This window comes from Acinetobacter sp. UC24323, assembly GCF_024151445.1.
GTDB lineage: Bacteria > Pseudomonadota > Gammaproteobacteria > Pseudomonadales > Moraxellaceae > Acinetobacter > Acinetobacter baumannii.
Window position 1 is genome coordinate 230,685 of record NZ_JAHIBY010000003.1, and the last position, 115,343, is coordinate 346,027.

A 115,343-nucleotide genomic window follows, 5' to 3' on the forward strand; every position below is an offset into this window, starting at 1 on the left:
TGAAAGATCTGGATAATGCTAACTCCCGCTTTGTAATTGCTGAAGGCACCATTGGTCAAATTCGTCGTACTCCATTAGGTGTTGTGTTGTGTATGGGGCCATACAACTACCCGCTAAACGAAACCTTTGCAACCCTGATCCCGGCTATGCTGATGGGTAATACTATTATTTTTAAACCACCTCAATTTGGAACTTTACTATTTGAACCATTGCTAGAGGCATTTCGTGATTCATTTCCAAAAGGGGTGATCAATACCATTTATGCACCAGGTTCTCTAGTAGTGCCGCATTTGCTGGCATCTGGGCAAATTAATGTGCTGGCATTGATTGGTTCTAGTAAAGTAGCTGATCACTTGAAAAAACAACATCCTAAATCTCACCGTCTGCGTGCGATTTTGGGGTTGGATGCTAAGAATGCAGCTATCATTTTGCCAGATGCTGATTTGGACCTGACAGTGAAAGAGTGTCTGTTGGGTGCATTGTCATTCAATGGTCAGCGTTGTACAGCTTTAAAAATGCTGATGGTGCACCGTTCGATAGCCGATGAGTTTGTTAACCGTTTAACGACTGAGCTGGCTAAGTTGAAAGTAGGTATGCCGTGGGAAAAAGGTGTATCTATTACGCCGCTACCAGGTATGCACCGTACAGCCTACATGACTGAAGTGATTGAAGATGCAGTGGCAAAAGGAGCAAAAGTGGTTAATCCGGAAGGTGGTGAATTTTGCAAAACCATGTTCTATCCGGCCGTAGTTTATCCAGTGACTGAGGGGATGAGACTGTATCGCGAAGAACAGTTTGGCCCAGTGGTACCAGTTGCTGTTTATGATGATATTGAAACTGTATTGGATTATGTCACTACTTCTGATCATGGTCAGCAGGTGAGTATTTTTGGTAGTGACCCAGCGCAAATTGGCCATTTGGTCGATACACTTGTACATCAAGTTTGTCGTGTAAACATCAACTGTCAGTGTCAACGTGGTCCTGATGTATTCCCATTTGGTGGTCGTAAAGATTCTGCAGAAGGTACACTTTCTGTGCATGATGCGCTTCGTGCATTCTCGATCCGCTCTATGATTGCGGCTAAACAGACGGATGACAGTAAAGGTATGCTGGCTTCTATGGTGTCTGAGCACTATTCGAAATTTGTGAATACCGACTTTATTTTCTAATTGATCTATGGTTAAAAAAACCAGCCTTCGGGCTGGCTTTTTTATGGGAAATAACAAAATAAAAACGCCTGATATGGATCAGGCGTTTTTATTTAAGTAGGAGGCTTATTGACGAATTTGACCGTCACCTAACACAATCCATTTTTGAGAAGTTAAACCTTCTAAGCCAACAGGGCCGCGTGCATGAATCTTATCTGTTGAGATACCAATTTCAGCACCTAAACCATATTCAAAGCCATCGGCAAAACGAGTTGATGCATTAACTACGACGGAGCTTGAATCTACGCGAGCCAAGAACTGACGTGCCAAAGTATAGTTCTCTGTCACAATGGCATCGGTATGATGCGAACCATATTTGTTGATATGGTCAATGGCTTCATCAATACCGCTCACCACTTTAACTGCAAGAATCGGCCCTAAATATTCGGTATACCAATCTTCTTCTGTCGCAGGTTTTACAGAGCTTCCTAAAATACGACGTGTTTCTGGGCAACCACGTAACTCAACTTGTTTTTCAGCATAAAGCTCAGCAATGTGTGGTAAGAAAACTTCTGCAATTTTTTCATCAACGAGCAGAGTTTCCATTGCATTACAAACGCCGTAACGATGTGTTTTAGCATTCAAGGTAATTGGTAACGCTTTTTGTAAGTCTGCTTGTGCTTCCACAAACACATGACAGTTACCATCAAGATGCTTAATCACAGGAATACGAGCTTCGTTGGTTACACGCTCAATTAAGCTTTTGCCACCACGTGGAACAATGACATCAACATATTCAGCCATAGTAATGAGATGACCAACCGCTGCGCGGTCAGAAGTTTCAATCACTTGTACTGAGTGCTCAGGTAAACCAGCAACTTTTAAGCCATGCTTCACTGCTTCTGCGATTGCTTTATTTGACTCAAGTGCTTCTGAGCCACCACGTAAAATAATGGCATTGCCCGATTTAATTGCTAAGGATGCAGCTTCAAGTGTGACATTTGGACGTGATTCGTAAATCATACCAACGACACCTAGAGGTACACGCATTTTCCCAATTTGAATGCCTGTGGGGCGATATGCAAGATCCGTAATTTCCCCAATTGGATCGACAAGCGCGATCACATCTTTTAAACCTTGCAACATCCCTTTAAAACGTGCGGGCGTAAGCTCAAGACGATCAAGTAAGGCGCTGTCGAGCTGATTGCTACGGCCTTTTTCCATGTCGATCTGATTCGCCGCCAAGATAGCTGCTTGGTTGTTTTCCAAAGCAGTATAAATAGCAGAGAGTGCATGATTTTTAAGTGAGGTAGAAGCACTTGTTAAGACGCGTGAAGCATCACGTGCTTGTTGCCCAACTTTTTGCATATATTGTTCAATTGAATCTTGCATAGCATTTTTTAATCATTTACCAATGACTACGATAGTAGCAGTCAAATGCGGAACAATGAATGGCTTTTTTTCAAAAATGTGATCGCTATAAAAAAACATTTAAATATTTTGCAAACTATTAGCGGCTTAAACAGGATGAGCGGTCAATTCAGCGATTGCGTATATTTCAGACAATTGTTTAGAATGTTATTGTGCAATACAAACAAATACAAATTTTAAAGATTTGTGCATAAAAGATTACGTGTTCAAGAAGGAACTCTTGCAGCATAAAAAAATTACAGCAAGGAGGAAGCAAGGATATGAATTCCATTATTCAAATGGATTCGGAGATAAACCAAGCTTATGCCGGTTTTGGGTTTTTCGATATCTACCATAGAGATAGTTTTAAACAGCCAGCTCGTACCACATGGATTGACGGTTGGAAAATTGAATACATGGCGATTGCAGACCCACAAACGATTCACAAAACACCGATTGTGATTGTTGGTGGTGCTTTTCAAAATTTTAACTCGTATAAATATTGTGTTGAACAACTATTTGAAAGTGGCCCGGTCATTCTAATTGACTTGCCATCAATGGGTGCAAATCAACAAATTACCAATCGAGATACCGGAATTTCTGCTGGAACATTAGAACTACCTGATTTGTCAGAAATGTTAGGACGTTGGTTAGATATCGTCGGAATTCAAAAAGTTTCTGTAATGGGAATGTCGTTGGGTTCAGTTGTTGCTTCTTGTTTTGCTTATCATCGTCCAGATTTGATGGACCGCATGATTTTAATGGGTGTCATGCAAAAGACCCGTAAAAGTTGGCGGATGATTCTGGAAGAGTCGCTCAAACTCATGCAAGAAAATCGTATGGAAGAGTTCGGGCAAGCGGTAATTTTATATTTGGTGAATCATGCCAAATTAGATAAAACACGTATGTCGCCTACAGCTAAAAAATTATTTTTTAGGCAAATGGCAGAATTTACGGGTACTGAACGAGAGCGTTATGAAATTAACTGTAATCGCCTTTTGCGTTTAACAGATGTACCTATTCCAGAATGTAAGACACTGGTCGCAGCAGGGCAGTACGATAGTTTTACTTTGCCTCATGAAAATGCCAATTTTGCTTTGCAATGTCCGAATATGGAATTTGCTCTGATTGCTAACGCCGACCATGTGCCGCAGCTCCAGCGTCGTAAAGAAACTATGAGTTTGTTCACTTCATTTTTGAAAGGTGAATCTATCCAAAATCTGGATGGCATTATTCCAATGACGCGTGAGCAAATGCAAAACATGGAACGCCGAGGTGAAGAGCGTATACCAGTTCTCCAGCCTAAAACCAAACTGAGCCACCGTGAATGTGAAACAGAGGTGCCAGTGACGATTGTTGACGTGACTTTCTTTGGGATGTATTTGAAGTTAGATGATGTAGCACAGCTTGAGTTTGTAAATGAACACCCACGTGATTTGGCTTTACATTTAGAAGATGAAGAGGGTGCTTTCTCGATTGAGTGTTTAATTTTTGAAGCTACTGAACAAGGAGTCCGTGCCTTATTTAAACATGGTAGCTTTGAGCTTGCTGACCGTTTAAGCCGCTTCATTGCTCGCCAGAAACAAGCAGCTTAACGTTTAATTCTTTTATGATTTGGAAGCCTCAAAACTCACGAGGCTTCCATTTTTTATTTTAATTGAGCATGGATAGTCCAGACTAAGTCGCCTAAATGCTCTTCATCGCTGTCTTTAGAAACTTGTCCAAAGAATATTTGCGGTTGTTCAACGTTAACTTGACTAAAGCCTGCATCTTTAAAAAAGTCTTTCACTTCTAGTGGAGTCTTAAAATGAAAACTAAATGAGCTTCGAGACATAAGTTTAAGTAATTTACTGCTGTTCCAGATAATACTAGCAAGTTTGTTTTTAACGGGTTCAGGATACAGGTCGGTTAAATAATAAAGCTTTTTAAAGGAAGCACCATAGTGGGCAATGGATTGGATCAGTTGCTTTAATAAGTCTTTATCAAAATAGTTAATTAAACCTTCACTGATTACAACTAGTGGGCGGTTAGAGTCAAACACTTCAAATGCTTGAGCAAAGGCTTCGGTAAATAAATCGACCGATAAAACCTTAGGTGCATTTTTTTCAATTTGTTGTAGTGCATTTTGTTTTGTTTGAGCCATATCGGGTAAATCAAGCTCTCGATAGCTAATGGAAGGATAATGCTGCCTAAACCACCAGCCACGAGGTGATAAACCACAGGCAATTTCAAGCACCTGTAAATCAGGATTTTCTTGAATTAACTTCTCTAAATCATGATCAAGCATGGTATGGCGCTGTTTAAGCGTCGTGCGCATACTGCCACCGACATATTTCTCTGCCCAAGATTCTAATGGGTGAACTAAATATGCCAACGATTTTCCTTTGCTGGTGGCAAGTGCTTCATGTGAGATCCCCATTTGATACCAGATATAGCCTGTATAGTGGGCTGTAAAAGAAATGTGGCGGTGTTTTGAAAGGTGTTGTGTCATTCGTCCTGAACTCGATTTATTGTTTTTGTGTGAACTTCATTATTAATAACAATGAAGAGGTTCTAATGCATTGATAGTGAATGAACCTGCATGACGGAGTCCTGTCAATTAGGTTGGCATTCTGGGATGAACTTTCAGTTGGAGTTACTTTTCTTTCGGGAAAAGTAACCAAAACCATTGTCATACGCAAAACCTGTTCACTTTCTGCATCTATCAAATATATTGAAGCAATCAATATCCTTCAGCAGATGAGCAGGTTGCGTATGACTTAACCGCGTATCAGATAGTGAATAGGTTTTTGTAGCCAATTAAAATTTTTACTAACTTAAATCGAATTTTTAAACTCTTCAATGGCTGTTTTGACAGCTTGCCATTCATTTCCAAGCGATAAAGTTTCACCAACTTGGATTTGTGGAATTCGACCACGCATACGTTCTAAACGCTCTTGATTTGGTAGCTCTAAGTTTGCAATACCATCGAGTGCTGTACATGCTGCACTACGGTCATTACACACTAGCCCCATATCACAGCCTGCTGCCAGAGCTGCTTGAATACGCGCATCTGCACCCCCAGCGACACAAGCAGCTTGCATGCTTAAGTCATCGGAGAAAAGTACGCCATTAAATTTCAAGCGATTACGAAGGACTTCTTGAATCCAGAAAGGTGAGAAACCTGCCGGATTTGGGTCAACCTGATCGTAAATCACATGTGCCGGCATGAGCGCATCTAGCTCAGGCATAAGCTTAATAAAGCTTTGCATGTCATGATTATAAATTTCGTCATAGCTACGGCTATCGATTGCAGCTGCGACATGTGAATCGGCTTTTACCGAACCGTGACCAGGGAAGTGCTTACCGGTATTTGCCATGCCGGCTTTTTTCATACCGCGTATAAATGCACCAGCAAGTGGAGCGATATCTTCGATATTTTTAGAGAAGCCACGGTCACCAATCACATCACTAATCGCATTGAGGTCTAGAACCGGTGCAAAACTAAAATCGATACCGACTGCAAGCACTTCAGTCGCCATTAACCAGCCGCACTGTTCAGCTAATCCAAGTGCTTTTTGAGGTTGAGTTATATAGAGCTCGCCAAAACGGCCCATGGCTGGCAATAATGTAAAGCCAGATTTTAGACGTTGAACGCGACCACCTTCTTGGTCGACAGCAATCAAAATATCTGGGCGAACTTGGCGCATATGGTTGGTTAAAGCACGGACTTGTTGTGGTGATTCAATATTTCGTGCAAATAAAATCATGCCACCGACTTGCGGAGCTTGTAATAGTTCAATATCTTCTTGAGTAAGTTCTGTGCCGGCTATGTCCAGCATCAACGCGCCAATCATATTGGTTCCATTTGAATTTTGATTGAAAAACAATAAGCGAATTTTGCAATGATTTGCTACATTTTGTCAGTACAGAATATGATAAAACTACACGGTATAAACAATTTAGTTGGTTAAGATGTTGAATCTGCTTAGTTCATATCGAAAACAGAGCGTGTAAGATACGAACACCCAAGGAAGTATTAAGAATTTATGAAACTTCAAACTATAGCTTGTGCAGTAGCAATCGCGACTGGCGGTTTATTCTTCTCTCATACGATGAACGAAGCAAGAGCAGCAACCAATACTGCTGCTGTTTCTCAATCGATCCAGCCAACGCAAGAGCAAGCCTTGGTGGCTCGTCAACTGGCAACTTTAGTAGACCGCCAACATTATTTAAATATGCGTCTGGATGCGAACACATCTAACCGTATTCTTGATATGTACTTAGACAGTCTTGATCCGGACCACTCATTATTTTTAGACGCTGAAGTTCAAAACTATAAAAAGCTCTATGGTTCAAATTTTGGTGCTTCATTAAAAGCGGGGAATTTAACTGGGCCATTTGCTATTCACCAGCAATATCGTGAGCGCTTAAAACAGTTTTATGAGTTCATGCTTGCTGAGTTGAAGAAACCACAAAACTTAAAACAGCCAAATACTTTTATTGAAGTAGATCGCGAAAAAGCACCGTATTTTAAAACGTCAGCTGAACAGCAAAATCACTGGCGTAAAATGCTGGTTTCTCAGTTAATTAATTTAACAATTAGCCGTGAAGAAGAGCAGGCAAAACAAAAGGCGTTAAAAGAGAACCCTTCACTTGCTGATGGTCAAGATTTAACAGGCCCCGAAGATTTAACGCCAGCTCAGACTTTGACTAAGCGTTATACGCGTCAGCTTGAAAGAATTAGTCGTGTGAAAAGCGACGATGTGTTGGATAAAACATTAAATGCAATGTTGGCAACTTATGATCCGCACAGTAACTATTATCCGCCAATTGATGCGATAGAGCTGAACCGCCAAACAACCTTACAACTTGAAGGTATTGGGGTATCGATTCGCCCAGAACGTGGTAATGAAGATTACACCAAGATTGAAACTATTGTAGAAGGTGGTCCTGCAAGTAAGTCTGGTCAAGTGAAATCAGGAGACCGAATCGTTGGTGTCGCTCAAGAGGGCGGCAAAATGATCGATGTGGTCGGCTGGTCGAGTTCGGAAATTGTTGGGTTGATTCGTGGTAAGCGCGGCACAAAAGTAACGTTGAAGCTTCTTGGTGCTGGTGCATCAATGAGTCAGGCACGCAATGTGACTTTGGTACGTGATGTCATTCAAGAGGAAGATGCCGGTGTTCGTTCACGTACAGTTGAAGTGACACGTGATGGTAAAAAGCATCTATTAGGTGTGATTGAAATTCCATCGTTCTATTTTGACTATCGTTCACGTCGTGCCGGTCAACAATATCGCTCAGTTTCTGAAGATACTGCAAATGCGTTTGAGGCATTAAAAGCCAAGAAAGTTGAAGGTATTATTATTGACCTGCGTAATGACCCAGGTGGCTCATTAGAAGAAGTTGCACGTATGCTTGGACAAGTGATTAAGTCAGGTCCAGTTGTGCAAATTCGTGATGGCAATGGCAATGTAAGTGTATTTGAAGACAACGATGGTGGTCAGCAAATCTATACAGGTCCACTCGCTGTATTGGTGAACTTGGCATCAGCATCTGCAAGTGAAATTTACTCTGCTGCAATTCAAGATTATGAGCGTGGCATTATCATTGGTAGTACAACCACAGGTAAAGGTACAGCTCAGGTCCAACTCGATACTTTGGCATATGGTCAAGCAACCTTAACTCAGCGTAAATTCTACCGTGTAACGGGTGGTAGTACGCAAAACAAAGGTGTAGTGCCAGATATTAAGCTTGTTGATATCTATAACGAAGAGTTTGGTGAGCGTAAATCGAAAAATGCGTTGAAGTGGGATACGATTCCGACTGCACCATTTAAGCGTGAAGGTTCAGTGCAGCCATATGTAGCGAAGCTGTCTCAACTTTCGGAACAACGTGTTGCTGCTGATCCACAGTTTAAGTATTTAAATAAACGTACGGCAATTGCGAAGGTTACGAGTGATCAGAAACAAGTTGTGCTTGATATTGATAAGCGCCGTGCAGAGCTTTTGAGTTTAGAAAAGCAAACTTTAGATGCTGAAAATGAACGTCGTATAGCAACAGGTCAAAAACCTTTCCCTAACTGGGAAAGCTATCAGGCATCTCTAGATGCTTTAGCTGAATCTCGTGCCAAAATGAAAGCTAATCAACGTCCTGCGTTGCCAGAAGAAGAAACGTTCGTAAATGAAGCTGCGAATGTATTGATGGATTATGCGAAATTGCAGAACCGTTAAGTTCTCTTGTCTGTTTTATGAAAAAGCACGCTGTTCTCAGCGTGCTTTTTTAATTTTTATGTCAGTAAACTGTCATGCATTTATCATCAAAGTGTCAAGAAAGCTGCTTAATCTTTAAGCATGAAAATAAATATACTGATGGATGGCGCTATGCAAGGCTCATACGCGACAGCACTATTAAAACAACAGCAACTTCCTGAAAGCTTCCAATTCTATTTTAAACAAAAACAGCATTTGTCTAATACTCAGGAATTGCACCAACTTCACGAGTTGGTTCGTCCTCGTTTAAAAATTGCGATTGTGACAGAAACATGGCCGCCTGAAATTAATGGTGTAGCACTCTCTTTGTTGCAGTTATGCCAAGGTTTACAGAAACAAGGGCATAAAATTCTACTTGTTCGACCTGAGCAAAAAGCCAAATGTCATGATTTTTTGCCAGAACAAGAATGTCTGGTCATGTCACAAGCGATTCCAAAATATCCAACTTTGCAATTTGGCTGGCCCCAATATTTAAAAGTTTCAAAAGCTTTTGAAAAATTTGTGCCAGATGTCGTACATATTGTGACTGAAGGACCGTTAGGTTTAACAGCCATGCAAGCCGCAAAAGCCAAAGATATTCCGGTCTCTAGTGGTTTTCATTCGCCGTTTCAAGATTTTAGCAGGTTCTTCGATTTGGCCTTTTTGGTGAAGCCGATTCAAAAATACCTTTGCTGGTTCCATAACAATACTCAAGTGACCTGTGTTCCAAGTAAAGATACGGAAGAGGCTTTACGCGGTTTTGGCATTACATGTCCTCTAGTCGTTGTTGGGCGAGGAGTGGATACTACTCGGTTTTCACCAAAACATCGCTCAGAAAACTTACGCCAGCAATGGGGCGTTGATTCCGATACACGTGTCATGTTGTATGTAGGTCGTTTATCACCGGAAAAAGAAGTCCAGCTGATCGTTGAGAGTTATGCAGCTATGCAAAACATTCAGCAACAGAAAACTAAACTGGTTGTGGTGGGAGATGGCCCGGATCTTGCTCGATTAAAAGCACTACCTGAAGCGAAAAATGTTATTTTTACGGGTAGTTTGCGCGGGCACGATTTGGCAGTCGCATATGCAAGTGCCGATGTCTTTGTATTTGCAAGCCAAGTTGAAACGTTTGGTAACGTAGTTTTGGAAGCAATGGCGAGCGGTTTGCCAGTTATCGCGTATGATTATGCATGTGCACACCAGTATTTAATACATGGCGTAAACGGTTGGTTAAGCCCACTTGGGCATAAGAACCATTTTATACAACAAATTTATCAGCTTCCTTCAATACAACAACTTAGAGAAATGGGCATACAAGCCTGTCATAAAGTACAGCAAAGCGGTTGGCAACTTCCGGTACAGCAATTAGAACAGGCATTTTATCAGGTAGTGAAGGAACCCTCGGCGGACTTCACCTAAGTATCCTAAAATAGGAGAACAACCATGAAATTTAAGAATGCAAAAATAAAAATACTCGATCTCGATTTACGAGGCTGCTTATATCTCAATAATTTCTCTCATTCACAACGTGTGGCATTATTCTTTAAAATTATTAGCCGTGCTGGTGACGGACCTTTTTGGTACCTTATGTTGGCGATTGTATGGGGAATGCAGGGCATTACTTATAGCTTGCAAATTATCTATTTGCTACTTGGTGGTTCGGTTGGAACAGCAATTTATAAATTCTTAAAACATAAAACCACGCGTCCACGTCCTTACCAAGTACATCAGGTGATTGTTCTCGGTGAAAGACCACTCGATCACTTTAGTTTTCCATCAGGTCATACGTTACATGCTGTCATGGTGACAATTGTGTTGGGGTATATCCAACCTGTGTTGCTTGCAGCGATGTTGCCGTTCATGGTGCTTGTGGCATTGTCTCGTATGGTACTTGGACTTCACTATCCGAGTGATGTGATTGTGGGCGCACTTATTGGTGCAGCAGTAGCAAGTCTGATTATTTTTGTCGCGCCATTATTGGGCATTGCTTTATAACGAACAGTAATTTTTATCAGCTTAAGCTATCGATTAGGTTTGTGGATTTGCTAAAGTACACAGTTCTTGATTTAGCAGATTAAACAGATAGGAGCCGCTATGGGCTTACGTTGGACAGATACGATTGATATTGCCATTGAATTGTCAGAAGCACATCCAGAAGTTGATCCGCAATGGATTCGTTTTACCGATTTACATGCATGGGTTTGTGCGTTACCAGACTTCAGTGATGACCCAAATAAATCAACCGAAGGATTGCTAGAAGCTATCCAAATGGCTTGGTTGGATGAAGTTCGCTAAAAACAGTAGAAAAAATCGCAACTTTTACACATTCAAAGCTGATTATTGCCTATGACATCGGTATAATGCGGCAAATTTTTTAAAGTTTAAATCTTAAAATAAAGGAGCCACTCATGGCAATTGAACGTACTTTGTCTATCGTAAAGCCAGATGCTGTGTCTAAAAACCACATCGGTGAAATTTTTGCTCGTTTCGAAAAAGCGGGTTTAAAAATTGTTGCGACTAAAATGAAACACCTTTCTCAAGCTGACGCTGAAGGTTTCTATGCAGAGCACAAAGAACGCGGTTTCTTTGGTGACTTAGTTGCATTCATGACTTCTGGTCCAGTTGTTGTATCTGTTCTTGAAGGTGAAAACGCAGTTCTTGCTCACCGTGAAATCTTAGGTGCTACAAACCCTAAAGAAGCGGCTCCTGGTACTATCCGTGCTGATTTCGCTGTAAGCATCGATGAAAATGCTGCTCACGGTTCTGACTCAGTTGCTTCTGCAGAGCGTGAAATTGCTTACTTCTTTGCTGACAACGAGATCTGCCCACGCACTCGTTAATCGAAAGCATTCAAACCAGATAAGTGGTATACTACTTATCTGGTTTTTTTATTCTCTCAAGAGCATATTGTTTGATTCTTGAACAATATATTCTTTTTTTGACATGGTTTAGGTAAATACACATGAGTTCTGCAGTGGTCGTTTCATCTGAAAATCTTGATGGACAGCAGCAATCTTCGTCCACGCCAGCATCGCCTGCTGCCGAAAAAGTGAATTTACTCGGCATGTCACGTGCTGAATTAGAAAAATTCTTTGAAGATATTGGTGAGAAAAAGTTTCGTGCCGGTCAGGTTATGAAATGGATTCATCAATACTTTGTTACTGATTTTGCTGAAATGACCAATATTTCAGGCAAATTACGTGCAAAGCTTGAACAAATTTGTGAAATTAAAGCCCCTGAAGTGGTACACCGTCATTATTCAAAAGACGGAACACGTAAATGGGTGTTTCGCGTAGGTGAAGGTTCTGGCTCTTTAGTAGAAACTGTATTAATTCCTGCCGAAGATAAAACAGGTTCACGCAAAACTTTGTGTATTTCTTCACAAGTGGGCTGCGCATTGGACTGCTCATTTTGTTCAACAGGTAAGCAAGGTTTCCAGCGCGATTTAACGCCAGATGAAATTATTGGGCAACTTTGGATGGCAAACTATTCCTATATGGAAGAAGTGCCTGTTGCTGAGCGCGAGCGTTCAGTGACTAATGTTGTGATGATGGGTATGGGTGAGCCATTGCTCAACTACGATGCTGTATTAAGCTCAATGCACATTATGCTCGATGACTTTGCTTATGGTATGTCAAAACGTCGTGTGACTTTGTCAACGTCAGGTGTTGTGCCAAAAATTGACCAACTTGCGAAAGATATTGATGTTGCTTTAGCAATTTCCCTACATGCGCCAAATGATGAATTGCGTAATGAACTTGTGCCTATTAATAAAAAATATCCATTGGCTCAGTTGATTGCGGCATGTCAGCGTTATATTGCCAAAGATGGTAATGAAAGCGCGCGTAAACATGTGACCATTGAATATGTCATGTTAGAAGGTGTGAACGACCAACCTGAACATGCACAGCAGTTGCTTAAATTACTTAAAAACTTACCAAGTAAAATTAACTTGATTCCATTTAATCCGTTCCCTCATGCGCCATATGGACGCTCAAGTCGAAATCGTATTATCTCTTTCCAAAAAACTTTGTCTGATGCAGGATTTGTGTGTACGATTCGTCAAACACGTGGCGATGATATTGATGCCGCATGTGGACAATTGGTCGGCCAAGTTGCTGACCGTACGCGTCGTGCTGAGCAGTGGCAAAAGAAAGTGGCTCAACGACAAGAGATTTTACGTACACAAGGATAATATTGAGGGCAGACTTTGAGTACTCCGAAGTTGAAGATCATGTTATGTATGGGGGTTGCTGTTGCACTTTTGGCAAGTGGTTGCCAGACTTCGCAAACGGTTAAAAAGGACCCGGAAAAAGCAGTAAAAGTGCGTACGCAGCTTGCTGCCGAATACATTCGTTCTGGTGACTTGGATTCTGCAAAGCGTTCTCTTGACCAAGCGTTAAGTGTCGATAGTCGTGATGCAACGGCAAATATGATGATGGGTATTTTATTGCAACAAGAAGGCAGTAAACCCAATTTAGAAAAAGCAGAACATTACTTTAAGCGTGCAATTTCGTCTGAACCAGACAATGCTCAGGCACGTAATAATTATGGTACGTATTTGTACCAAATGGAGCGTTATAATGATGCTATTGAGCAATTTCGTATTGCTGGTGCAACATTAGGCTATGATCAACGTTACCAGGCTTTAGAAAATCTGGGGCGAATTTATTTAAAACTAGGCGATATTGCGAGTGCTGAAAAAACATTCAAACAAGCACTTCTTGCTAACCGCGAATCTTACATTTCAATGTTAGAGTTAGCAGAAATTTTTTATTTGCAGCAGCAGATTCCGGCTGCTACACAAATGTATGAACAATATGTTCGTACAGTGGGGCAGAAAAATCAGGGTGCACGTGCACTTTGGATTGGTTTAAGAGTGGCTCGAGCCAATGCGGATAAAATGGGAATGCAAGTTTTAGTAAACCAGTTACGTGCTTTATTCCCGGAAAGTCCAGAATATCAACGTTATTTGCAATTACAGTATAGTACTGAGGCCGTATGGAAATAAATCCTAATTCACAGCAGCCAACTGGCTCAAGCTTACCGACTTCTGCTTTAGGAAATATTCAACGTCCTGGTGAGTATTTACGTCAAATTCGTGTTTCTCAGAAAAAAGAATTAGAGCAAGTATCTTCAGATTTAAATATGCCGCTGAAAACGCTCAATGCGTTAGAGCAAGACGACTATAAATCTTTGCCAGAAGCGACTTTTATCAAAGGCTATTATCGTTCTTATGCGAAGTATTTAAATACTGATGCAACTGCAATTATCCAGCGTTTTGATGAGATTTATGCAAACGATACTGGGCTTTTGCCAAATCATGCTTTAAACAACTCACCAATTAAAATCATGGGTAAATTACCGGGTTCTAATAGTGATCGTAACAAAAAATGGTTAAAGCGCGCACTGCTTGCAATTTTGATTATTGCTGTCGTGTCATTAATTGTGATGGGTGTCCAAAAATGGACCTCAAACAAAGAAGATGCTGAGCTGCCAAAAGCAAATCAGTCTAATGTTGAAGTTTTACCTATGAAAGGGAACACCTCTGCAACAGTGGGTGACCAATTGGTGTTAAACTTTAACCGTCCAACTTCTGTTCATATTGTAGATGCAACAGGGAAGGTTTTAGCGACGGGTCGTCAGGCATCGACTTTAACCTTAAATGGTGAGTCTCCATTCCAGATTCGTCTTGATGATGCGACGGCTGTGTCATTAAGTCTAAACCAAGAACAGATTTCATTGTCTCCATATACGGTAAACGGTAAAGCTGAATTCCGTTTATCCCGCTAATACCATGAGTTGAGCGATACAATGATAGAGAACCCAATTAAACGTCGACCAACACGTAAAATCCGTGTTGGTTCGGTCTATGTCGGTGGCGATGCACCTATTAGTGTGCAAAGTATGACAAATACCGAAACTTGCGATGTTGACGCAACTGTGGCTCAGATTGAGCGTTGTGTTGATGCAGGTGCAGATATTATGCGTGTTTCAGTGCCTTCTATGGAAGCTGCTGAAGCCTTTGGTGCAATCCGTAAGCGTGTTTCAGTTCCATTAGTAGCTGATATCCATTTTGACCATAGAATTGCTTTGGCAGTTGCAGATTATGGTGCGGACTGCTTGCGTATTAACCCGGGCAATATCGGTTCAGACCAGAAAGTTCGTGAAGTTGTGGCTGCGGCACGTCATCACGGTATTTCTATGCGTATTGGCGTGAATGCGGGTTCTCTAGAAAAAGATTTACAGAAAAAATATGGCGAGCCTACAGGGCAGGCACTTCTTGAGTCAGCTTTACGTCATATTGATATTTTAGACCGTCTTGACTTCCATGAGTTTAAAGTCAGTGTAAAAGCATCAAATGTGTTTTTAACCATGGATGCTTATCGTTTACTCTCTCAACAAATTGATAATCCATTACACCTTGGAGTGACTGAAGCTGGTATTTACCGTACAGGTACTGTGAAATCAGCGATTGCTCTTGGTGGGTTATTGATGGAAGGCATTGGCGATACGATGCGTATTTCGCTTGCTGCTGAACCTGAAGATGAAATCAAGATCGGTTTTGATATCTTAAAATCGCTTGGTCTACGTTCTAACGGTATTAACTTTATTGCTTGTCCAAGTTGTTCTCGCCAAGAATTTAACGTGATTCAGGTGATGCAGGCTTTAGAAGAGCGTTTAGAAGATATCCGTACACCAATGGACGTTTCGGTTATTGGCTGTAAGGTAAATGGCCCAGGTGAAGCAAAAGAAGCAGATATCGGGGTCGTTGGGGCTGCGCCTCGTTCATTGGTTTATCGTAATGGTGAGAAAAGCCATTTAATTGATACCAATCAATTGGTTGATGAAATCGAAACTATGGTTCGTCAACGTGTTCAAGAGCTTGAAGAAGCTAAATCTAAAGAAATTATTCGTAGTTCATCATGAGTTCAATTGTCGCAATCAAAGGTTTTAATGACGTTTTACCAACGCAAACAGCAGCGTGGAGACGTCTCGAGCAGCATTTAGCATCTTTAATGGATGCTTATGGTTACCAACAAATTCGTTTGCCGATCGTTGAACAAACGGGACTGTTTAAACGTGCTATTGGTGATGCTACCGATATCGTAGAAAAAGAAATGTACACATTCTTCGATAAAGGAAACCCACCTGAATCACTGACTTTACGTCCGGAAGGAACAGCGGGTTGTGTTCGTGCGTTGGTTGAACATAACTTGTTGCGTGGTGCTACGCCACGTGTGTGGTATATGGGACCTATGTTCCGTTATGAAAAACCACAAAAAGGCCGTTACCGCCAGTTCCACCAGTTTGGTGTGGAAACTTTTGGTGTAGCGACTCCTGATATCGACGCTGAATTGATTATGTTGACTGCCCGTTTGTGGAAGCGTATGGGTGTTGATCACATGGTTCAACTTGAGTTGAATACTTTGGGTGAAACAGATGAGCGTACGGAATATCGTAATGCTTTGGTTGCGTTCTTAAATGAACATAAAGATGCTTTGGATGAAGATTCACAGCGCCGTTTAACAACAAACCCATTACGTATTTTAGATTCTAAAATTGAGTCGACTCAGAAAATTCTGGAAAATGCGCCGAAATTACATGACTTCTTAAAAGAAGACAGTTTAAGCCACTTCCAGCAATTACAAGATTATTTGACTGCCGCAGGCATTAAATTTGTAATTAACCAAAAATTGGTACGTGGTCTAGATTATTACAATAAAACTGTTTTTGAATGGACAACAACAGCATTAGGGTCGCAAGGTACAGTATGTGCAGGTGGACGCTATGATGGTTTGGTTGGCCAGTTAAAAGGTAAGGCTGATCAGTCTGTTCCAGCGGTCGGTTTTGCAATGGGGATGGAGCGTTTATTGCTTCTACTTGAGCAAGTCGAACAGGCTGAAATTGTACGTGACTGTGAAGCGTTCTTGGTTGCGGAGCCTGCTTATCAATCTAAAGCTTTAGTTCTAGCAGAACAATTACGTGACCAGTTAGAAGCTGCGAATAGTAACATTCGCATTAAAACTGGTTCACAAGGCAGCATGAAGAGTCAGATGAAAAAAGCTGATCAGGCTGGGGCTGTTTACGCCATAATTTTGGGTGAACGTGAGTGGGAAGCACAGCAGCTTGCTGTAAAAGAGTTGGCAACAGCTGAGCAATCACAAGTTGCGTTGGCTGAACTCGTACCATTCTTAATTGAAAAATTTACAAAATAAACTGAAACATCTGGAAAAGGACAATCACATGAGCTTAAGTGATGAAGAACAATTCGACAGCTTAAAGTCGTTCGCCAAAAAATATGGTTCTGCCATGATTAGCGGGATTCTCATTGCATTGATTGCCTTTTTCGGGTGGGAATATTGGCAAAAAAGAAACCTTGCAACGAGTCAGACAGAAACTGCAAAAGTACAGCAGTTAATGGATGAAGCAAATGCAACAGCCGATAATCCAAATGCTTTAGCTTCAATAACAGCTTCGGCAGATAAGATTGTAAAAGACGATATTGATTCAGTTCAGGCGATACAAACTCAATTTGTATTGGCAAAACTTGCATATGAAAAACAAGATTATGCTGCTGCTGAAAAAGCTTTGAAAAAAGTTGAGAATTCAAAAGTAAAAGATGAAGGACTGATTCAGGTTGTAAAATTGCGTTTAGCAGATGCACAATTGGCGCAAAACAAATATGATGAAGCTCTAAAAACCTTGTCTGGTGATGTCGATCCGGCATTTAAAGCAACAGTAGAAGAGTTACGCGGTGATATCTTTGTTGCTAAGAAAGATATTGATTCTGCTAAAAAAGCATATCAAGCTGCATGGGATTCGTTACTGGAACGTAAACAAGAGCGACAAATTTTACAAATTAAACTCGAAAGTGTTGGCGTTTTAGTTGAAGATCCACAGATTGAGCGCCCAATTTTGGAAACACAGGTGGAAGAGTCTTAATGAATCAGAAATTCAAACTGCCTTTGGCAATTGCAATCGCATCGGCTGTATTGGTCGGATGTTCTAGCAACAAAGTAAAAGAAGCAAAACCAAATCCACTACCGAAATTGACTGAGTCAAATAAGAGTTTGGTGCCCGTGTTTTCACGCAGTGTTTCTTCTACGAATAAGGCAGATCCATTACGTTTACAACTTGACGCTAGCGAAGGTGTTGTTTTTACCCTTGATCCTAAAGGTGAAGTTGCTGCATACCGTGGTAAACAACGTCTTTGGGAGAAAAAAGTTAGTAAATTGGGCTTAAGCTCTGGTGTTGAAGCAGCTGAAGGTATTGTTGTTGTTGGTAACAGTAAAGGTCAGTTATTTGCTTTAGATCAGGCAACGGGTGAACAAAAATGGACTGCACAATTATCTGGTGCTTTATTAAGTCCTTCTTTAGTTCAGTCTGGCCGCGTAATTACAATTGCAAATGACGGTACTGTATTTGCACATGATGTATCATCAGGACAACAAGTTTGGGCATATAAATTGCCAAATGTTCAGTTCAGTTTACGTGGTCAACCATCGCCAGTGAGTCTTGACCCTCGCACGGTTTTAATTGCTTCTGCAAATGCATATGTTTATGCAATTGATACGATTAGTGGTATTCCGCGCTTCCAACGCCGTGTTGCAGTAAGTGAAGGGCGTTCTGATATTCAGCGTTTAATTGACATTGATGGTGATCCGGTTGTTGCGGGTCAACTCATGGTAACAACTAGTTTCCAAGGCCAAGTAACTGTTACTGATCTTGCTTCTCAACGCGTGGTTTGGAGTGAAGATTCAAGTAGCACCAAGCGTCCAGAAGTTTATGATAATAAAGTGTTTGTTTCGTCAACTGATGGCAAGCTTACTGCTTATGACTTAACAACAGGCGAACAGCTTTGGCAAAATGATAGTCTCTTAAACCGTCATTTAAGTAATCCTGTCGTCTTGGGATCGGACCTTATTGTTGGTGATTTGGATGGTGTTTTACACCTAATCGACCCGACAACAGGTAAGTTGATTGGTCGTTCTAAAACAAGTGGTGAGGTCAATACATTACGTGTGATTGAGAATCAGCTCTATGTTTCGACTCGAAAAGGCGATTTAAGTATTTGGCAGAATCGTTAATTTTGTTCGCTTGTGCTAAAATAGCCGCTTAACAAATTACGCTGTTAAAAATATCGGGGTGTTTGAATTAAATCAGTTCAAAGCCCCGTCTTTTATTATGGTCATATCTGGCCTTAAAATATATCTCCTGTACTGTTTCTAATGCTCATGCCATGAGATATGGCTGGTCTTGAATTAAGGTTATTGTATGAAACCCGTTATTGCGCTCATTGGTCGTCCGAATGTCGGAAAATCAACGTTATTTAACCAGATTACCAAGAGTCGTGATGCACTTGTAGCCGACTTCGCGGGTTTGACTCGTGACCGTAAATATGGTGATGCGACTTATCAAAATAAGTCTTTCATTGTTGTTGATACTGGCGGTATTGGTGAAAGTGAAGGCGGTATCGATAACTACATGGCCGAGCAGTCGAAAACAGCCATCAATGAAGCAGATATTATTATTTTTGTAGTTGATGCGCGTGCCGGATTGTTAGCTTCCGATGAGCAAATTGCCCGTGAATTACGTACTTTAGGCAAGAAAATTTATCTTGTTGCCAATAAGGTTGATGGTGTTCATGCTGAAGCTGCTTTGGTTGAGTTCTACAAGCTTGGTATGGGTGAACCATTACAAGTTGCAGCGAGCCATGGCCGTGGCGTACAACAAATGCTTGAGGATGTACTTCAAGATATTCCAGAAGATGAAAATCCTGAAGAGCATGACAAAGATACCGGATTGCGTCTAGCAATTATTGGCCGTCCGAACGTGGGTAAATCAACGTTAGTAAATCGCTTACTTGGTGAAGACCGTGTGGTAGCGTTTGACCAACCAGGTACAACTCGTGACTCTATTTATATTCCGTTCGAGCGTGAAGGCCGTAAATACACTTTAATTGATACAGCAGGTGTACGCCGTAAAGGTAAAGTTGATGAAATGATTGAGAAATTCTCAATTGTGAAGACTTTACAAGCGATGAAAGACGCACATGTGGTGGTGGTTGTAGTTGACGCCCGTGAAGGTATTGTTGAGCAAGACTTACATTTAATTGGCTATGCGCTGGAAGCTGGGCGTGCCATGGTCATTGCGATCAATAAATGGGACAACATGAGTGAATACGACCGCAAGCAGTGTAAGCTTGATGTTGAGCGCCGTTTTGACTTTATTCCTTGGGCTCGAATTCACCTTATTTCTGCTCTACATGGTACTGGGGTAGGTGAGTTATATCCATCAATTCACCGTGCTTATGAGTCTGCAAACTTAAAGGTATCTCCTGCGAAATTGACGCAGATTTTGAATGATGCAACTGATCAGCATCAGCCGCCGACAGTTCAAGGCCGTCGTATTAAAATGCGTTATGCGCACATGGGTGGGCAAAATCCACCGACTATTGTGATTCACGGTAACAAGGTGGATAAGACTCCTGCAGATTACCGCCGTTATTTAGAGAATGTGTTCCGTAAGGTTTATAAGCTTGAAGGTACACCAGTTAAAATTGAATTTAAGACTTCTGAAAACCCGTTTGAAGGCCGTAAGAGTCAGGTCGATGAGCGTACTGCTGCACGTCGTCGTCGTTATATTCAGAAATTCAAAAAAGCAGAAAAGAAATTTAAACGTTAATCTGTTTTTAATTGAAAAAGCCCAAAGTCTTCTTTGGGCTTTTTATTGTATTGTCTAATCAGGTATCAGTAAGGTTTTAATGCTAGCTGTGAATTATGGATGGTTCGGATTAATAAAATGAATAGTAAACATGTGGACATTTATATAGGAAAACTCAATGATTTTTTAAATCGAAAACAACACGACTTTCCCGACTTTCGTTCATTTAATCATTATAAAAAACAACAAATAAAGAGTATCAGAAATAGACTGATTGCAGAGAAACTACAACTCATTTCAACGGAATTGGAGTTTGCCAAGCATGAACATGGCAAACCTTATTTATTGAATCACACTTTGTATTTTAATCATTCACATAGCCAACAATATTATGCTTTAGCGCTGAGTGAGCGAGTTAAAGATATTGGTATAGATGTTGAAGAGCTTGATCGTAAAGTACGTCTGGATAGTCTGGCACAACACGCTTTTCATCCTGATGAATATGCAACGTGGCAAAGTCTAGAACAAGATAGAGAATATTGGTTTAAAGTCTGGACGACTAAAGAAGCTGTTTTAAAAGCATCGGGTCTTGGTATACGTTTAGATTTAAATACCTTACACACCCAAGCACATCCTACAAATCAGGGCGGATTATGTTCGCATGAGCTTATTGGGACATTTGCCTACCAAAACTTTGTGTTAGGTAATATGATCTTAACAGTCGCATGGCGTTCAGAACAATCATGCCGTGGATTCCAGTTTCCTTCTATTCAGATTCATTCACTTGAGCGTTAAATCTAAATTACTCCCATAAAAAAACCGCGAATTACGCGGTTTTTTGAGTTTAGGGTAAGCTATAAAATTAAGCTTGACCTTCAACAGCAGCAGCTTGAGCACGTTGCATGTTTGCTTCGAACTCTGCATCAAAGTTGATTGGAGTAAGAAGTAACTGTGGGAAGCTACCTTTTGTTACTAAGTCGTTTACAGCTTCACGTAAGAACGGGAACAAAATGTTCGGGCAGTATGCACCCAAAATGTAAGGTAAACGGTCTTCTTCGATATTATCGATTAAGAAAATACCAGATTGAGTTACATCTACGATGAACGCTGTTTCATTATCGTTATTGGCTTGAACCACAACTTTTAAAGATACTTCAAAGTGAGTTGGGTCAATCTTTTCAGCAGCAGAAGAAAGATTGATGTTAAGTTCAGGTTGCCATTGTTTAGTGAAAACTTGTGCCCCTGGAACCTCAAAAGAAATATCTTTTGTATAAATACGCTCTAAAGCTAATTGTGGTTGAACTTGTTGTTCTTCGCTCATTGTTTTTTCCTTAATATGGATGCGATGTTAAGCCAATAATTCGTCGAGTTTACCTTCACGCTCTAAAGCATAAAGTTGGTCAAAACCACCGATAAACTGATCATTAATAAAAATTTGTGGAACAGTGCGATGATTTGTACGTTGCATTAATTCAGCACGTACTTCTGGCGCTTCAACAGAAAGATTTACTTCTTTGTAAGCAACACCTTTACGCTCAAGTAATTGTTTAGCGCGAACGCAGTACGGGCATACAGAAGTTGAGTAAACAATGACATTTGCTGCCATAACAATTCTCCTTAAGCTTTTGGTTTGCTTTTAACGAGAGGTAAGCCTTGAGCTTTCCAGTTACTGATACCACCATCAAGGCGATAGCTGTCATGATGAGCGACTTTCTGTAAAGCGCTACCAGCAACTTGCCCTAGGTTGCAAATAAATACCAATGGACGGTCACTTGCTTTTAATTCATCAGCATGACTTGCAATTTGGCTATAAGGAATATTGCGGCTACCACTAATGTGACCTTCGCGGAAGTCTTTGCTATCGCGTAAGTCAATCAAAAGGGCATTTTTCGCTTTCACTAAAATACCAAGCGACTGTGGAGAAATTTTACGACCGTTACGTTGACCTTCAAAAATGAAGAACAATACGATCAAGACTCCGAGTGTACCAAACAAAATGGGGTGATTCCCCATAAACTCTAACCAGCGTTCCACAAGTCACCTAAAAAAAATTAAAAACAAAATTGACCTAGAGTATAGCGTATATAGATGGTGATCAAAATCACCACTTCAAGGGCAAATAGGGTAGAAAATTAGTTTTTTTGCTGAGCTTCTTGAATCTCATCGATTAAACGTAAAAAGCTGTCTAGGCGGCGTGGTAAAATTTCACCTGCTTCAACAGCCTGTTTTAAGCCACAGTTCTTTTCATGAGTATGAGTGCAATTACGGAATTGACACGAACCTAAATGTGCTTCGATTTCAGGGAAGCCCATACGAATTTTATCTAAATCGAGATGCCAAAGCCCAAACTCGCGAATTCCCGGTGAATCAATCAAGGCGCCATTTTTACCAAAGTTGATTAAACGTGTAGAAGTTGTGGTGTGCTGTCCAAGTGCTGAGTTTTCAGAAATGATATTGGTTTTTTGTTCAGCATCTGGAATGAGCACATTAATAAGTGAGCTTTTCCCAACCCCTGACTGACCTACAAAAGCTACTGTCTCGCCATCAAGACGCTGGGACAATGCTGAGATGTCACCTTTAGAATGACAAATCATGACTTCATAGCCTAAATTTTCATACTCTTTGAGCATGTCGAGAATCGGATCATTTTCAGTGAGTAAATCTGATTTATTAAGCACTAAAAGAGCCGGAATATTTGCATCTGCACATGCCACTAAGTAGCGGTCAATCAAAGTAGGTGCCGGTTCTGGCAGTGGGGCAAAAACAATAACGATTAAGCTGATATTCGCAGCTACAGGTTTTACTTTGTGATAGCGATCCGGGCGTGTAAGTAAAGATGTACGTGGATGAATTGCGGTAATAATCCCTAAACCTGTATTAGGGTCAGCTTGCCACTTCACTCGGTCACCAGTGACCAGTAATTCAAGGTTTGTACGGGTGTGACAGCGCCAAACGCTATTTAATTCAATGGGTTTCCAAAACGGTTCTGGTTCGCCTTCGGCGACTTGCGGTTTTTCTGGGTGATGATCGGGTACAGAAAGTGCCTGTACTTCAAGTTGACGTCCATAGTGCTGTACAACCAGCCCATCTAGATCTTGTGAAGTATCGACTTCTTCTTGGCGAGTTTTATGCTGTTTTTCAATACGACGTTGCTGTTGCTCAGTTAAACGACGCTTACGAATTAGAGCCATTCATATCCCAAAAAAACCATTGTTTGAAGACCGCAAAAATAGCACGAAGCTGGTATGGAATTACAGCGCAGAAGCAAGAAATTTGCTACTATTGATGTTTTTACGGCACTTTAGAACGTACATTCATGAGCAGTACTTTAAATACACGATTAATTTGGATTGATCTGGAAATGACAGGTTTAGATACCGACAACGACCAGATTATTGAAATTGCAACAATTATTACAGATGATCATTTAAATGTACTTGCCGAAGGTCCGGTTTTGGCTATTCATCAACCTGATCGTATTTTAAATGCAATGGATGAGTGGAATACGCGTCAGCACGGCCAGTCAGGTTTAATTGAACGAGTTCGTCGTAGTAAATTGACCGCTCGTGATGCTGAGTTACAGACTTTAGAATTCCTAAAAAAATGGGTAAATCCAAAAGTTTCACCAATGTGTGGTAACTCGATTTGTCAGGATCGCCGTTTCTTACATCGTCTTATGCCCGAACTAGAACAGTATTTCCACTACCGTAATCTTGACGTATCTACAGTAAAAGAACTCTCAAAACGCTGGCGTCCTGAAATTATGAGTGGCCTGAAAAAAAATGCGTCACATTTGGCGATGGATGACATTCGTGATTCCATTTCTGAGCTTAAGTATTACCGCGAATACTTCTTTATTATGAATACTGACGGTAAAGATTGATTAGGTTATTCAAGTAAGAAGAAAAGGGGGCGAAAGCTCCCTTTTTTATTATTTAAAGGACATTGTTACAATAATGCCAAGTGGGAATTTGGCTTTCATATTCATTTTGCTTAAAATGATGTTTTAAGTTTATTTATTATAAAAAGAGAGCATTTATGCAAAGTAATAACCCGATACTGACACGCGTTGAAACGGTCAGTGACTATAGTCAACCGATGACCGTGCAAGGTGCGATTCAAAAATCTGTTATGTTGACCATCATTGCTGCTGCAGTGGGTGTCGCTTTATTTTTCTATGCAGCCTTTACTGCAAATGTTGGTATTGCTTATGCGGCTTCAATTGTGGGTGCAATTGGCGGCTTGGTTTTAGCTTTAATTACGACTTTTAAACCAACGACTGCACCAACTTTAGCAATTCCTTATGCTTTATTTGAAGGGGCTTTCTTAGGTGGTATTTCTTTTACTTTCCAGTTGAAATATCCGGGCGTTCCTCTTCAAGCTTTATTGGCAACTTTCGTCACGACTTTGGTGATGTTTGGTCTATATAAGTTTCAAATCATACGCGCAACTGAAAAGTTCAAATCAGTTGTGATCTCTGCATCTTTGGCGATCTTTATTGTATTTATCGTGCAGATGGTGATGCGTTTAGCGTTTGGCTCAAGCATTCCTTATATTTTTGAAAGCAACTGGTTAGGTATTGGTTTTGCTGCTTTTGTTGCAGTGATTGCTTCACTGAACCTAATTTTAGATTTTGATTTGATCGAAACCAATGCAGCATATCGTGCACCAAAATTCATGGAATGGTTGTGTGGTATTGCCTTACTTGCAACTTTAGTATGGATGTATATCTCGTTCTTACGTTTGCTTGGCTTATTGTCTGACGACTAAAAATGAGTTGGTAAAAAGTCGCTCCTAAATGGGAGCGATTTTTTTTCGTGCGATTTTTGAAAAAAGATGCATTATGCAATTTCGAAAAACGTTGAATATTGGCATTATGCTGAAAATTGTTTTGAGTGAGATCGGCATGACACAAGGACTTTTAGCAGGTAAACGCTTTTTGATTGCAGGCGTTGCTAGTAAATTATCAATTGCTTATGGTATTGCACAAGCATTACACCGTGAAGGTGCTGAGCTTGCATTTACTTATCCAAACGAAAAATTAAAAAAACGTGTAGATGAGTTTGCTGAGCAATTCGGTTCTAAGCTTGTGTTTCCATGTGATGTTGCCGTTGATGCTGAAATTGATAATGCATTTGCGGAACTTGCAAAACATTGGGACGGCGTAGATGGTGTTGTGCACTCAATCGGCTTTGCACCTGCACACACGCTTGACGGTGACTTCACTGACGTGACTGACCGTGACGGTTTTAAAATTGCTCATGACATTAGCGCATACAGCTTTGTTGCAATGGCACGTGCTGCAAAACCTTTATTACAAGCTCGCCAAGGTTGTTTATTAACTTTGACTTACCAAGGTTCTGAGCGCGTTATGCCTAACTACAACGTAATGGGTATGGCGAAAGCTTCTTTAGAAGCTGGTGTTCGTTACTTGGCATCAAGCTTAGGTGTTGATGGTATCCGTGTAAATGCAATTTCTGCGGGCCCAATCCGTACTTTAGCTGCTTCTGGTATTAAATCTTTCCGTAAAATGCTAGATGCTAACGAAAAAGTTGCACCGTTAAAGCGTAACGTAACCATTGAAGAAGTGGGTAATGCAGCATTATTCCTTTGCTCACCTTGGGCTTCAGGTATTACTGGTGAAATTCTATATGTAGATGCTGGTTTCAATACTGTAGGTATGAGCCAATCTATGATGGATGATGAATAAGTCTTAAGATTTATTCAGACATAAAAAAAGCCGTAGTTGAAGGACTACGGCTTTTTACTGGGCGCAAGTTATTGCGGCAGTTCTTTTACAGGTGAACCGCCTAATGCCTGCATAAGGGTGACATAAGCGTTGTATTGACTTTGTTTGGTTTCAACAAGACTCAAGCGCGCAGTACGTGTAGTTTGCTGTGCATCAAGAAGTGTTTTTAACGCAACAGCGCCATAACGGTAGCGGACTTCAGTTAAACGTTCAGTTTTTTCTGCAAGTTCGACATTACGCTCTTGTAACGCTACTTGTTTGTCGAGTTCTGTACGACTCGACAACGCGTTTTCTACATCAGCAAAAGCCTGATAAAGCGTTTGGCGATATTGAATAATCGCTTTTTCATAATCTAGGTTACTAATCGCGATATCTTTTTTCATATCGTTATATTGTAAAAACGGTAGGCTCAAACTCGCCCCAAGCGTAAGGGCAGGGTTACGTAATAACTCCGTTAAAGATGTACTGCTTGAACCTAAACTACTAGTTAAGCTAATTGACGGATAGTAGCTTGCTTTAGTCGCATCTTTAGTTGCCAATGCCTTTCTTAAACGAAGCTCAGCTGCTTGCAAGTCTGGGCGACGTGACAAAATATCCGCTGGTAAACCCGCACCAATAGCAGGCAGCGCTGTACGTGGTAAACGCTGTGGCTCTTGAATATTGAGTTGCTGTACTGGCTCATGCAATAACACAGCAATGGCTGTACGCGTTTCAACAAGCTGTTGCTCAATCTGGCTTAAACTTGCTTTTTGGCTTTGAACAGACTGCTCGGCTTGCGTAAGGTCTAATCCTGAAACTGCACCTGCTTTATACTGAGTTTGAACTAACTGATAAAGCTTTTGTGAAGTGGCTAAGCTTTGCTGTGCAGTTGCATATCGTTCATTTAAATAACCAAGCTGCCAGTAGAGTTTCGCAGTAGTGGCAATCAGACTTTGACCAGTAGCTTGAAGATCTTGTTCGGTTGCTAAGGCTTCCCATTTACTTGCTTCAGTTTGACGAGCAAGCTTGCCAAACAAATCAAGTTCATAGCTCACCCCAGCACTCATTGATAAACCTTTCGCGCTGTCATCTCCCGAATTTAAGTCGAAAGAATGTCCTGTAGAAACACTAGAGCTGGTCCGTAAGCCTTGTTTATTCGCGGTAAAATCAGCTTGCAAGCGTGCTTGCTTGAGTGTGATTCCCGCAACAGCCAAATCACTATTGCGCTCTAATACATTAGTTACGAGTTGGTTGAGCTGTGCATCTCCAAACAATGTCCACCAATGGTCAGAATATTGCTCAACCGATGCTGTTTTAGCTTTAGCCTTATCGTACTGAAAACTGCCTGGAACTTGTACAGCTGGTGCTTGGTAAGGTGTTTTTACTACAGCGGCACATCCCACAAGAGAACTAGTGAGGAGAAGTGCTGCGCTAAGTTTAGTCATAGAAAAAGACATGCAATTTTCCTTATTCTCGTGATAGTGCTGCAACAGGGTCAAGTTTTGCTGCATTCTTGGCAGGTAAGAAGCCGAATACGACACCGATCAATGTTGAACACACAAACGCGGCAACAATTGATGTGGTTGAATAGGCGACAGCAAAGTTGCCACCGGCAAACTTATTAATCAGTTGTCCTAAGCCAAGTGATAGAAGTACGCCAAGTACACCACCAATCAAACATACTAAAATTGCTTCAATCAGGAACTGCTGCAAAATATCACTTTGTCGAGCACCCACAGCCATACGCACACCAATTTCTTGCGTACGTTCAGTCACCGAAACCAGCATAATATTCATTACCCCGATACCACCAACTACCAGAGAAATTACAGCAATTGCTGATACTAAGAGAGTCATAGTACTTGTGGTTTTCTCAATGGTTTGTCGGATACTGTCACTGTTCATGGTGAAAATATCTTGGGCACCGTGGCGTTGGGTTAATAAGTTAACAATGGCGTTTTCAGCAGCACTGGTCGAGTATTTATCATTAATACGTACGACAATATTACGGACATGCGCTTGCCCTAACATACGGCTCATGACCGTGGTATAAGGCATATATACATTCAGCGTGTCATCCGAACCCATTCCGCTGGTCTGAGGTTCTACAATGCCGATAATACGAGCTGGCACGCTACCCAGTAACACGACTTGCCCGATTGGGTTAGTACCATCGCTAAAGAATTGTTTTTGCGTATTGGTATCAATGACTACATCTTGTGAACGGTCGCGGACACTTCGTTGATCAAAGGTTTGGCCGTCTTTAAAAACTAGACCTTTTACATCGAAATAATCGTTACTTACGCCGTTAATAGTCGCGTTTGCTTCATTTTGTTGATAACGCATGGTCTTGGATGTACTGACCATCGGGCTGACTGCACTGACATAAGGCTGTGTCATTAATGCATCGGCATCGGCAGGAACCAGCGTTTTAAAATTGGCTGTCTTGGAGTTATCACCAAAACCACGACCTTGGAATACCGTAATTGTGTTGGTGCCTAAACTGCTAATGTTGCTCAAAATCTGTTGTTGAGAGCCATTACCTAGCGCAACTACCGTTACGACCGAAGCAATACCAATAATGATCCCCAGCATGGTTAAGAAAGTACGCATGCGGTGGGCATTCATAGACAGTAAAGCCATTTGAAAGGCTTCGGATAAGCGATCTAGGGTTGAACGCCAAGCTGAAATACTTTTGCCTTTTTTCTGCTTATTTTGTAAAGCAGGTGCTGCATCTGGATCAGATTTAACTTCTTCTAAAGATTGGTCTGGAACATTAGGACGGTCACTAATAATTTCCCCATCACTAATTTCGATAATACGCGTTGCATTCTTTGCAACTTGCATATCGTGCGTTACCAAAATAATCGTATGGCCAGCGGCGTTGAGTTCACGCAAAATTCGCATCACTTCAACGCCGCTATGTGAATCGAGTGCACCTGTTGGTTCGTCGGCCAAGATTACATCGCCGCCATTCATTAAGGCACGTGCAATTGATACACGTTGCTGTTGACCACCTGAAAGCTGGCTTGGTCGGTTTTGCGTTTTAGTACCTAAACCTAACTCCGTGAGCAGGGCAGTAGCTCGCTGTTTACGGTCTGCTGGAGTAACACCAGCATAAACAGCTGGAACCTCAACGTTACCTTCAGCTGATAAGTCACCCAGTAAATGATAGCGCTGGAAAATAAAACCAAAATATTCACGGCGTAACTGCGCTAACTGGTCTGGCTCAAGTTTACCGGTTTCTTGACCATTAACCTTATAACTACCACTAGTTGGGCGGTCCAGACAGCCCAAAATATTCATGAGTGTTGATTTACCAGAGCCGGACTGGCCGACAATAGCAACCAGCTCACCCTCATAAATGGTCAGGTCAATGCCTTTTAAAATTTGAATCGTGCTTTCGCCAGCAGGGAATTCCCGGACCAGATTGCTGACTTCAAGCAAAGCTTGTTTTGTCATGCTTACATTCCCATTGGGCCACGGCGGCGGTTATTACCACTGTTTGCAGAAGCTGCAGAGTTTTCTGAACTATCGGCAATTACAACTTGGTCACCTTGTTTTAATCCGGCAAGTACTTGCGCATTTACACGGTTATTAATACCTACCAAAATTTGTGTTGGTTTAGTCGTACCATCTGCTTGTAAAACGCGAACTACACTTAGTGTTGCTTTGCCTTGTTCAATAAGTTGTTTTTGTTCAGGAGTTAAATTTAAGCGTTCTAAACGAACCCCATCACCTTGATGCTTGCGTTCTGCACTTGGAGTAGAACTCGCTTTATCTGCCGATTGACCCTGTTTTCTTTGGCCAGAAAATTGTTTGCTACTTAACGCAGAAGATGGAACCAATAAGGCATTTTTTGCTGAATTTAATACGATATAAACTTGTGCAGTCATATCAATACGCAATTTGCCGTCCGTATTTGGAACATCAAATAAAGCGTTGTAGTAAACAGCTGAGCTGGTTGTTGAACTTGTGGTGCTGTTTGATTCACTAGAGATCGAATCTGGAGCAGGTTCGATTTGTCGTAAGGTTGCATAGCGCTTGGTTTCATCACCTAAGGTCGTGAAATAGACCTGCTGACCTTTTTCCACTTTCATAATATCGGCTTCACTCACCTGTGCTTTAATCGTCATATTTTGAAGTTTTGCAATTTTGACGATAGTAGGAGCACTTTGGTTTGCGTTTACCGTTTGACCTTCTTCAGTCACAATCGCAACAACCGTACCATCAGTTGGCGCAACAATACGTGTATAGCCAATATTGGTTTGTGCTGTTGAACGCGTTATTTTTGCAGACTCAATTTGTGCATCTAATGCTTTAACTTGTGCCTGAGCTGTTTTATAAGCAGCTTCAGCTGACTCTAAATCTGCACGAGGTGTCGCATCTTGAGCATACATTTGTTGTTGACGACGATATTCGAGTTGCTTTTCATTTAAAGATGCCACTTGTTGAAGGCGCTGTGCCTCTAAGTTTTTAATATTGGCATCAGATGTTTTTAAACTGTTTTCTTGGGTGGTTGAGTCAATTTGTGCAATAAGTTGACCTTGTTTCACTTGATCACCAAGCTGCACATACATCTTTTTAACCTGACCGGATACCTGAGCACCGACACTAATGAGCTTGGTTGCATCAAGCGTACCGGTTGCAAGTACATTATTCTCAATATCCCCGCGAGTTACCTCTGCTGTAATATATTGAGGCTGCTGTTGTTTAGGCTTTAAGAATTTCCAAGCTAAGACAGCAATAATGGCGATACAGACGACAATAATTACGAGTTTAATTGGCTTTATTTTTGGCATGGCGAGAGGTCGAAAAGTCTAAAATTTAACTTAGTATAAGAGTCAAATGAGGATAAAACGTGAATTTTTATGATATTTCAATAAAGCAGGCAAATGATTTGGCTGCCCTAATGTATAAATAATGTTTTTCCACACAGCTCGGCAATGGCTTGTTGCATTAAATGTTGGGCATTCTCATTTGACATGCCTTTGATTGCGGCATCAATTTGTAAAAGCAGGGCAGACCATCCCAAAAATTGCTGTGGATTGAGTCTTCTTAATGCTTGTTGATATAAGCTAACTTTTGTTTTCCATATACCTAGTTGTAATGCATTATGCGGTTGTTCAAACAACTGCATTAATAAACGCATTTCTTTACTTAATGTCCATAAGATCAAGCTTTCCGGTTCACCGGAACCGATTAAATATTGAAAGATCTTAATGGACTGAGCAAGATTACCTTCTAATAACGCATCGCTTAAATCGTAAGTGGTGTAACGAGACTGATCTTGTAGACACGCATATAACTGTTCAATTTGAATTAGTTTCTGGTCTGGAAAAGTATCTCTTACCCGCATCAAGCTATTTTTAGCAGCGAGCAGGTTATGCTCATGATGCTGCATGAGCCACTGCCAAGCATCATTGTCGAGTTGAATTTCTAACTTCTCAGCCTCAGCGGCTAATATTCGTTGACGGTCTTGCGGATAATTGGCAGTAAGGGCAACCACCACACCGTTCGCTTCAACAACTTGGAAAAAAGCAGATTTTAAGCTGCTACTGTCTTGTTTGGGTAAAACAATTAACAGCAGGTTAGTTTCATTATGTTGGATATAACTTTTTAGCTGTTTTAAACCATTGGCATCGGGCTTGATATTGCCGTGAACTTCAATAGCAAGTTGCTGAGAAAATAAAGATAAGCTGTTCAGTGCGTTAAAGACATTTTTCCAGTCACTTACACTACTAATATCGTAGCGCTGTCTTTCAATGTCTTGTTGCTGCCAGCTTTTGCGAAAAGTGTCGAGTAAATTTTGTTCTAATAAAGGTTCCTGTCCATGCAGGATCCACGCACCCCGAGCTTCCGGAATGCGTTTGAGGGCTTGTAAATAGTCAAGTTTCATTACTTAAGAAAAGATACGTCTATGGTTGAGCTTTTGGTAAGCGATTGGCTGAAATTTGACGAGTAATTTGCTGTGCAAGGTCATCAATTACAATACGTTGCAAGTAACTTTCTTGCTGGTTCTCAGTGTTGACCGTTGCCAAATCATATTGATAACTACGAGCTGCGGTTAAAGTACGCGGCTCTGTAATTTTATTACCTTGACGGTCTTCGATTTGGAAAGTTACGGTCAAGCGTAATAACACTTCTGTAAGTTTACCATTTAGAAGCTGACGACGAGGCGTGTATTCTAAAACACGAAGAACATAGGCGTCGTTGTCATTGCTGAGCTGAACACCATTTGCCGTTAAATACACTTTTAATTGTGTTTCAAGGTCATCGGTTTTTGCCGGTAACTCAAGGCTTAATTTTTTATAAACAAGTGGAGTCGCAGTCGGGTTAGTTCCTTTTAAATGGAAACCACACCCGACTAAGCCTGCACTAAGGCCTAAGGTTAAAACAACAGCGGCTAAACGTTGGGCTAAGTGCATGCTTGATCCTCTCATTAATACCTGTAATTAAACCACGAGGTTAACCAATTTGTTTGGAACCACAATCTCTTTTTTGGTTGGTCCTGTTAAGAACTGCTGAACTTCTGGTAATGCTTTCGCTTGAGCTAATAACTCATCTTTAGAAATATCAACAGAAACTTCAAGTTTACCGCGAAGTTTACCATTTACTTGTACAACAATCGTTTGAGTATTGCGGGTTAATGCAGAAGCATCAACTTCAGGGAAAGTTGCTTCTGTTAAGTCCGTACCAAACTGAGCCAATAAAGTCTGGCTTAAATGCGGAGCAAATGGAGCAAGTAAAGTTAACAATGTGGTGATTGCTTCACGTTCTACAGCAACGTCATTGTCATCTTTTGCTTCAAACTTATTGCTTGCGTTTAACAATTCCATCAATGCAGCAATTGCAGTATTAAACGCGTGACGACGCTCAATATCATCACTTACTTTTTGAATGGTTTCGTGTGTCTTACGACGTAAATCTTGAGCATCTTTAGACAAGTTTGCTTTATCAATTGCTGTTGCAGAGTTTCCTTTTTCAAGGAAGCTTGCTACCAGACGCCATACACGTTTCAAGAAGCGGTTTGCACCTTCAACACCTGCATCAGACCATTCTAAAGATTGATCTGGTGGTGCAGCAAACATCATAAATACACGAGCTGTATCTGCGCCGTATTGATCAATAATCGCTTGTGGGTCAATACCGTTATTTTTCGACTTGGACATTTTTTCTTGTCCGCCGATAATCACTTCTTGACCATCACCTGAATATTTTGCAGAAATAATGCGGCCTTTCTCATCACGTTCTAATTCGATGTCAGCAGGGTTGAACCAAGTTTTCTTACCATTTTCTGCTTCACGATAGAAAGTATCTGCAAGCACCATGCCTTGAGTTAACAAGTTGGTAAATGGCTCATTACCTTGTACTACACCTTCATCACGCATTAATTTGTGGAAGAAGCGTGCATAAAGTAAGTGAAGAATCGCGTGTTCAACACCACCAATATATTGGTTTACAGGAAGCCAGTTTTTAGCTGCTTCAGGTTTTACCATACCACCAGTAAAGTCTGGAGATGCATAGCGTGCGTAGTACCAAGATGATTCTACGAATGTGTCCAATGTATCTGTTTCACGGCGTGCATCGCCACCACAGCAAGGACATTTCGTTTCATAGAATTCAGGCATTTTATTTAGTGGATTACCTGAACCATCTGGAACAACGTCAGTTGGTAATACAACCGGAAGTTGATCTTCAGGAACTGTGACTTGACCACAAGTATCACAGTTAATCATTGGAATTGGGCAACCCCAGTAACGTTGACGAGAAACACCCCAGTCACGTAAACGGAATTGAACTTTAGAATTTGCTAAACCTTGTGGTTCTAATTTCGCAAGGAATGCATCAAATGCAGCTTGGAATTCTAGACCGTCAAATTCGCCAGAGTTAACAAGTTTACCTTCTTTAGAACCGTACCATTCTTGCCACTCGGTAGCAGAGTAGTCTGCATCGTCAGCACCTTTGGCATCAATCACTTGCTTAATTGGCAAGTTGAACTTGTTAGCAAATTCAAAGTCACGTTCGTCATGTGCTGGTACAGCCATCACTGCGCCAGAACCGTAAGACATTAATACGTAGTTCGCAATCCAGACAGGAAGCTCTTCGCCAGTTACAGGGTGTTTTACAAACAAACCTGTTGCCATACCTTTCTTCTCGGCTGTAGCCAAGTCAGCTTCTGCAACTGAACCCATGCGGCATTCTTCAATAAATGCAGCCAATTCAGGGTTATTTTCAGCAGCTTTAAGCGCAAGAGGGTGTTCTGCTGCAACGGCAACGTACGTCACACCCATAAGTGTGTCGGCACGTGTTGTATAAACAGTTAAGCCGTCAGCATAAATTTCAGTATTGGCAGATGGGAAGGTAATTTCCATACCAGTAGAGCGACCAATCCAGTTACGCTGCATGGTCAACACTTGTTGAGGCCAGCCGTCTTGTAGAGTGTCTAGGTCGTCTAATAATTCTTGTGCATAGTCCGTAATACGGAAGTAGTACATTGGAATATCGCGTTTTTCAACCAATGCACCTGAACGCCAGCCACGACCATTTTCAACTTGTTCGTTTGCCAAAACTGTTTGGTCAACTGGGTCCCAGTTTACTGTTGAAAGTTTACGGTAGATTAAACCTTTTTTATAAAGCTGAACAAACAACCATTGTTCCCAGTGATAGTACTCTGGTGTACACGTTGCAAATTCACGGTCCCAATCTACAGATAAACCTAATTTTTTTAATTGGTCACGCATGTAAGCGATGTTTTCAAATGTCCATTTTGCCGGAGCAACTTTATGGGCAATTGCAGCGTTTTCTGCTGGTAAACCAAATGCATCCCAACCCATAGGTTGTAATACGGTTTCGCCTTTTAAACGGTAAAAACGGCTAATTACATCGCCAATGGTATAGTTACGCACATGACCCATGTGCAGTTTGCCACTTGGGTAAGGGAACATTGACAGGATGTAGCGATGTTTACCTTCGACAGTGTCGGCAACTTTAAAGACTTTACGATTTTCCCAATCTTGTTGGACTGATGGTTCAATCGTGTTTGCTTGATATTCTGGGTCAATGTGAGAAATAGTCATAGACGTAAGCTATACAACGAAAATTGAAATGAAAGATTGCTGCACAGCATAGCGCAAAATAGAGGAAAATGTCAGTTTTTAGAGCAGGATTTTATCTTTTAATCTGTGCTATAAAATTTCCCAATCTATTCCTGTTTATTTTAAATAATCGAAGAGTGGTAAAAATATTCACCACTCTCATTTTAATTATCTTGGTGCCGATACAGACGGGGCAGGTGGGACCGGGACAGCAGGTGCACCTTTTTCCACTGCTACGTTAGTTACTTCTTGCACGACTTTATCTTTATCCTGAGATAGTTGTTCTGAGTTCGATGTTGGATTTTTCAACAATGGTTGACTGCCGTAAGTCGAAACTTTGTTCAAATGTTTTGCTCCTTTAGGTGGTGGCGTCGTGGTGTAATGTGTCGAGCCACTTTGATCCATCCATTTATAATATTGCTGTGCCTGACTTTGACTTGAGCAAAGTAAAATTGCTGTTGTAGCGGCTGTATACAGGCTTGTTTTTAAATAAGATAAATTCATATCAGTTCTTCCCCAATGTAAACTGATTATATTTAAATAAACTTTATAAATAAGCAATTTAGAATGGATCGTTTTATATAAAAATAATGAATTTTTAATAAATAATGAGCTAAGAAGAGTAAATTCACGATTTAATATTAGATTAAAAAAGCAGCAGCTAAATTTTTTTATGGAAAAACCTTTTCTTTATTCTTGACTTTGTATATAGAAACAACAAAAATGCTTTCTCTAGTTTTATATGCATTTACTCGATCACCCTTCGAATAACTGTCATGTTTTGTAATAGACATTCTCTCTAGCCGAGAGATTGATTTTACTAAAGTATGTATATCCAGACATGCTTTATTAATGTTAAAACAGCTTATACGGCTGAAAAACAGAAATTTTTCTATTGCAACGAAAACTAGACAATATGTGTGCTATAACAGTGCAGACAATTCAATGAATGAAACACTATTTATGCCTTCCATAAAATAGTGATATAAGATTTTAGGGTGAATCACGTTGGAACTTTTATCTGGTGGTGAAATGCTCGTTCGCGCTCTTGCGGACGAAGGCGTTGAACATGTTTTTGGTTATCCAGGCGGCGCAGTATTACATATTTATGATGCGCTATTTCAACAAGACAAAATCAATCATTACCTCGTGCGCCATGAGCAAGCTGCTGGTCATATGGCAGATGCCTACTCGCGTGCTACAGGTAAGACAGGCGTAGTACTGGTCACTTCTGGTCCAGGCGCAACCAATACAGTAACTCCAATTGCAACAGCTTATATGGACTCAATCCCAATGGTGGTTTTGTCTGGCCAGGTTGCATCACATCTGATTGGTGAAGACGCTTTCCAGGAAACTGACATGGTTGGTATTTCACGTCCTATCGTGAAACACAGCTTTCAGGTCCGCCACGCAAGTGAAATCCCTGCAATTATTAAAAAAGCATTCTATATCGCATCAAGTGGGCGCCCTGGTCCAGTTGTAGTCGATATTCCTAAAGATGCGACTAACCCTGCAGAAAAGTTTGCATACGAATACCCTGAAAAAGTGAAGATGCGTTCATATCAACCACCTTCACGCGGCCACTCTGGTCAAATTCGTAAAGCAATTGATGAGTTACTTACTGCAAAACGTCCTGTTATTTATACAGGCGGTGGTGTTGTACAAGGGAATGCTTCTGCGTTATTAACCGAACTTGCACATTTACTTGGTTATCCGGTAACTAACACACTTATGGGGTTAGGCGGATTCCCGGGCGATGACCCACAGTTTATTGGCATGTTAGGTATGCACGGTACATATGAAGCCAATATGGCAATGCACCATGCAGACGTAATTTTGGCGATTGGTGCGCGTTTTGATGACCGCGTAACAAATAACCCAGCCAAATTCTGCCCGAACTCAAAAGTGATTCATGTTGATATCGACCCTGCAACTATTTCAAAAACGATTATGGCGCATATTCCGATCGTTGGTGCAGTAGAGCCAGTTCTTCAAGAAATGTTGGCACAGTTAAAACAATTAAATGTGTCTAAACCAAATCCTGAAGCAATTGCGGCTTGGTGGTCTCAAATCAATGAATGGCGCAAAGTTCATGGTTTGAAATATGAAAATCCATCTGATGGCACTATGAAGCCACAGCAAGTTGTTGAAACTTTATATAAAGTGACCAATGGCGATGCCATTATTACTTCTGACGTAGGTCAACATCAGATGTTTGGTGCACTTTATTATAAGTACAAACGTCCTCGCCAATGGATCAACTCAGGTGGTCTTGGCACCATGGGTGTTGGTTTACCTTATGCAATGGCTGCGAAGCTTGCTTTCCCAGACCAGCAAGTTGTTTGTATTACGGGTGAAGCTTCAATTCAGATGTGTATTCAGGAACTTTCAACCTGTAAACAATATGGCTTGAACGTAAAAATCTTGTGCTTGAACAACCGTGCATTAGGTATGGTGAAACAATGGCAAGATATGAACTATGAAGGTCGTCATTCAAGTTCTTATGTTGAGTCATTACCTGACTTTGCCAAGTTAATGGAAGCTTATGGTCATGTAGGCATTCAAATTAATCATGCCGATGAACTTGAATCTAAGCTTGCAGAAGCAATGGCAATCAATGATAAATGCGTATTTATCAACGTTATGGTTGACCGTAGCGAACACGTTTATCCAATGCAGGTTGCAGGTCAATCTATGCGTGATATGTGGATTTCTAAAGGGGAGCGCATTTAATGAGACACATTATTTCTGTACTCGTTGAAAACGAAGCTGGTGCGCTTTCTCGTTTGGTGGGCTTATTCAGTCAACGTAACTACAACATTGAAACACTTAATGTTGCACCAACCGAAGATCCGACATTATCGCGTTTGACGTTAACGACTTATGGCGATGACCATAAGATCGAACAAATTACGAAACAGCTCAACAAGCTTGTTGAGGTGGTAAAAGTAGTTGATTTATCAGAAGGTTCACACATTGAGCGTGAACTCATGCTAATCAAAGTAAAAGCATTAGGTGCTTCACGTGCTGAAATTAAACGCACTGCGGATATTTTCCGTGCGCAAATTGTAGACGTGACACCAACGACCTATACCATTCAAATAGCAGGGACAACTGAAAAATTAGATGGTTTTATCGATGCGCTTGCAGAAAACACCATTCTTGAAGTCGTTCGTTCAGGTGTATCAGGTATCGCCCGTGGCGAAAAAGTTTTAGCCATTTAATTTTTTAAAAAGTATTTTAGCGGAGAACACAAATGCAAATTTTTTACGATAAAGACTGTGACTTATCAATCATCCAAAGCAAGAAAGTTGCGATTATTGGTTACGGTTCTCAAGGTCATGCTCATGCACTTAACCTTAAAGACTCAGGTGTAGACGTAACTGTAGGTTTACGTGCTGGTTCAGCTTCTTGGAAGAAAGCTGAAAACGCTGGTCTTAAAGTTGCTGAAGTCCCAGCAGCAGTTAAGCAAGCTGACCTCGTAATGATTTTGACTCCAGATGAATTCCAATCACAACTTTACCGTGACGTGATTGAGCCAAACATCAAAGAAGGCGCGACTTTAGCATTTGCTCATGGTTTCTCTGTTCTATATAACCAAGTTGTTCCACGTAAAGACTTAGACGTAATCATGGTTGCGCCTAAAGCTCCTGGTCACACTGTACGTTCAGAATTCCAACGTGGTTCAGGTGTTCCTGACCTAATCGCAATTCACCAAGACGCTTCTGGTAATGCACGTAATGTTGCGCTTTCTTACGCTTCTGGCGTAGGTGGTGGCCGTACAGGTATTATCGAAACTTCATTCCGTGAAGAAACTGAAACTGACTTATTCGGTGAGCAAGCAGTTCTTTGTGGTGGTGCAGTTGAACTAGTGAAAATGGGCTTCGAAACTTTGGTTGAAGCTGGTTATGCACCAGAAATGGCTTACTTCGAATGCTTACACGAACTTAAGTTAATCGTTGACTTGATGTTCGAAGGCGGTATCGCTGACATGAACTACTCAGTTTCTAACAATGCTGAGTACGGTGAATACGTAACTGGTCCTGAAGTAATCAATGAACAGTCTCGTGAAGCAATGCGTAATGCATTAAAACGTATTCAATCTGGTGAATACGCGAAGATGTTCATCCAAGAAGGTGCGTTGAACTACCCATCTATGACAGCTCGTCGTCGTCAAAATGCTGCACACGGTATTGAACAAACTGGTGCTAAATTACGTGCGATGATGCCTTGGATTCAAGCGAACAAGATCGTAGACAAAGAGAAAAACTAATTCTCTTTTCTATTGTTTTTAAAAGAACCCTGCTAAATGCAGGGTTTTTTATTTTATTAGCCCCTAAAACAAGTTTAAAAAAACATCATTAAGGTCAATTGACCTAGACTTAAGAAATCCTATATTTTTCATATAATTGGATGCTTAATTTTTGTTTACTTTATTGATTTCTAAAGTAAAAAATACTTGACCAAATGTTAGATAATGTTATTGTTTATAACTGACTAAAAAAGTCGAATTTACTAATTTTTCTTTAACGTGTTTAATTGTATTTTGTGCAATGAGTTGAACAAAATAAAAAAAAGTATTGAATAATCATGGAAGTCCAATATGGGTCATGTTGATTACGATAGCACATTGATCGTCGGCTCTTTTATTGCGGCTGGCGCTATTTGCTATATTGTGATTTCCATGGAGCAGTTAATATTTAAGCAAACTTATAAAAAGATTGAGCCGTTTATTCTATTACTCAATGGATTATTACTCGCAGCAGCGATTAGTATTGTCCATATTGTCGGCATGCATGCTTACCATTTATTTGAAGCAGCTTCCTCGAATGTTCCTTTAATTACACTGGCTTTTGGAATTAGTGCTGTACTTTCAAGTGTCGCAATTTGGCTGACTTCTCGTTTTACACTTCCTATATTTAGACTCATTTTAAGCTCAGTCATTATGGGAATTGGGATTTCTGCTTCTTATTATGTGAGTATGTTAGGCTGGAATATTGATATTTATAAGAAAGACTACACTTCCTTTCTTATTTTATTTTCTGTCTTAATTGCCATGAGCGGGTCGGGGCTAGCTTTCTTACTGGCCTATAAATTAAAAGAAAGTGAACGTCACCGTATAAGTTTAAAATTAGCCTTTGCAGTGATGATGACCCTAAGTATTATGGGGATGCACTATACGGCACTTATTTCGACAAATATTACCGATAAGTTTGTAAGCCAATATCAGGCTGAGCATGACTTGCTGTTATTTACAATTATTTTAGTTACCTGTCTGGTGCTGGTCGCGAGTTTTATTGTTGCCGTGCTGGAACAACGACTGAACCAGCGAAATCTAGAACTGCGCAAAGCCAATAAAGAATTAGCCAACCTCTCTATTCAAGATAACTTAACTAAATTACCAAACCGACTTTATTTAGTGGATTACGCCGAAGTCCTCCTGTCAGATCACCGTTATAAAGACCAAAAAATTGCTTTTCTCTATATTGATTTAGACCGTTTTAAATCGGTAAATGATGCGTTTGGACACCACATTGGTGATCAACTGCTTATACAAATGGCCAATCGTTTACATTGGCAACTCAATGAAAAGTGTAAATTACTTAGAATTGGTGGGGATGAGTTTTTACTCATTGCTGAAAACACTGATACTGAAGAGGCAATGCAACTTGCTGAAAAAGTATTACATCTTATTCAAGACAGTTACCAAATTTCCGGTAAAGAAATTAATATTTCAGCAAGTCTAGGTATCGCACTGTTCCCTGAACATGGGCAAAATGTTCAAGACCTGCTAATGAATGCCGATGCTGCCATGCTGATGTCTAAAGAGCAGGGCCGCAATACTTATACCGTCTTTAGTTATTCTACCCATCAACAAGAAACAAGAAGTCAGTCAAAACTGATCAATGATTTATACAAAGCAGTCGAAGAAAAACAATTTGTTCTCTACTACCAGCCAAAATTTAATACCAATCTTGAGATTTGTGGGGTAGAAGCACTCATTCGCTGGAACCATCCATCTTTAGGTATGCTGACACCGCATATGTTTATTGGTGGCGCAGAAAAGACAGGTTTAATTATTCCAATGGGATATTGGGCACTTGAGCAAGCTTGCCAACAAATTCAGGAATGGGAACGTAGCAATACGCAGTTTTATCCAATCGCAGTTAATTTATCGGCCTTGCAGTTCGAAAATAAAAAGCTCTTTAGTACTCTCGAAGGCTTGCTAAAAAAATATCAAATTCAGCCTCATCACCTCATTATTGAAATTACCGAATCAACCGCAATGCGGCATATCGACTTAAGCATCCGTGCTTGTGAGCGACTGCGCGATATGGGTATTCGGGTGGCAATTGATGACTTTGGGACAGGGCACTCAAGCTTCTTATATTTAAAAGATTTACCAGTTGATGAACTTAAAATTGACCGTGGTTTTATTGTCGATTTAAAACCTGGCTCAAAAGAAGAGGTCATTTTAGAAAGTATTATTCATTTGGCGAAAAAGTTAGGTTTAACCGTAACAGCCGAAGGGGTGGAAACACAGCAACAAGTTGAGATTTTAACGCGCTTGGGCTGTCAGCAGTTCCAAGGTTATTTGTTGGGTATGCCTGTAAATGTAGGGCAACTGATTCAGTCGCAAGGTGCTCATTTTGTTTAACCTAGATATTAGTTAAATTTGAAAATACTAATTAATATAATATCTAAAATAATAATTTAGTTAATCTAATGAAAAATAATAAGAATTTTTAAAACTTGTCATAAATTCTACATTGACACTTCTAAACTCTCAGATTATCCTTTGCCTGCTGGCCTACATTGCCAGCTGGTTGTCGCAGACCGATTAGTAAAGGCATCAGATTATTCCCTCTGAGGAGTAGTCTTGTGTGTACAATCGTCCCTCGCTCGTTGCGGTAGGACGAGTGAGGGACACCTTTGGGTGTGCTGATTCTTTACTATCAGTCTGCGAACCCTTGCTCGTTCTGCCACCATAATCTTTTATTAATGCTTTGGCAGAACTCCCCAAATAAGGAGTTTGCTATGCATACTATTTTTACACCTCCCAATTAGTCTTTATGCAGTTTGATCACCTTTAGGTTTTCAGGCGTCAGTTCTTCGCGACTAAAAAATCATATCAACAATAAAACTTGAGATGCGTTAGGGCAGTCTTTAGGGCCTTTGCATGCTTTTTTGCTTAGAGCAAAAGTTGCAGCCGTTTTATCTCTTTTAAACACAACAAGAAATTATTTTATAACGGTAACTATATGCCATATTCAGATCTCTCATTTCGCGCGTTAAGCGTACTCCATAAGTCTCGATATCTTTTTAATAAACATGGTTTTCATAACGTAGGAGTAGACCGCATTGTACGAGAAGCAGAGGTGCCAAAAGCTTCGTTTTATAACTATTTCCACTCTAAAGAACGGCTTATTGAAATGTGCCTAAACTTTCAAAAAGACGTCTTAAAAGAGCAAGTACGCTCAATCATTTACATACAAAAAGATTTAATCTTGCGTGAAAAACTCAAGAAGATTTTCTTTTTACATACCAGTCTGGATGGTTATTACCACTTGCTATTTAGGGCTATTTTTGAAATTGAGAAACTCTATCCCGCAGCCTATCAAGTGGTTGTACAATATCGGCATTGGTTAACTACTGAAGTTTATAAATTGCTTTTAACTGTGAAGAAAGACACTACGAAAAGCGATAGCGATATGTTTTTATTTACATTAGATGGTGCCATTATTCAGCTGCTAGATGAAACTAGGGGTGATACGAGAGAACTGTTATTCGCTTATATTTTAAAGGGTATTTTTCTTAAAGATTAACTTATTAAAATCTATATGTTTATTAATTGATATATTTAGAATAACTAAATTTATATAGAGTTCAGGCGGTTGTGCTTTTAAAACATATCGGCCTGAACTTTATATTGAACCAGATAAAAAACAGATCTGATCACCTGATAGAGCATGTATTACAGATCCTCTCATCTTCAAAATAAAACTTATAATATGGTAAAGAACCGTAATAATTAAATTTTTTAAGCAGCTTCATATTTTTGTTTTGTTTCAAGCTCAATGAGTTTATTTATATAAGACCATGTTTCTTCAGAGTTAATTTCTGGTTTGTTAATAGTCCCGTCAATAATAAGCCCATCTATAATGTTAAGAAAAAGACTGCTTAATACTTTTGGATCTTCAATTTCTAACTCTAAAAATATAGATAAAACTAAACTGTAAATCCATTCACGGTATTTATTTACTTGTTTTTTAATAGAAGGATAGAGCTGCAGGACTTCTATCGTTGCTTTTTTAAATAAACAACCACTAAAATCTTCAGTGTTAATCCAGTCGATATACCAATTAAAAATACTTTTCAGTTTATTTAATGGGTCATCTGCACTATTAACTTTATCTAATAAAGAAGTTTGGACTTCTAAAATTCTTCGGCGAAGACACTCTTCAATTAAAACTTCTTTAGAAGAGAAGTACTTATAAAAAGTCATTTTTGCAACTTTAGATTCAGCAATAATTTTGTCTACCCCAATAGAGGTATAACTTTTCTGATTAAAAAGGGTCATTGCTGTTGTTATAATCGTTTCTCTTTTTGACATTGGTTGCCCCGTCATAGATATTTTTTGATTAACTTTGCTATTGTAAAGTATGAAAGCTTAAATAAAACTTATTTAATGATATTTAAAAAATTATATTTATTCAATAGCTTGGTTTGCCTTGATAAATAAAGAAATAAATATTTTATTGGCAATAGTTTACTTTTTTAAATAATATTAATTAATCCATTGATTTGTTGAGATAATAAACATAATATCAATTCGTTAAGTATGGGTATACGGAATTTATCCTTTTTACGTTCGAATACGTAATGGAAATAGAGGGATAGCCTTTAGCTTAACTATAAGAAAAACTTTTTATTGAGAATGATTATGTCAAAAAAATTTGAAGACTTTAATAATCCAAGAGAAAAAGCATTGCAGGGGATGAAAGATAGTATTCCCGCTTCACAATGGGAAGAAAACTTACAGTTTCTCAAACAATTAAGGAATAAAATTGCGCAATTGCCAGTAAGTAAACACCCTGCAATTGAAATATTAAATAACGGTTATCTTGATAAACAAACCCTGACTCGTATTCATTTAGAATATCGTCATGCCATTGTTCAGATTTTTACCGATGCTTTATTAAAGGCGCAGTTTCTGACAAAACAATTGGAGCCAAAGCTTCACTCGGGCGCTAAAATGTTTCCACGGGTGTTGTTGAGCTTAAATATATTAGATGAGTTTGGCTTTCGCCCTGGTTTAGATAAAGATAATTATTATTTAGGCAACCCTGAATATGCACATTATCCATTATATGAAGATTTGCTAAATGACTATGGTTTGACTGAGGCTGACCGCCGTAATTATAAACCTTCAAAAATTGCAGATCAGGTGAGAACATTTTTAGAAGCTTCTTATGATAGTTATATTAATGTGGTGGCATTATTGGCGGTGGCAGAAGAAGAAGTTATTCTTTTTAGCCCACCATTGCGACAAGCAACCAAGTTTGTAAATATCGATGTTGAGGGTGGTGGTTATTACCATGTACATGGCGTTTCAACAGATGAAACAGCTGAAGCTGCTGATGATGACCATCAAGATGACCTTTGGTTTGCGTTGGCTCAAGCCATTACCAAAGATGACTATGAAAACTTGACTCAACTATGTCTTGATTATTGTGCATTGTGGACTGAGTTTTGGGATGCACAAATTGCCGATGTCCAATTTATTGAAGAAAAGAAATTGGCATAAGCTGTTCAGTTCATTCGTAAAAAGCCTGTTGATATTGAACAGGCTTTTTTAATGGTGAAAGCTATGAGTTCTTTAGGGCTTCACCAAAAATATTTCAAATATGAAAACACGGATAGACAACTCAACAATCTCTAAAAAGTACCTATAAATCTGCTACAATTACGCCAATTTTTATTTTGATCGACTTTAGATCTTTGGCACTGCAATCTCCGCAGTAGGTGTATTTCATGAGTTTTAAAGATGAGTTAGCGGCACAGGTCGCTGAAGTATTGAGCTTTTTATTTTAGTGTATGGATAGGGTGTCCGACTAGCCATTAACATTGCAATTGATATAAAAAATAGACAGATCTGTACGCACTTTATAAAATATAATCGATTAAGTCTCAATTTATAACAAACGTAATGTTTAATAATATTTCCCAAGTTTTAGAGAGTATAGGTTTTCTCTCACAGCATCGTTCGGTGTATCTCCAGTTTTCAGATGCATCCCTGAATAGTCAGGTTTTTTTACAACGTATAGATGGGCAACATTATCTTAATCAGGGCATGACAGCCGAGCTGATTTGTTTATCAACCAATGCTCATATTCCACTCAAAACATTTATTGGGTTGCAGGTTGCTGTTGATCAAGTAACAGATCGAGGAAGTTTTTTCCGTACTACAGGTATTATTACTGGAGCATCGCAAGGGCAAAGTGATGGTGCTTTAACTTTATATAAACTTGCCATAAGTGATCCAACTTATCTCTGGCATAAACGCAGAAATAGCCGTGTGTTTATGAACAAGAGTGTGAAAGAAATTAGTGAAATTCTGTTTCAAGAATGGCAGGGGAAAAGTCCATTATTTGCATCTAGTCTGACTCTAGATTTAAGTGGATTGAAACAGGCATACGATATCCGTCCTTTTGTTATGCAGCTCAATGAAAGCGACTATGACTTTTTAACTCGCTTATGGCGTAGTGAAGGTATTAGCTGGCTCATTGATGAAGCAGAGCTTACCGTGGCGAGCAATACGGACAATATTCAGCCACAAAAATTACGCCTTATTGATGACAATAGCCAGTATCAGGCACTGACTAGAAGGACAATCCGTTACCATCGTAGCAGTGCAACTGAACAGTTTGACAGTATGACCAGTCTAATCGCTGGCCGTCGTTTACAGCCGACTTCTGTTTTTGTGCAGCGTTGGCAGTCAGATGTACTACAACAAACAGATGGGGCAGGCAGTGTCCAAAGTACACATCAGCATAGTGCCAACTATGACAACCAAAGCTTAAGCCTTGAAGATGCATGGCACTTCAGTCCGGCATGGATGCAGGATTTAAACGGCGAAGATGGGGCAACCTCAGCAAGTAATCAACAACTGGAAAAATTTAACCAGAACTTAAGCGCTTACCATGATGCCCAATCCAAACAGTTTGTTGCTCAAACCACAGTACGGGATACACAAGTTGGTTACTGGTTTGAACTGAATGAACACCCTGAAATTGATCTGCATAGTGGGGCAGATAAAGAGTTTCTGATCATTGGTAAGCATTACTACAACCAAAATAACTTACCGAAAGACTTAAACCAGCAAATACAAACTTTAATTACACAAAGCCATTGGCAATCTAGTCATACAAAAGAGCGTCAAGGCAATCAACTGATTTTACAACGTCGCCATATTAAGACAGTTCCTGAATATCAGCCCTTACAAGATCGTCCTCAAGCCTCTGTACAACGTGCCCGTGTAGTCGGACCTGAAGGTGAAAGTATCTATGTCGATCAGTGGGGACGCATTAAAGTTCGTTTCTTGTTTACCCGAGCTGATGACCATCGTCATGATGGAGGCGCTGGAAGTAACGATAATGACACAGACTCTGCTTGGGTCGATGTTGTAACCCCGTGGGCTGGAAAAGGGTATGGTGCACGCTTCTTGCCACGTGTTGGTGAGATTGTGGTTATCGACTTCTTTGACGGCAATATTGACCGTCCGTTTGTAGTGGGACGTATTCATGAAGCCGAACGTCATCCAGCCCAGTTCGACCAGAAAGGGCAGCTACCTGACACTAAAAAACTCAGCGGTATTCGTTCAGAAGAAGTTGATGGCAAAGGCTTTAACCAGCTACGTTTTGATGATACGACTGGGCAAATTAGTGCACAGTTACAAAGTAGCCATGCGGTCAGTCAGTTAAACTTAGGCAACTTAAGCCATCCAAAAGATAAGGCCGAGAGTGATGGTCGTGGAGAGGGCTTTGAACTCAGAACTGACCAGTGGGGCGCGGTTAGAGCAGGTAAAGGTTTACTTGTTAGTACCCATAAACAGGACCAAGCTCAAGGCACACATTTAGATGCAGCCGATGCCAAGCAACAAATCGAAGGTGGTCTTAATAATGCTAAGGCACTGAGTGAAGTTGCTAAAAACCAGCAAACTGATCCATTGGAAATGCTTGAGAACTTAAAAACGTTCATAGAGCAAATTGAAGAAAAAGATCAGGACAAAGCTGCCATTTTTAAGCAAGCCTTGATGGTCTTAACAGCACCAAACAGTATTGCAGTAGCTAGTAATGAAGATATTCATTTAAGTGCAGATGGTCAGTTAAGCCAAAATGCTGGGGACAGCATTAGCCTAAGCACTCAAAAGAACCTGATTGCACATGCACAAAACAAGATTAGCCTGTTTGCCGCTCAACAGGGAGCACGGCTCTATGCAGGCAAAGGTAAAGTTGAGATACAAGCGCAAGGCGATGGAGCAGATTTAATTGCCCGTAAAGGTATCCAGATTATTTCTACAGAAGACAAAATAGAAATTAATGCTTCTAAAGAAATTGTGATTACCTCGGGTGGTTCCCAAATCAAGATTAATAGCTCAGGTATTTTTCCAGTCACTGGCGGGAAGTTTGAGGTGAAGGCTGGGCAGCATTTATTTATGGGGGGAGCAAAGGCAGATTATGTTTTGCCTTCTTTACCAACACAAGAAATCAAGACCGATGACTTATTACTGGAATATTTACATAGTGATGGCACACCTGTTAAAGGTGCTGATTATGAGGTTTTATTATCTGATGGTTCCATCCGTAAAGGAAAACTAGATGCTTCGGGTAAGGCTATTGTGAGTGGTGTACCTGCTGGACGAGCCAAAATCCAATATGGAGAAGACCAAAGTAAAGATGAATTTCCAGCTTTAGAAGTAGATGACTGGTTTACTCAACTTGGAAGCAGTACAAAGACTGGAAAAGAGGAATAAAGAATTATGCCAGATCCTCAAAATCAACAATTCTGGTCAAAGATCGCAGAACGACCTACGGAAATACAACAGCAGTTTTGGTATGGCGCTGAAAAATTAGCAAAGTATCTCAATGATAATCCAGCTATGTATAAAGGTTATATGACCTATGATACAAGTAAGCCTGATCCTAATCTGTCATGGTGGGAAAAGATATTATTTTACAGTGGACAAGCTCACTACAATGAGGCGGTGACCCACTATAACACCAGTAAAGTAATCGCTGATCAAGGGAGCTGGTTGTGGGGCATGCTCAAAGGTGACTTTAATAAAGATCCTTCAATGTCTCAGATTATTGTTGGTGGACTCATAAGTCTTATACCTGTAGCTGATCAGGTGTGTGATATCCGCGATTTGATTGCCAATTTTATCACCTTGTCGGATGAGAAAGCCCGAACGAAAGATAACTATATGGCACTTGCTTTGACAAGTGTGGGTATCATTCCTGAAGTTGGTTCAGCAATCAAAACGATTGTGAAATCGAGTCGGGCAAAAGATGTTAGTAAGGTCAAGTTATTTAAGTTCATGGAGTATTTTGAGGAGGCTTTAACAAAGCTCAAAATTAAATGTCCATGGGGTAAGGCACCAGAGGCATGGTTAAGGTCTCGACCATGGAAAGGCATAGCGACACAAGCTTTTAATACTTTAAAAAATAATATTGACCGAATCCTATCTGTCATTAATAAGTGTTTGATACGGTTCAATGGTGCATTGAAAGTTGCCTTAGCAAAATTTCAGGCAACCTTGAACCATGTTTTAAGCACCATCAAAAAGTATATTGATCAGTTGTGTGATGAAGTAGATAAGGCAGTCGGTCGTTTATTACCTCAACCACCATTAGCAATGGCACATGCTGGTGGCGGTGGTAAGAACACACCTACAGGACGTTATGAGGCTAATGTTAGTTCCGGTAAAAAAACTGAAGCTAGTCATCGTCAAAAGAAAGAAACACCTCCACCGCCAAGGAAAATGAAACCGAAGCATGTGGTTGAACCTTGTTTGGAACCGAAAAAAGGGTTGAAGAATAGTTGGGGTAAAAAGACTGGTAAGTCTCAGGCTGAACTAGATGCCGAGTTTGATCGTCAGCTTAAGCGGCAAGAGGAAGGGCTTAACCGTCTGACCGTAGATGAATATCAACAGAACCGACAACTTTATGAAAAGTATAAACGGGCTGGAACGGGGGCAGAGCAGCAAAAAATCAGATCAAAAATGTTAGAACAGTTGGAGGAATCTGAAATTGATAAATTGGCAAGAGAGCAGCCTAAATTATCGAAAGGCCAAGTAGAAAGAATGGCTGAGGATAATGCTAAAAAGACTCTTGAAGGCTTGGATGTATTACATAATCCGGATATGCAATTGGGTGGCTTTGATGTCAAATATGATCCTAAAAAGCCACCGACACTAGATGATTTCGGGCATAGTGGCGTAAACCGTTCCATTGGTTCTCAAATGTCAGCACATAAGCGTCTTGCAGGTATGGATGCGGCAGCAGCTCAGGCTAAAGCGAAGGGAATGGGGAAAGATGCGATGGATGTTGAATTGAAGCGTTGTAAGTAATAGAGAGTAGTGAAATGAACCAAGAAGATATTGATTACTTTTATGAGAAATATGGTCAGCCAATTGATAAAGTTGAGGTGACAGAGGACATCATAAAAAAATATCGGGGCAAACTGCCTGAAAGTATTTTAGAACAGTGGCGAATTATTGGTTTTGCAGGTTATTTGAATGGTTTGTACTGGATTACGAACCCAGATGATTATGCTGAAGTGATTTATGACTGGTTGGAAGAGACGCCATTACCTGATGATGATGTTTATCATGTATTGGCTCGTTCTGCATTTGGTAAGTTGTTGATTTGGGGTGAAAGAAGTTTTAATCGCTATTATATTTTAACTTTGGAGGGAATTTTACATGATAAAGGCGCTAAGGAAGAAGATGGTGAGTTTTATGGCGATTTATTTTTTTTCTATCCCAAAAAGGATTCATTAGACCATATTGATAAAAATGGGAAGAAACTATTTGATCGAGCTGTAAAAAAACTAGGGGTGTTAAAGGCAGATGAAATGTATGCATTTGAGCCTGCTTTGGCACTAGGTGGGGAAGAATCATTACAGCACCTAACAAAAGTTAATCTTCCTGTTCACATGAAGCTACTAAAACAGGTAACTCCATTAAGATTGAGAACTTTTGAGGATCTTACGGCTGCTCTATATGGTACATCGTATAGTGTGGACGATTTAACAAGTGGACAAGATGCTGAGTCACAATATCAAGAATCTGTTCAAGCTGGAGAAGTTTGTCCTAGAACAGGTTACTGGACAACGCCTGCACAACCCAATACACGCCATTATTGTAAGAAAGGTGAAGTTCTTCCTGAAATTAAGGAACAAGACTGGGGTGAAGTGTATTGGTATTGGGATGGTGAGAACTGATTAAATGCCCATAAGGGCATTTCTATTTAGATATTTACAATTTCAACTGACATGTACCCGTACCGTGACCTCACATGCGATTACTTTAGAATTTGTAATGCCAAATGAAATGCTGGAGCGTTAAGAATGTCAATAACAGTCAATGATCAAGAAATAGATTGGCAAAGATGGCAAGAATTGGAGATACAGGATACGAGTTTATATCGCGATACCTTGTTGCCTGAAGATATATATCATGAAAGGTTCGACATATTCCTTAATGGATTGTATTCGGTTACAGATGGTTTTAGTAATTATAAAAAAGAAAAGAAGTTTGGTGGTTATATTGCCGCAGGTCATCAGCGTTTAAAAGATGCATTGAATTTAATGTCTTTACAGTATTCAGCAGGGGGGGGACATTGGCTTTATTAAAGAGCTTTATCCTTACTTACTGCATTGGACTGAAGAATATGCAGAAACTAGCCATTTATATAATTTAAGTCCTGATGCTGGTGGGCGTTATGTCTGGCATATCAGTTTAGGTACAGAAGATTATTGGTATGTTGCTTTACGTTTGATCTGTTTTGGTTTATTGACGGGTTATGCTGATCAAATGTACCGGATTATGCCGATTATTGACTATGTTGAAGCTACACCAGAAGGGCAAGAGAAAGATGGTTTAATTGAACGTTTGGTTGCTCCCTTTGTAGCAGATCGTGGCACTCCACCTGATGAAGCTAGACGACATTTACCTTATCGAAAGTTAATTAAGGTGTTTAATGCTGCGCCTGAGCAACGCCCAGCTTTAATACTGCAATATTTAGAAAGCTGGTATGAGGCGAGTCGTCGAGAACCTTATCATGATCAACATCCACAAACGGATATAAATGACGGTTTCACATATTACGGTTATTGGTCATGGGAAGCAGCAGCAGTGACATGGCTGTTAGAAATAGATGATACTTTATACCGTGATCATGAGTTCTACCCAAGAGACTTAGTGGATTTTGCGCGGTCACAATCAAATGTGGTCCTAGATGAGGAACAGCCAGAACGTATAAAAGTAAAAGGTGGCGAAGCTTGTATTAAAACAGGTTATTGGGTTACTCCAGCTAGGCCAGATACACGACTTTATTTTACGCAAGGTGCCATATTGCCAATACTTTCAGAAACTGCCTGGGGTGAAGTGTATTGGTATTGGGATGGTGAGAATTAATAAAATGCCCGAACGGGCATTTTATTTTTGTTTAAAAGTTGGGTAAAAAAACTCTGTAAGAACACATGGAAAGATGCGATGGATGTTGAATTGAAGCGTTGTAAATAATAGAGAGTAGTGAAATGAACCAGGAAGATATTAATTACTTTTATGAGAAATATGGTCAGCCAATTGATAAAATTGAAGTGACAGAGGACATCATAAAAAAATATCAGGGCAAGCTACCTGAAAGTATTTTAGAACAATGGCGTTTATTCGGTTTTGCTGGTTATTTGAATGGTTTGTACTGGATTACGAACCCAGACGATTATGCTGAAGTGATTTATGATTGGTTGGAAGATACGTCATTGCCTGATGATGATGTCTATCATGTATTGGCACGTTCTGCATTTGGTAAGTTGTTGATTTGGGGGGAAAGAAGTTTTAATCGTTATTATATCTTAACAATGGAAGGTGTCTTATATGATTATGGGGTACGGGATCAAGAAGCAGACTTTTATGGAGAGGATTTCTTTTTCTTTCCAACAAAAGATTCATTAGACCATATTGATAAAAATGGGAAAAAACTATTTGATCGAGCTGTAAAAAAACTAGGGGTTTTAAAGGTAGATGAAATGTATGCATTTGAACCTGCTTTGGCATTAGGTGGGGAAGAATCATTACAGCACCTAACAAAAGTTAATCTTCCTGTTCACATGAAGCTACTAAAACAGGTAACTCCATTAAGATTGAGAACTTTTGAGGATCTTACGGCTGCTCTATATGGTACATCGTATAGTGTGGACGATTTAACAAGTGGACAAGATGCTGAGTCACAATATCAAGAATCTGTTCAAGCTGGAGAAGTTTGTCCTAGAACAGGTTACTGGACAACGCCTGCACAACCCAATACACGCCATTATTGTAAGAAAGGTGAAGTTCTTCCTGAAATTAAGGAACAAGACTGGGGTGAAGTGTATTGGTATTGGGATGGTGAGAACTGATTAGATGCCCGTAAGGGCATTTTTGTTTTTGCCTTTGTTTATAAATTGGGTAAAGCAAAAGTTCTGTAAGAGCGCATGAAAGATGTGATGGATGTTGAGTTCGAACATTGCCCTACATAGGATTAAAAATGATCGATGCAGATTTTGAATATTTTTTAGAAAAGTTTGGGCAACCGCAGCAAGCAGTTAGAGTCACAGACAATATTCTTAATAAATATAAAGGAAAACTCCCTGATCAATTATTGGAATACTGGAAAGAGGTAGGTTTTTGTACTTTTAAAGAAGGATTGTTTTGGATTACCAATCCTGATGATTATGCTGAAGATATTTATCACTGGTTAGAAAATACTGATATTCTAGATGAGGATGTTTGGCATGTTATTGCTAGATCAGCATTCGGAGAACTTTACTTATGGGGTGAAAAAAATTGGCAAAAATTTGATTTAAATATTATAAATGGTGAAGTATTTCAGAATAGTGTAGGTTTTAACGATGAAAAGCATAAAAACGATGAAATTATTAGAAACTTCTTTGCTTTCTCTGATTTAGATGAATTTGATAGAAAAGATGAAAATCTTAAACCCTTATTTGACCGTGCTGTAAAAAAGTATGGTCCACTCTCAAGCAATGAAGTATTTGGTTTTGAACCTGCTTTGGCACTCGGTGGGAAGTCCGTTCTACAGAACCTGAAAAAACTGGATATTCATGTTCATATGGCAATACTCAAAGAGTTTACTAATGTTTATAAGACTGATCTGGAGGGGTTAGGGAAAATATTATATGGCGAGAATGCTTCTTTTAGTAAAGCTATTGAGCAGGTCAGTCAGATAGAAAAAACTCATTCTCAAGTTATTAGTATTCAAAGTGGTCAACCATGTACTAAGTCTGGCTATTGGTTTACTCCAGCCAAAGAGAATTCACGTCAGTATTTTAAAGAATGTGAAATATTTCCTAATTTTGTTACAGATTGGGGAGAGGTTTACTGGCAGTTCGATGGTGATGAATAAAAGAATGTCCGAAAGGGCATTTTTATTTCTACTCGGATTTATAAATATAAGTACAGCTAAAGCGAAGGGAATGGGGAAAGATGCGATGGATGTTGAATTAAAACGTTGTAAATAAGAGGATTCTAAATATGTTACATCCAGATTATGCAAAAGATTTTAAAGAATTGTTTGGTGAGCCAATTGATAAAGTTGAAGTCACAGAGGACTTCATAAAAAAATATCGGGGTAAACTGCCTGAAAGTATTTTAGAACAGTGGCGAATTATTGGTTTTGCAGGTTATTTGAATGGTTTGTACTGGATTACAAACCCAGATGATTATGCTGAAGTGATTTATGACTGGTTGGAAGAGACGCCATTACCAGATGATGATGTCTACCATGTGTTAGCACGTTCTGCATTTGGTGAACTATTAATTTGGGGTGAACGTAATTATGGTAGATATTACATCAAAACTATGGAAGGTATCCTGCATGATAATGGGTTGCAAGAGGAAGGTGCTGAGTTCTATGGAAACCTCTTTTTCTTCTATTCAGATAAAGATTCGTTAGACCATATTGATAAAAATGGGAAAAAGCTATTTGAGCGAGCTGTAAAAAAATTAGGGGTTTTAAAGGCAGATGAAATGTATGCTTTTGAGCCTGCTTTGGCATTAGGTGGGGAAGAGTCATTAGCATATCTGACAAAAGTAAATCTTCCTGTTCACATGAAGTTGCTAAAACAGGTGACTCCATTAAGACTGAGAACTTTTGAGGATCTTACGGCTGCTCTATATGGTACATCGTATAGTGTGGACGATTTAACAAGTGGACAAGATACTGAGTCACAATATCAAGAATCTGTTCAAGCTGGAGAAGTTTGTCCTAGAACAGGTTACTGGACAACGCCTGCACAACCCAATACACGCCATTATTGTAAGAAAGGTGAAGTTCTTCCTGAAATTAAGGAACAAGACTGGGGGGAAGTATATTGGTATTGGGATGGTGAGAATTAATTGAATGCCCGAGAGGGCATTTTTACTTGCAAATAATTCATAAGCCGAAATGTACCCGTACAGTGACTGCACATGCGATTACTTTAGAATTTGTAATGCCAAATGAAATGCTGGGGCGTTAAGAATGTCAATAACAGTCAATGAGCAGAAAATAGATTGGCAGAAATGGTTAGGATTAGAGGTTACCGATGAGAATTTATTTAGAGATAATCTTTTAGAAAAAAAATGTATCACAAAAGGTTTGATACATTTATAAATGGTTTGTATTCAGTTACTGATGGCTTTAGTAATTATAAAAAAGAAAAGAAGTTTGGTGGTTATATTGCTGCGGGTCACCAACGTTTATACGATGCTCTGAACTTAATGTCTTTGCAGTATTCTGCTGGTGGGGACATTAGCTTTATTAAAGAGCTTTATCCTTACTTACTGCATTGGACTGAAGAATATGCTGAAACCAGTCATTTATATAATTTAAGCCCTGATGCTGATGGTCGCTATGTATGGCATATCAGTTTAGGTACAGAGGACTACTGGTATATTGCTTTACGTTTGATCTGTTTTGGTTTGTTAACGGGCTATGCCGACCAAATGGCACGTATTATGCCGATTATTGACTATGTTGAAGCTACACCAGAAGGGCAAGAAAAAGATGGTTTAATCGAGCGCTTGGTTGCTCCGTTTTTAGCAGATCGCGGAACTCCACCTGATGAAGCTAGACGACATTTACCTTATCGAAAGTTAATCAAGGTGTTTAATGCTGCACCTGAGCAGCGCCCAGCTTTAATGCTGCAATATTTAGAAAGCTGGTATGAGGCAAGTCGTCGAGAACCTTATCACGATCAGCACCCGCAAACAGATATCCGTTCGGGAAGAAGTTATTATGGTTATTGGTCATGGGAGGCAGCAGCAGTAACGTGGCTATTAGAAATAGATGATATTTTATATCGTGATCATGAGTTCTACCCAAAAGACTTGGTGGATTTTGCGCGGTCACAATCAAATATGGTTTCAGATAAGGAACAGTCCGAACGTATAAAAGTAAAAGGTGGTGAAGTTTGTATTAAAACAGGTTATTGGATTACTCCTGCTAGACCTGATACACGACTTTATTTTACGCAAGGTACGACATTGCCAATACTTTCAGAAACAGACTGGGGGGAAGTGTATTGGTATTGGGATGGTGAGAATTAATAGATGCCCGAAAGGGCATTTAGTGCTCAGTTGGCAGGTGTGATTGCAGAAGGCGGTGGAGAATAATATTGATTCTCTTGTCGAGAAAAAATTGAGCGTACATATTAAGAAAGTAGTATGGAGTATTAATAATTGAATTATTTGTTTAAATTTTTGCTAATTGTACCAGTTCTTCTTCCTATAACATCTTTGTTTGCTAAGGCTGATAATACTAAATATCATGCAGTAGCTGCTTTTATTACTGGTAAAGTTTATTCATGTGAATATAAAATAACTTATACTAATTATGAAAAGCAGAAAATATTTGAAAATGAAAAAGTAGCCTATAAAAATCTACCATTTATTTATACTAAATTGTTGCATAGTGTTTATCATAGAGAAACATATTCTAGGGATAAATTACCTACAAGTTTGAAAACTGATATGGAAAATGGCTCAACGGCGCAAGCACCAAGGGAGTTAAACATTAAAGTAGATTTTGATGTGAAGATGGATAAAAGAGCTTATAACATTAGACTTACCCCAAGTACAGGTTCAGAGAGCTTGGACCATAGTATTAAGAATGCTTTTTCAAGTGCTAAATTTGATACCAAGAAAAAATTTTGGTGGGGAGATACTTTAGCTTTTTCTGATGAAATACGATTAGAGAAATTAGATACTTGTCAGGTACGAAATCTTCATTAAATGTAAAATTAATAGCGATAGAATTTATTCTGGTAACTTTATTAATAATTACTTAAATTTTCAATAAATATGAGAGCGGATTGTAAATGATTTTTTTGCTACTTCTTCTAAGTATATGATAAATTTTACTACTTAAATTTGGTCGATACTATCCCTCATCATGCATAGGCATTTCAACTTTTCCATCTAAAAAGTCTGCATACCATTGAAGCATAGAGCGTCTGTTTCTCAGCTATCTATCATCACTGCCTAAGTCATTTAAATATGTTTGTACAGTAGTTCTAGAACTAGAAGAGATTATTGATAAACTATAATGTGAAAAAATTTAGAAGTCGTGAACTTAAACACCTAAGTAGTGATTTCAAATTTTGAAATATATGGACAAGTCTGGAGTTGTCCACAAAGTCGATAAAAACAATTTATAAATCTGCTACAATTACGCCAATTTTTATTTTGATCGACTTTAGATCTTTGGCACTGCAATCTCCGCAGTAGGTGTATTTCATGAGTTTTAAAGATGAGTTAGCGGCACAGGTCGCTCAACGACGCACATTTGCTATTATTTCCCACCCCGATGCCGGTAAAACCACCATGACAGAAAAACTGTTGTTATGGGGTAAAGCGATTCAGGTTGCAGGGATGGTAAAAAGCCGTAAATCTGATCGTGCAGCTACATCTGACTGGATGGAAATGGAAAAAGAACGTGGTATTTCGATCACCACGTCTGTTATGCAGTTCCCATATAAAGGTCACACGATTAACTTACTCGATACACCGGGGCACGAAGACTTCTCGGAAGATACTTATCGTACCCTTACTGCTGTTGACTCTGCACTGATGGTGATTGACGGTGCAAAAGGTGTCGAAGAACGTACCATCAAATTGATGGAAGTGTGTCGTATGCGTGACACACCAATTATTTCATTCGTCAACAAAATGGACCGCGAAATTCGTGAGCCACTTGAGTTGTTAGATGAAATTGAAAATGTCTTAAACATTCGCTGTGTACCAATTACATGGCCACTTGGTATGGGTCGTGACTTTGCTGGTGTATACAATATTCTTGAAGATAAATTGTATGTCTACAAAGCAGGTTTTGGTTCAACCATTACCGATATTGAAGTACGTGATGGCTATGATCACGCCGATATTCGTGAAAAAGTTGGTGAGTTAGCTTGGGCTTCTTTTGAAGAGTCACTTGAGCTTGTACAAATGGCAAATGAGCCATTAGACCGCGAGCTTTTCTTACAAGGTAAACAAACGCCTGTTCTATTTGGTACGGCATTAGGTAACTTTGGTGTTGACCACGTTCTAGATGCATTTATGAACTGGGCACCTGAACCTAAAGCTCACCCAACGCAAGAACGTGTGGTTGAAGCAAAAGAAGAAGGTTTCTCTGGTTTTGTATTTAAAATTCAAGCCAACATGGACCCTAAACACCGTGACCGTATTGCCTTCATGCGTATTTGTTCAGGTAAATACGAGAAAGGCCTGAAAATGAATCACGTACGTATTGGTAAAGAAGTTCGTATTAGTGATGCGTTGACTTTCCTTGCAGGCGAGCGTGAGCACTTAGAAGAAGCATGGCCGGGCGATATTATTGGTTTACACAACCACGGTACAATCCAGATTGGTGATACTTTCACTAGCGGTGAAAACTTGCACTTCACAGGTATTCCTCACTTCGCGCCGGAAATGTTCCGCCGTGTACGTTTGAAAGACCCATTAAAGTCAAAACAGTTGCAAAAAGGTTTGAAAGAGTTGTCTGAAGAAGGTGCAACTCAGGTATTTATGCCACAAATTAGCAATGATTTGATCGTGGGAGCTGTGGGTGTACTTCAGTTCGACGTTGTTGCTTACCGCTTGAAAGAAGAATATAAAGTTGACTGTGTTTATGAGCCAGTAAGTGTAAATACGGTACGCTGGATTCATTGTGATGATGAAAAGATTCTTAACGAGTTTAAGAAAAAGGCACATGACCAACTTTCTATTGATGGTGGCGGACACTTAACGTATCTTGCGCCAAGCCGAGTGAATTTGCAGATTATGCAAGAGCGTTGGCCTGATATTGAGTTCCGTAGCACACGTGAACACTAATCATGTAAATGTGACAAACAGCTTCGAATAGAAGCTGTTTTGTTTTGAAAAATAAGAAAGGATGATGAAATGAACTTGAGTAAAAAGACAATTATTGCGCTTGTGGTTGCAGCCATAGCTCTAATTTTGGCTATTTGTGTATTTGTCTGGAAAAAGCCTCAGTCTTCATCATCTTCTCAAGAAAATTCAGCTTCTACTCAAGACCATCCGGTTGAGAAAGCAGAGGTTTTACCTTATTTAAATTTGACCGAAACCAAAGCAAGTTATGCAGTGCCGTTTTGTGAAAAGAAAAATTGTATTGATGTCGATATTCAAACCATAAAAACCCAAGACGCGTGGTTAAATAGCTGGATTGAAAAAAATCAGGCGAAAGTTATTCAGGCTCAAATTAATTTGAAAAAAGATTTAAGCCTTCAACAAGCGATTAATGCTTACGTGAAAAAGTCGGATGAATGGCAAGATAAGTATTCTAAAAATCGTGCTTATGAGTTACACATTCGTACACGCATTGCCTCGCAGCGTAACCAGTATGTGTTATTGCAACTGGCTTTAGACAGTAAACAAGAAGAAATCACCATAAAAGACCGTTATTATTTTTTCGTGGCTGATCGTAAACTGCATAAAAACTTAACGTTGCTTGATGTGCTTAAAAAAGACCAGCAACCGACAGTACATCAAATTGTTCAAACCGCGTATCAGGACTGGTTGAAAAAGCAAACTGCCGATGTCAAAAAACAGGCCCCAAAAACTTTATATTGGGGACAAGCTGACTGGTTCTTTGATGGTGAAGGGGTAGGTTTGCACTATCAGGCAAATCAGATTACGAAAGATGCGCCTCAACTTGATATTTATTTAACAACAGAACAAACGAAAAAAATATTGCAACCTCAGGTTTATGAACAAATGTTTTAAGTTAGTAGCAGAATTTGCAACCTACTTGTAGATGCGCTAACTTCATATGAGTTATGCATAATCTTCTCAGAATAAAGGCAAAATATGATGTTAACTTCTAAGGCTTCGCTACGTTTAACGCTACTTGCTTCTGCGATATTTTTGGTGGCATGTCAGCCTAAAAGTGATCCTAAAGAGTCGGAAGATCAGCAAAAACCGGCTGTGGTTGAACAAAAGCCTGTAGAACTGACTTTGAAAGGGGAAACAGTTCCAAGTAAAGTGACTTTACCGGATTGTGATGGTAAAACTTGTCCTGAATTTACGGTAGAACGCCTACAAAGTAATTTCCCTTTTATTGATAAGATTATTGATCAACAAGTTTTAAAAGCACTCGGACAGATTCTTGAAATTGCAGAACCAGATGCAAAAGCAGCACAAGCTGATAAGAAGACAGAAGCTTCAACAGCTGCCGCTACAGAGCAACAAGATAGTTTCGATGCTCAGGTTCAGCGCTATGCAAATTCATTTATTGATTTGGACAATGAGTTAAAGGCTCTAAGTAGTAATCACCAGATTAATCTGTTGGTGAAACCTAAAATCATACAGTCTCAAGGTAAAGTCGTAACTGTTGTTGTAAATAGTAGTAGCTATTTAGGCGGGGCACATGGCTCGGCAGCGCAGCAATATTATAATTTTGACTTAAAGAAAGAAAAGCAGGTCAAGCTTGAAGACTTATTACGTCCAGAGAAAAAAGCGGCTTTAGAAAAATTAGCACATGAAGCATTTAAAGCTTGGGTGACAGACTCAAAACTTGCAAATAGTGTGAGTGAATATGAGCAAGCTTGGCCGTTTAAACTCACAGAAAATTTCCTGTTAGGTGACCAAGGCTTGATTCTTCAATATGGCGAATATGAAATTGGACCTTATGTGGTCGGACTACCTCGTTTAGTCATTCCATATGACCAATTACAAGATGTATTGAAAGAAGAATATTTGCCGCAGCCTAAAACCAAACCAGCTTCGACACCTGCCGTAAAAAGTACCAGCTAATGCATCTGTTTGATACTCACACCCATTTTGATGTTGCCGATTTTGATGAAGATCGGCAGCAATTAGCACTTGAAGCTAAAAAAGTGGGTGTGGATGCTCTGGTGTTAATAGGCTTTTTACAGTCACGTTTTGATGAGTTGGTACACACTCATCATCAGCTCAAGCAGTGGGAGAATGTACCTACTTCTTATTTAGCGCCGGGGTTGCATCCGTTTTATATTGAGCAGCACAGACCAGAGCATCTTTCTCATCTTGAACAGACTTTGCAGCAAGAAGACTGCGTCGCAGTAGGAGAAATCGGCTTAGATACCTTCTTAAAGGAACACAAACAGCCCGATATATATGCCAAGCAAAAACAGTATTTTGCTGATCAGTTAGATCTGGCAACTCAATACCAAAAACCGGTGTTGCTTCATATACGAAAAGCACATGGTGATGTGCTCGCACTATTAAAAACGCATAAGTTTAAACTCGGTGGCATTGCTCATGCCTTTAGTGGCGGAGTGGAGGAGGCAAAAGGCCTGATTAAACTTGGTTTTAAAATTGGTGTGACGGGACAAATCACGAACCCCAATGCGAAAAAGCTTCATACAGTTGTGCAGACTATAGGTGCCGAGCATTTAGTGATTGAAACAGACTGTCCTGATATGACGCCACTTTGCTGTCAAACTTCAACTGAGCAGCGTACTCGAAATACGCCTGTGAATTTACCTTATGTACTAAAAAGTTTGGCTGAAAATTTAAATATGGCAGAGTCAGAATTAGCAGATTTGCTGTGGAAAAACTCTTTATCTGCTTTGAAATTATCGTAATAAAAATCAAAGATTAGAAATAGTAACTAAAACAAAACACAGCGATTAAAAAAGAAGCTTAAAGTAAGAAAACAACATGTAAAAACGTGAAAAATAACATTGCCAGACATGGGAGGATAACCCAATGGCTAAGTATAGCAATATCAATAGTTTTAATGCTTTACAGACGCTAACAGTAGGTTCCAGCAATTATCAGATTTTTAGCTTAACCCAAGCCGAGAAAAAGCTAGGTGACATTGCCAAACTGCCGAAATCATTAAAAGTACTGTTGGAAAACTTATTACGGTTTGAAGATCAGCACAGTGTTAAAACAGAACACATTTATGCTTTAGCTGAGTGGCTAAAAACCCGTACCTCAGATCAAGAAATTCAATATCGACCTGCACGGGTTTTAATGCAAGATTTTACCGGCGTTCCGGCAGTCGTTGACTTGGCCGCAATGCGTGCTGCAATGGCTGAAGCGGGGGGTGACCCTGAAAAAATTAATCCGTTATCACCTGTAGATCTGGTTATTGACCACTCTGTGATGGTAGACCATTTTGCCGATGATCAGGCTTTTGAAGAAAACGTTCAAATTGAAATGCAGCGAAATGGCGAGCGATATCAATTTTTGCGTTGGGGACAATCTGCATTTAATAACTTTAGTGTCGTGCCACCGGGTACTGGTATTTGCCATCAGGTCAATTTAGAGTATTTGGCTCAAGCAGTGTGGTTAGGTGAAGACAACGGACAGACCTTTGCTTTCCCTGACACCTTAGTGGGTACAGATTCACATACCACCATGATTAATGGTCTAGGGGTATTAGGTTGGGGCGTTGGGGGTATTGAAGCAGAAGCTGCCATGTTAGGCCAACCTATTTCTATGCTCATTCCTGAGGTGATCGGTTTTAAACTGACTGGCAAATTACAAGAAGGGATTACGGCAACTGACTTAGTGCTGACCATTACTCAAATGCTTCGCCAAAAAGGTGTGGTAGGTAAATTTGTAGAATTCTATGGCGATGGTCTAGCCGATTTACCACTTGCTGACCGTGCAACCATTGCCAATATGGCGCCTGAATATGGTGCAACTTGTGGTTTCTTCCCAATTGATGAAGTGACTTTGGGTTATTTGAAATTAACAGGTCGTCAAAGTGACCGTATTGCATTGGTGGAAGCATATAGCAAGGCGCAAGGTTTATGGCGTAATGCGGGTGATGAACCTGTGTTTACAGATACGTTAAGTTTAGATATGAGTACGGTTCAGGCAAGTTTGGCAGGTCCAAAACGCCCTCAAGACCGTGTGCTTTTATCGGAAGTACCTAAAACGTTTAATGCGCTCATGGAATTAACCCTTAAGCCAGCCAAAGAAGCGAAAGAACGTTTAGAAAATGAAGGCGGTGGCGGTACGGCTGTAGAAGCGACCAAAGCCAATATTCAGCATGAAAGCCCATCTTGTGTGATTGAAGGGCAAGAATATCCGTTGAATCATGGTGATGTCGTCATCTCAGCAATTACTTCATGTACCAATACTTCTAACCCAAGTGTCATGTTGGCAGCCGGTTTACTTGCTAAAAAAGCCATTGAAAAAGGCTTGCAGCGTAAACCGTGGGTAAAAAGTTCACTTGCGCCTGGTTCTAAAGTCGTGACCGACTATTTATTGGCGGCTGGGCTTACGCCGTATTTAGATGAGTTGGGCTATAACTTGGTTGGTTATGGTTGTACAACGTGTATTGGTAACTCAGGTCCTTTACCTGAACCAATTGAAGATGCAATTCAGTGTCATGATCTAAACGTGGCATCTGTACTTTCGGGTAACCGTAACTTTGAAGGGCGTGTGCATCCATTAGTTAAAACCAACTGGCTTGCCTCACCACCACTTGTGGTTGCCTATGGTTTAGTTGGGAATATCCGTACCGATTTAACGACTCAACCAATCGGGCAAGGTAAAGATGGGCAACCTGTTTACTTAAAAGATATCTGGCCAAGTCAGGCAGAAATTGATGCCGTCTTACAAAAAGTAAATACCGACATGTTCCACAAAGAATATGCTGCGGTGTTTGATGGTGATGAAAGCTGGCAAGCGATTCAGATTCCAAAAAGTAAAACTTACGAATGGGCTGATGACTCGACTTATATTCGCCATCCGCCGTTCTTTGAAGGTATTGGTGAGCCACCAAAACCAATCAAGAATATTGAACAGGCACGTATTTTGGCAGTGCTTGGTGACTCGGTAACAACCGACCATATTTCACCAGCGGGTAATATCAAAAAAGACAGTCCAGCTGGCCGCTATTTACAAGAGCAAGGTGTTGAGCCAAAAGACTTCAACTCTTATGGTTCACGACGTGGTAACCATGAAGTCATGATGCGAGGCACCTTTGCTAACATTCGTATTAAGAACGAAATGCTCGGTGGTGAAGAAGGCGGTAATACCATACATGTGCCAAGTGGTGAGAAGCTTGCTATTTATGATGCGGCAATGCGTTACCAACAAGAACATACACCGCTTGTGATTATTGCTGGTAAAGAATACGGAACAGGTTCTTCACGTGACTGGGCTGCCAAAGGAACGAACTTGTTAGGTGTAAAAGCTGTCATTGCTGAAAGTTTTGAACGTATTCACCGTTCAAACTTGGTGGGTATGGGCGTGTTGCCATTACAGTTTGTTGATGGCCAAACCAGACAGTCCCTCAACTTAACGGGTCATGAAGTCATTTCGATTCGTGGTTTATCGGATGGTATTCAGCCTCATGAAATTCTTGAGGTTGATGTGAAAGGGCCAAATGGGGTAGCCAGTCATTTTAATGTGTTATGTCGAATTGATACGTTAAATGAGGTGGAGTACTTTAAGGCTGGTGGTATTTTGCATTATGTACTACGGAATTTGATTGCTTCATAAATCGATAAACTTAGCACAGCCTTATAATGAATGTGTATGAGCTAATGTTGACTATATAGGCGTATCCTTACTTTTTAAGGATAAAAAGTAACAAAAATCCTTTGTCGGGCTGACGGTATATCCTTATACCGCAGCCCAACTGGGCGGCATCCATGCCGCCTGTCACGTTAGTAAATAATGACTTAAATCTTAAATAATATAATTTGATTTATAATGATAAGACTTGTCGTGAACTCAAATATCGCTATCTCAAGTTTTCTTTGATCTGAAATACACTTTCTTCTGAAAAGCAGTAAAATACTCCCCGTGTTTTATATCCCCTCAAAGAGTAGCAATGACCGATCTCCAACAAGATGAATATGACCGCCGTTTTGCAGGTGTAGCCAAAATTTATGGTGATTCATCGTTCCAGCACTATGAACAAAGTCATGTGATGGTGATTGGTATTGGTGGGGTCGGCAGTTGGGCGGTAGAAGCTTTAGCGCGTACAGGAATTGGTAAGATCACATTAGTCGATATGGATGTGGTTGCGGCATCAAATGTAAACCGTCAGCTACCTGCAATGACCTCAACTCTGGGCTGTGAAAAAGTTGAAATTATGGCGGAGCGTTGTCGCCAAATTAACCCACGCATTAAAGTCAATATTATTGATGACTTCTTAACACCTGAAAATGTTGCAGAACTTTTAAACCCTGTACCGGACATTGTTTTAGACTGCATTGATGACGTTAAAGCAAAACTGGCTTTAATGCTCCATTGTCGTTTTAATAAAATTCCTTTAATTGTGTCGGGTGGAGCAGGGGGTAAGCTCGATCCACTTAAAATTCGCGTGGCGGATCTATCAAAAACAGAACAGGACCCAATGTTAGCAAAGCTACGTAGTCAGCTTCGCGCTCGTGGCATCTGTAAAAAGCCAAAAGAGAAATTTGGCATTACTTGTATTTACTCAATCGACAATCCATTTTCAAGCGCAGATGTCTGCCCATCGGCGGGGTTGCGCTGTGGTGGCTATGGTTCAGCGGTGGTGGTGACTTCAAGCTTTGCTATGATTGCTGTAGCCGAAGTTTTGAAAAAACTCGATTTAAAGAAAGCCTAATTTAAATATTGAAAAGGCATGTGCTTATGTGAGTGCATGCCTTTTGTTTTGGGAAAAACTATTTAATCATATAGCTCTATATTGTCTTGTTTGGGCTGTGTGGGTAATTGCTGATCATAAAATTTAAAGCACCATAAAATTAAAATAACGATGGTGCATATTGCGAAACCTTTTAAGTACTTCATGAAGAATTCAATTAAGTGAATGGTCTTGATTAAAATTCTAGCGAAGGAGATCTATCTAATCTAATATAGAAAATAGACCAAATGATCTAATTTTGAGATGGTAATGCTCACATTAAAACAATTCCAATATTTCATAAAAATTGTTGAAGAGGGGAGCTTTACCGCTGCTTCCGAAAAGTTATTTATTGCCCAGTCTGCTTTAAGTCGACAAATGAAACTATTAGAAGGAGAAATTGATTTTCTGTTGTTTGATCGCACGGATAAAAGAGTAAGACTCACGCCAGCGGGAGAGGTCTTCTATAAGAAAATAAAAGATAACTTGCTTTATTTAAATGAAATTATTGATCTTTCTAAAAGTGTTTCGGAAGGGAAAAATCGACAGATTAAAATTGCTCATTCCAGCAGTATTGTCGTGGATAATACAAAGGTTCAGATATTAAAAGAAGTTAGCTTAACGCAGCAGTTGAGCTTTGAGATTAATACCTTGTCATCCGAGCAGCAAATCTTAGCGTTATTAAATGGTGAAATTGATATCGGTTTGATCCGCCCACCAGTTCGGCATACTTTAGATGGTATAAATACTTTTAAGTTATATGAAGAGCCTTTAATGGTGGCTGTGCATATTGATCATGCCAAGTTTGCTAAATCAGAAAAGGTTTATTTAAAAGACTTAAAACATGAGTGTTTTGTATCAACGCCTCATGCTGAAAGAGGAGGCTTAAGTTATTTGGTCGCAAATCTGTGTTTAGCCGCAGGATTTACCCCACAAAAAGCCTCCATTCAGTCGCGTAAGATTTCACAGTTACAGCTCGTGGCGGCAAATTTAGGGGTAGGTATTGTTCCTGCGGAGTTTCAACAAATCTTACCTGCCAATGTAAAACTAATACCTTTGGGAGATTCCCTATCTCTTTCGGAAGTTTTACTGGTCTATAGAAAAGGCCATGATGAAATCATTCAGCATTGTGCCGAGCAAATTCATCAAATGTTTCTATCTTAGAAGTGAATTAGCCTAATCTATAGTAAGTATAGGTGACGTTATCATCTTTATAGACGTCATAACTACTTTGTTTAAAGTCCGACACCCATTCGCTTCCTGTGTAACCAGCGATATGACCGTAAATATGGTTGCGGGTTCTGTGAATGATATAAATGTCGCCTTCTTGTGGCTCATCAAAGGCTGGATTTATTTCTTTATAGCCAATTTTCTTGAGGGTATCGCCCCAATCAGATGCTGCAATCGGATGATTTTCAACATCGGCACCAGCAGACTCAAGCGCAATACGGATGCTACGTGCACAACGCGCTTTACTGCGTCTAGAGGTAATACTTTCTAATTTAGCTACGAATTTTTCTACATCAATGGCTGGAGGAGTGTTGGTTTCAGTGGAGTGATTATTGGGTTTCATGGTGAATGGATAAGGTAGGCTTGGTGTGCTGTGGGATACAACAATGGCTGCCTGATTTGAATCCTGATACATATAGTTATCAGCTACTTGTCCGTCATAAATAATCATCGTGAAATCTCTACCCGTACTACCTATATCCGTATTTAGAAAATCACCACCTACCTGTGGCGTTCAGAGATACTAATGGCCCAAACTTAAAAGTTTTGTTTATGTTATGTAATAACGTATCTTTTTGCCAGTTTTTATTTCTGGCCATGGAAAAAAGGGCTAATTAAAAGAGTTTTTGAAATCATACAAATTAAGTTTTTGATATTATTGAATATAAATAATTAATCAGAGCTTAATTTTGAATATTTCAAGCCAACATTTGCGAATATACTCAAAATCTAAGTCTCTGATTTAAAATGCCACATTTTCTTACAATTTTAGAAACATGGGCTGGCTTAAAATTGGTGTTCCTTTAAATACTCTTCAGTACGGATAATGGCAGCTTGCATATTATGGATTGCATTCTCGACATCAGTTAAAGTTTTTGCATTTCCACCACTTAGCGCCTGACGCCATTTGCGAGCGCCCGGTAAATTTTGGAATAAACCTAAAATATGACGCGTAATGATAGAGAGTGGCGCACCCTCAGCTAGACGTTGTTCAATATACGGTAGCATTTGTTCCATAATATCGAAACGATCTGGCGCTTCTAGGTTCCAAAGTTGGCCGAGATCAGCAAGTAAGTAAGGGTTGTGATAGGCTTCACGGCCAATCATGACGCCGTCAACGTGCTGTAAATGAGCTTGAGTTTCGGCAAAAGTTTTAATACCGCCATTAATTTCAATAGTCAGATGCGGGCGTTCTTGCTTTAAACGGTAAACATCTTCATAGCGTAGCGGTGGTACTTCTCGGTTTTCTTTCGGAGACAAACCTTTCAATATTGCAATACGGGCATGTACGACAAAGTGAGTACAACCTGTTGCTGCTACAGTATCTACAAAGTGCAGCATTTCTTCGTAAGACTGCATGTCATCAATACCGATACGGTGCTTAACCGTTACCGGAATATTCACCGCTTTTTGCATGCTGTGAATACATTCAGCGACCAAGTCTGGTTCTGCCATTAAACATGCACCGATTTTATTGTTCTGTACACGGTCACTTGGGCAGCCTACATTCAAGTTGACTTCGTCATAACCCCAGTCTTCAGCCATTTTTGTGCAAGTGGCAAGCTCTTGTGGGTTTGAGCCGCCAAGCTGCAATACGATTGGGTGTTCTTGAGCGTTATAGTCCAAATGGCGTTTCGCATCACCAAATAGAATCGCGCCCGTAGTCACCATTTCTGTATAAAGCACAACGTTCGGGTTAAACAAGCGCGCAAAGAATCGATAATCCTTTGTAGTCCAGTCCATCATTGGGGCTACTGAAATACGAGGTTGTAACGATTGAAGTGATTGCATAACCGAAAGACCCAAAAGTCGCTAAATTAAAGAAAGGGCAGCATTATACGGGGTTTAACCCTGAATCGACAGTGGCATTTAACTGCGTAATTTATAACCGCCCTAATGTTAGATATAGTAAGATGATTTTTAACAAATTACCTTATAGCTAAGCCATTTGCTTTTTTTGTAAGAAAGCATCAATCATGCTAAATAAAATACAAAACACAACGAGTCCTACACCTGCAAGGCAAGTCATGGTCCATCCACCACGATTCCATGCAAAAATCCCTAATGCCGAACCAGCTGCACCACCAATAAAATAAGTAGTCATATAAATAGCATTAATACGAGATTTGGCATCGGGACGTAAACGGAAAATAATACTTTGGTTGCTGGTGTGGACAAGGGCAAGTGCCAATTGAATTAAAGCAAAACCAATAACATAAGCTGAAAGTAGAGTTTGTCCGAAATAGAAACAAATCCAGCTTACCAAAAATAGCCCGCAACCCATCCAGGTGAGTAAACGTGTGTAGCCTTGGTCGGCATATTTGCCGATATAACGTGTTGATAACGCACCAAAGATACCGACTAAAGGTACCAGTCCAATAAATAGATCGGGTAAATGATGTGCCGAGGTGAGAAGTAATGCGATGGTGGAATATAGAATACTTACTGCTGCAAAGGCGAAAGCACCTGTAAGCGCTCTTAATAATAGACGCTTTTCCTCTTTTAAAAGCTGAGCCATGGAAATAAAGATTTGTCCATAGTTCAGTTTCATACGCATGACATAAGGTAGGCGGCTTTTTAAGGTATAGGCCAACAAAAGCATTAATATACCGCTTATGGCATAAACGACTTTCCAGTGGAAAAGGTTGGAAAATAAGCCAGCCAGACTGGTAGAGAGTAAAATCCCGACCAATAAGCCACTCATTAAGAAGCCAATAATCTCACCAGTTTTTTCAGGTTTAACCGTCATTGTTGCAAGAGGAATAAGCACTTGAGCTGCAACTGAAAACAAACCCGCTAAAATTGTACCGATCCAGAGCATAGGTAAGTTAACAGCAAAAGCAGAGGTAAATAGGCCAACTGCACAAAGCATCATTAAAAACGGAATAGCTTTGGCTTTATTGACAATATCACCCATCGGAACAATAAAGAGTAAACCTAAGGCATAAGACACCTGAGCGAATGTTACTGTTAAAGCAGCTTGTGCTTGAGTTACAGCAAAATCTTGCTGAATAGAGTGAATAAGTGGTTGGCAATAGTAATTCACACCTGCACATAGGCCACATGCTGCTGCCATCAACCAAAGTAAAGGTTTATTTTGACTGATATCTTCAGGGGTAGACATGATGTTCTCTCGATTTTATTAAGTGTATGCCGTTGCTTCGACTTCAATGAGCATATGTTCTAGTGCAAGACGCGGCACAGGAATGAGTGTGCAGGCTGGAAAAGGGTGATTTTTCCATAAATCCTTCATAATTTTAATCAAAATCTCATGTTTTTCTACCGAATGGTCAACAACTAGAATTCTTAAAACGGCGATATCCGTAAGTTCTGCATTGGCAGCTACTAACGCATATTTAATATTTTCAAATGCTTGTAGGACTTGTTCGCTGAAATGAGAACTTAATTGACCTTGTTGGTCTTCGCCACCTTGACCTGCAATATGAATAATATTGTTAAAATTGCTTACTACAGCGACATGACTATAAGCGTTAGGTGTTGGGTCATATAAAGTAGAAGGATTTATGATTTTAAAAATTTCTTTGTTCATGGAACTCAACCGTTTAATAAAATTTAGATGAGTATCCAACCTCAACTTAAGTTGAGGTCAAGAGCATTTAGTGTTTTAGTCTTTTCTTTCTTAAAGTAATCATCATTACACCGACTATATTGAGGAAACAACCGACCCATTGCCATATATTTAGGTGTTCATTTAAAAAAGCAACGGCAAGCAAAATCGTTAAAACTGGTCCGATCGAAGCAATCATTGCAGATTGAGAGGCACCTAATCGTTCAATGCTTTGCATAAGCATAACGGTAGGTAAGACAGTGACTAAAAAGCCTAAGCCAATCCCGTACCAAATTACACTTGAGGGAAGTTGTAATAGGAGTTGAAACGGGTGAGGGGTACTTAAAGTGTAATGGGTTAATGTACCTATACAGGCAACTGTTAAAGCTAAGCCTGTGAAATTCCAAGAACCAAATTTTTTAATTAATGGTGGAGTCAGCAGTAAATAACCGGCAAAAGCTACAGCGCTAGCAAATACAAAACTTGTTCCGAGCCAAAAGTTGCCCTGAATTGGTGCATTGTTGTGCTCTTGCAGCATCACTAACACGGTTCCACCATAACTAAGAAAAATGGCGAATAAACTTTTTACATCTAATTTTTGTTTGTAGAGCAGACTTGAAGCGATCACGGTAAGTGTGGGATATAAAAATAGGATGATTCGCTCTAAAGAAGCGCTAATAAACATGAGGCCCATGAAATCGAGCCAGCTGGCAAAGTAGTAGCCTAACAGACCGGCAAAAATTAAAATTAGCCAATCCTTCTTTTTTATGCCCTGATTATGATGCCTATTGAACCAGCAAATTAATAGAAAAAACGGTAAAGCGCTTAACATCCGTAAAGCCATCAGGACTGTACCGTCTACTAATGGAGAAAGGGCATAAGTTTGTTTAATGAAAATCGCTTTTGTGCTGAATAGAAAAGCAGAGCAAAGCGCAAAAAAAGACCCAATTTGAAACGAAGATAAAGAAATTTTCATATACAGGACTGTATAAGAGAGACTATTGTCTGCAAAAAAAGAAAAATCCTCCTATATTACACCTCATGTCAAACATCATGAATCATCAGTTCAAAATATGGGTATTTATTAAATAAATAGTGGGTGGTATTTTCAAAAAGTTCAATTAGAATCCAAATTCTGTACAAAGAATACACATGGGGGAAACATTGCGGGTTGCAATGTTTTTGACAATGAGAAATTAGCTTGAGGAACGCTCATGCAGATCGGAATCCCAACCGAAACTGTCGTCGGTGAAAATCGTGTAGCTGCTACGCCAGAGACAGTAAAGAAGTTGATTAGCGCTGGTCATAGCGTTGTGATTGAACGTGGTGCTGGTGTAAAGGCTGCGTACATTGACAGTGCTTATGAACAGGTCGGTGCAACCATTACGGATGATGCCTATACAGGTAGTCAAATTATTTTGAAAGTTCGTGCGCCACAAGGCGGGGAAATTCAAAAACTTGCAGCAAATACAACTGTTGTAGCAATGTTTGATCCTTATCGTAATACCGAGCTAGACCAATTTGCGAATCAGCAAGTGTCTGCTTTTGCTCTGGAATTGCTTCCTCGTACGCTTTCTCGTGCACAAAACATGGATGTGTTGTCTTCTCAAGCAAACTTAGCTGGTTATAAATCAGTTTTGCTTGCAGCTGCTGAATATCAACGCATGTTCCCAATGCTTATGACTGCTGCTGGTACTGTAAAGCCTGCACGTGTTGTGATTATGGGTGTTGGGGTGGCAGGCCTTCAAGCGATTGCTACTGCAAAACGTTTGGGTGCAATTGTTGAAGCAACAGATTTACGTCCAACAGCAAAAGATCAGGTTGAGTCTTTAGGCGGTAAGTGGTTAGACGTACCAATGTCTGAAGAAGAACAGCAACGTGCAGCAGATGCAGCAAAAAATGGTTATGGCTGGATGCCGGGTGAGCAATACATCAAAGACCAAGCTGCGATTGTAGATAAAGCTGTATCGAATGCCGATATCGTGATTACAACAGCATTGTTGCCAGGCCGTGATGCACCGCGTCTGATCAAAGCTGAAACTGTTGCCAAAATGAAACCAGGCTCTGTCATTTTAGATATGGCAGTTGAAACAGGCGGTAACGTTGAAGGTTCTAAAGTTGGCGAAACTGTTGTCACTGAAAATGGTGTAAAAATTTTGGGTATTCCAAATATTCCAGCCACTGTTGCGACAGAAGCTTCTGCATTATATGCACGTAACGTTTTTAATTTCGTAGAGACTTTATTCGACAAAGAGAAAAACTTTGCGATTAATCAAGAAGACGAAATCCAAAAAGCCCTATTGGTCACTCATGGCGGTCAAGTGCTGCTTAAGCGTGGTTAAGGAGATTTCTCATGGTTGAAACTATTACAATTTTCGTCCTTGCCATCTTCGTAGGTTATTACGTTGTTTGGGGTGTTACACCAGCTTTGCACACGCCACTTATGGCGGTAACCAACGCATTGTCATCGATTATTGTTGTTGGTGCGATGTTGCAAACAGTTGGCCTGCCTGTACTTGGTGTAGATGCAAATGTTGCATTTCAAAGTGTGAATGTTGTGAGCGTACTTGGTGCGATTGCAGTATTTTTAGCAAGCATTAATATTTTCGGCGGCTTCGCAGTAACTGCACGCATGTTGGAAATGTTCAAGCCTAAGCAAAAGAAATAAGAGGGCTTTGACATGGAATTTATTCAAGCAAATGCAAACTGGTTGTACCTTGTAGGCGCAATTCTCTTTATCTTGACGCTTCGCGGCCTATCTGGTCCTAAAACAGCAATTCAAGGTAACCGTTACGGTATGATCGCAATGGCGATTGCAGTTGTAACAACCTTCTTTGTTGCCAATAACCCAGTTATTTGGATGATTGGTGGTGCAATGGTGCTTGGTGCGATTGTGGGTATTGCACGTGCACGTACTGTACCCATGACTCAAATGCCTGAAACTGTTGCACTTATGCACTCATTGGTGGGTTTGGCTGCGGTTTTGATTGCAGTTGCAGCAATTTTGCATAACAACCAGCTTACAGCATTGTTTGCTCAAAATGAGGCAGCATTAACAGCGGCTGGCGTGCAACATGCACACATGAGTAAGGTTCACCTATTTGAATTGTTTGTTGGTTGTTTCGTTGGTGCGATTACCTTTACAGCATCTGTGTTTGCTTACGGTAAATTGGCTGCGAAAAAATGGGCTAAAACAATCTCTGGTGCATGGGTTAAACCTGTTCAAGCACTTATCTTTGTTGCGATGTTGGCTTGTGGTTTCTACTTCTTCACAACTGGCAACATGACTGCTTTCTGGGCAATGACCGCACTTGCACTTGCATTTGGCTGGGTATGGATTGCACCGGTAGGTGGTGGTGACATGCCTGTAGTGGTATCGCTTCTTAACTCGTTCTCTGGTTGGGCAGCAGCAGGTATTGGTTTTACCCTTGAAAACAACATGTTGATCGTTGCGGGCTCACTTGTGGGTTCATCTGGTGCGATTCTGTCATACATCATGTGTAAAGCAATGAACCGTTCAATCATCAACGTATTGTTTGGTGGTGCAATGGGTGGTGCAGCAGTTTCTACAGCTGCTAAAGGTGAACAAGTTCAACGTAACTACCGTTCAGGTTCTGCTGATGATGCTGGCTTCTTAATGTCAAATGCAGACAGCGTTGTGATTGTGCCGGGTTATGGTATGGCGCAAGGTCGTGCACAAAATGCTGTAAAAGAGTTATGTGAAATTCTAAAAGAACAAGGTGTTCGCGTCCGTTTCGCAATTCACCCGGTTGCAGGTCGTATGCCTGGTCACATGAACGTATTGCTTGCTGAAGCAGACGTAGCATATGAAGACATCTTGGAAATGGATGAGATCAACTCAGACTTCCCGGCAACTGACGTAGTACTTGTTATTGGTGCAAACGACGTTGTGAATCCTGCTGCAAAAGATGACCCAGGTTCACCAATTTATGGTATGCCGATTCTTGAAGCACATAAAGCACGTACAATCATGGTGATTAAGCGTTCTATGGCGACAGGTTATGCTGGTCTTGATAATGATTTGTTCTATAACGAAAAAACAATGATGATCTTTGGTGATGCTAAGAAAGTTGTTGAAGATATGACGAAAGCAATTAACGGTACAGGCCACTAAGTTGCTTTGATATAAAAAAACCACCTTCGGGTGGTTTTTTATTTTTTGAAGGTTAGAGGAACTTTTCCACTAGAGACATAGATTGCTGATAGAGGTCGCGTGCTAATTGCTGGTTTTTGGCATGGGAAGATTTCCAGTCTGGCATATGCGCACTGACATATTCACCATTGCGGTTTTGCCATGTGTCACCAGTCGCCATTTCTGTAATGAGCTTTGCAGGAACCGATGTTGGAACTAAACCTACTTTCATGGCTGCATAAACTGGTTTTGGTAAATCGCGATAAATATCGGAAGCAACACCACCGGGGTGTAATGCATTATTGGTAATTGAACTGTCTGCTAGTTGTTCAGCTAATGCATTGCTGAACAATAAGTTTGCAAGCTTGGATTGTCCATAATAGAACAGGGGATTGTAAAAACCTTCCGCACGAAATTTATTAGGCTTAATTGAACCAACCCAGTGAGCAATAGACGCTAGATGAATAATACGTGCTTGAGGAGACTGCTTTAGAGCGGGGAGTAGTTTTTGAGTTAATAAAAAGTGACCTAAATAGTTAACGCCAAATTGCTGTTCAAACCCATCTACGGTGAGTTGCTTTGTTTTTGAAAATAGACCGGCATTATTAATAAGTACATCAAGGCTGCCATATTTATCTGCAATTTCTTCTGCAGCTTTTTGAGTTAATTCAAGGCTGTTTAAGTCGAGAGAAACGACATCGACTTGTCCTTGGTCGAGTGAGCGTAGTTTGTTTTGTGCCTCTTGTGCTTTTTGAGGATTTCGGCATGCCAAAATGACATGTTGTCCTTGTTTTACAAGTTGTTCTGCTGTGGCAAAACCAATACCTGTATTGGCGCCAGTAATGAGTATCTTCACTTTTTAGTGCTCCGGTTATGCTATTTATTGATGAGACTATAAGAATTGGTATAGTGCTGGAATTCTGACAATTTGTCATGTCAATTTTAAATAAGAGTGATGACTTGCTTGTTAGTGTTATTAAAGTTTTGTTGAGTTACCAGCTTTTCATAGAACATGAGGGTAAAGGTGGGTGTTTAAATAATAAAAGTTTCAGTAAGTGTATAAACAAAAAGCGGCTCAAAAGAGCCGCTTTTTTTAAAAGCAAAATTTTATGCGACCGACTCTGGAGCAGTACGCCATAAGCTTTCTAAATCATAGAATTTGCGGGCAGTTGGTAGCATCACATGTACTACAACAAAGCCAAGATCGATTAAGATCCATTCGGCATCTCGTTCGCCTTCAACGCCAATCGGGCGGAAACCAGCTTTTCGAGCTTCTTCTGCAACATTGTCAGCAAGTGCTTTGACGTGACGAGTAGAAGTACCACTCGCGATGACAATAGCATCAGCAACATTGCTAATAGAACTAACATCTAACTGTAGAATATCTTTTGCTTTTACATCAACTAAAGCGTCATGGACGACTTTAAGACAAGCTTGTACGTCTTTATTTGAGGTGTTCATTGCGAAATCGTGAGAATTAGACACGCTGGGCGATGGTTCTAAATTCATATAGGGTATATTTTCCTGACAATTACTCACTATCTAATATAGTGGTTTTCACTCAGAATTTCAAACAAAACTAGTAACAGTTTATATATTTACATCATCGGAAAAATATTTCTTTTTCCATGTAAATGACTGATTTGAGCCATTTTTAGGTTTATATTCTGCCGCAATATAGCCCTCATAAGCACTTTGCTTAATCCATGAAAAAATTTGCTCATACGGTATTTGAGCTGTATCGGGTTCATGGCGTCCCGGACAATCTGCAAACTGAATATGGCCAATCTGGTGAATATTTTCTTGTAACCCTTCAAGTACATCTTCACCCATCATTGCCATATGGTAACAGTCATATTGCATTTTTAAGGCAGGGTGATTGACTGCTTCTAGCATTTCTTGGGCTTGGGCAATGTTCTGTACCAAAAAGCGTGGCATATCTGTGCCATTAATCATTTCAAACACAGGTTCAATATCGTGTTCTGTCAGTAAATCACAGGCTAATTTTAAGTTGCTTGCAAGTGTCTTAAGGCAAGGAAGTAAGTCAGAGTCTTGAGGTTGCTTACCTGCCAAAATATTAACACGAGGTACTTTTAATGCTGTGGCATAGCGAATCGCTAACTGTAATGCCTCACGAAATGCTGCCTCTTGACCCGGTATACCTGCTAAGCCATTTCCACCTTGCATAAGGTCACCAGCAGGAACGTTAATTAAACATAAATTTAGGTTGTAACGTTCAAGTTGGTCTTGAATATCAGAAATGGCAAGCTCGTATGGGAATTGAATTTCTACATGTTCAAAGCCCTCTGCATGGGCTAATGCAAAGCGTTCAATTAAAGGAACTTCGGTAAAAATCATGGATAAGTTAACGGCAAGACGACCCATACACAAACTCCGTTTATTATTGCTCTACTACTTGAATCATAGTAGCTAAATCTTTCTCAGCAAAGCCATTTTTTTGGTGAGTTTGTAGCTGTAATAGAGCTTTTTGTGCAACGGGGATGTCTAAATTAACATTGTTAGCCAATGTTACTGCGTTGTTAAGGTCTTTCGATAATGTTTGAACTTTCCACTGAACAGGTTCGAAAGTATGAGTCGCCATACGTGGTGCCAGTATTTGAAAAGGTTTTGAGTCGGCAAATCCGCCAGCTAGGGCAGGAGCGAGTAAAGTGGTATCTACGCCCGCGCGGTCTGCCAGTGCAACTGCTTCGGCAATCAGGGCGCTGTTTGCTGCCACAATGAGTTGATTGCAAATTTTAGTTGCTTGTCCTGTGCCTGTATCTCCCATTCGTGTGACACGTTGGGAAAGAACATTATAAACAGGACTTAAAGCTTCAATAGTTTGAGCATCGCCACCTGCAAAAATCACTAGCGTGCCTTGTTCTGCCCCAGCTGTACCGCCTGAAACGGGGGAGTCAATCCATATCACATCTTGTGAAGCAGCAGCCTGAGCAAGTACTTTTGTCGCAGCAACAGAGAGACTTGAGAAGTCGACAATGACCTGACCCGCTTTTAAGTTTGTTTGAATTTGATCAAATACTGCTTGCACAGCTTTATCGTCGGCTAGGCAAGTTAAAATGAGAGGGTACTGTCCGATGTTGGAAAGATCGAGTGCATGCGCGCCAATATCAATAAGTTCTTCACAAGCAGATGCTGTTCGATTCCATACTGCGACCTGAAAGCCGGCTTGTATAAGACGGCTTGCCATACGGCTTCCCATAAGTCCTATGCCTAAAAAAGCAATAGGAGTATTACGATCAAAATTCATAATAAAGCTCTTATCTATATTGGCGTGGTAAAAATTTAACTTCCGGATGTTTGTCTTTTTTACGAGCAAGTTTGCTATTTTTACCAAGTAATAATTTAAGTTGCCAGATTTTTTCTAAGCGTAATGATTTTTCTGGTTGATGTTCCATTGCATCTAGTACACGTTTTGCAGCAGTCAATGCATCAGGTGAGCGCTGTAACATTTCCGAAGCGATCGCATTTGCTTTTTCTAATGGGTTCTCACTTAAGTGAGTCACAAGTCCAATATCTTTTGCATAATTTCCGTCAAAAACACGGGCAGTTAAAGTCAGCTCTTTTGCAAGGTCAACTCCAATCAAGCCTTTGAGCGAACGGGTAAGACCCATATCTGGTACTAAACCCCAGCGGCTTTCCATAATCGACATTTTGGTGTCTGGGTGGGCAATGCGGATATCGGCAGCTAGTGCAAGTTGCATACCTGCCCCAAAACAATAACCTTCAAGAGCGGCAATAACAGGGACGGGCAAATTTTGCCAAATAAGAAAAGCTTTTTGGAAAAGGCTTTGCCCTGGCTTAATAAGTTCCCAAATGGCAAATGCAGAGTTCTTAGGATTGTTTAAGTCAGATAAATCAATACCAGCACTAAACACTTGTGCTTCACCTGTCAAAATTACACAGCGGATATCTCGGTCTTTTTGTATAGCTTTAGCCGTTGTTACAAGTTCTTTGAGTAGAGCAAAACTCATAGCGTTACGTTTATCAGGACGGTTTAGATAAACTGTTGCAATGCCATTATTTTTTTCAATACGTAAAAGTGCCATGAAATTCCCGCTTATTTTTTTATCGATAAGCGGAGCATAGCATGGCTGGAAATTGGAAACATGACAGGTCAGTCATGCCTATTTAGCAACTGTTATTTAATCTGGTATGACTAAAATTTGATGAGCTGCACTCTCAACTTCTTTAATGACGAGACCTAATTCATCGAAACGTCTCATGACTTCTTCAATGAAGCCATCGTCAGCTCTACGGCGTTCTTTGCGTAGCGTAGAAATAAATTGTTCAAAGTCACCCGTCACTTGTTGAAGTTTTGGTGTGCCTACATAGCGTGTTGCGCCATAGAGACGGTGTAGTACATGCTCAAGCTGAGGAAAGTCTTCAAGCTCAATGAGTTGTTGCATTTCTTCTAGCTCGGTTGGGAAGCTATCTACCAACATTTTGAGAAGATCTTGAGCTAAATCTTCTTTGTTTGCTGCCAGTTGTAAACTTTGCTGCCAATTTAAAATTTCTGGATCTAACGCTTCTGCAACCACATGATGATCTTTAGCTAGATTTTGCGCAGTGAAGTTGTTTTTCGTCCATTGCGTTAAAATTTGAATGATTTGCTCCATTTGAATTGGTTTGGTGACATAGTCATTCATACCAACTTTAAGAAGCTTTTGTTTCTCATCTGCAAGCGCGTGGGCTGTTAGAGCAATAATTGGAAGTTGCATTTCCCCATCTAAAGTGGATTCTAAAGATCGGATCGCACGTGTGGTATCAATGCCCGACATAACCGGCATTTGAATGTCCATAAATACCAAATCAAATGGTTTAAGCTTCTGATCAATTCTTTCTTGAATAATATTCAGCGCTTCTTGTCCACTTAAGGCCTTAGTGGTTTTGACATTTAACTCACCTAATAATGCTTCTAAAACAATTAAGTTAGGTAAATGGTCATCGACCGCCAAAATATGTAAACCCTGCCCATTAAAGTCTTGTTGTTCCTCTTCAAAGATAGGTTGGTCACTTAATAATTGAATGAGGCCACTGCGGCTTAATGGTTGATAAAGTGGGCGAGCGCGATATTCGGTGAGCATGTTTGGCTCAAGCGTCATTTGATAGCCGTAAACTGCTAAGTTACCTTGATAACGGCTACGGATTTCTTTGAGTAGAGCTTCAGTATCACCACTATGATCAACAATGAGCCATGTATTGTCTTTCTGGTCGAGATGTTTTAAGCGGCTAAACAAGTCCAGAATCGATTGAGTTTCGATATGTGGTACTTGATAATTTTCAAGATAGTAGCGCAAAACACTGGCTGTTGCAGGGTGAGCTAAATAAGACACTACTTGTAAATGTTCGAAGTGAGGATGTTCAATCTCATGTTCTTCATCTACAGCAAACTGTGCAGTAAACCAGAATGTTGAACCTTTTTCTGTTGGAGCACGTTCTTGGTTATCTTCAAAGCCAATTTGGCCATGCATGAGATGAACCAATTGTTTAGAAATTGCCAGACCTAAGCCTGTACCACCAAATTGGCGGGTAACAGATGCATCGCCTTGCGAAAACGACTCAAATAATTTTTTACGGTCTGTACCGCTTAAACCAATACCACTGTCCTGAACACTAAAATGAAGCAAGCACTGACCGATGTCATCATGTTCCATACGTACACGAACAATAATTTCACCGTCTGGCGTGAACTTGATGGCATTGGAAATCAAATTGGTCAAAATTTGCTTAAAGCGTAAAGCATCACCAATCACTTGTTGAGGAATGTTGTCTGCATAATAAAAAGCCATGGCAATATGCTTTTGTGCAGCCAAAGGTGACAACATATCCATGACATCAAATACAGCTTCTTCTAAGTCAAAAGGTGCTGTTTCAAGTTCCAGTTTACCTGCATCAATTTTTGAGAAATCTAATACATCATTAATTAATGCTAATAAATGGGCGGAGGACTTGCGAATAGTTTGTAAATAAAGGTTCTGTTCGTTACTTAAATTTTGTTGGCGAAGTAATAAATGAATAAAGCCATCAATACTATTAAGCGGTGTACGAAGTTCATGACTGATATTGGCCAGGAAAACCGATTTTGCCTGATTAGATGAAATGGCTTGGTCGCGTGCTTGACGGTAAGTAATGTTTTGAACTTCTAAAGTATCTAAAGTTCTGCGTAAGTCTTCTTCTGTTTGCTCGGTATGTTCTTTTAACTCTAAAAAACTAAAGTGTAAGCGTTTCACCACGTTTGCGATATCGCGCTGGAGTAATCTTAACTCACCGGAACTGTTAATCACGATGTGTTGGTCTAAAGTGTCTGCATTGAGACGCTGTAATTGCATACGTATTTCATACATGGGTGCAATCCAGCGGCGAGAATAAAAGTTAAGACAGAGCAAAAGTAATAATAAAGTCATCAGGCCAGTAATGACTAAAGCAATCAAAATGCGATAATGCGCTAATTCAAGTGGTTGATTATCCATTTCAATCAAGAGCCAGACAGGGGGCTTTCCTGCGGTATCAATGATACGGACTCCATAGATATTATTATGGTTATAAGAGATCGGACCAAAAAAGTTATTGTTTTGTGTGAAGTTAGGCCAGTAACGATTATCTCGATAACCGATACTTAAATAAGTCTGACCATTACTATCAATTAAAGCAGCACGCTTTAGATTTTTCTCGCTAAACATACTTTGCATAATATGTTGAGCATGATCATATTCATCTGGTTGTAGTTCTACTAATGTGTAGAGATCTTTAGCAATTTGATTGTAGCGTGCCAAAATCGCTGAGGCATGATGCAATTGTTGTTGCTTTGCAGAACGTGATGTTTCAGTTAAAACCAGAAAAGCCCCAACACACGTTAAAATCATAATGGGCACAAAAATAAGAGCAATTAATTGCCCATATGCATGATTCAGACGTAAGCGTTTCGATAAGGTTTTATTGAAATTAGACATAGCTACATCAGATTGATCTCTCTGTAGGGCATATTATCACGCTTTATTTTAAAACAGACGGCATTTTATAACTGACTGGGCTTTAATCACTTTCATTAAAAAGCATAGTGAAATGGATGCAGTACCGATCATTTTTTCATACAATAGTGCCACCCCGATTTAGGTGTTGATCATGAGTAATACACAACCTGATTTTTTAGCCGACGAATTTTTGTTAGATCACTATGTAGGTAAAACACCTCTGGTCCGTTTGCAGCGCTTGGCTTGTCATACGCAGGCAACGGTTTTAGCAAAATTGGAAGGTAATAATCCAGCAGGTTCTGTAAAAGATCGTCCTGCATATAACATGATTATGCAGGCTGAAAAGCGTGGTCAAATTAAACCAGGTGATACATTGGTTGAAGCTACCAGTGGTAATACCGGTATTGCTTTAGCTATGGTTGCGGCGATGCGCGGCTATAAAATGAAACTTATTATGCCAGGGAATTCAAGTCAGGAGCGTAAGGACGCCATGCGTGCTTATGGCGCAGAATTGATTGAAGCGCCGAATATGGAAGCTGCACGAGATATGGCTTTGCAAATGCAAGCTGAAGGCCTAGGTTTAGTCCTCAATCAGTTTGGTAATCCAGATAATGTGGAAGCTCATTACCTTACGACTGGCCCTGAAATTTGGAAACAAACAGGTGGAAAGATTACCCATTTTGTAAGTTCAATGGGTACAACCGGTACCATTATGGGTGTTTCTAAGTATTTAAAAGAACAAAATCCAGATATTCAAATTATTGGTTTACAACCTTCTGAAGGTTCAAATATTGCCGGTATTCGCCGTTGGCCACAAGAATATTTACCTACAATTTTCGAACCAAAGCGTGTTGATCAAATTATGGATATTCCGCAAATTGAAGCGGAAAAAACAGCTCGCCGTTTAGCACGTGAAGAAGGAATTAGTGCAGGTACATCTTCTGGGGGGGCGGTATGGGCTTCAGTAAAAATTGCAGAAGAAAATCCGGATGCTGTGATTGTTTGCATTATCTGTGACCGTGGTGATCGCTACTTGTCTACAGGCCTGTTCTCAGTACAGGACTGATGACTCATAATTGAGAGAAAAAATGCGTTTTCCTACTTTAGTTTTTGATATTGAAACTTTAACTGATTTAAAAGCGGGAGCGCATTTATATCATCTTGATTTGCCAGAGGCAGATGTTGAACAGGCACTCACAAAAATCCGCCGCCAAGAATCCGGCATGGATTTTCAGCGTTTGCCTTTACATGAAATCGTTTGTATTTCTGGTTTGTGGATTGATGAATCAGGTTTCAGATTATTTTCTTTTAGTCGGGAATACTATTCGGAAGCTGAAATTTTACAGAAATTTCTATCCATTTTTGATAAGCGCCATCCAACCTTAGTGAGCTGGAATGGTTCGCAATTTGATTTGCCCGTCATTTTGTTCCGTGCCATGTATCATGGTCTTTCGGCACCCGGGTTATTTGATCAAGGCGAGCTTGATAGTCAGAAGCGTTTTAATAATTACCAAAACCGTTATCACCACCGTCATATTGATTTAATGGATGTTATGGCAATGTTTAATGGCCGTAATTTCCAGAAACTCGATGATGTAGCCTGTATTTTAGGTTTACCAGGTAAACGTGGTGAGTCGGGTTATCATGTGCCTGAATATGTACGTACAGAACAATGGTTAAAGTTAACCAGTTATTGTGAAGGTGATGTGCTCAATACATGGTTTATTTATTTGCGTTGGCTATTGCTCAAAGGCCAAATGAATGTAGATGAGCATAACCACTGGATTAGTTCGAGTATTGAGTATTTACAGACTATGCCTCAGCAAGCCGATTTTCTTGAGGTGTGGCAACGTACATCGAAGCATACCGAGTTTACGTCCCACTATTTTAACCCTTTAAATTTTTAGGTTCATTCTTTGAAACAGCAAGCCAAATCTCGTAAACCTCAACAACCCGAATATATTTTTCAGGTTGAAACTCTTTCTCATGAGGGGCGGGGAATTGCGCATTATGGTTCTCATCCAGATCATCCGGCAGATAAGCATGGTAAAAAAGTGTTTATTCGTTATGCGTTGCCTGGAGAAACAGTAAAAGCCCAAATTACGCATGAGGCTAAGCGGCTTGAAGAAGCTGAAATGGTAGAGCTTTTAGCGGAACCTTCAGCAAATCGTGTAGAGGCAGTTTGTCCTCATTATGGTATTTGCGGGGGGTGTAGCATGCAGCACATCCACCCTGATGAACAGATCCGTTTAAAGCAAAATGTCCTTCAGTCACACTTGCAACACTTTGCTGGTATTCAGCCTGAACAATGGTTAGAGCCAATTCGTTCTTTGCAAAGTGATTATCGCCGTCGTGCTCGAATAGGTGTGCGCTATTTGCCAAAACAGGACCGTTTGATTCTAGGTTTTCGTGAGCATCATAGTAATCGTTTAACATCTATCCATACTTGTAGCGTTTTGGATAAAAAGTTATCAGATAGTCTGCCGGAATTGCGTAATTTACTCCAAAGTCTAAAAGGCAAAGCGCATATTGGTCATGTAGAATTAGCAAAAGGTGATCATGAAACATCTTTATTAGTTCGTCATATCGAAAAACTAAACAATGCTGATGTCAACCAATTAAGACAATTTGCGTTACACAAAGGCTGGCAGTTGTATTTGCAACCTAAAGGACCCGAAAGTCTTCGTCGTATTGATGAAGAACAAGGAGCTATGCGATTACATTATGCTTTAAATGCATTTGATGTAAATTTTGCTTTTTCGCCATTGGATTTTACGCAGGTCAATGCCACAGTAAATGAACAAATGGTGCAATTGGCATGTGAATTGCTTCAATTGCAACAGGGTGAAAGAGTACTAGATCTGTTTTGTGGGTTAGGTAATTTTTCGCTTCCACTTGCACGATGTGTTGGTGCAAAGGGTCAGGTTGTAGGTGTGGAAGCAAGTGAAGAAATGGTGCAGCGGGCAACAGATAATGCAAAGCGTAATAATCTGGTGCAAGCAAGCTTCTTTTCACAAGATTTAACAAAAGATTTTTCGCATCATTCTTGGGCAAATCAAGGATTTGATGCATTATTGATTGATCCTCCTCGTGCTGGTGCATATGAAATTATGCAGTATGTACCGAACTTTGGAGCAAAAAGAATCGTTTATGTATCATGTAATCCAGCAACATTAGCAAGGGATGCAGGTGTTTTGGTTCAACATGGTTACCAGTTAAAAAAAGCAGCGGTTATGGACATGTTTACGCACACAGAACATGTTGAATCGATTGCTTTATTTGAGAAAATTCAAGAGATAAACGATTAAAAACATGAGTTACATATCCAGGAGAATGGTATGGTCACAGTACGTGAACAGTTACCTGAACAACTAACTGAGTTGTCAGAGGAAACGACTGTAGAGCATGCCGCCGAAACACAAGTCGGTTTAGCCTCATGGTTGGATCGGGTTCGTGAAATATTAGATGGGGCAGAGCTTAAACAACTCGAAGAGGTTGCGCATTTAACCCTACAAAAAGAGTTAGATTCAACGGTTAATCATCGTTCCAATACATTTGCTACTGGTGTTGGAATGGCTGATATTCTGGCGCATTTACATGTAGATGAAGATACTTTATCTGCTGCAATGCTTTATCGTAGTGTTCGTGAGGACATTACTGATATAGAAGAAGTAAAGCGAAAGTTTGGTGAGCAAGTTTATAACCTTGTCAAAGGTACTTTGGCAATGGGTAAGCTTTCAGAGCTTATTGAAAAAAATAAACGACTAGAAGACCATTTTAATAACAACCAACGGGAACATTTAAGCGGCATTTATAAAATGCTGATTTCAGTGACCGAAGATGTTCGTGTCGTTTTAATTAAGTTAGCTGAACGTACTTACTCTTTACGTGAGTTGGCAAACTCATCACGTGAACGTCAAGAGCGTGTGGCGCGTGAAATTTTAACTATTTATTCACCATTAGCGCATCGCCTTGGTATTGCACAGCTGAAGTGGGAACTTGAAGACTTAGCGTTTCGTTATTTGGCGCCAGACCGTTATAAAGAGATTGCTTCATTACTCAATGAAAAACGTCTTGAGCGTGAACATTATATCCAGTTCGTGATAGACCGTTTAAAAAGTGAATTGGCGGCGCATGGTATTGAAGCTGAAATTACAGGTCGAGCAAAACACATTTATTCGATTTATCGAAAGATGAAAAGCAAAAACCTAAGTTTCGATCAGCTTTATGATATTCGTGCTTTACGTGTATTGGTGAATAGCGTACCTGAGTGTTATCACTCATTAGGTATTGTTCATCAGATTTGGCGTCATATCCCACATCAGTTCGATGACTATATTACTAACCCGAAAGCCAATGGTTATCGCTCATTACATACTGCTGTTATTGCTGAGAATAAATCTTTAGAGGTACAAATCCGTACTCATGAGATGCATGACGAAGCAGAGTTAGGGGTATGTTCGCACTTTAACTATAAAGAAGGTTCAAAGAATACCGACCACTCTTTTAACCACCGTTTGCATTCGCTTCGTGCTGTTTTGGAACATTACCAAGAACGTAATGAAACAACAGTACATCAAAATGAAGATGAGACGGAAGGTTTTGATCAACTTCAAGACTTTGAAGGTTTTGAAAAGATTTATGTCTTTAGTCGTGATGGTGATATTAAAGAACTACCACGTGGCTCAACAGTTTTAGACTTTGCTTACCATGTGCATACAGAGGTTGGAAACAAGTGTTATGCAGCGCGTGTTAACCAGCGCTATGTACCATTAACCTATACGTTAAAAACAGGTGAGCAGGTTGAGATTTTAACTAAGAAGGATCGTGAGCCTAACCGTGACTGGTTGGTGAACTCTTTAGGTTATATCAAGACAGCTCGTGCTCGTGACAAATTACGTCATTGGTTCAGACAGCAAGACCGTAGTAAGAACCTTGAAGTTGGTCGTGAATTACTCAACAAAGAATTGTCTCGATTGGCGATTCACCCTAAGAGTATCGATCTCAACGATTACTCGTCACATTTTAATGTGAAAACAGGGGATGATATTTTGGTTAGTCTGGTCAGCGGCGATATTAGTTTGCATGCCCTGATTAATCAGATTAATCGTCAAATGCATCTGGATCAGGATGAACCTGAACTGGTACTTAAACCAACATTAAACCCACGTGCCAGCCACACTCTGTCTGCGCATGGCATCTTAATTGATGGTTTAGACAATGTTGAGCTACATATTGCGCAGTGTTGCCAACCAGTTCATGGTGAATCAATTGCCGGTTATATCACGTTGAACCGTGGGGTAAGTATTCATAAAGTCTTGTGTTCTGATTATCAACGCATGATCAAGCAAGAGCCAGAACGTGCTGTTGAAGCCGATTGGGAAATGCAGCCAACTCGTGGTCAAAGTGTTCAAATTGTAGTTGAGGCTTATGATCGTCGTGGCTTACTCAAAGACTTAACTCAAGTGATTTTTTCTGACCAGATTAATATCCGTCAGGTGAACACAATTTCTGAGGCAGATGGTATTGCTAATATGAAGTTGCTCATTGAGGTGAAAGGCTTGGCTCAGCTTTCACGTTTGTTAGCTCGTTTAGAGCAACAACCGGGGATTATTAGCGCACGACGCATGATTCAAGGTGTTTAACTAAATTGAGAAAAAGGCCGTCAATTGACGGCCTTTTTTATAAGCTACTTTCTTGATAGATAAATATTAGTTAAACGATTTAAAAACTGGGGGCTTATTGTTGAGAGTTGATAAAGCAATTTGGTTTTTATACCAACTGGAGTGTGAGTCGGTGTCCAGAAATGAGCTTTTTTCTCTACAAGTGAAAGCACCTGTTGAGCAATATCATTAGGCGTTAAATCGACTCCCATGTTTTGAATAGAACCTGCATCCATATTGTTGACCATTGCGGTTTGTACAAATAAAGGCATCACATCTAAAACACGAATACCGTATTTTTTCCATTCCACATCTAAACCTTCGGTAATTCCTCTCACTGCAAATTTACTGGCCGAATAAGAAATGAGGTCAGCTTGCCCGTAAATTGCAGAAGCTGAAGAGAGATTAATGACTCGTGCAAAAGAAGCTTGCTTTAAATAAGGGAGTGCAGCATGGCAGCCATTGATTACGCCGTTTACATTAATATTGATTGTTCTTTGGTGTGACTTGATATCGATATTTTCAAAGGCTCCGGAATATAAAATCCCTGCGTTATTCACCAAAATATTAAGCTCGCCAGCCCAGTCGGTAAATTCTTTTAATATATGTTGCCACTGACTGTAGTCACTGACATCTAGATAGCCTGCGCATGCATTTGGTCCTAATTCCTGCGCTAAATTTTGAGCAAGCGACTCATTAATGTCATAAATGCCGACTTTATAACCCCGCTGATAAAATACCCGTGCAATTTCTGCTCCAATACCTTGAGCTGCGCCACTAATCAGAATGCTATGTTTCATCTTTTTTTCTCTTTATCGTTACAATATGACGAATGATTTGCCGCTTTAATTTTGATCATAGCAAATTAAGATTTTAAAGTTACTGACCAATTTTTTGAACTTGAGGGTTACATGGATAAATTGCTTAAAATTATGCAAGAGCTACGTGAAAAATGTCCGTGGGACCAAGAGCAAACTCCAATGTCACTGACTAAATATGCGATTGAAGAGGCATATGAAGTCGAGGCTGCCATTCGTCAAGGTGACATTAATGAAATTCGGAATGAATTGGGTGATCTGTTATTACAAGTGGTATTTCAATCGCAAATGTTTAGCGAGCAGGGGGCGTTCAATTTTCAAGATGTGGTTGAGGCAATTAGCGAAAAATTAGTACGACGCCATCCGCACGTTTTTCAAGCAGACCAATTTAACAACTTAACACCAGAACAAGTAAGTGAGTTATGGAAACAAATTAAACAACAAGAAAAGCAAGGAAAACCACAATCAAGATTAGATGAAATTAAACATGGACCAGCACTATCTCAGGCGCAGGAAATTCAAAAAAATGTTGCAAAAGTTGGGTTTGATTTTGAAACGGTAGAAGATGCTTATACAAAATTAGAAGAAGAATTAGATGAGTTTAAACAAGCACTTGAAAATCAAAATAGTAATGAAATTCAAGATGAATTTGGAGACTGCCTGTTTTCATTAGTCAATGTAGGACGTAAACTTGGCATTTCAAGTGAAAGTTCACTTTTATCAACCATACATAAATTTAGAAGTCGTTTTGCTTTTATTGAAGAGCAAGCCATAAAACAGCAAAGAACATTGGAAGACATGACCTTGTCCGAAATGGATGAATTGTGGAATCAGGCAAAACGACAATTAAAATCAGGGGAAAAACCACATGCAATACAGCATGAGATTTTGGAAAAATAAGTATTTTGTTTTAATAATTTTGTGCTTGGGAGTAATTTCACCTTCGGTTTACGCACAATCTTTTGATCAAAACTTTCAAGAATGGAAGGCTAAACAGCAGATGTATGACCAAAAGTTAAACATCACTAAGTCTTCTCATTCTAATGGTTCTAAAATTTCTCAAACTAAAAATTTTAATGACTCTACAGGGCAAATTCATTTGAATCAGGCGAATGTAAATGAGTTTCAGCAGTTAAAAGGTATAGGTGAGAAAAAGGCTCAAGCTATTGTAGAATACAGACAAAAGAACGGTAGCTTTAAAAATATTGACGAAATTAAAAACGTTAAAGGAATTGGACCAGCTATTTTTGAAAAAAATAAATCGCGTTTAGCCTTATAAAAGTTCTATTCGTCAATTATCATTTCCTGCGCAATCTAAGAGAATCAAATTGCCCTTTGTGTGTGTTAGAGCTATGATTAGCGACAACTTGTTATTTACGTCCTGACGTAGGAGACAGCGTCTTTTGCAAACCTTGCGAGCGTCAAAATGTGGTTTGTCCACAGCCCAACTTCCTTCTTCGATTTTAGATGTGATCGATAGTCTGACTAAAGCAGGCTATGAAGCTTATATTGTTGGGGGTGGTGTCCGTGATTTAATGCTAGGACTCAATCCTAAAGATTTCGATGCAGTCACCAATGCAACACCTTCTCAAATTAAAGAAGTTTTTGGCCGTCGATGCCGAATTATTGGCCGACGATTTGAATTGGCACATGTCTATTCAGGACGTGAGCTAATCGAAGTTGCCACTTTCCGTGCTCCTCCTAAAAAAGCGGTGACCAGTGCTTCGGGCATGATTTTACGTGACAACAACTGGGGAACCATCGAACAGGACTTTGCTCGACGCGATTTTTCTATCAATACTCTGTACTACCAGCCGCGTAAGGGTATTGTGCTCGATTTCTGTAAAGCAATTGATGATGTCAAAAGTAAGACTTTACGTTTATTGGGCGATCCTGTGCAACGTTTTGAAGAAGATCCGGTGCGTATGCTTCGGACATTACGTTTTGCAGCTAAGCTCAACTTTAAAATTGATCCGGCAATTCTCGACATTTTTGATGTTGAGATGACGCAATTACTTCGTGATGTTTCACCACACCGTTTATACGATGAGTCTCAAAAGCTTTTCACAATGGGACATTTGGCACGCGTATTACCAATGTTGATTGACTTTGGCGTGTGGAAACAGCTTTTTGCTGATATTCGTCCGGATCTCACTCCATTTATTCAACGTGCAGCAAAAAATACTGATCAACGTATTCAGGTGGGTAAAACGATTAATCCGGCATTTTTCTATGCGGTTTTATTGTGGCAGCCATTTTTAGAGCGTTGTGATTTTTATTTATCAAAAGGCGTTGTTCCGGCCGAAGCACGTGCTCAAGCAGGTTTGGATGTTTTAAAACGTCAAGCAACACGCACAGTTATTCCTCGTTTTGCCGAAACTTTTATTCGTGAAGTTTGGGAAATGCAAACCCGTTTGCTTAATCCAAAACCACAGCAAATTGAAGCATTGGCAAGCCATGCTCGTTTCCGCGCTGGGTTTGATTTCTTATTACTTCGTGAAAAGTCAGGTGATGACACAACACAGGGAATGGGAAGCTGGTGGGAAGCTTACCAAGAAATGTCAAACGACGAAAAAGAAGCTGCGATTAGCCAATATAATCGTCAGAAGGCGAAAAGTCGTCGTAAGGTTGCTGCTGAGCCTGTTGAAAGCAATAAGGTTGATACGGAAATTGAGCCTTTAGTTGATGTTCCAGAGCCTAGAAGCCGTCGTGGTAAAAAAGAGCGTGCACGACAAGAGCAGTCTATTGACCGTTTTATTGAAAAATCTTCCGCAGCACAAACGAATGTGATGAGTGATCATCCAATTTTAAAGCGCAAGCGGGTACAACGTGATTTGAGCCAAGTTATTTTTGGGCCGACACAATGACAGTAACCACATATATTGGCTTAGGAAGTAACCTAGGGGACTCACGCCAGATTCTGTCTGAAGCGATAGCTAAACTTAAATCTCTTGGTGAAGTGAAAGTATCTAAACTTTACCAAAGTCCCCCTATGGGTCCCCAAGATCAGCCGAATTATCTAAACGCAGTCGCTCAGCTAAAAACCGAGTTACTTCCGCTGGACTTACTTGACCAGTTACAGCGTTTTGAGCAGGAAGCTGGGCGGGTGAGACTCCGTCATTGGGGGGAGCGAACTTTAGATCTTGATCTACTGATTTATGGCAATGAAAAAATACAAAATGAGCGCTTAACGGTGCCGCATGTAGGAATATTACAACGAGATTTTGTTGTGATTCCTTTATTAGATTTAGATGCTGATCTACATATTAATGATCAGCCACTTAAAAATTTAGAACTCATACAGCAGCCAACGCTGACTGTACTTGCTGATGAGTCTTGGGCTTAAAGCCGGACTTATTACGTTCTGCAAACTCCTGTAGAGGATACCATCATGATTAGTCTAAGTGACTTAAGAAAATTTAAAGCCGAAGGACGTAAGTTCTCTTGCCTAACTTGTTACGATGCAAGTATGGCAAAAGCAATGGAACTTGCTGAAATTGATACGATCTTAATTGGTGATTCTCTTGGAATGGCAATTCAGGGGCGTGACTCAACTTTACCTGTAACTGTTGAAGACATGGCCTATCATACAGCGGCAGTCCGTCGCGGTAATCAGCATGCTTTAATTATGACTGACTTACCATTTATGAGTTATGCCACTTTAAACGATGCTTTGCAGAATGCGAAAACAGTTATGCAAGCTGGTGCCCAAATGATCAAAATCGAAGGCGGTGCATGGCTAAGTGAAACTGTCCAAGTGTTAACACGTAATGGTGTGCCTGTATGTGTACATTTAGGTTTAACCCCGCAGTCTGTACATGTATTTGGTGGCTACAAGTTACAAGCTAGAACGCGCGAAGCAGCCGATCAGCTTATTGCCGATTGTACAGCGGTGGTTGAAGCGGGCGCGGCAGTTTTATTACTTGAATGCGTTCCGGCACAATTAGGTCAAGAAATTGCTGAATTGTTCCCAAATACTCCTGTGATCGGTATTGGGGCAGGTAATGCGACTGATGGCCAGGTATTGGTTGTACAAGACATGTTAGGTCTAACGTTTGGTCGAGTTGCGCGTTTTGTACGTAACTTTATGAAAGAACAATCTGGTGAAACAGCGATTTTAGATGCTTTTAAAGCTTTTCATGCTGCTGTACAAGATCAGTCGTTCCCAGCTAAAGAACACACTTTCCAAGTTGAGCTGTAATTCATGAAAACAGAAACCACTATACAAGGCTTAGCTGCTTCTTTAAATCCTGCTAGAGCTGCACGTAAAATCATTGGTTTTGTCCCAACGATGGGAAATCTACATGAAGGCCACCTCACTCTTGTTCGTGAAGCGAAAAAGTTATGTGATGTTGTGGTTGTGAGTATCTTCGTGAACCCAACACAGTTTGGTCCGGGTGAAGATTTTGATAATTATCCGCGTACGTTAGAGCAGGATAGTCGTCTACTTGCAGATGTTGGCTGTGACATTATTTTTGCACCATCAGTTGAGCAAATGTACGGTACACAACCTCGCTTAACTAACATTAGCGTCAGTCAAATTACTGATGATTTATGTGGAAGCTCACGTCCGGGGCACTTTGATGGCGTAGCACTGGTTGTCACCAAACTCTTTAATATTGTGCAACCGAATTATGCTTTCTTTGGTCAAAAAGACTACCAGCAATTAGCAGTGATTCGCCAGTTTGTACAGGATTTGAATATTCCGTTAGAAGTTATTGGCGTACCAATTGTTCGTGCAGAAGATGGTTTGGCACTGAGTTCAAGAAATGGTTATTTGACTCCTGAACAGCGTCAGGTTGCACCAGTCATTTATCAAGGTTTAAAACAAGCCGAAGAGCAATTACACCAAGGTAAAGATTTACAACAAGTCTTGGCAGATTTGAAAACACTGTTGACAGACAATGGTTTTGTTGTGGATTATGTGGAGGCTCGTCAACCTAATTTGTTAGCTGCTTCTCAATTTGATCGTGATATTGTGTTGTTTGTCGCGGCAAAGTTAGGTGGAACGCGCTTAATTGATAATCTACAAGTTGCCTTTACACCTCAATAATATATAAAAGGACAGCCATGCCATGAAGCGTATACTTATCGTGACAGGACAGTCTGGTTCAGGAAAATCTTCAGCTCTTCAAGTATTAGAAGATTTGGGCTACTACTGTATTGATAATTTACCTTTGGCATTGCTGCCTGAGATCGTGGCAAAGCTAGATCATGAAAATAATCTTGAGCAGCTTGCTTTAGGGGTGGATGTACGAAGTACTCGGGCAGATATGCAAGAGTTCGACCATGTTTTTGAGCAATTACAAAAACATGGTACGGTTGATGTGATTTATCTGACGACACAAGATCAAGATTTGATTGCACGATTTAGTGCTTCACGTCGTCCACATCCGTTAGCAAATCGTTTCAAAAGCCTTTTACAGTGTATTCATGAAGAAAAGCAGTTGCTGATTCCAATTCAGTTTCGTGCCACTGTTCACATTGATACCACAGATAAAAGTGTTCACGATTTAAAACATATCTTGCTATCAAAACTAGGGCAGTCAGATAATCTGATTGTTATATTGCAGTCATTTGGTTATAAACATGGCATTCCTTTAGATGCCGACTATGTTTTTGACGTACGGCATTTACCAAATCCGCATTGGGATTTAGAATTACGCCGCTTTTCTGGTTTAGACGAGCCAGTTAAACAATTTTTAGAAGCAAGTCCACAAGCAAATGAAATGTTTGAGGACATTCTCCACTTCTTAAAAAAATGGCTGCCGGCATTTGCTGAAGGGCATCGTCACTATATGACGATTTCAATAGGTTGCACAGGCGGCCAGCATCGTTCAGTTTATATGGTAGATAGACTAAAACAAGCACTTGAGGCAGAATGGTCTGTTCAGGTCTTACACAGAGAAATGAAGCACTGGTCATGATAGACACAACTGTTGATGTAATTAATAAACTCGGTTTACATGCACGTGCATCAGGAAAACTGATAGAGGTCACTACAAAGTTTCGTTCGTCAATTCAAATTGGTAAGGGCGATCATTTAGTAGATGCAAAGAATATTATGTCGTTACTGATGTTAGGTGCAGGTAAAGGGACTACTTTACGTTTAGTCATTGATGGCACTGACGAAGAACAGGCATTAAATGAAGTACAGGCGTTATTCGCCGCAAAATTTTATGAGGCAGATTAATCGTGGCACGTCGTCCCAAGCGTTATACTGAAGAAGATTTTGATTCTTTAGAAGGACGTGCAAGTAAAACCGAACAGAAAAAAGCAGTTCAACGTATGGCTGCTTTAGGTGAGCAGTTAGCACAACTTTCTATCAAACAAATTCAAAAACTTCCTGTTGATGAGCGTTTAATTGATGCTCTTTTGGAAGTTCAGAATATTAGTTCATTCGAAGCGCGCCGTCGTCAGTTTCAGCGTGTTGGTAAACTCTTGCGCAATGAAGATGAAACAGTCATTTTGTCTTATTTGACCCCTCAGCAAGGCGCGAAGAAACAAGCTCAACTCATGCGTTGGGTGGATCGTATGATCGAGCAGGGCGATCCTGCAATCAATGAGTTTAGCAAAATCTATAATGCATCCGAGCGACATACTTTACGCCAGCATGTGTTAAGAATTAATCGTGATAAAACCCAGCAAGTTGCAGAAGCAGATCTTGAAGCAACTAAAATGAAATTTATTAACTATGTACAACAGGTTGCTCTATTGTCCGATCAAGGTTAATACAGTTTTTAATAAAAAAGCGGCGTTAGATAAGCCGCTTTTTTATTTTTATAGAGTTCAGGTTAAGCACGTTCTTTTGCCCATTCGCGCAAGATGAATTTTTGCAATTTACCTGTTGAGGTTTTTGGAATTTCAGTAATCACCACATCTTTAGGAACTTTAAAGCGCGCAAGTTCTTTTTGACAATGCTCAATAATTTCTTCAGGCGTGACACTAGCCCCAGTTTTTAATTCAATAAATGCGCATGGTACTTCTTGCCAACGTTCGTCAGGTTTTGCCACAACAGCGGCTGTTAAAACTGCTGGATGTTTATATAAAACGTCTTCGACTTCTAAAGATGAAATATTTTCTCCACCTGAAATAATAATATCTTTAGAGCGGTCAGTAATTTTTGCATAACCATCTGGGTGGCAAACCGCTAAGTCTCCAGTGTGGAACCAGCCACCTGCAAAAGCTTCCTCAGTTGCCTTTGGATTTTTTAAATATCCTTTCATGACAATATTGCCACGGAACATGATTTCTCCCATGGTTTCACCGTCATTTGGAACTGGCTGCATCGTTTCAGGATCTAACACCCGCATACTATCTTGTAAAGGATAAGGTACACCCTGACGAGAGTGTAGTTGCGCTTGCTCGGTAATGGAGAGGTCGCTCCATCCCGCTTGAGAAGCACAAAGCGCAGATGGTCCATAGGTTTCGGTTAAACCATACACATGGTTGACATTAATCCCAATATTTCGCATACCTTCAATGACAGCGACAGGTGGAGCAGCACCTGCTACCATAACTTCAACATGATGTTCTATGCTTGGCTGCTTTTCCTTAGGCAGATTAATAATCATAGATAGGACGATTGGAGCGCCACAGAAGTAATCAACTTTATGTTTGGCAATAAGCTGCATCACCAGTTCTGGGTCAACTTTACGTAGACAAATATTGGTTCCGCCACTTGCTGCAATACTCCATGCAAAGCACCAACCATTACAGTGAAAAAGAGGAAGTGTCCATAAATAAACAGCACGGGGTTTCATACCACAGGCTAAAATATTGCTTGCTGCATTTAAATATGCACCTCGGTGGTGATAAACCACTCCTTTAGGATTTCCAGTGGTTCCAGAGGTATAATTTAAACTAATTGCATCCCACTCATCTTCAGGTAATTGCCATTCAAAATTGGCATCGCCTTGAGCTAACCATTCCTCATATTCGAAAGAACCAAGGAATTGGTTTTCGCCTTCATACTCTTCATCCGCAACATCAATCACAATAATATGTTGGTTAGGAATGAGCGATAAAGCTTCTCTTGCTAAATTAACAAACTCGGGGTCAACTAAAAGTACTTTAGTTTCAGCATGCTCTAGCATAAAAGCGATGGTTTTAGCGTCTAAACGGGTATTTAGGGTATTAAGAACAGCACCCGCCATTGGTACAGCAAAATGTGCTTCAATCATTGCTGGTACATTTGGCAGTAAAACTGAAACCGTATCATTTTTAACTATGCCTAATTGTTGAAGCTGAGATGCAAATTGACGGCAGCGCTGATAAGTTTGTTTCCATGAAATCTGACGGTTGCCATGAATAATAGAAGCTTGGTCTGGGTAGATATAAGCTGCGCGCTCTAAATAGCGCAAAGGGGATAACGCAACAAAGTTTGCGGGTGTGCGTGGTAATTCGTTATAGGCACTAACCATGTGAAACAACTCCGTGTTCTATTTTTTAATTCATTCTTTGAAAATATGGCTTAATAGTAATCAAAGCATTAATGCTTTAGTCTTAAAGAGAAATACCTCCCAGTCAGAAAATGAGCAGAAATGCTATTTTCAACATCTTAAATCAGTTCTGATGAATAATTATCCTATTTATGTATTTCTGAAAATTTAGCTAGGTCTTTATTAAAGTCATTTATTGCTGTTTACCGTATAAGCAAAATGTATTTATGATTTTATGAGTACAAAGGTTTTCACTTGGCTTGAACAAGTGTAAAATCTTTCAGGTTTTTTAATTTTGATTTACACCGTTTTTATATTTTGAGGCTTGCCTCGATCATAATCTCGCGGTGAAATGCTCCTTCGTATAGGGCATCACTCCTTAAGGATTTTTTTTATGCCAATTATCACATTGCCAAATGGCGATCAAAAGAGTTTTGATCACCCTGTATCTGTTATGGAAGTCGCTCAAAGTATTGGGCCTGGTTTAGCAAAAAATACCGTTGCTGGACGAGTAAATGATCGCTTAGTTGATGCATGTGACTTAATTACCGAAGACTCGACCTTACAAATTATCACTCCAAAAGATGAAGAAGGTCTTGAGATCATTCGCCACTCTTGTGCACACCTTGTAGGGCACGCAGTAAAACAGCTTTTCCCTGAAGCAAAAATGGTGATTGGTCCGGTCATCGAAGAAGGTTTCTATTACGATATCTGGATGCCACGTCCTTTTACACTAGATGATATGGCAGCGATTGAAGAGCGTATGAAAAAGCTCATCGATCAAGATTATGACGTTATCAAAAAAATGACACCGCGTGATGAAGTCATCAAAGTATTCACTGACCGCGGCGAAGAATATAAATTACGTCTTGTGGAAGACATGCCTGAAGAAAAAGCAATGGGCTTGTACTACCACCAAGAATATGTAGATATGTGTCGTGGTCCGCACGTACCGAACACAAAATTCTTAAAATCATTCAAGCTTACTAAAATCTCTGGTGCTTACTGGCGTGGTGATGCGAAGAATGAACAGCTTCAACGTATCTATGGTACTGCTTGGGCTGATAAAAAACAGTTAGCAGCTTACATCAAGCGTATTGAAGAAGCTGAAAAGCGTGATCACCGTAAAATTGGTAAAGCGTTAGACTTGTTCCATATGCAAGAAGAAGCACCGGGTATGGTGTTCTGGCATGCAAATGGCTGGACTATTTATCAAGTACTAGAACAGTACATGCGTAAAGTTCAGCAAGACAATGGTTACCAAGAAATCAAAACTCCGCAAATCGTAGATTTTACGCTTTGGGAGAAATCTGGTCATGCGGCAAACTATGCAGAAAACATGTTTACGACTCATTCTGAAAGTCGTAACTATGCTGTAAAACCAATGAACTGTCCTTGTCACGTTCAAGTGTTTAACCAAGGATTAAAGTCTTACCGTGATTTACCAATTCGTTTAGCTGAGTTTGGTTCTTGTCACCGTAATGAGCCATCTGGTTCTTTACACGGTATTATGCGTGTTCGTGGTTTTACTCAAGATGATGCGCATATCTTCTGTACTAAAGAACAGATCGGTAAAGAAGTTGCAGACTTTATTAAACTCACTTTAGATGTTTATAAAGACTTTGGCTTTGAAGAAGTTCAAATGAAATTATCTACTCGCCCAGAAAAGCGTGTAGGGGATGATGCACTTTGGGATTTAGCTGAAAAATCTTTGGCAGATGCTTTAGATGCAGCTGGTCTTGAATGGGAATTGCAGCCGGGTGAAGGCGCATTCTATGGTCCAAAGATTGAGTTCTCTTTAAAAGACTGTCTTGGTCGTGTATGGCAATGTGGTACCATTCAGTGTGACTTCAACTTGCCAGTTCGTTTAGATGCTTCTTATGTAACTGAAGAAAACGAGCGTGATCAACCTGTCATGTTGCACCGTGCAATTCTTGGTAGTTTTGAGCGTTTTATTGGTATACTAATTGAACACTACGCTGGTTTTATGCCGCCTTGGCTATCACCTGTACAAGCATGTGTCATGAATATTACTGATTCTCAAGCTGAAGCAAGTGAGCAAGTTGTGGCAAAACTCAAGGAAAATGGTCTTCGTGCTATTTCTGACTTGAGAAATGAAAAAATCGGATTTAAGATTCGTGAGCGTACTCTAGAGCGCATTCCTTACCTGTTAGTTCTTGGTGATCGAGAAGTTGAAGAAGGTACAGTGAATGTACGTACTCGCTCAGGAAAAAATTTAGGTACTATGTCAGTGGATGCTTTCATTGACTTAGTGAAATCTGCCGTCGCCGAACGTGGCCGGTATATTGTGGAGTAAGAAAGATTAAACAGCCTGACCGTAACCAACAACAAGGTGCAAAGAGTAACCGTCCAGCAATTAACGATGAGATCCGTGCAAAAGAAGTACGCCTTGTCGGCGCTGATGGTGAGCAAAAAGGAATTGTTTCATTAAATGAAGCACTGCGTGCTGCTGAGGATGCAGATCTTGACCTTGTTGAGATTGTCGCAAACGCTGAGCCGCCTGTTTGTAAAATCATGGATTACAACAAGCACTTGTTTGACCTGAAACAGAAGCAAAAAGATGCCAAGAAAAAACAGCATCAAGTGCAAGTGAAGGAAATCAAACTACGCCCAGCAACTGATGTAGGTGATTATCAAGTTAAGCTTCGTGCTATTCTGAAGTTCCTTGAAGAAGGCAACAAAGTTAAGATCACCTTACGTTTCCGTGGTCGTGAAATGGCTCACCAACAACTTGGTTTAGCTCAATTGCAAAAAATTGAAGCAGACGTAGCTGAGTTAGGGGTTGTAGAGCAAGCACCGAAAATGGAAGGTCGACAAATGGGTATGTTACTTGGACCGAAAAAGAAAAAGTAACACTCAAAAAAAGCACTGCAAAAGCAGTGCTTTTTTATGCCTCTCATCTTTTAGTCCTATTTTCTTAAACTGACGTTTAATATCGTTTTAAGCCAAAGTTATTCTCAAATTTTATGTGTTTTTTGGTGTTGGAAATATCATTGTATTACCCAAAACATGATATAACGCAAGACGCAGTCATGATAACGATGAATAGGAAAATAGAATGATTGATCTATATTATTGGGGCACACCCAATGGACATAAAATCACAATTGCCTTAGAAGAAATGGGACTGGATTACACCCTTTACCCAATTAATATTTTAGAAAATGATCAATTTCAACCAGACTTCCTGAAAATTTCTCCGAATAATAAAATTCCTGCCATTGTTGACCAAGATGGTCCACGTGGTGAGCCAATTTCAGTATTTGAATCAGGCGCGATCTTGCAGTATTTAGGACGAAAAACTGGATTGTTCTACCCGACAGACGAGCAAGAGCGAGTTGAAGTGGAACAATGGCTTATGTGGCAAATGGGTGGCTTAGGTCCTATGTTGGGACAAAATCATCATTTTAACCGCTTTGCACCAGAGAAAATTCCCTATGCTATAGACCGCTATGTAAATGAGACTAAGCGTTTATATGGTGTGTTGAATAAACAGCTCATTGGTCAGAAGTTTGTTGCAGGGGAATACTCAATTGCTGATATGGCAATTCTACCTTGGATTTTGCGTTATGAATGGCAGGGGATTCAATTAGAGGATTACCCGTATGTACAAGAATACATTGTTCGCTTAACAGCACGCCCTGCAGTACAAAAAGCATTATCAATTAAAGTCATCTAAGTTTATTGGTAGGGTAATGAATAAGGTGAAAGGTGATTTGGTCTAATTTAACATGCTAAGTTACTTTTTACTTTTTCTGAGTGCTTTTGGGGCGGCTACCTTATTACCGCTACAATCAGAAGCTGTACTCGCTACTTTACTATTAAAAGGTGAGCATTCAGCTTTTCTTCTCATTTTGATTGCTACTTTTGGAAATGTACTAGGTTCATGTGTGAACTGGTGGTTAGGTTTAAAAATAGAACAGTTTAAACATAAAAAATGGTTTCCAGTCTCTGCAAAACGTTTAGAACAAGCCCAACGCTTTTATCATAAATATGGCTTTTATTCGCTGCTTTTAAGTTGGACACCTGTGATTGGAGACCCTATTACTTTGGTTGCTGGCTTATTCAAAGAAAATTTTTGGCGTTTTTTATTTATGGTCCTTATTGCTAAAGCTGGGCGTTATATTTTCATTTATTGGGTAATTACAGGTTTTATTTAAAATAAAAGCATCCGAAGATGCTTTTATTAAAATGATTTAACTAATTTTCTGAGCTTTTAGTAATATCGACTTTAAAAAGATCATTGGTTTTTAGCCAACAGAATGTCACCACTGCAAGAGTCATACAACCACCAAAAATAGTCGCTGCAATAGTACCCAAATATTTGGCAGCCAAGCCTGATTCAAATGCACCCAGCTCATTACTTGATGAGACAAACATTCCATTTACAGCCGCTACGCGACCACGCATATTTTCTGGTGGGAATATTTGCAAAATGGTTTGTCTAACTACCACCGAAATACTGTCGCAAGCACCCGTCATCGCCAACGCAAATAGTGATAACCACATGTTGTTCGAGAACGCGAAAAGGATTGTAAATACACCAAACCCTGCAACTGCAAGTAGCATATTACGCCATGCGTGCTGAGTTGGCGGAAAACGAGTTAAAGCAATCATAGTAATGAGCGCACCAATAGAAGGAGCTGCACGCAAGTAACCCAAGCCTTCAGGACCGACTTTTAAAATATCTTCGGCAAAAATAGGGAGTAGAGCGATTACACCACCAAATAAAACAGAGGCAAGGTCTAAAGAAATCGCCCAAAGAACTATTTTGGTTTTCCAAATAAAGCGAAAGCCATCGCCTAAGCTTTCTAGAACATTGGCAGTTTCAATTTTAGGAAAGCTACGCTTATGTAATAAATTAATGAGAATAAAGCAGATACTAAGTAGACCGGCAACACTAAAAAGACTGGTTTCTTTGCCTAAATAAGCGAGCATGAACCCACCGAGCATAGGCCCAATAATTACACCACTCTGCCAACCAATAGTTGTCCATGTTGCACCATTTGCATAAAGCTCACGTGGAATTAAAAATGGTTTTAGGGACGTAGCAGAAGGGTTATAAAAACCACGTATGGTGCCCAAACCAAAAATAACCGCATAAATACCCCAAGAAAGGAAATTTACACTGATATGACCCAACCCATGCAGATGGAACAGTAACCATAAAACTAAAGGAAGAGGTACTGAGAAAAATAAACAGATTTTCATGATGACCTGTTTATTAAATTTATCAGCAAAGTAACCACCCCAAAGCGATAGGGCAATAAATGGAATGGCTTCTGCTAGTCCAATTAAACCTAAAGTTAAAGGGTCTTTGGTAATTTGATAAAGTGAATAGGCAACAATAATTTCTTGAATCAAAATTGCTAATGTTAAGCAAAATTGATTAATGGTGACAATTGAGAAATCTCTATAGCGCAGGGCAGCGAATGCATCATGTTTCTGCATTTGAAATATCGTATGTTGATAATTTGCCCATATTATAGGGGTAAATAAGCAGCGATGCTGAAATTATTGCCGATTATATTCATCTAAAAAAGAGATAGGTTTCTCTCATTTCTAAAGGGATTAATTTAAAAAAATTCTAGGAATAGTTTTAATTTTAGTCAGCATACTATAAAATACGCGCTTCCTTACCTGCAGGTCGATTTTGCAATGGTGCAGTCGTGCCGAACAGGTGCCCAAAAGAGGTTACTATGGCTAAGTTAAAAACTCGCCGTGGTGCAGCTAAACGCTTCAAAGCGACTGCAAACGGTTTTAAGCGCAAACAAGCATTCAAGCGCCACATTTTGACCAAAAAATCTGCTAAGCGTATCCGTCAATTGCGCGGCTGTGTAATGGTTCACGTAAGTGACGTTGCTTCAGTTCGTCGTATGTGCCCATACATCTAAGGAGATTATAAATGGCTCGTGTAAAACGTGGTGTAGTGGCTCATCGCCGTCACAAAAAAATTCTTGCTCGCGCTAAAGGTTACTACGGTGCTCGTTCACGCGTTTACCGCGTAGCGTTCCAAGCGGTAATCAAAGCTGGTCAATACGCTTACCGTGACCGTCGTCAGAAGAAACGTCAATTCCGTGCTCTATGGATTGCGCGTATCAACGCTGGTGCTCGTCAAAACGGTTTGTCTTACAGCCGTATGATCGATGGCTTGAAAAAAGCTCAAGTGATCATCGACCGTCGCGTATTAGCTGACATCGCTATGCATGATGCAGTAGCATTTGCTGCTTTAGCTGAAAAAGCTAAAGGCGCATTAGCTGCATAAGCTTAGAGATTCAAAAAAAGACCGCTTTTTAGCGGTCTTTTTTATATCTATTTTTTTGATAAAATATATAAAAAGCTGATAGCGCCACAGATTATTAATACAAATTGCACAAATTTAAATTGTATGGTTAACCAGTACAGTACATACAACAATACGAAGACAATCAATAAAAATAGTGCGATAGAGGTGATTGCTTGTAATGTAGTCATAGATGGTTCTTGCATTTCGATCGCGGTATTTGGTATTTGATCTGAATCCCTTGATGTAGAAACAACATTTGGAAGGTCTGACGTAGCAAGATGTAGCTGATTTAACAATTCTTTTTGTTGTACTGTGATTGATGTGGCAGATTGTAAATGATTTGCTGTATAGCAAATAAGTTCAACGAATTGTTGATGAATGATTTCTTGATATTCAGAGAGTTGAAGATATTGTTCATGACTAAAGTTTTGATAGGGCGAGCTATCATTGTGAGGATGCATAAGAGAGCTAAAACTCGACTGGACTTGTTCAAAAAGATGAATAAGGCTAAAGCCCAAATTGGGTTGAGGCATAGGTTGTTCGAGTAGAGGAAAACTCTCTTCATCATACTGATCTAAATAGAGGTTATTTACCATTTTAAAATTAAAATAAATGTACTGTGCCATAGGGTGTTGTTTTAGATTTTTTACAATATTTTCAATAAAATCATCCCAATGGTGCATTTGCCCAAATTGGTTACAGGCTTTTTGTTGTTGAGGACTTAGTTCAATGATACTCATACAGAGTAGTTGATTTGTATAGCGTTGACTAGAGGCTATACCCCAAAATTCACGAGGATCACCAATAGGCTCGATTTCTAAATATTTTTCATATTCAATCTGAGCAAGGGCAATCACTTTATCATTGTTTTGTAATGTGATGACAGGATAGTTATGTTGAGAAAATTCAAAAATAGGATGAGGATTTAAAGCTGTTGCTGAAAAAAGAATGTCAAAAGGGTAGAGTTTACATTGTTTAAAACCTTGCCGAGCAAGATCGATTACCAAGCCATCAATAGAATCATAAAGTAATTTATTGGAATTAAAATCACGTACATAAAATAATTGATGAGTGTGAATGCTCCAATAATGTCGAAGCTCATGGTAATCAATTTTATGATCTAAATATAATTGGGTGTTGTATTGAAAGCCAAATGCAAATTTCCAATAATCGCTAATCATGATATAAAGCTAAGCCCTAAATTTATAACCCAAAATAATAGGCTAAAGCACAAATAATTATTGTCAGAACAATAAGCTTGATTACCCCTGTTCCTCCAGCTTTGTGATGAGGTACTTTTAAATGAGCTGCGGACTCATTCGTTGCATCAAAAGGAGAAGGTTTCTCAACAGGTTTTAATTGAGCTATTTGATAATGATTTGCTGCTTTCACAATAAGTTTTGCAAATAGGTCGTCAGTTTTGTGGGTAAAGTTTCTTAAGTTAATAATTTGTTCTTGGTCTAAGTCTTCCCCTAAAGGATCATTTGCGGTGCGTTTTTTCTGCTCTAAATAATCTGATAAAGCCTGAGTGCGGTAGAGGAGTTGATGTGCATAATCTGCTGGGTAGCTTTCAGGAATAAGAGCAAGAGTTGGTTGATGCTCTACCGAAATTTGATGTGTTGACCCATCAAAATATTTTTTCTGAAATTCTGGTTCTTCAAAACCTGCTGCATACTTACTTCGAAATAACTCAGTTTCCATAAAGTCTGCAATTTCATCCCATTGAGGTGCTTTTAAGTCAGCTTCAACTTTTTTAGATAATTTTTCATTCAATTCAAAACGCCAGAAAGTCTCTAAGCGTAAATCGCTGCGTTGAGTCAGAGGCGGCTCAAACTCGTTATCGCTGCTGTACCATTCGGCAAGCTCATGTCCAAAAATCCATGCGATTTTCTTATTGTTTTGATGACTTACAATAAAATGAGCATAAGGTAAAAGTTCGACATTACTATTCGGGTTTTGCTCTTCATTTAAAATAGTAGATAGGTGAAGAGAGATTTGAGTCGTCCCTTGTTTTTTGAGTGCTTCTAACCAAACTTGGAAATGTTGAGCAAGTAAATGTTGTGAAATTAAGTCACGAAATTGAAAACTATGCTGGTCAAAAATATGATGTTGTCGCCATTGGCTAAAACTTAAATTTTGACGTAGGTATTCGTTACCATAGGTCACAAGTGTAAGTTGTTGTTTCCAAATCTGATTAAGCGCCATAATAATTGATCTCATTGACGATGCTATTATTTTATACGTTTTATCTTTTTGTTGCCTAATACATTTTTCATGATGGATAAACTTCATCAATACGGTGAAAAACTGTTAGAATGCAGTGTTTTATTATATTTTTAAATTTGTTGCTTTGAGAGTTACTATGTCACTGGAAGCCCTGACCACAGAAGCGCTTGCTGCCATTGCAGCAGCTCAAGACCTTGTTGCACTTGATCAGGTGCGTGTGCAATTTACAGGGAAAAAAAGCCAGCTTGCAGAACAATCGAAAGCATTAGGGAAAATGGACCCTGAAGAACGTAAAGTACAAGGTGCTGCGATTCATGCTGTTCGAGAAACAATTAATAACGCTTTAACTGAACGTCAAACAGCATTACAACAAGCTGCACTGGCGCAAAAATTAGCAAGTGAAACCATTGATATTACTTTGCCAGGCCGTGGACAGCGCGTTGGTACAGTTCATCCTGTTACTCAAGTGCAAGAACGAATTTGCCAGTTCTTTACTAAAGCTGGCTTTACGGTTGCTACAGGACCAGAAGTTGAAGATGACTATCATAACTTCGAAGCATTAAATATTCCTGGGCACCATCCTGCACGTGCTATGCATGATACATTCTATTTCGATGCAAACCATTTGTTGCGTACGCATACTTCTGGTGTGCAAATTCGTACTATGGAAACAAGCCAGCCGCCAATTCGTATCGTATGCCCTGGCCGTGTTTACCGTTGTGATTCGGATCAAACGCATTCGCCAATGTTCCATCAGATCGAAGGCTTATACGTTGCTGAGAACACCAGCTTTGCTGAATTAAAAGGTTTATTGATTAACCTACTGAATGAATTTTTTGAGAAAGATTTAAAAGTACGTTTCCGCCCTTCATATTTCCCATTTACAGAGCCTAGTGCAGAAGTAGATATCATGGATGAGCGTGGACGTTGGTTAGAAGTATTAGGCTGTGGCATGGTGCATCCAAATGTATTGCGTGCTGCGGGTATTGATCCTGATAAATACAAAGGCTTTGCTTTTGGTTTAGGGGTAGAACGTTTTGCAATGTTGCGTTATGGCATTAATGACTTGCGTATGTTCTATCAAAATGATGTGCGTTTCTTACGCCAATTTGCCTAACATTTTTTCAGGATTAAATAAGGTTTTATAAAGATGAAGATTAGCGAAAATTGGTTACGCACATGGGTTAACCCAGCAATTGATAGTGATACATTATCTGATCAGTTGACTATGCTTGGTCTTGAAGTAGATGAACTGGCACCTGTTGCTAAGCCATTCACTGGAGTTGTGGTTGGTGAAGTTCTAACAGTTGAGCAGCACCCTGATGCAGACCGTCTGCGTGTAACAACAGTGAATATTGGTTCAGGTGAGCCTTTACAAATTGTATGTGGGGCTCCTAACGTTCGTGCTGGGATGAAAGCACCTGTGGCAACTATTGGTGCAATATTACCGGGTGATTTTAAAATCAAAAAAGGTAAGCTTCGTGGTGTCGAGTCACAAGGTATGTTGTGCGGTGCTTCTGAAATTGACCTTGAAGATAAAATCGATGGTTTACTTGAGTTACCTGCCGATGCTCCAGTAGGGGTAAACATCCGTGAATACTTAAAACTTGATGATAATGTCATCGATATTAGTATTACACCAAACCGTGGTGACTGCTTTAGTATTCGTGGTATCGCACGTGAAGTTGCAGTGATTAACCAACTGCAAATGAATGAGCCTGAAATCAAATCAGTTGATGCGACAATTACTGATGAGAAAAAAGTAGTCATCAACACGGATGGTGCTCCACGCTACTTAGGACGTGTCATTAAAAATGTAAATGTTAAAGCTTCGACCCCAGAGTGGATGGAACAAGCTTTAGCACGTTCAGGAATTCGTACTCATAGTATTTTAGTTGATGTAACGAATTACGTCCTCATGGAATTGGGTCAGCCAATGCATGCTTTCGATTTAGCTAAAATCGAAGGGACTGTACATGTTCGCCAAGCTCAGCCACAAGAAAAGTTACAGCTTTTAAATGATCAAGAAGTTGAACTACAAGATGATGTGATGGTTATTGCAGATGACCAAAAAGCACTAGCAATCGCTGGTATCATGGGTGGTCTAGCATCAAGCGTAACTGATGATACGACTGATATCTTCTTGGAAAGCGCATTTTTTGCTCCGCTTGCGATTGCTGGACGTGCTCGTCGCTTTGGTTTACATACAGATTCTTCACAACGTTATGAACGCGGTGTAGATTTTGAATTGCCGTTAATTGCGATGAACCGTGCTTCTCAGCTTATTCAAGAGTTGGCGGGTGGTGAGTTCGGTCCAATTACTGTAGTTGAAAAATCTAATTTACTTCCGAAACGTGAAGCGATTGAACTTAAGCAAGCTCAAGTAGACCAGTTGTTGGGTTACAAAGTAGCGGCAGAGTTCATTACAGATGCATTAACTCGATTAGGTTGTGAAGTCACTGTTCAAGCGAATGGTGAATGGAGCGTAGTTCCACCATCACATCGCTACGATATGGCAATTTATCAAGATTTGATTGAAGAAGTTGCACGTATTGATGGTTATGACAATATTCAGATCAGTTTACCAAGTATGGATGTTCAACTTGCTAAGTACCAAGATCGTTTTGAAATCGCGCAGTTACGTCAAACGGTAGTCACTTTAGGGTATCAAGAAGCGATTAGCTTTAGCTTTGCTGATGCAAAACTTGAAAAGCAATTGAACCCGCAAGTAAGTCCGTTAATGTTGGCAAATCCAATCTCTAGTGATTTGGCTGCAATGCGCAGCACATTGCTTTCGAGTTTAATCCCTTGTGTACAATATAATTTAAACCGTCAGCAAAGCCGTGTACGTTTCTTTGAACTAGGTTTGCGTTTTGATTATCAAAATGCTAATTCTATTCAGGATCTGAAGCAAATTCCTACATTGGCTTTAGTTGCCGTAGGTTCTCGTGAACCTGAATCATGGCATGCTAAGCCACAGCCAATGGATTTCTTCGATTTTAAAGGTGAAGTAGAAGAGATTTTAGCTGCTGGACGTGTCAAAGTTGAGTATGTACGTTCAGAGCGTTCATGGTTGCATCCAGGGCAATCTGCTGAAATTTTAGTTGATGGCCAATCAATTGGTTACCTAGGCCGCTTGCATCCATCTTTAGAAAACGAACTAGATTTGAGCACAACTTGGGTTGCCGAGCTTGATCAGGCTGCTGTTTTGCAATCTTATGTATCTAATTTTACAGAATTATCACGTTTTCCTTCGGTTAGACGTGATATTGCGCTTTTAATCTCTGATAATATAAATGTTAGAGATATTCAGCAGTTAATCGAAAAAACTGGTGGAGAGCTTTTAGACTCTACTTGGTTATTCGATGTGTATACGGGGCAGGGTGTCGAAGAAGGTAAACGCTCATTAGCGTTTGCGTTATTATGGCAACATCCTTCACGTACGCTTGAAGATGCTGAAATTAAATCTGGTATGGACAATATAATCCAAGTGTTGGAAAACACTTATCAAGCGACATTGAGGGCCTCATGACAGCATTAACTAAAGCAGACATGGCTGATCATTTAAGTGAGTTAACCAGCTTAAATCGCCGTGAAGCAAAACAAATGGTCGAGTTGTTCTTTGACGAAATTAGCCAAGCGCTTATTGCGGGCGAGCAGGTTAAGCTTTCTGGTTTTGGTAATTTCGAGCTTAGAGATAAACGCGAGCGTCCAGGACGTAATCCGAAAACTGGCGAAGAAATTCCGATTTCTGCACGCCGTGTAGTTACCTTCAGAGCGGGTCAGAAATTTAGACAACGCGTTGGAAATGAGCAGATCGATTGATCTGCTTTTTTATTTATGACTTTAAATAAATCTAGAATAAATTTTTCTTAATATTAGAAAAGTATACTTAGCCATTAATACATCAGATCTATTTGATGTGTAAACATAAAATTTAGGCATAAAAAAAGAGGACAAAATGTCCTCTTTTTTATCTAATCTAGAATCTAGATTATTGTGCAGCAGAAGCAGCAGCAACGTCAGAAGCAGCAGCAGCAACGTCAGAAGCAGCAGCAGCAGTTTCAGCAGCAGCAGCGTCAACAGCTACAGCAGCTTCAGATGCAGCTTCAGTAGCTTCAGAAGCAGCAGCTACTGCTTCAGATGCAGCAGCAGCAGCTGGAGCTTCTTCTTTCTTAGAACAACCAACGAAAGCTAAAGTAGCAGCAACAGCAGCAGCAACAGCGAATTTTTTGAATAACATGGCATCACTCTCACAAAAAAGATTTGAGATTAAAAAAACCTAAGTTGGACTGTTTTGCTTTTATTATTCCTAAAACGTAGCTAGGTAACAACGCATGGAGCAGTCTAACTGGTCTGCCGCTATGCTATCACTGCAAATGTTGAAATACTACTGTTGGCTGTCAAAAAAGATCGGGAAAAGAGTGAAAAAAGCCTGTTTTTTAACAGAAAAAAACAATTAATCAGCTGAGATATATTGGAAAAGGTATAAGTAAGCTACTAAAAAACATGGCTTTTTTATACTAAAAATATTTGTTTTCAAAAGCTTATAAATAATTTTACATAAAAATCAGCAAAATGTATTTTTGTGTAAAGCTTGTCAACCAAATAAAAAAGGCCACTCAATAGAGCGGCCTTTTTAGAATAAATAATATGTTTATGTTGAAGCTTTACGTTTCATCTGATCAAAGAAATCATCATTTGTTTTGGTTTCTTTCATACGATCAAGTAAGAACTCCATAGCCGCCAACTCATCCATAGGGTGAAGAAGTTTGCGGAGAATCCAAACTTTACGTAATTTATCTTCATCCATTAAACGTTCTTCACGACGTGTGCCAGATTTCTTAATATTCATGGCAGGGAAGACGCGTTTTTCAGCAATACGGCGATCAAGTGTAATTTCTTGGTTACCTGTACCTTTAAACTCTTCGTAAATGACATCATCCATTTTACTGCCAGTCTCAATAAGAGCAGTAGAGATGATTGTTAAAGAACCGCCTTCTTCGATATTACGAGCAGCACCGAAGAAACGTTTTGGACGTTCTAAAGCATGTGCATCCACACCACCAGTTAATACTTTACCTGATGAAGGAATTACTGTGTTGTATGCACGGGCTAAACGTGTAATGGAGTCAAGTAAAATCACAACGTCTTTTTTGTGCTCAACAAGACGTTTTGCTTTTTCAATGACCATTTCTGCAACTTGTACGTGACGTGCTGGTGCTTCATCAAATGTTGAAGCAACGACTTCACCGCGTACGGTACGCTCCATCTCAGTTACTTCTTCTGGGCGCTCATCAATTAATAAAACAATAAGGAAAACTTCCGGATTGTTTCTCACAATAGATTGAGCAATGTTTTGAAGTAACATTGTTTTACCCGCTTTTGGCGGAGCGACAATAATAGAACGTTGACCTTTACCGATTGGTGCAACTAAATCGACTACACGCGCGGTCAAGTCTTCTGTTGTACCATTACCAAGTTCCATAACCAGTTGTTCGGTCGGGAAAAGTGGAGTTAAGTTTTCAAATAAGATTTTATTACGAGAATTTTCTGGCGTGTCATAGTTAATTTGATTAACTTTGAGCAAAGCAAAATAACGCTCACCTTCTTTTGGTGGACGAATGGTACCTGTGATGGTGTCACCTGTACGCAAGTTAAAGCGTCGGATTTGTGAAGGACTCACATAAATATCATCCGGACCAGCTAAATACGAACCTGCGGCAGAGCGCAAAAAACCAAAACCATCAGAGAGAATTTCAAGAACGCCGTCACCAAAAATTTCTTCGCCATTCATCGCATGGCGTTTCAAGATGGCAAAGATAATATCTTGCTTTCGGTTACGAGCCATACCTTCAAGGCCCATAAATTCAGCAATTTTAATTAGTTCGCCGATTGGTTTTTTCTTGAGTTCAGTTAAGTTCATAAGGGTCAGAATTAGGAAAGAGTAGAGTGTGGTTTAAAAAGAAGAAAAATCGCTCGCATACAAAAAAGAGTATCGCAATTGTATTTACACAATAACAATTCAGAAGTCTGATTAACTGTTTCGAAGAGAAATGTGAAAAAACAATTTCTGTTGCCGAGTGGCGATCTTTATGTTTGTGTCTTGTAAGAAGCCGGACAGAAGACGATTCCCTTCAGTGCCTCTTGAGCATGCAATATAAGTGAGATCAGCTAATTTGTCAATTTATAGCCGAAAAAAATACGCTATAAAGGTATAGCGTATTTTCATCTGTAACGTTACGTCTTAAACGTTTTCGTCAATGAAGCTAACGAGTTTAGAACGAGGCACAGCGCCGATTTGCTGAGCTACTACTTCACCATTTTTGAAAAGTAATAGAGCAGGAATATTACGGATATTGTATTTCACTGCCGTCTCTTCACAAGAAGTCACGTCAACTTTAACGATTTTTACTTTACCCGCATATTCACTTGATAAATCTTCAAGAACAGGTGCAATTGCTTTACAAGGTGCACACCAACCTGCCCAAAAGTCAACAAGTACAGGTGTTTCAGCATCTAGAACATCTGCTTGGAAGTTATCATCAGTTGTATTTACAATAGTCGCAGACATGGTACGGCTCCAATTTTTAGAAAAAAGTGCTATCACTATAGGAGGAGATAATCTCTATCAGTATTACATAGCTACTTAGTTCAATGTAAGGGTTTGATGCTATTATTCAAGGCTTAAGTAAATTTGTCTAATGGATGCTCACGATATTCATCATCGGCTTGTACAATCGTTTAACAAATAGAAAAATATCACAGGCTATTAATTGTTGATGAAAATGGCTTTTCAATTGCATTCTTGTGAATTACTCTAGGCGTGAATTGTTATGGGTTTAGTTCAATAATGTCTGACTTTCTGATTGATGAAGAATTACTTGCTGCCATAGATATGGGGTCGAACAGTTTTCACCTTGCCATTGCACGGGTAGATCACGGTGAAGTTAAAAAAGTGGCTTCAATGTCAGAAAAAGTACAGCTTGCAGCTGGTCTTGATGAAAATAAAAACTTAACAGAAGCAGCACAGCAACGTGGTTTAGCCTGTTTGGCTCGTTTCGTTGGGCGTTTAGGCTCAGTTCAACCTAACCGTTTAAGAATTGTGGCAACGAACGCTTTGCGTCAGGCTAAAAATGGCCATGAGTTTATTCAAAAAGCCGCTGAAATTTTGCCCAAACCTATTGAGATTATTGCAGGCCGTGAAGAAGCACGCCTGATTTATCTTGGTGTATCACATACGATGGCCAATGGTGGACGCCGCTTAGTGGTTGACATTGGTGGTGGATCTACCGAGTTTATTATTGGCGAAGAATTTGAGCCAATTTATACTGAATCATTACAAATGGGTTGTGTAGCCTATACAAAAGCCTATTTTGCCGATGGTGAAATCACACAAAAAGCATTTGATAAAGCAGTTGTTGCTGCGCGTAAAGAGCTTTCAGCAATCGCCACCACTTATAAGATGGAAGGGTGGGATACTGTTGTAGGTTCAAGTGGGACCATTAAAGCTTGCCGCCAGATTATGGTGAATATGGGGCTAAGTGACGAGCAAGAAAATGTCACACGTGAAGGTCTCCATAAACTTAAAGATAAGTTACTCAAGTTCAAAAATATTTCTGAAATTGATTTTGAAGGACTTCGAGAAGACCGACGAGCAGTTTTGCCAGCCGGATTGGCAATTTTGTACGCTGTTTTTGAAGTTTTAGAAATTGAACGTTTGGCATATTCTGATGGTGCATTACGTGAAGGAGTCATGTATGACCTGTTAGGCCGTTTTAAGCATGAGGATATCCGCGACCGTAGTGTACAAGCGTTAATGGGACGTTATAACGCCGATCCGAAACAGGCAGAACGAGTTGTAAATACGGCTCAACACTTATTTGACAGTGTCGCTAAACCGCTTAATTTAACGAGTGAAGACAGTGACTTACTGCGTCGTGCAGCATATTTGCATGAAATTGGTTTAGCGATTAGTCATGGTGGCTATCATCGTCATGGTGCTTATTTATTGCAACATTCCGATATTCCTGGTTTCTCACAAATTGACCAAAATCATCTTTCACATTTGGTTGCTCATCACCGCCGTAAATTGCGAAATGATGTAAAAAATGAAGTTTTAAAGGCTGGTGGTCATAAATTAGTTTATTTAAGTTTGTTACTTCGCCTAGCAGTTTTACTCAACCATAGCCGCAGTGATCAGATGCTTCCTGCCATTGAATTGACCATCATAAATGATCAACAATGGCAACTTAGTGTTTCTGGTGATGCCAAACAATGGCCATTGTTAGTTGCCGACTTGCATGATGAGCAAGAGCAGTTTAAGCATTGGGACATTGAATTGAATATTCAGTCGGAAAAATTTATCGATTAAAGGGATAATATTCGACCTATGAAAAAAGCTACTCAGTCCAAAGCGTGGACAACGGTTCAAATTGCACGTCATCCTGAACGTCCGCAGTTTCTAGATTATGTCGGTGAAATCTTTACAGAGTTTGATGCATTGCATGGTGATCGTTTGTTTGGTGACGATGGTGCGATGGTAGGTGGTCTTGCTCGTTTTGACGGTCAACCTGTGATGGTCATTGGACAACACCGTGGTCGTAGTACCCGTGAAAAATTAAAGCACAACTTTGGTATGTGTAACCCAGAAGGTTACCGTAAATCTCAGCGTCTTTTAGATATGGCTGAGCGTTTCAATCTACCAGTTTTCACCTTTATTGATACTATGGGTGCATATCCGGGTGTTGGTGCAGAAGAACGTGGTCAGGCAGAAGCAATTGCGACTAGCCTTGCTCAACTTTCAAGCCTGAAAGTGCCTGTAATCGCAACAGTACTTGGTGAAGGCGGTTCTGGTGGTGCTTTAGGTATTGGTGTTGCTGACAGAGTGATTATGTTGTCACATAGTATTTATTCTGTGATTTCGCCTGAAGGCTGTGCATCTATTTTGTGGAAAACTGCTGAGAAAGCAGCTCAAGCGAGTGAAGCTTTAGGTTTAACAGCAGATAAACTACAATCACTAGGTATTGTTGAATACGTAGTAGATGAAGGTGAAGGTGCGCATTTAGATCCTGAGCGTGTGATGCAAAACTTAAAAGTAGTTTTAAAGCAGGCTTTGGATGAATTGCTACCAATGGATGCAAATGAACGATGCGAAGCACGTTATCAACGTTTAATGAAGTTTGGCAGCGAAAATTTAGGCATGGCGTCTTAAAGCAAGCTCAAGAGTTCTCTGAAAAAAGTTCCTTTCTTATTGGATGTAGTGGTGGCATGGATTCAATGCTACTGCTACATTTAATGGCTCAAATTTTCCCTCGAAAGATCCGAGCAATTTATATTGATCATCAACTGCAAGATCAAAGTGCAGAGTGGGCGGAAGTGGTTGCCACACAGGCAACAACATTAAGTATTCCTTATATTATTCAGAAAGTTCAGATCGCAAACGGCAATCTGGAAGCAAAAGCACGTCAAGCGCGTTATCAAGCATATCGGCAACATTTACAAGAAAATGAAATTCTGTTGCTTGCTCATCATCAACAAGATCAGGCAGAAACAGTTATTTTGCGATTATTGTCAGGTGCGGGAGTAGATGGGCTTGCTGCGATGCAGGCTATTGATTACCGTAAAGATATGACAATTTGGCGCCCCTTTTTGGATTTAACACGTGAGCAAATCGCTTTATGGACTGCTCAACTTGAAGTTAAATATATTGACGATCCAATGAACTATGACACCCATTACGATAGAGTGTGGTGTCGTGAAGCACTGTGGCCATTTTTAACAAGCCGTTTTCCAAAAATGCAGCAAGCTTTGAGTCGAACCAGTTATCTGATGCAAGATGCTTCTGAAATTTTAGAAGAAGTTCTCAAAGATGATTGGCAATATTCTGGTTCAGCTGACTATTTAGATTTAACGAAATTATCCGAGTTATCTTTTGCGCGGCAGCGCCAGTTACTTTCTGCGTGGATGAAAGGCCAAGGGCAATATCGACCTGCATTTGAAATGGTCGAGCGTCTAAGAGCAGAAGTTATTGAATCTAAATCAGATGCTCAAGCCGCTTTACACTGGAACCAGTTTTACTATGTCCGTTATCAAAATATACTCTATAGGTTGAGTAGACAGGTTTATCTCGCTGAAACTTTAAATCCGGTTGCTGCTGAACTAGAGCATTCATTTAAATTACAAGAAAAATGGCAGGGCGCAGCTGGACTATTCCATGTTGAGTGTAAAAAAATTGGTTTAAGTCATTCTTTATTGAAT

At 39.9% G+C, this 115,343-nt stretch carries 103 protein-coding genes and 4 pseudogenes (2 of these 107 cut by a window edge); 72 read left to right on the forward strand and 35 right to left on the reverse strand.

The window, feature by feature from the left end; translation table 11 throughout:
* Positions 1-1,169, forward strand: partial view of an NADP-dependent glyceraldehyde-3-phosphate dehydrogenase gene (locus tag KNQ97_RS06205; protein WP_001072702.1) — the 3' portion only. Its footprint begins 460 nt before the window's first position; 1,169 of the gene's 1,629 nt are visible here — the last part of the coding sequence; the start codon falls outside the window, past its left edge; the stop codon is at positions 1,167-1,169.
* A 105-nt stretch (positions 1,170-1,274) separates the two neighbouring features.
* Here the strand turns inward: KNQ97_RS06205 and KNQ97_RS06210 are convergent, their stop codons facing one another.
* Positions 1,275-2,540 (reverse strand): glutamate-5-semialdehyde dehydrogenase, encoded by a 1,266-nt coding sequence (locus KNQ97_RS06210; protein ID WP_001154158.1) that lies wholly within the window; start codon positions 2,538-2,540, stop codon positions 1,275-1,277.
* 299 nt (positions 2,541-2,839) lie between these two features.
* Here KNQ97_RS06210 and KNQ97_RS06215 point away from each other — a divergent pair, with 299 nt between their 5' ends.
* Positions 2,840-4,153 carry an alpha/beta fold hydrolase gene (locus KNQ97_RS06215; RefSeq protein WP_017816405.1) on the forward strand — a complete coding sequence of 438 codons (1,314 nt, stop codon included), beginning with the start codon at positions 2,840-2,842 and terminating at the stop codon, positions 4,151-4,153.
* Positions 4,154-4,206: 53 nt separating this feature from the next.
* Here KNQ97_RS06215 and KNQ97_RS06220 read toward each other — a convergent pair whose 3' ends face one another.
* Together KNQ97_RS06220 and nagZ are read right to left on the reverse strand one after the other, a co-directional pair.
* Entirely contained in the window at positions 4,207-5,049 is an 843-nt protein-coding gene (locus tag KNQ97_RS06220; RefSeq protein ID WP_000191939.1) for a class I SAM-dependent methyltransferase, read from the reverse strand.
* A gap of 325 nt (positions 5,050-5,374) precedes the next feature.
* Complete coding sequence (gene nagZ, locus KNQ97_RS06225; RefSeq protein ID WP_253611982.1) at positions 5,375-6,394, reverse strand: beta-N-acetylhexosaminidase; 1,020 nt, start codon at positions 6,392-6,394, stop codon at positions 5,375-5,377.
* 192 nt (positions 6,395-6,586) lie between these two features.
* On the opposite strand from nagZ, the gene KNQ97_RS06230 reads away from it, so the two are divergent.
* The 14 genes from KNQ97_RS06230 (at position 6,587) to KNQ97_RS06295 (ending at position 21,250) form a co-directional block, all read left to right on the forward strand.
* Entirely contained in the window at positions 6,587-8,770 is a 2,184-nt protein-coding gene (locus tag KNQ97_RS06230) for a carboxy terminal-processing peptidase (protein WP_075400734.1), read from the forward strand.
* Positions 8,771-8,908: 138 nt separating this feature from the next.
* Positions 8,909-10,207, forward strand: a complete 1,299-nt coding sequence (locus tag KNQ97_RS06235) for a glycosyltransferase family 1 protein (protein WP_085940557.1) — start codon at positions 8,909-8,911, stop codon at positions 10,205-10,207.
* Between the two features lie 24 nt (positions 10,208-10,231).
* Positions 10,232-10,783 (forward strand): phosphatase PAP2 family protein, encoded by a 552-nt coding sequence (locus KNQ97_RS06240; RefSeq protein WP_000669565.1) that lies wholly within the window; start codon positions 10,232-10,234, stop codon positions 10,781-10,783.
* 99 nt (positions 10,784-10,882) lie between these two features.
* The gene (iscX, locus tag KNQ97_RS06245; RefSeq protein WP_000524329.1) at positions 10,883-11,083 is read left to right on the forward strand and encodes a Fe-S cluster assembly protein IscX; all 201 of its coding nucleotides are present in this window, start codon (positions 10,883-10,885) and stop codon (positions 11,081-11,083) included.
* Between the two features lie 113 nt (positions 11,084-11,196).
* Complete coding sequence (ndk, locus tag KNQ97_RS06250; RefSeq protein ID WP_000963851.1) at positions 11,197-11,628, forward strand: nucleoside-diphosphate kinase; 432 nt, start codon at positions 11,197-11,199, stop codon at positions 11,626-11,628.
* A gap of 122 nt (positions 11,629-11,750) precedes the next feature.
* Positions 11,751-12,983, forward strand: a complete 1,233-nt coding sequence (rlmN, locus tag KNQ97_RS06255; protein ID WP_000093084.1) for a 23S rRNA (adenine(2503)-C(2))-methyltransferase RlmN — start codon at positions 11,751-11,753, stop codon at positions 12,981-12,983.
* Positions 12,984-12,998: 15 nt separating this feature from the next.
* Positions 12,999-13,799: a type IV pilus biogenesis/stability protein PilW gene (gene pilW, locus KNQ97_RS06260; protein ID WP_253611983.1), complete on the forward strand. Its 801-nt coding sequence runs from the start codon at positions 12,999-13,001 to the stop codon at positions 13,797-13,799.
* Entirely contained in the window at positions 13,790-14,581 is a 792-nt protein-coding gene (locus KNQ97_RS06265; protein ID WP_000405163.1) for a RodZ domain-containing protein, read from the forward strand. Before pilW ends, KNQ97_RS06265 begins: the two co-directional genes overlap by 10 nt.
* A gap of 21 nt (positions 14,582-14,602) precedes the next feature.
* A complete protein-coding gene (gene ispG / locus KNQ97_RS06270) occupies positions 14,603-15,718 on the forward strand; it encodes a flavodoxin-dependent (E)-4-hydroxy-3-methylbut-2-enyl-diphosphate synthase (protein ID WP_000572095.1) in 1,116 nt (371 codons plus the stop codon).
* Positions 15,715-17,007, forward strand: coding sequence for a histidine--tRNA ligase (gene hisS / locus KNQ97_RS06275; RefSeq protein WP_000095254.1), 1,293 nt, complete (start codon positions 15,715-15,717; stop codon positions 17,005-17,007). Before ispG ends, hisS begins: the two co-directional genes overlap by 4 nt.
* A 28-nt stretch (positions 17,008-17,035) precedes the next feature.
* Positions 17,036-17,734 (forward strand): tetratricopeptide repeat protein, encoded by a 699-nt coding sequence (locus tag KNQ97_RS06280; protein WP_000058788.1) that lies wholly within the window; start codon positions 17,036-17,038, stop codon positions 17,732-17,734.
* Positions 17,734-18,879, forward strand: a complete 1,146-nt coding sequence (gene bamB, locus KNQ97_RS06285; protein WP_001072119.1) for an outer membrane protein assembly factor BamB — start codon at positions 17,734-17,736, stop codon at positions 18,877-18,879. The genes KNQ97_RS06280 and bamB overlap by 1 nt, the downstream gene beginning before the upstream one ends.
* 187 nt (positions 18,880-19,066) lie before the next feature.
* Positions 19,067-20,476, forward strand: coding sequence for a ribosome biogenesis GTPase Der (gene der, locus KNQ97_RS06290; protein ID WP_000805592.1), 1,410 nt, complete (start codon positions 19,067-19,069; stop codon positions 20,474-20,476).
* 117 nt (positions 20,477-20,593) lie between these two features.
* Positions 20,594-21,250, forward strand: coding sequence for a 4'-phosphopantetheinyl transferase superfamily protein (locus tag KNQ97_RS06295; protein WP_253611984.1), 657 nt, complete (start codon positions 20,594-20,596; stop codon positions 21,248-21,250).
* Between the two features lie 67 nt (positions 21,251-21,317).
* Here KNQ97_RS06295 and secB read toward each other — a convergent pair whose 3' ends face one another.
* The 4 genes from secB to rsgA form a co-directional block, all read right to left on the reverse strand.
* Complete coding sequence (secB, locus tag KNQ97_RS06300) at positions 21,318-21,776, reverse strand: protein-export chaperone SecB (protein ID WP_001288260.1); 459 nt, start codon at positions 21,774-21,776, stop codon at positions 21,318-21,320.
* Between the two features lie 27 nt (positions 21,777-21,803).
* On the reverse strand, positions 21,804-22,061 hold the full coding sequence (grxC, locus tag KNQ97_RS06305) for a glutaredoxin 3 (protein ID WP_000729828.1): 258 nt from the start codon (positions 22,059-22,061) through the stop codon (positions 21,804-21,806).
* An 11-nt stretch (positions 22,062-22,072) separates the two neighbouring features.
* Positions 22,073-22,489 (reverse strand): rhodanese-like domain-containing protein, encoded by a 417-nt coding sequence (locus KNQ97_RS06310; protein WP_000443006.1) that lies wholly within the window; start codon positions 22,487-22,489, stop codon positions 22,073-22,075.
* 98 nt (positions 22,490-22,587) lie between these two features.
* Positions 22,588-23,646: a ribosome small subunit-dependent GTPase A gene (rsgA, locus tag KNQ97_RS06315; RefSeq protein ID WP_001173998.1), complete on the reverse strand. Its 1,059-nt coding sequence runs from the start codon at positions 23,644-23,646 to the stop codon at positions 22,588-22,590.
* A gap of 125 nt (positions 23,647-23,771) precedes the next feature.
* On the opposite strand from rsgA, the gene orn reads away from it, so the two are divergent.
* From orn to KNQ97_RS06330, 3 genes are all read left to right on the forward strand, one after another.
* Complete coding sequence (orn, locus tag KNQ97_RS06320) at positions 23,772-24,338, forward strand: oligoribonuclease (RefSeq protein ID WP_000099436.1); 567 nt, start codon at positions 23,772-23,774, stop codon at positions 24,336-24,338.
* 155 nt (positions 24,339-24,493) lie between these two features.
* On the forward strand, positions 24,494-25,225 hold the full coding sequence (locus tag KNQ97_RS06325) for a Bax inhibitor-1/YccA family protein (RefSeq protein WP_001191562.1): 732 nt from the start codon (positions 24,494-24,496) through the stop codon (positions 25,223-25,225).
* 136 nt (positions 25,226-25,361) lie between these two features.
* The gene (locus tag KNQ97_RS06330; RefSeq protein ID WP_002027450.1) at positions 25,362-26,165 is read left to right on the forward strand and encodes an enoyl-ACP reductase; all 804 of its coding nucleotides are present in this window, start codon (positions 25,362-25,364) and stop codon (positions 26,163-26,165) included.
* A 68-nt stretch (positions 26,166-26,233) separates the two neighbouring features.
* Here the strand turns inward: KNQ97_RS06330 and KNQ97_RS06335 are convergent, their stop codons facing one another.
* The 7 genes from KNQ97_RS06335 to KNQ97_RS06365 all read right to left on the reverse strand — a co-directional run bounded on the left by KNQ97_RS06335 (position 26,234) and on the right by KNQ97_RS06365 (position 35,785).
* A complete protein-coding gene (locus tag KNQ97_RS06335) occupies positions 26,234-27,628 on the reverse strand; it encodes an efflux transporter outer membrane subunit (protein WP_253612000.1) in 1,395 nt (464 codons plus the stop codon).
* 22 nt (positions 27,629-27,650) lie between these two features.
* Positions 27,651-29,645 carry a MacB family efflux pump subunit gene (locus tag KNQ97_RS06340; protein WP_000165905.1) on the reverse strand — a complete coding sequence of 665 codons (1,995 nt, stop codon included), beginning with the start codon at positions 29,643-29,645 and terminating at the stop codon, positions 27,651-27,653.
* 2 nt (positions 29,646-29,647) lie between these two features.
* The gene (locus tag KNQ97_RS06345; RefSeq protein WP_253611985.1) at positions 29,648-30,985 is read right to left on the reverse strand and encodes a MacA family efflux pump subunit; all 1,338 of its coding nucleotides are present in this window, start codon (positions 30,983-30,985) and stop codon (positions 29,648-29,650) included.
* Positions 30,986-31,092: 107 nt separating this feature from the next.
* Positions 31,093-32,082 (reverse strand): DNA polymerase III subunit delta, encoded by a 990-nt coding sequence (holA, locus tag KNQ97_RS06350; protein WP_000762831.1) that lies wholly within the window; start codon positions 32,080-32,082, stop codon positions 31,093-31,095.
* A gap of 19 nt (positions 32,083-32,101) precedes the next feature.
* The gene (gene lptE, locus KNQ97_RS06355) at positions 32,102-32,611 is read right to left on the reverse strand and encodes an LPS assembly lipoprotein LptE (RefSeq protein ID WP_000549819.1); all 510 of its coding nucleotides are present in this window, start codon (positions 32,609-32,611) and stop codon (positions 32,102-32,104) included.
* A gap of 27 nt (positions 32,612-32,638) precedes the next feature.
* Entirely contained in the window at positions 32,639-35,263 is a 2,625-nt protein-coding gene (leuS, locus tag KNQ97_RS06360) for a leucine--tRNA ligase (RefSeq protein WP_000155773.1), read from the reverse strand.
* Between the two features lie 186 nt (positions 35,264-35,449).
* Entirely contained in the window at positions 35,450-35,785 is a 336-nt protein-coding gene (locus tag KNQ97_RS06365; RefSeq protein ID WP_001054471.1) for a DUF4124 domain-containing protein, read from the reverse strand.
* A gap of 504 nt (positions 35,786-36,289) precedes the next feature.
* On the opposite strand from KNQ97_RS06365, the gene KNQ97_RS06370 reads away from it, so the two are divergent.
* The 5 genes from KNQ97_RS06370 to KNQ97_RS06390 all read left to right on the forward strand — a co-directional run bounded on the left by KNQ97_RS06370 (position 36,290) and on the right by KNQ97_RS06390 (position 43,107).
* Positions 36,290-38,014, forward strand: coding sequence for an acetolactate synthase 3 large subunit (locus tag KNQ97_RS06370; protein WP_000422094.1), 1,725 nt, complete (start codon positions 36,290-36,292; stop codon positions 38,012-38,014).
* Positions 38,014-38,505 (forward strand): acetolactate synthase small subunit, encoded by a 492-nt coding sequence (gene ilvN, locus KNQ97_RS06375; protein WP_001215920.1) that lies wholly within the window; start codon positions 38,014-38,016, stop codon positions 38,503-38,505. Before KNQ97_RS06370 ends, ilvN begins: the two co-directional genes overlap by 1 nt.
* Before the next feature lie 32 nt (positions 38,506-38,537).
* Positions 38,538-39,554, forward strand: a complete 1,017-nt coding sequence (ilvC, locus tag KNQ97_RS06380) for a ketol-acid reductoisomerase (RefSeq protein ID WP_001165443.1) — start codon at positions 38,538-38,540, stop codon at positions 39,552-39,554.
* Positions 39,555-39,884: 330 nt separating this feature from the next.
* Complete coding sequence (locus KNQ97_RS06385) at positions 39,885-41,939, forward strand: GGDEF domain-containing phosphodiesterase (protein WP_000510211.1); 2,055 nt, start codon at positions 39,885-39,887, stop codon at positions 41,937-41,939.
* 604 nt (positions 41,940-42,543) lie between these two features.
* Positions 42,544-43,107: a TetR/AcrR family transcriptional regulator gene (locus tag KNQ97_RS06390; RefSeq protein WP_001146946.1), complete on the forward strand. Its 564-nt coding sequence runs from the start codon at positions 42,544-42,546 to the stop codon at positions 43,105-43,107.
* 215 nt (positions 43,108-43,322) lie between these two features.
* On the opposite strand, the gene KNQ97_RS06395 is transcribed toward KNQ97_RS06390, so the two are convergent.
* Entirely contained in the window at positions 43,323-43,895 is a 573-nt protein-coding gene (locus tag KNQ97_RS06395; protein ID WP_000043984.1) for a TetR/AcrR family transcriptional regulator, read from the reverse strand.
* A gap of 330 nt (positions 43,896-44,225) precedes the next feature.
* Here KNQ97_RS06395 and KNQ97_RS06400 point away from each other — a divergent pair, with 330 nt between their 5' ends.
* The 17 genes and pseudogenes from KNQ97_RS06400 to KNQ97_RS06480 all read left to right on the forward strand — a co-directional run bounded on the left by KNQ97_RS06400 (position 44,226) and on the right by KNQ97_RS06480 (position 65,667).
* Positions 44,226-45,089: a hypothetical protein gene (locus tag KNQ97_RS06400; RefSeq protein ID WP_032009198.1), complete on the forward strand. Its 864-nt coding sequence runs from the start codon at positions 44,226-44,228 to the stop codon at positions 45,087-45,089.
* Positions 45,090-45,491: 402 nt separating this feature from the next.
* Positions 45,492-48,317 (forward strand): type VI secretion system Vgr family protein, encoded by a 2,826-nt coding sequence (locus KNQ97_RS06405; RefSeq protein WP_253611986.1) that lies wholly within the window; start codon positions 45,492-45,494, stop codon positions 48,315-48,317.
* A gap of 6 nt (positions 48,318-48,323) precedes the next feature.
* The gene (gene tafE, locus KNQ97_RS06410) at positions 48,324-49,913 is read left to right on the forward strand and encodes a type VI secretion system effector DNase TafE (RefSeq protein ID WP_301273692.1); all 1,590 of its coding nucleotides are present in this window, start codon (positions 48,324-48,326) and stop codon (positions 49,911-49,913) included.
* A 14-nt stretch (positions 49,914-49,927) separates the two neighbouring features.
* On the forward strand, positions 49,928-50,788 hold the full coding sequence (locus KNQ97_RS06415; RefSeq protein WP_253611988.1) for a type VI secretion system immunity protein, TaeI family: 861 nt from the start codon (positions 49,928-49,930) through the stop codon (positions 50,786-50,788).
* Between the two features lie 126 nt (positions 50,789-50,914).
* Positions 50,915-51,983: pseudogene (locus KNQ97_RS06420) on the forward strand (PoNe immunity protein domain-containing protein).
* A 122-nt stretch (positions 51,984-52,105) separates the two neighbouring features.
* Entirely contained in the window at positions 52,106-52,966 is an 861-nt protein-coding gene (locus tag KNQ97_RS06425; RefSeq protein ID WP_032009192.1) for a type VI secretion system immunity protein, TaeI family, read from the forward strand.
* Positions 52,967-53,094: 128 nt separating this feature from the next.
* Positions 53,095-53,973: a type VI secretion system immunity protein, TaeI family gene (locus tag KNQ97_RS06430; protein ID WP_253611989.1), complete on the forward strand. Its 879-nt coding sequence runs from the start codon at positions 53,095-53,097 to the stop codon at positions 53,971-53,973.
* Between the two features lie 128 nt (positions 53,974-54,101).
* Positions 54,102-54,965: a type VI secretion system immunity protein, TaeI family gene (locus KNQ97_RS06435; protein ID WP_000903076.1), complete on the forward strand. Its 864-nt coding sequence runs from the start codon at positions 54,102-54,104 to the stop codon at positions 54,963-54,965.
* Positions 54,966-54,994: 29 nt separating this feature from the next.
* Positions 54,995-55,087: pseudogene (locus KNQ97_RS06440) on the forward strand (hypothetical protein); the annotation flags it as partial.
* A 2-nt stretch (positions 55,088-55,089) separates the two neighbouring features.
* Positions 55,090-56,156: pseudogene (locus KNQ97_RS06445) on the forward strand (PoNe immunity protein domain-containing protein).
* A 132-nt stretch (positions 56,157-56,288) separates the two neighbouring features.
* Positions 56,289-56,840, forward strand: coding sequence for a hypothetical protein (locus tag KNQ97_RS06450; RefSeq protein ID WP_001108359.1), 552 nt, complete (start codon positions 56,289-56,291; stop codon positions 56,838-56,840).
* A gap of 504 nt (positions 56,841-57,344) precedes the next feature.
* Positions 57,345-58,937, forward strand: coding sequence for a peptide chain release factor 3 (locus KNQ97_RS06455; protein WP_000008536.1), 1,593 nt, complete (start codon positions 57,345-57,347; stop codon positions 58,935-58,937).
* A 69-nt stretch (positions 58,938-59,006) separates the two neighbouring features.
* Positions 59,007-59,849 (forward strand): hypothetical protein, encoded by an 843-nt coding sequence (locus KNQ97_RS06460; RefSeq protein WP_001054080.1) that lies wholly within the window; start codon positions 59,007-59,009, stop codon positions 59,847-59,849.
* A gap of 87 nt (positions 59,850-59,936) precedes the next feature.
* On the forward strand, positions 59,937-60,878 hold the full coding sequence (locus KNQ97_RS06465; RefSeq protein WP_253612001.1) for an RsiV family protein: 942 nt from the start codon (positions 59,937-59,939) through the stop codon (positions 60,876-60,878).
* Positions 60,878-61,690: a TatD family hydrolase gene (locus tag KNQ97_RS06470; protein ID WP_253611990.1), complete on the forward strand. Its 813-nt coding sequence runs from the start codon at positions 60,878-60,880 to the stop codon at positions 61,688-61,690. The genes KNQ97_RS06465 and KNQ97_RS06470 overlap by 1 nt, the downstream gene beginning before the upstream one ends.
* A 124-nt stretch (positions 61,691-61,814) precedes the next feature.
* A complete protein-coding gene (acnA, locus tag KNQ97_RS06475) occupies positions 61,815-64,571 on the forward strand; it encodes an aconitate hydratase AcnA (RefSeq protein ID WP_001151963.1) in 2,757 nt (918 codons plus the stop codon).
* 334 nt (positions 64,572-64,905) lie between these two features.
* Positions 64,906-65,667, forward strand: coding sequence for a ThiF family adenylyltransferase (locus KNQ97_RS06480; protein ID WP_253611991.1), 762 nt, complete (start codon positions 64,906-64,908; stop codon positions 65,665-65,667).
* Positions 65,668-65,729: 62 nt separating this feature from the next.
* On the opposite strand, the gene KNQ97_RS06485 is transcribed toward KNQ97_RS06480, so the two are convergent.
* Complete coding sequence (locus KNQ97_RS06485) at positions 65,730-65,852, reverse strand: hypothetical protein (protein ID WP_001984446.1); 123 nt, start codon at positions 65,850-65,852, stop codon at positions 65,730-65,732.
* 103 nt (positions 65,853-65,955) lie between these two features.
* Here KNQ97_RS06485 and KNQ97_RS06490 point away from each other — a divergent pair, with 103 nt between their 5' ends.
* Positions 65,956-66,849, forward strand: a complete 894-nt coding sequence (locus KNQ97_RS06490) for a LysR family transcriptional regulator (RefSeq protein ID WP_253611992.1) — start codon at positions 65,956-65,958, stop codon at positions 66,847-66,849.
* Between the two features lie 7 nt (positions 66,850-66,856).
* On the opposite strand, the gene KNQ97_RS06495 is transcribed toward KNQ97_RS06490, so the two are convergent.
* From KNQ97_RS06495 to KNQ97_RS06515, 5 genes are all read right to left on the reverse strand, one after another.
* Positions 66,857-67,366, reverse strand: coding sequence for a hypothetical protein (locus KNQ97_RS06495; RefSeq protein ID WP_000587862.1), 510 nt, complete (start codon positions 67,364-67,366; stop codon positions 66,857-66,859).
* Between the two features lie 335 nt (positions 67,367-67,701).
* Positions 67,702-68,706 carry a tRNA dihydrouridine(20/20a) synthase DusA gene (gene dusA, locus KNQ97_RS06500; RefSeq protein ID WP_253611993.1) on the reverse strand — a complete coding sequence of 335 codons (1,005 nt, stop codon included), beginning with the start codon at positions 68,704-68,706 and terminating at the stop codon, positions 67,702-67,704.
* A 148-nt stretch (positions 68,707-68,854) separates the two neighbouring features.
* Positions 68,855-70,039, reverse strand: a complete 1,185-nt coding sequence (locus KNQ97_RS06505; RefSeq protein ID WP_000106683.1) for an MFS transporter — start codon at positions 70,037-70,039, stop codon at positions 68,855-68,857.
* A gap of 18 nt (positions 70,040-70,057) precedes the next feature.
* Positions 70,058-70,465, reverse strand: a complete 408-nt coding sequence (locus KNQ97_RS06510; RefSeq protein WP_031966637.1) for a RidA family protein — start codon at positions 70,463-70,465, stop codon at positions 70,058-70,060.
* Positions 70,466-70,532: 67 nt separating this feature from the next.
* Positions 70,533-71,459, reverse strand: coding sequence for a DMT family transporter (locus KNQ97_RS06515; protein WP_000703577.1), 927 nt, complete (start codon positions 71,457-71,459; stop codon positions 70,533-70,535).
* A gap of 238 nt (positions 71,460-71,697) precedes the next feature.
* Between KNQ97_RS06515 and KNQ97_RS06520 the strand changes: the two genes are divergently transcribed.
* Genes KNQ97_RS06520 through KNQ97_RS06530 form a run of 3 tightly spaced genes read left to right on the forward strand, consistent with a single transcriptional unit; the run spans position 71,698 to position 74,618 of the window.
* The gene (locus KNQ97_RS06520) at positions 71,698-72,825 is read left to right on the forward strand and encodes a Re/Si-specific NAD(P)(+) transhydrogenase subunit alpha (protein WP_001165468.1); all 1,128 of its coding nucleotides are present in this window, start codon (positions 71,698-71,700) and stop codon (positions 72,823-72,825) included.
* Positions 72,826-72,836: 11 nt separating this feature from the next.
* Positions 72,837-73,151, forward strand: coding sequence for a proton-translocating transhydrogenase family protein (locus tag KNQ97_RS06525; protein WP_000230434.1), 315 nt, complete (start codon positions 72,837-72,839; stop codon positions 73,149-73,151).
* A 12-nt stretch (positions 73,152-73,163) separates the two neighbouring features.
* Positions 73,164-74,618: an NAD(P)(+) transhydrogenase (Re/Si-specific) subunit beta gene (locus KNQ97_RS06530; protein WP_000394402.1), complete on the forward strand. Its 1,455-nt coding sequence runs from the start codon at positions 73,164-73,166 to the stop codon at positions 74,616-74,618.
* A gap of 52 nt (positions 74,619-74,670) precedes the next feature.
* On the opposite strand, the gene KNQ97_RS06535 is transcribed toward KNQ97_RS06530, so the two are convergent.
* From KNQ97_RS06535 to KNQ97_RS06560, 6 genes are all read right to left on the reverse strand, one after another.
* Complete coding sequence (locus tag KNQ97_RS06535) at positions 74,671-75,492, reverse strand: SDR family NAD(P)-dependent oxidoreductase (protein WP_065086743.1); 822 nt, start codon at positions 75,490-75,492, stop codon at positions 74,671-74,673.
* 251 nt (positions 75,493-75,743) lie between these two features.
* On the reverse strand, positions 75,744-76,145 hold the full coding sequence (rsfS, locus tag KNQ97_RS06540; RefSeq protein ID WP_001047580.1) for a ribosome silencing factor: 402 nt from the start codon (positions 76,143-76,145) through the stop codon (positions 75,744-75,746).
* A gap of 81 nt (positions 76,146-76,226) precedes the next feature.
* Positions 76,227-77,021 carry a hydroxypyruvate isomerase family protein gene (locus KNQ97_RS06545; protein WP_000532984.1) on the reverse strand — a complete coding sequence of 265 codons (795 nt, stop codon included), beginning with the start codon at positions 77,019-77,021 and terminating at the stop codon, positions 76,227-76,229.
* 16 nt (positions 77,022-77,037) lie between these two features.
* The gene (locus tag KNQ97_RS06550) at positions 77,038-77,904 is read right to left on the reverse strand and encodes an NAD(P)-dependent oxidoreductase (protein WP_001008369.1); all 867 of its coding nucleotides are present in this window, start codon (positions 77,902-77,904) and stop codon (positions 77,038-77,040) included.
* Positions 77,905-77,914: 10 nt separating this feature from the next.
* On the reverse strand, positions 77,915-78,703 hold the full coding sequence (locus KNQ97_RS06555) for a crotonase/enoyl-CoA hydratase family protein (protein WP_001196724.1): 789 nt from the start codon (positions 78,701-78,703) through the stop codon (positions 77,915-77,917).
* A gap of 96 nt (positions 78,704-78,799) precedes the next feature.
* Positions 78,800-81,607 (reverse strand): ATP-binding protein, encoded by a 2,808-nt coding sequence (locus KNQ97_RS06560; RefSeq protein ID WP_253611994.1) that lies wholly within the window; start codon positions 81,605-81,607, stop codon positions 78,800-78,802.
* A gap of 172 nt (positions 81,608-81,779) precedes the next feature.
* Between KNQ97_RS06560 and cysM the strand changes: the two genes are divergently transcribed.
* From cysM to KNQ97_RS06580, 4 genes are read left to right on the forward strand one after another with little or no spacing between them, the layout of a single operon-like run.
* The gene (gene cysM / locus KNQ97_RS06565; protein WP_000072604.1) at positions 81,780-82,694 is read left to right on the forward strand and encodes a cysteine synthase CysM; all 915 of its coding nucleotides are present in this window, start codon (positions 81,780-81,782) and stop codon (positions 82,692-82,694) included.
* A gap of 22 nt (positions 82,695-82,716) precedes the next feature.
* On the forward strand, positions 82,717-83,535 hold the full coding sequence (locus tag KNQ97_RS06570) for a 3'-5' exonuclease (RefSeq protein WP_253611995.1): 819 nt from the start codon (positions 82,717-82,719) through the stop codon (positions 83,533-83,535).
* Positions 83,536-83,544: 9 nt separating this feature from the next.
* Positions 83,545-84,936 (forward strand): 23S rRNA (uracil(1939)-C(5))-methyltransferase RlmD, encoded by a 1,392-nt coding sequence (gene rlmD, locus KNQ97_RS06575; RefSeq protein WP_162280918.1) that lies wholly within the window; start codon positions 83,545-83,547, stop codon positions 84,934-84,936.
* Positions 84,937-84,966: 30 nt separating this feature from the next.
* Positions 84,967-87,273 (forward strand): bifunctional (p)ppGpp synthetase/guanosine-3',5'-bis(diphosphate) 3'-pyrophosphohydrolase, encoded by a 2,307-nt coding sequence (locus KNQ97_RS06580; RefSeq protein WP_000259109.1) that lies wholly within the window; start codon positions 84,967-84,969, stop codon positions 87,271-87,273.
* Between the two features lie 44 nt (positions 87,274-87,317).
* Here the strand turns inward: KNQ97_RS06580 and KNQ97_RS06585 are convergent, their stop codons facing one another.
* Positions 87,318-88,091: an SDR family oxidoreductase gene (locus KNQ97_RS06585; RefSeq protein WP_000682841.1), complete on the reverse strand. Its 774-nt coding sequence runs from the start codon at positions 88,089-88,091 to the stop codon at positions 87,318-87,320.
* A 111-nt stretch (positions 88,092-88,202) separates the two neighbouring features.
* Between KNQ97_RS06585 and mazG the strand changes: the two genes are divergently transcribed.
* From mazG to yjgA, 9 genes are all read left to right on the forward strand, one after another.
* A complete protein-coding gene (mazG, locus tag KNQ97_RS06590) occupies positions 88,203-89,009 on the forward strand; it encodes a nucleoside triphosphate pyrophosphohydrolase (protein ID WP_253611996.1) in 807 nt (268 codons plus the stop codon).
* The gene (locus tag KNQ97_RS06595; protein WP_002041921.1) at positions 88,978-89,388 is read left to right on the forward strand and encodes a ComEA family DNA-binding protein; all 411 of its coding nucleotides are present in this window, start codon (positions 88,978-88,980) and stop codon (positions 89,386-89,388) included. Before mazG ends, KNQ97_RS06595 begins: the two co-directional genes overlap by 32 nt.
* Before the next feature lie 124 nt (positions 89,389-89,512).
* Positions 89,513-90,976: a polynucleotide adenylyltransferase PcnB gene (gene pcnB / locus KNQ97_RS06600; RefSeq protein ID WP_001194201.1), complete on the forward strand. Its 1,464-nt coding sequence runs from the start codon at positions 89,513-89,515 to the stop codon at positions 90,974-90,976.
* The gene (folK, locus tag KNQ97_RS06605; protein WP_000219213.1) at positions 90,973-91,455 is read left to right on the forward strand and encodes a 2-amino-4-hydroxy-6-hydroxymethyldihydropteridine diphosphokinase; all 483 of its coding nucleotides are present in this window, start codon (positions 90,973-90,975) and stop codon (positions 91,453-91,455) included. Before pcnB ends, folK begins: the two co-directional genes overlap by 4 nt.
* A gap of 45 nt (positions 91,456-91,500) precedes the next feature.
* Positions 91,501-92,310, forward strand: coding sequence for a 3-methyl-2-oxobutanoate hydroxymethyltransferase (panB, locus tag KNQ97_RS06610; protein WP_000624763.1), 810 nt, complete (start codon positions 91,501-91,503; stop codon positions 92,308-92,310).
* A 3-nt stretch (positions 92,311-92,313) separates the two neighbouring features.
* Positions 92,314-93,162, forward strand: coding sequence for a pantoate--beta-alanine ligase (panC, locus tag KNQ97_RS06615; RefSeq protein ID WP_000846362.1), 849 nt, complete (start codon positions 92,314-92,316; stop codon positions 93,160-93,162).
* 22 nt (positions 93,163-93,184) lie between these two features.
* The gene (gene rapZ, locus KNQ97_RS06620; RefSeq protein WP_000821671.1) at positions 93,185-94,036 is read left to right on the forward strand and encodes an RNase adapter RapZ; all 852 of its coding nucleotides are present in this window, start codon (positions 93,185-93,187) and stop codon (positions 94,034-94,036) included.
* A complete protein-coding gene (locus KNQ97_RS06625; protein ID WP_000567533.1) occupies positions 94,033-94,302 on the forward strand; it encodes an HPr family phosphocarrier protein in 270 nt (89 codons plus the stop codon). The genes rapZ and KNQ97_RS06625 overlap by 4 nt, the downstream gene beginning before the upstream one ends.
* 2 nt (positions 94,303-94,304) lie before the next feature.
* Entirely contained in the window at positions 94,305-94,841 is a 537-nt protein-coding gene (yjgA, locus tag KNQ97_RS06630) for a ribosome biogenesis factor YjgA (protein ID WP_000124014.1), read from the forward strand.
* Positions 94,842-94,903: 62 nt separating this feature from the next.
* Here the strand turns inward: yjgA and KNQ97_RS06635 are convergent, their stop codons facing one another.
* Positions 94,904-96,532 (reverse strand): acyl-CoA synthetase, encoded by a 1,629-nt coding sequence (locus tag KNQ97_RS06635; RefSeq protein WP_000253052.1) that lies wholly within the window; start codon positions 96,530-96,532, stop codon positions 94,904-94,906.
* 412 nt (positions 96,533-96,944) lie between these two features.
* Here KNQ97_RS06635 and thrS point away from each other — a divergent pair, with 412 nt between their 5' ends.
* From thrS to KNQ97_RS06655, 4 genes are all read left to right on the forward strand, one after another.
* Positions 96,945-98,867, forward strand: a complete 1,923-nt coding sequence (gene thrS / locus KNQ97_RS06640; RefSeq protein ID WP_001121792.1) for a threonine--tRNA ligase — start codon at positions 96,945-96,947, stop codon at positions 98,865-98,867.
* Positions 98,868-98,872: 5 nt separating this feature from the next.
* Complete coding sequence (gene infC, locus KNQ97_RS06645) at positions 98,873-99,424, forward strand: translation initiation factor IF-3 (protein WP_012297364.1); 552 nt, start codon at positions 98,873-98,875, stop codon at positions 99,422-99,424.
* A gap of 205 nt (positions 99,425-99,629) precedes the next feature.
* Entirely contained in the window at positions 99,630-100,250 is a 621-nt protein-coding gene (locus KNQ97_RS06650; RefSeq protein ID WP_000566575.1) for a glutathione S-transferase N-terminal domain-containing protein, read from the forward strand.
* A 52-nt stretch (positions 100,251-100,302) separates the two neighbouring features.
* Positions 100,303-100,731, forward strand: coding sequence for a YqaA family protein (locus KNQ97_RS06655; RefSeq protein ID WP_103236104.1), 429 nt, complete (start codon positions 100,303-100,305; stop codon positions 100,729-100,731).
* Positions 100,732-100,771: 40 nt separating this feature from the next.
* Here the strand turns inward: KNQ97_RS06655 and nreB are convergent, their stop codons facing one another.
* Entirely contained in the window at positions 100,772-102,022 is a 1,251-nt protein-coding gene (nreB, locus tag KNQ97_RS06660; protein WP_253611997.1) for a nickel resistance MFS transporter NreB, read from the reverse strand.
* Between the two features lie 141 nt (positions 102,023-102,163).
* On the opposite strand from nreB, the pseudogene KNQ97_RS06665 reads away from it, so the two are divergent.
* The 3 genes and pseudogenes from KNQ97_RS06665 to rplT all read left to right on the forward strand — a co-directional run.
* Positions 102,164-102,283, forward strand: a pseudogene (locus tag KNQ97_RS06665) (hypothetical protein); the annotation flags it as partial.
* On the forward strand, positions 102,271-102,465 hold the full coding sequence (gene rpmI, locus KNQ97_RS06670) for a 50S ribosomal protein L35 (protein WP_001096359.1): 195 nt from the start codon (positions 102,271-102,273) through the stop codon (positions 102,463-102,465). The pseudogene KNQ97_RS06665 and the gene rpmI, both read left to right, overlap by 13 nt.
* A gap of 11 nt (positions 102,466-102,476) precedes the next feature.
* Positions 102,477-102,836 (forward strand): 50S ribosomal protein L20, encoded by a 360-nt coding sequence (gene rplT / locus KNQ97_RS06675; protein WP_000124858.1) that lies wholly within the window; start codon positions 102,477-102,479, stop codon positions 102,834-102,836.
* Between the two features lie 47 nt (positions 102,837-102,883).
* Here rplT and KNQ97_RS06680 read toward each other — a convergent pair whose 3' ends face one another.
* Both KNQ97_RS06680 and KNQ97_RS06685 read right to left on the reverse strand, forming a co-directional pair.
* The gene (locus KNQ97_RS06680) at positions 102,884-104,038 is read right to left on the reverse strand and encodes a hypothetical protein (protein ID WP_005112076.1); all 1,155 of its coding nucleotides are present in this window, start codon (positions 104,036-104,038) and stop codon (positions 102,884-102,886) included.
* A gap of 22 nt (positions 104,039-104,060) precedes the next feature.
* Positions 104,061-105,062, reverse strand: a complete 1,002-nt coding sequence (locus tag KNQ97_RS06685; RefSeq protein WP_125268074.1) for a hypothetical protein — start codon at positions 105,060-105,062, stop codon at positions 104,061-104,063.
* 157 nt (positions 105,063-105,219) lie between these two features.
* On the opposite strand from KNQ97_RS06685, the gene pheS reads away from it, so the two are divergent.
* From pheS to KNQ97_RS06700, 3 genes are read left to right on the forward strand one after another with little or no spacing between them, the layout of a single operon-like run.
* Positions 105,220-106,200: a phenylalanine--tRNA ligase subunit alpha gene (pheS, locus tag KNQ97_RS06690; RefSeq protein WP_000050953.1), complete on the forward strand. Its 981-nt coding sequence runs from the start codon at positions 105,220-105,222 to the stop codon at positions 106,198-106,200.
* 33 nt (positions 106,201-106,233) lie between these two features.
* Positions 106,234-108,615, forward strand: a complete 2,382-nt coding sequence (pheT, locus tag KNQ97_RS06695; RefSeq protein WP_253611998.1) for a phenylalanine--tRNA ligase subunit beta — start codon at positions 106,234-106,236, stop codon at positions 108,613-108,615.
* Positions 108,612-108,908 carry an integration host factor subunit alpha gene (locus KNQ97_RS06700; RefSeq protein ID WP_000126166.1) on the forward strand — a complete coding sequence of 99 codons (297 nt, stop codon included), beginning with the start codon at positions 108,612-108,614 and terminating at the stop codon, positions 108,906-108,908. Before pheT ends, KNQ97_RS06700 begins: the two co-directional genes overlap by 4 nt.
* Positions 108,909-109,077: 169 nt before the next feature.
* Here the strand turns inward: KNQ97_RS06700 and KNQ97_RS06705 are convergent, their stop codons facing one another.
* Entirely contained in the window at positions 109,078-109,326 is a 249-nt protein-coding gene (locus KNQ97_RS06705; RefSeq protein ID WP_000897676.1) for a hypothetical protein, read from the reverse strand.
* A gap of 94 nt (positions 109,327-109,420) precedes the next feature.
* Here KNQ97_RS06705 and KNQ97_RS06710 point away from each other — a divergent pair, with 94 nt between their 5' ends.
* A complete protein-coding gene (locus tag KNQ97_RS06710) occupies positions 109,421-109,546 on the forward strand; it encodes a hypothetical protein (protein ID WP_002127429.1) in 126 nt (41 codons plus the stop codon).
* Positions 109,547-109,740: 194 nt separating this feature from the next.
* On the opposite strand, the gene rho is transcribed toward KNQ97_RS06710, so the two are convergent.
* Entirely contained in the window at positions 109,741-111,009 is a 1,269-nt protein-coding gene (gene rho / locus KNQ97_RS06715; RefSeq protein ID WP_001054522.1) for a transcription termination factor Rho, read from the reverse strand.
* A 321-nt stretch (positions 111,010-111,330) separates the two neighbouring features.
* Positions 111,331-111,657, reverse strand: a complete 327-nt coding sequence (trxA, locus tag KNQ97_RS06720) for a thioredoxin (RefSeq protein WP_001276875.1) — start codon at positions 111,655-111,657, stop codon at positions 111,331-111,333.
* 279 nt (positions 111,658-111,936) lie between these two features.
* Between trxA and ppx the strand changes: the two genes are divergently transcribed.
* The 3 genes in view from ppx to tilS are tightly spaced (at most 18 nt apart) and all read left to right on the forward strand, a layout consistent with a single transcriptional unit that may run on beyond the window.
* On the forward strand, positions 111,937-113,457 hold the full coding sequence (gene ppx / locus KNQ97_RS06725) for an exopolyphosphatase (protein WP_001279273.1): 1,521 nt from the start codon (positions 111,937-111,939) through the stop codon (positions 113,455-113,457).
* A gap of 18 nt (positions 113,458-113,475) precedes the next feature.
* The gene (locus KNQ97_RS06730; protein ID WP_000710403.1) at positions 113,476-114,297 is read left to right on the forward strand and encodes an acetyl-CoA carboxylase carboxyltransferase subunit alpha; all 822 of its coding nucleotides are present in this window, start codon (positions 113,476-113,478) and stop codon (positions 114,295-114,297) included.
* Positions 114,234-115,343, forward strand: the 5' portion of a protein-coding gene (tilS, locus tag KNQ97_RS06735; RefSeq protein WP_272361310.1) for a tRNA lysidine(34) synthetase TilS. 294 nt of this gene lie beyond the right edge of the window; 1,110 of the gene's 1,404 nt are visible here — the first part of the coding sequence; it begins with the start codon at positions 114,234-114,236; the stop codon falls past the right edge of the window. Before KNQ97_RS06730 ends, tilS begins: the two co-directional genes overlap by 64 nt.

Excerpts from the sequence above, each read along its gene's own strand:
- KNQ97_RS06700 (WP_000126166.1), top strand. The coding sequence starts at position 108,612 with ATGACAGCATTAACTAAAGCAGACATGGCTGATCATTTAAGTGAGTTA.
- KNQ97_RS06655 (WP_103236104.1), top strand. The coding sequence starts at position 100,303 with ATGCTAAGTTACTTTTTACTTTTTCTGAGTGCTTTTGGGGCGGCTACC.
- KNQ97_RS06510 (WP_031966637.1), bottom strand. The coding sequence starts at position 70,465 with ATGAACAAAGAAATTTTTAAAATCATAAATCCTTCTACTTTATATGAC.
- KNQ97_RS06215 (WP_017816405.1), top strand. The coding sequence starts at position 2,840 with ATGAATTCCATTATTCAAATGGATTCGGAGATAAACCAAGCTTATGCC.
- KNQ97_RS06210 (WP_001154158.1), bottom strand. The coding sequence starts at position 2,540 with ATGCAAGATTCAATTGAACAATATATGCAAAAAGTTGGGCAACAAGCA.
- KNQ97_RS06340 (WP_000165905.1), bottom strand. The coding sequence starts at position 29,645 with ATGACAAAACAAGCTTTGCTTGAAGTCAGCAATCTGGTCCGGGAATTC.
- cysM (WP_000072604.1), top strand. The coding sequence starts at position 81,780 with ATGAGTAATACACAACCTGATTTTTTAGCCGACGAATTTTTGTTAGAT.
- KNQ97_RS06405 (WP_253611986.1), top strand. The coding sequence starts at position 45,492 with ATGTTTAATAATATTTCCCAAGTTTTAGAGAGTATAGGTTTTCTCTCA.
- pheS (WP_000050953.1), top strand. The coding sequence starts at position 105,220 with ATGTCACTGGAAGCCCTGACCACAGAAGCGCTTGCTGCCATTGCAGCA.
- KNQ97_RS06430 (WP_253611989.1), top strand. The coding sequence starts at position 53,095 with ATGATCGATGCAGATTTTGAATATTTTTTAGAAAAGTTTGGGCAACCG.
- KNQ97_RS06425 (WP_032009192.1), top strand. The coding sequence starts at position 52,106 with ATGAACCAGGAAGATATTAATTACTTTTATGAGAAATATGGTCAGCCA.
- KNQ97_RS06435 (WP_000903076.1), top strand. The coding sequence starts at position 54,102 with ATGTTACATCCAGATTATGCAAAAGATTTTAAAGAATTGTTTGGTGAG.
- KNQ97_RS06395 (WP_000043984.1), bottom strand. The coding sequence starts at position 43,895 with ATGTCAAAAAGAGAAACGATTATAACAACAGCAATGACCCTTTTTAAT.
- KNQ97_RS06525 (WP_000230434.1), top strand. The coding sequence starts at position 72,837 with ATGGTTGAAACTATTACAATTTTCGTCCTTGCCATCTTCGTAGGTTAT.
- ilvC (WP_001165443.1), top strand. The coding sequence starts at position 38,538 with ATGCAAATTTTTTACGATAAAGACTGTGACTTATCAATCATCCAAAGC.
- rlmN (WP_000093084.1), top strand. The coding sequence starts at position 11,751 with ATGAGTTCTGCAGTGGTCGTTTCATCTGAAAATCTTGATGGACAGCAG.
- KNQ97_RS06460 (WP_001054080.1), top strand. The coding sequence starts at position 59,007 with ATGAACTTGAGTAAAAAGACAATTATTGCGCTTGTGGTTGCAGCCATA.
- KNQ97_RS06390 (WP_001146946.1), top strand. The coding sequence starts at position 42,544 with ATGCCATATTCAGATCTCTCATTTCGCGCGTTAAGCGTACTCCATAAG.
- holA (WP_000762831.1), bottom strand. The coding sequence starts at position 32,082 with ATGAAACTTGACTATTTACAAGCCCTCAAACGCATTCCGGAAGCTCGG.
- rapZ (WP_000821671.1), top strand. The coding sequence starts at position 93,185 with ATGAAGCGTATACTTATCGTGACAGGACAGTCTGGTTCAGGAAAATCT.
- KNQ97_RS06495 (WP_000587862.1), bottom strand. The coding sequence starts at position 67,366 with ATGATTATTTATGACGGACAAGTAGCTGATAACTATATGTATCAGGAT.
- folK (WP_000219213.1), top strand. The coding sequence starts at position 90,973 with ATGACAGTAACCACATATATTGGCTTAGGAAGTAACCTAGGGGACTCA.
- pheT (WP_253611998.1), top strand. The coding sequence starts at position 106,234 with ATGAAGATTAGCGAAAATTGGTTACGCACATGGGTTAACCCAGCAATT.
- KNQ97_RS06230 (WP_075400734.1), top strand. The coding sequence starts at position 6,587 with ATGAAACTTCAAACTATAGCTTGTGCAGTAGCAATCGCGACTGGCGGT.
- KNQ97_RS06265 (WP_000405163.1), top strand. The coding sequence starts at position 13,790 with ATGGAAATAAATCCTAATTCACAGCAGCCAACTGGCTCAAGCTTACCG.
- panC (WP_000846362.1), top strand. The coding sequence starts at position 92,314 with ATGAAAACAGAAACCACTATACAAGGCTTAGCTGCTTCTTTAAATCCT.
- KNQ97_RS06555 (WP_001196724.1), bottom strand. The coding sequence starts at position 78,703 with ATGGCACTTTTACGTATTGAAAAAAATAATGGCATTGCAACAGTTTAT.
- KNQ97_RS06595 (WP_002041921.1), top strand. The coding sequence starts at position 88,978 with ATGCAATACAGCATGAGATTTTGGAAAAATAAGTATTTTGTTTTAATA.
- KNQ97_RS06650 (WP_000566575.1), top strand. The coding sequence starts at position 99,630 with ATGATTGATCTATATTATTGGGGCACACCCAATGGACATAAAATCACA.
- KNQ97_RS06570 (WP_253611995.1), top strand. The coding sequence starts at position 82,717 with ATGCGTTTTCCTACTTTAGTTTTTGATATTGAAACTTTAACTGATTTA.
- nagZ (WP_253611982.1), bottom strand. The coding sequence starts at position 6,394 with ATGATTGGCGCGTTGATGCTGGACATAGCCGGCACAGAACTTACTCAA.
- KNQ97_RS06415 (WP_253611988.1), top strand. The coding sequence starts at position 49,928 with ATGAACCAAGAAGATATTGATTACTTTTATGAGAAATATGGTCAGCCA.
- secB (WP_001288260.1), bottom strand. The coding sequence starts at position 21,776 with ATGAGCGAAGAACAACAAGTTCAACCACAATTAGCTTTAGAGCGTATT.
- KNQ97_RS06490 (WP_253611992.1), top strand. The coding sequence starts at position 65,956 with ATGCTCACATTAAAACAATTCCAATATTTCATAAAAATTGTTGAAGAG.
- KNQ97_RS06635 (WP_000253052.1), bottom strand. The coding sequence starts at position 96,532 with ATGGTTAGTGCCTATAACGAATTACCACGCACACCCGCAAACTTTGTT.
- dusA (WP_253611993.1), bottom strand. The coding sequence starts at position 68,706 with ATGCAATCACTTCAATCGTTACAACCTCGTATTTCAGTAGCCCCAATG.
- KNQ97_RS06730 (WP_000710403.1), top strand. The coding sequence starts at position 113,476 with ATGAAAAAAGCTACTCAGTCCAAAGCGTGGACAACGGTTCAAATTGCA.
- ispG (WP_000572095.1), top strand. The coding sequence starts at position 14,603 with ATGATAGAGAACCCAATTAAACGTCGACCAACACGTAAAATCCGTGTT.
- rsgA (WP_001173998.1), bottom strand. The coding sequence starts at position 23,646 with ATGGCTCTAATTCGTAAGCGTCGTTTAACTGAGCAACAGCAACGTCGT.
- leuS (WP_000155773.1), bottom strand. The coding sequence starts at position 35,263 with ATGACTATTTCTCACATTGACCCAGAATATCAAGCAAACACGATTGAA.
- KNQ97_RS06625 (WP_000567533.1), top strand. The coding sequence starts at position 94,033 with ATGATAGACACAACTGTTGATGTAATTAATAAACTCGGTTTACATGCA.
- lptE (WP_000549819.1), bottom strand. The coding sequence starts at position 32,611 with ATGCACTTAGCCCAACGTTTAGCCGCTGTTGTTTTAACCTTAGGCCTT.
- KNQ97_RS06530 (WP_000394402.1), top strand. The coding sequence starts at position 73,164 with ATGGAATTTATTCAAGCAAATGCAAACTGGTTGTACCTTGTAGGCGCA.
- tafE (WP_301273692.1), top strand. The coding sequence starts at position 48,324 with ATGCCAGATCCTCAAAATCAACAATTCTGGTCAAAGATCGCAGAACGA.
- KNQ97_RS06345 (WP_253611985.1), bottom strand. The coding sequence starts at position 30,985 with ATGCCAAAAATAAAGCCAATTAAACTCGTAATTATTGTCGTCTGTATC.
- trxA (WP_001276875.1), bottom strand. The coding sequence starts at position 111,657 with ATGTCTGCGACTATTGTAAATACAACTGATGATAACTTCCAAGCAGAT.
- KNQ97_RS06295 (WP_253611984.1), top strand. The coding sequence starts at position 20,594 with ATGAATAGTAAACATGTGGACATTTATATAGGAAAACTCAATGATTTT.
- ilvN (WP_001215920.1), top strand. The coding sequence starts at position 38,014 with ATGAGACACATTATTTCTGTACTCGTTGAAAACGAAGCTGGTGCGCTT.
- hisS (WP_000095254.1), top strand. The coding sequence starts at position 15,715 with ATGAGTTCAATTGTCGCAATCAAAGGTTTTAATGACGTTTTACCAACG.
- KNQ97_RS06710 (WP_002127429.1), top strand. The coding sequence starts at position 109,421 with ATGGAGCAGTCTAACTGGTCTGCCGCTATGCTATCACTGCAAATGTTG.
- KNQ97_RS06325 (WP_001191562.1), top strand. The coding sequence starts at position 24,494 with ATGCAAAGTAATAACCCGATACTGACACGCGTTGAAACGGTCAGTGAC.
- acnA (WP_001151963.1), top strand. The coding sequence starts at position 61,815 with ATGGCTAAGTATAGCAATATCAATAGTTTTAATGCTTTACAGACGCTA.
- KNQ97_RS06470 (WP_253611990.1), top strand. The coding sequence starts at position 60,878 with ATGCATCTGTTTGATACTCACACCCATTTTGATGTTGCCGATTTTGAT.
- KNQ97_RS06705 (WP_000897676.1), bottom strand. The coding sequence starts at position 109,326 with ATGTTATTCAAAAAATTCGCTGTTGCTGCTGCTGTTGCTGCTACTTTA.
- KNQ97_RS06545 (WP_000532984.1), bottom strand. The coding sequence starts at position 77,021 with ATGGGTCGTCTTGCCGTTAACTTATCCATGATTTTTACCGAAGTTCCT.
- KNQ97_RS06480 (WP_253611991.1), top strand. The coding sequence starts at position 64,906 with ATGACCGATCTCCAACAAGATGAATATGACCGCCGTTTTGCAGGTGTA.
- KNQ97_RS06515 (WP_000703577.1), bottom strand. The coding sequence starts at position 71,459 with ATGAAAATTTCTTTATCTTCGTTTCAAATTGGGTCTTTTTTTGCGCTT.
- KNQ97_RS06385 (WP_000510211.1), top strand. The coding sequence starts at position 39,885 with ATGGGTCATGTTGATTACGATAGCACATTGATCGTCGGCTCTTTTATT.
- bamB (WP_001072119.1), top strand. The coding sequence starts at position 17,734 with ATGAATCAGAAATTCAAACTGCCTTTGGCAATTGCAATCGCATCGGCT.
- rpmI (WP_001096359.1), top strand. The coding sequence starts at position 102,271 with ATGGCTAAGTTAAAAACTCGCCGTGGTGCAGCTAAACGCTTCAAAGCG.
- rho (WP_001054522.1), bottom strand. The coding sequence starts at position 111,009 with ATGAACTTAACTGAACTCAAGAAAAAACCAATCGGCGAACTAATTAAA.
- KNQ97_RS06220 (WP_000191939.1), bottom strand. The coding sequence starts at position 5,049 with ATGACACAACACCTTTCAAAACACCGCCACATTTCTTTTACAGCCCAC.
- KNQ97_RS06240 (WP_000669565.1), top strand. The coding sequence starts at position 10,232 with ATGAAATTTAAGAATGCAAAAATAAAAATACTCGATCTCGATTTACGA.
- KNQ97_RS06235 (WP_085940557.1), top strand. The coding sequence starts at position 8,909 with ATGGATGGCGCTATGCAAGGCTCATACGCGACAGCACTATTAAAACAA.
- KNQ97_RS06685 (WP_125268074.1), bottom strand. The coding sequence starts at position 105,062 with ATGGCGCTTAATCAGATTTGGAAACAACAACTTACACTTGTGACCTAT.
- der (WP_000805592.1), top strand. The coding sequence starts at position 19,067 with ATGAAACCCGTTATTGCGCTCATTGGTCGTCCGAATGTCGGAAAATCA.
- KNQ97_RS06335 (WP_253612000.1), bottom strand. The coding sequence starts at position 27,628 with ATGACTAAACTTAGCGCAGCACTTCTCCTCACTAGTTCTCTTGTGGGA.
- grxC (WP_000729828.1), bottom strand. The coding sequence starts at position 22,061 with ATGGCAGCAAATGTCATTGTTTACTCAACTTCTGTATGCCCGTACTGC.
- mazG (WP_253611996.1), top strand. The coding sequence starts at position 88,203 with ATGGATAAATTGCTTAAAATTATGCAAGAGCTACGTGAAAAATGTCCG.
- KNQ97_RS06365 (WP_001054471.1), bottom strand. The coding sequence starts at position 35,785 with ATGAATTTATCTTATTTAAAAACAAGCCTGTATACAGCCGCTACAACA.
- ndk (WP_000963851.1), top strand. The coding sequence starts at position 11,197 with ATGGCAATTGAACGTACTTTGTCTATCGTAAAGCCAGATGCTGTGTCT.
- KNQ97_RS06585 (WP_000682841.1), bottom strand. The coding sequence starts at position 88,091 with ATGAAACATAGCATTCTGATTAGTGGCGCAGCTCAAGGTATTGGAGCA.
- KNQ97_RS06550 (WP_001008369.1), bottom strand. The coding sequence starts at position 77,904 with ATGAATTTTGATCGTAATACTCCTATTGCTTTTTTAGGCATAGGACTT.
- rsfS (WP_001047580.1), bottom strand. The coding sequence starts at position 76,145 with ATGAATTTAGAACCATCGCCCAGCGTGTCTAATTCTCACGATTTCGCA.
- panB (WP_000624763.1), top strand. The coding sequence starts at position 91,501 with ATGATTAGTCTAAGTGACTTAAGAAAATTTAAAGCCGAAGGACGTAAG.
- KNQ97_RS06485 (WP_001984446.1), bottom strand. The coding sequence starts at position 65,852 with ATGAAGTACTTAAAAGGTTTCGCAATATGCACCATCGTTATTTTAATT.
- KNQ97_RS06680 (WP_005112076.1), bottom strand. The coding sequence starts at position 104,038 with ATGATTAGCGATTATTGGAAATTTGCATTTGGCTTTCAATACAACACC.
- KNQ97_RS06465 (WP_253612001.1), top strand. The coding sequence starts at position 59,937 with ATGTTAACTTCTAAGGCTTCGCTACGTTTAACGCTACTTGCTTCTGCG.
- KNQ97_RS06455 (WP_000008536.1), top strand. The coding sequence starts at position 57,345 with ATGAGTTTTAAAGATGAGTTAGCGGCACAGGTCGCTCAACGACGCACA.
- KNQ97_RS06505 (WP_000106683.1), bottom strand. The coding sequence starts at position 70,039 with ATGTCTACCCCTGAAGATATCAGTCAAAATAAACCTTTACTTTGGTTG.
- KNQ97_RS06580 (WP_000259109.1), top strand. The coding sequence starts at position 84,967 with ATGGTCACAGTACGTGAACAGTTACCTGAACAACTAACTGAGTTGTCA.
- iscX (WP_000524329.1), top strand. The coding sequence starts at position 10,883 with ATGGGCTTACGTTGGACAGATACGATTGATATTGCCATTGAATTGTCA.
- rplT (WP_000124858.1), top strand. The coding sequence starts at position 102,477 with ATGGCTCGTGTAAAACGTGGTGTAGTGGCTCATCGCCGTCACAAAAAA.
- KNQ97_RS06520 (WP_001165468.1), top strand. The coding sequence starts at position 71,698 with ATGCAGATCGGAATCCCAACCGAAACTGTCGTCGGTGAAAATCGTGTA.
- ppx (WP_001279273.1), top strand. The coding sequence starts at position 111,937 with ATGTCTGACTTTCTGATTGATGAAGAATTACTTGCTGCCATAGATATG.
- nreB (WP_253611997.1), bottom strand. The coding sequence starts at position 102,022 with ATGCAGAAACATGATGCATTCGCTGCCCTGCGCTATAGAGATTTCTCA.
- orn (WP_000099436.1), top strand. The coding sequence starts at position 23,772 with ATGAGCAGTACTTTAAATACACGATTAATTTGGATTGATCTGGAAATG.
- KNQ97_RS06280 (WP_000058788.1), top strand. The coding sequence starts at position 17,036 with ATGAGCTTAAGTGATGAAGAACAATTCGACAGCTTAAAGTCGTTCGCC.
- KNQ97_RS06560 (WP_253611994.1), bottom strand. The coding sequence starts at position 81,607 with ATGTCTAATTTCAATAAAACCTTATCGAAACGCTTACGTCTGAATCAT.
- KNQ97_RS06330 (WP_002027450.1), top strand. The coding sequence starts at position 25,362 with ATGACACAAGGACTTTTAGCAGGTAAACGCTTTTTGATTGCAGGCGTT.
- KNQ97_RS06400 (WP_032009198.1), top strand. The coding sequence starts at position 44,226 with ATGTCAAAAAAATTTGAAGACTTTAATAATCCAAGAGAAAAAGCATTG.
- thrS (WP_001121792.1), top strand. The coding sequence starts at position 96,945 with ATGCCAATTATCACATTGCCAAATGGCGATCAAAAGAGTTTTGATCAC.